Source organism: Prosthecobacter fluviatilis (genome assembly GCF_042655725.1).
In the GTDB taxonomy this organism is placed as follows: Bacteria; Verrucomicrobiota; Verrucomicrobiia; order Verrucomicrobiales; family Verrucomicrobiaceae; genus Prosthecobacter; species Prosthecobacter fluviatilis.
Genome location: NZ_JBHSMQ010000015.1, coordinates 1 through 106,379, shown reverse-complemented (window position 1 = coordinate 106,379; position 106,379 = coordinate 1). Strand labels below are relative to the sequence as shown.

The window sequence follows — 106,379 nt, the reverse complement described above, 5'->3', positions numbered from 1 at the left end:
TAAACCACAGATGCCTGCGCACTTATTCGCGCAGCGCACAATTTAGCTTTCTGTTTTCGAACAGCTGAAACTCGGTTTGACCCTCGTTCCGCTGCTTCTGTGTTTTCTAAAAGATCGTTTCTGATTCAATTGGAAATGAGCGACTTGAGTCTCTTATTTCCTTTTTTCTCAGCCCGCGTTTTTCGCTGCGGGTTGGGATAGTAGAACAGGTCTAAGACCCTGCAACTACATTTTGACGTTTTTGTCGAAAAACCTTCACTTTTTTGCACCCAAACCGCCTTCCAATGCCGATTTTGACTCCGAAAAGGGCGTTTTTTGCGCCGTTTTTCACCCCTTCGCAGACCCAACAATGCCAACCCTCTTTTTCTCGCGTTATGCCTACGTACGAGGCTTCCAAAACGTGCCTCCCAGAGCCTCGAAAAAGTCGTGTTTGAGCGGCTGATTCCCCTCGATTGAGGTTTTTGGTGCTAAAATCGCGTTTGGGCTGATTTTTTGTTCCAAAAAGCCTGCAAATTGGGTTCGCCGGCGGCTGAATCAGCCTCGAGTCAGCTTCAAAAGAAGGTTTTGTGGCTGCATCTGGCCTCGATTCGGTCTGCTTTTCCTTCTCGTATCCTGTTTGTCCTCTCAGACTGACGGCTCAAATAGCTTACATGTGGGTGCGAGCATGGCGCGAAGGGTGTTAAACGCAGCATTCGCACCTGATGACGGAAGTCCTTTATAAGCGAACTTAAGGGAACTAAAGCTCTCATCACTTGCAGCCCCCCCTCCGATCGACTTTCTGACGTCACTGCCGCGCCACCACGCGAGACAACTGCCTGCTTGCAGCAATTCCCAAAACTCGTTTCCGGTCACACTTGGCTTCGTTGCTCGGCCATCGTGGACTTCGGGCGACGGCGGGCTGAGGACGGCCGCTTCTTACCTCGGGCTGAGCCAACGCAAGCCCGGCGCGAGTTAGAGCGCTGGGTCTCCCAAACGCCAGGAGCGTCGCCAATCACTCGCTTGCCGAAAATCCATTGGGGAACCGCTCTCACTTCGCGCGCCACCCTTTACCCGTTTTTGGATGCTGTCCAAAACCACCCTCTATCCAGCTCCTCTCCCGTTTTCCGCCAAAGTCCCGCTGCATTCTTCATCTGCCCTGCATTCCAGTCCCTGCCCCACCCTTCTGCTAACCAGCCGCTTCTTCCTCTCTATTCCACCCTCACTTCTACCCTGCCCTCTAAAGAGCAGAATACGAGTCGGCCAAAAAAAGGGTGTCATTCCTGCTACTCTTGCTATTTCGTTGGCCGCTACTCATCCCAATGAACACCCCTCTTACCTTCACCACAGGTTCCGGCGCCCCCGGCAAGTATTACTCTCTTCCTGCACTGGAGACAGCCGGCGTCGGCAAAGTTTCCCGCCTGCCGGTTTCCATCCGCATCGTGCTGGAGTCCCTGCTGCGCAATCTGGACGGCAAGAAGGTCACCGAGGCAGATGTGAAGAATCTCGCCAACTGGAACGCGAAGGCCCCCGGCGAATATGAGATCCCTTTCACCGTCGCACGCATTGTGCTGCAAGACTTCACTGGCGTGCCACTCCTCGTCGATCTGGCGACGATGCGCTCCAAAGTCAAGGAACTGGGCAAGAACCCGAAGATGGTGGAGCCCCTCGTGCCGGTCGATCTTGTGGTCGACCACAGCGTGCAGGTGGACTTTGCTGGTACGCAGGCTGCGCTGAATCAAAACCTTGAGCTTGAGTTTGAGCGCAACAAGGAGCGCTATCAGTTCCTGAAGTGGGGTGAGCAGGCTTTTGACACCTTCAAGGTGGTGCCTCCGGGCATCGGCATCGTGCATCAGGTCAATCTCGAATACCTCGCCAAGGGCGTGTTGGAGAAAGACGGCGTCTATTATCCCGATTCTCTCGTCGGCACCGACTCGCACACGACCATGATCAACGGCCTCGGCGTCGTGGGCTGGGGCGTGGGCGGTATTGAGGCTGAAGCAGGCATGCTCGGCCAGCCTGTGACCTTCCTCGTCCCTGAAGTCGTGGGTGTTTACCTCAAGGGTGCGCTCAAGGAAGGCGTGACCGCCACGGACCTCGTGCTCGAAGTGACCCAGAAGCTGCGCAAGCTCGGCGTCGTGGGCAAATTCGTCGAATTCTACGGCCCTGGAGCTGTCAGCCTGCCTGTCACAGACCGTGCCACCATCGCCAACATGGCCCCTGAATATGGCGCGACGATGGGCTTCTTTGGCGTGGATGAGGAAACGGTGGCCTACCTGCGTGGCACTGGCCGCAGCGAAGAGCTTTGCAAGACCGTCGAAAACTACTACAAGGCGCAGGGCATGTGGGGAATCCCGACCGAGAAAGGCTCGCTCGAGTTCACCACCGAGATGGAGATGGATCTCAGCACCGTCGTCCCCTGCGTTTCCGGCCCGAAACGCCCGCAGGACCGCATCGAAGTGCCTGCATTGAAATCCAAGTTCAACGACCTGCTCGTAGCCGATGTGAAGGCCGGTGGCTTTGGCAAGGCCCCTGCCTCCCAGGTCGTCGAGCACCTCGGTACCTCGAAGGCCGACGGCATCGATGTGACCGGAGCCGCAGCAGGTGTGGATGTGGTCTCTGACAAGACCTTCTATGAAGTGACCGTGGACTCCAAGGGTGGCATCAAGGACAGCATCACCGACGGCAGCGTGCTCATCGCCGCCATCACGAGCTGCACCAATACCAGCAACCCAAGCGTCATGCTGGCCGCAGGCCTCCTGGCCAAGAAGGCCAACGCCAAGGGCCTGACTGTGAAGCCTTCCGTCAAAACCAGCCTCGGCCCAGGCAGCCGTGTGGTGACGGATTACCTCAACAAGACCGGCCTTCAGGTCGAGCTCGACAAGCTCGGCTTCCAGACCGTCGGCTACGGCTGCACCACCTGCATCGGCAACTCCGGCCCGCTCGACGCCGGCATTGAAGACGTGGTCAAAGGCCAGGACGTCGTGGCAGCCAGCGTGCTCTCCGGCAACCGCAACTTCGAAGCCCGCGTGCACCAGAGCATCAAGGCCAACTTCCTCATGAGCCCTCCGCTCGTCGTCGCCTACGCCATCGCCGGCACGGTGGACATCGATCTGAGTAAAGACGAGCTCGTCCCCGGCAGCGGCGTCTATCTGAAGGACATCTGGCCCACGCTCAAAGAAGTGCGTGATGCCATGGAGTCCGCCCTCTCCCCGGACGTCTTCCGCAAGCTCTACACCGACTTTGCCTCGCAGAATCCGAAATGGAACGAGATCAAGGGCAGTGTGGGCGATGTGTTTGAGTGGGACACCAAGTCCACCTACATCCAGCACCCGCCGTTCTTCGCTGATTTCAGCATGACGCCCGGAGACATCACCGAGATCAAAGGCGCCCGCCCGCTGGGCATCTTTGGCGACAGCGTCACCACGGACCACATCAGCCCGGCTGGTGCGATCAAGAAGGCCAGCCCGGCCGGCCGCTTCCTGCTGGAGCACGGAGTCGCCCAAGCCGACTTCAACAGCTATGGCAGCCGTCGTGGCAATGACCTGGTGATGACCCGCGGCACCTTTGCCAACGTGCGCATCAAGAACCTCATGCTGGGTGGCAAGGAAGGTGGCGACACCCTCCTGCAGCCTGCGGGCACGGAAATGAGCATCTATGACGCTGCCGAGGCCTACAAGGCCGCTGGCACACCCACGATCGTCATCGGTGCGGAAGACTACGGCATGGGCTCCAGCCGCGACTGGGCCGCCAAGGGAACGCGTCTGCTCGGCGTCAAAGCCGTCATCACCAAATCCTTTGAGCGCATCCACCGCAGCAACCTCGTCGGCATGGGCGTGCTGCCCTGCAACTTCAAGGACAAGGCTGACTACGACAAGGTCAAGGACCTCAGCGACGCCACCTTCGACATCCTGGGCCTGAGCAACGACTTCAAGCCCATGAGCGAGGCCACCCTGCGCGTCCACAAGGCCGACGGCAGCAGCTTCGATGTCCCGGTCATCGTCCGCATCGACACCCCCGTCGAGATCGACTACTACCGCGCCGGTGGCATCCTGCCCTACGTGCTCGCGCAGATCCTGCGTGCCAATGCGTAATGCGTAAGACGAGCCTCCAAGCTCGTTCTGCCCCTGGAAACAACTCATCCGGCAGCCCGCAAGGCTGCCGGATTTTTTGTGCCCGTTGCATCTGGCTGCACACAGAGCACCGTCTGTCTTATGGACACCACACTTGTCTTCCCCATCATCCCTGCCAGTGCCAAGTCGCTTTGGGTTCTCGCCATCATCGCGCTGGTGCTGCTGCTGGGGGCCGCGCTCCTGGGCTATCTGGCATGGTCCACACGGCACGTCACCTGCACCGTCTCCCATGAAGGCCTGCGCATTCAGGGAGACTTGTATGGCCGCCTGATTCCGCTGCGGTCTCTCCAACTGGAGAAGGCGGTGGTAACCAATCTCAGGCAGGACAAGGAGCATCAGGCCAAATGGCGCACCAACGGCACCGGGCTGCCCGGTTATGCCTCCGGCTGGTTCAAGCTGCGCAACGGGGAGAAGGCCCTGCTCTTTGTGACCGATCCCACCCGTGTGGCACGCATTCCCACCACCGAGGGTTACAGCGTGATGCTGAGTGTCAGCGAGCCCGCAGCCCTGATCGATGCGCTGAAGCGGCAAAACGGGCCTTAAAACGGCCCTGCGGGCCATTCACCGCACAGCCACCTGGCTTTCGACCTTTTTGGCCTCCTCCTCCACGATGCCCAGAAACGTGTCCCGCAATGCGGAGGGGAAGTTCTCGTCATAGACCGCACAGAGGTCGTAGTGCAGGCTTTTGTCAGTCACGAGCAGCGCTGCACAGCCTGGAGTGCCCGTGCGTTCGGCGATTTTCGGGATCAAAGCCACTCCAGCTCCTGCGGCGACCATCGTCACCAGATTCTCCGCGTTCGAGGCCGCGCTGCCAAACTGCGGCAGAAAGCCGATGCTGCGGCAGATTTCCCGCGTCCACACACGCTGAGCGTCGCTGCCATACATGAGGATGTGCAGAAAGGTCTCGTCCTCCAGCTCGCGCAGGCGCACGGTGCCGCGCCTGGCCAGGGGGTGATGCTCCGAGACCAGCACGATGAGCGGGCTGCGCAGGATGTTGCGCACCACCAGTTTTTTGGCCGCCGAGAGCTTGGCAAAGATCTCCGGGATGAAGCCGATGTGGACACGTCCTGCGGCGATCTGCGCCAGCTGGTCTGAGGGGCCCGTCTCCTGCACGCTGATCCGCGCCTTGGGCAGGGCCGCATGCAGCCGCGTGAGGCAGGCCGGCAGAAAGCTGATGGTCAGCGGCCCCATGGAGCCCACACGCAGCTCCCCGGTGGTTCCCGCCGCAGCCTCTTTGGCACGCGCCACGGCCTTGTCCGCACGGGTCAGCACTGCACGCGCCTCCCGCAGAAAGACCGTGCCAGCGTCCGTAAGCGCCACGTGGTTCCGGTTCCTCTCCAGCAGCTGCAGGCCCAGCTCCTCCTCAAGATCTCGGATCTGCGTGCTCAGAGAGGGCTGCGCCAGCCGCAGACGCGTAGCCGCACGGCTGAAGCTCAGGGCCTCCGCGACGGCGACGAAGTAGCGCAAATGACGCAATTCCACCCAGCAACTTATAGCTTTTAGCTATCACACGCAAAGGAAACAAGTCATGTCCGGCAGGGGGGCGGTGAGGGATGATGGTGCCGAAACAACACCTCTGAAAGACATGAGCACCCTAACCCTGACTGCCAAGACCCTCGTCCACGACGACATCGGGCTCGAAGAAGCCCCGGCACCAAGCTCCCGCAGCGCCACCAAGCGGCGCAGGCTAGGCACCCGCGCCCGGCTGCTGCTGCTCGGCATCCCCCTGCTGGCCTTGGCCGTGGCCTCACTTGCCTCCTGGCTGGCCTATGCGGCCAAGTTTGAGGAAACCGACAACGCCTTCATCGAGGCGGACGTGCACCCCGTGAGCAGCCGCATCACCGGAGACGTGCTGGAGGTCCTTGTGCAGGACAACCAGTTCGTCACCAAGGGCCAGCCGCTGGCAAAGCTGGACCCGCGTGACTACGAAATGAAGCTGGCCTTTGCCAAAACCTCCCTGGAGCAGGCCACCGCGCAGATCCCCCAGGCCGAGGCCGCCCTGGCACGGGCTCAGGCTGCCGGGCGGGAGGCCGCTGCCAAGGTGGAGGTGACCGTAGCCCAGCTGGAGAAAGCCCGGCTCGACTTTGACCGCGCTGAAAAGCTCTTCACGACCGAAGGCAGGGCCATTTCCAGGCAGGATCTCGACAGCGCCAAGTCCGCCTTTGAGGCCGCGACCGCCAGCCACACGGCGGCCTTAGCCGCCACCGAGGCCTCCGCCGCAGGGGTGCGCGCCGCCGAGGCAGATCTGGCCGTGGCCAAAGCCGGACGTGACCACGCCCAGGCAGTGCTGGACGACGCTGAGCTCCAGCTCTCCTACACCGTGCTGCGTGCGCCAGAAACTGGCCGCATCGGCAAGCGCACCCTCCAGACCGGCCAGCACGTGCAGCCCGGGCAGGCCCTGCTGGCGGTCGTCTCCCAGGACACCTGGGTGGTGGCCAACTTCAAGGAGAACCAGCTCTCCCAGATGCGCCCCGGCCAGCCGGTGGAGATCAAGATCGACGCCATCCATGGCCAGAGCTTCCAGGGGCAGGTGGACAGCTTCTCTCCGGGCACGGGTGCCAAGTTCACCCTGCTGCCTCCTGACAACGCCACCGGGAACTTCACCAAGATCGTCCAGCGCCTGCCGGTGAAAATCCGTCTCGCTGCCGACCAGACGAAAGCCTTCTCCGCCCAGCTCTCCCCAGGCCTCTCGGCCATCGCCACCGTGCGGGTGAAATCCTGAGTTCGCCTTCGAGAATCCCAATCCTCCACCCAGAAACCGCCATGACGCGAAGCCCTGCACTTTCCATGCCGCTGGACGATGTGCCCACGGCTTCCCGCGAGAACCTCCGCAACTGGGTGGCCGTGCTAGGCTCCCTGCTGGGCGCCTTCATGGCGGTGCTGGACATCCAGATTTCCAACTCCTCGCTGCAAAACATCACCGGGGGCATCGGAGCCACGCTGGATGAAGGCTCATGGGTCTCCCTTTCCTATCTCGTGCCGGAGATCGTCGTCATCCCGCTGTGCGGCTGGCTGGCACAGGTCTTTGGCATGCGGCGCTACCTCATCTGGAACAGCGTGCTGTTTCTCGTCTTCTCCATCTGCTGCGGTTTTGCGTGGAATCTCTCCAGCATGATCGTCTTCCGCGCCCTGCAGGGCTTTACCGGCGGCGCGCTCATCCCCATGGCGTCCACCATGGTGCTGCTCAAGCTGCCTGCCTCCAAGCAGCCCGTGGGCTTTGCCCTCTTCGGCCTCAGCGCCATGTTTGCACCGGCCATCGGCCCTACTGTGGGCGGCTGGATCACCGAGAACTACTCCTGGCCGTGGATCTTTTACATCAATCTGGTGCCCGGCATCCTCCTCGTGGCCGCCATCGCCTGGGGCCTTAATGCCACGCCCATGCAGCTGCCGCTGCTAAAGAAGGGAGACTGGACCGGCATTCTCTTCATGGCGCTCGGCCTTGGCTCGCTCACCGTTTTTCTGGAAGAGGGCACGCGGGAGGACTGGTTCGGCTCCGGGTTCATCACACGCCTGGCCATCCTCGCCGCCATCACGCTGCCGCTGTTTGTCGCCATTGAGCTGATGCGCAAGAAGATCACGCCCGTGGTGAACCTGCGCCTCTTTGCACGCCGGAATTTCCTGCTCGGCAGCATTGTGAACCTGGTGCTGGGCCTCTGCCTCTACGGCTTCATGTATCTGCTGCCCGTCTATCTGGCGCAGATCCAGGGATACAACGCCATGCAGATCGGCTCCACCATGATGTGGGTGGGCCTGCCTCAGCTCGTGGTCATGCCCTTCATGCCGCGTCTCATGCAATGGTTCGACAAGCGCGCCATCGTCGCCTTCGGCCTCGCACTGTTCGGCCTCAGCGCCATGATGATGAGCACCATGAGCGCCGACACCGCGCACGACCAGCTGGTGCTGCCGCAGATCGTGCGCGCTCTGGGTCTCACCTGCATCATCGTCCCGCTCTCCCTTATCACCACCGGCGGCATTGAGACGCAGAACGCCGCCAGCGCCTCGGGCCTCTTCAACATGCTGCGCAATCTCGGCGGTTCCGTTGGCATCGCCATGCTCTCCGCCCTGCTCACCCGTCGCGAGCATTTTCATTCTCATCATCTCGGCGAAGCGATCAGCCTCTACAATCCGCTCACTCGCGACCGAATCGCCGCCATTACCCAAAATCTCATTTCCCAGGGCATCGATGCCGTCGGTGCACAAGACCGCGCCCTGCATCTGCTCGATGCCACCGTGCGCAAGCAGGCCTTCATCCTGGCCTTCAACGACTGCTTCCATGTAGCCGGGCTGCTCCTTCTGGCCATGATCCCTCTCATCTTCCTGTGCACCAAGACGGCTGGCTCAAGCGCGGCGGGCGCGCATTGAGATCAACCCCCGTTCACCACCATGCCGCGCAGGGCGCTGGAGGACATCATCGGCTGCAGCAGGGCCAGCCCGGCGCGCAGCTGGGCGGGCGTGGTCTTGGCGGGGTTGTTGACGATAAGCACATCGGTCGCGAGCGGCGCAAGTGGAGCGACGTTCGCAAAGCTGTTCAGCAGCGGCGAGGCATCCAGAATGATCCAGTCCACCTCCGTTTTTGCCCGCTCGATCCAGCTGCGATATCCGTCGAGCAGTTCATTCGTGGCATGGGCGGGCAGGTCGCAGCCGGGCAGCAGGAAGAGATTGCTGTGCCCGTAGCGCAGAACACTCAGATCATTCGCATACGCTCCGTAGCCCTGCATGGTGCGCGGGAACCACTGGTGCATCGTGGGGGAGGATGGATTGCACTCCATCATGAACACCCGGCGGCCCTGATGGCAGAAAGCGGCGGCCAGTGCGGCGGAGACCAGCGTCTTGCCTTCGCCTGTGCCCGCGCTGGTGATGAGGACCACCCCGGCGGTGCTGCCACGGCTCATCGCCTGCTTTTCGAGTGTGCTGGTGAGCTGATGCAGCGCACTGGAGGCCCCGAGGGGCTCCGGCTTTAGCAGCTCTGAGAGCATGGCTTCGGGGCTGGAACCGTGCACGTAAGGCAGCCGGGCCAGAACGGTGGCTTCACCGCTGGCAGGCTTGATGACCGGCACCTGGCGAGTTTGCGGCTGCGGCACTGCCTGCAGCGGGTGATTCACCGCAGGCAAAACTGGCGTAGGGGCAGCTTTGGCGATGGCAAAGGGAGATGCTGGCGGTGGCACCGGCTGAGCAGGATAGCCGTAGCCATAGGCAGTGTGCTGCGTCTGATCTTGCGCCGCAGGTTTTTCCACCTTGGGCCGGAAAAGCTTCCTCACATGATCATCGAAGATGCCCCAGCCAACGGGCAGTCCCAGAAAGGTGATGCCGAAAAGCATGATGGCGGCGGCCGCAGCAAGAGGCTTGCTGGGTTTCACAGGCTTTTCCGGCACCATGGCCACATCCACCACTCGCAGCATGCCGCTGTCACGGAACTGGCTTGTCAGCGCGGCCTGGCTGCGGCGCGCCTCGATTTTTTCGTAGAGATCACGGTCCATGCGCACCTGATCGCGCAGCAGGTTCAGCTGCACATTTTTGCCATTGACGTCCAGAGCCACGCCGCGTGCCTCCTCAAGCTGACGGCGATAGTCGGCAAGCTGCCGCTCCTGGGACTCCACCTCGGCCTGGATGATACCCACCACATTGCTGACCGCATGGTCCAGCCCCGCGCGCAGTGTTTCGATTTCATTTGCCAGCGCGATCATGCGCGGGTGCTTCCTCCCGCACGTCGCCTCCAAAGGCGCGCGCTCGGCGATCTTGGCGTCGAGCTGCTTGCGGATGAAGCTCACGTCGGCGTTGTCTGCGAAAACTTTGAGCTCGGTCAGGTCACGGCCGGACTTCTGCGCAGCGGCAAGGTCTTTGAGATCGCTTTTGGCCTTGGTGAGCTTCAGGTCGGCATCCGTGATCGCGGCGTTGAGCTGCCGCACCTTTTCATTGGACACCTCCTTGGATTCCGAGTCCTCCATGAGGCCCTCTTTCTTTCGGTACTCGGCGAGTTTCTGCTCTGATTCACGCAGGCGCTTCAGCAGCTCTTCGGATTTTGACTCGAGGAAGGTGGAGGCATCGGCACTCAGCTGCCCCTCCTGCTCCGCCACATAGCGGGTGTAGTCTTCAACAAACCGATTGGCCAGCTCTGCTGCGAGCTTCGGATCGCGATCCCGGATTTGCACCCGGAGCATGTGCGACTCTTTGAGCGGCTCCACACGCACATTGGCAATCATCAGGTCAATGAAACGTTCGCGCGGGTCGCCGGGCTTGCCTGGCTTGTAAAGCCCCAGCAGCTTGAGCAGTTCGTCCTTGCGGCCCAGCGAGTGGGCCTCGCGGTCAAGCAGCGCGTCGCGGTCCTTCGCCGGGAAGTGGTCGTAGAAGTAGCTCAAAAAGCGTCCGGACAGCAGTTCCGCACGGTGGTTGTTGATCAGCTGCACCGCGCTCAGCTCGGTGACTCCGCGCCCGGACATGGCGTCAAACTTGAACGGATTGGCGTCCTGAATGCGCAGGAGCAGCTGCGATTCAGCCTCATAGATTTTCACCCCCATGCCGAGGTAATAAAAAGTGAACGCCGCCAGCATGAGCCCAAGCAAGGCCGCCCGCAGCCAGCGCTTGCGGATGTAGCCTATGACGTCGACCAGGCTGATGAGCGACTGCACCTCAAAATCCTGCGGATTGATCGGCGGCAGGAAGGCACGCGGATCAAACACAGGGGAAGAGCCCGGATGCGCGGGCATGGTGATGGACGGCGCCAGCGGCGCCAGCCCACGCGCTGGTGCGAGGGCGAGCATAGCCCCAAAGCCGTCCTTGGGGGCGGCGTTTGAAGGTTGAATGCTGTAGGAAATGGCCATATGAAAAAATTACTCGGCGGTAAGAGCCGCCGCTGAAGAAGAACGCCGTGGCAGCCAGCGGCGCACTGTGCGCAGTGCCGTGAATGCCCTGGAACGCCAGCTGGTGGGATTGAAGCCTTCGAGATCAAGCAGCCAGCGCTCTCCGTCACACCACTGCCGTTTGTACTCGTAGTCGCTGGGCAGCATGTCAAACACCCGCAGGCCTCGCTGGATGCAGCAGTCCACAGTCCAGCGAATGACCAGTTTTCCCGGGGAAATCTTCGCCAGTGCACGCTCCCAGCCCGACTGGTACTGGAAAAACTCCTCACGCTCGACGAAGCCGTACAGGGCGGCGACCAGTTTGCCATCGGCTTCGAGTATGGGCATCCATGCGCGCTGCTGCGGCAGCCAGCGCGCCGCCAGCCGCTGGTGAAAGCGCCAGGAGGCTTCCGTGGTGAAGCTGCTGACACCTTCCGCCCACTGCATGGCATGCAGCACCCGGAACTCCTTCATCGTGTCGTCAACGGTCATGCGCTCGCCGGCATGGCTGGCAGTGCCTGCATGCTCTGCCGTGAACGCCCTGCGGCAGCGGCGCAGCAGATTGCGCCATTTCGAGCTGTGACGCGCCTCGTATTCCTCCCAGGAGGCAGGCAGGTTGATGTACCGGCCAATCTGACGGTTCAGCACGCCAGCATGGCTGAACGACTCCTGCAGAGCCGCGAGGAGATGCGGTCTGTTGGGAGATTCTTCCGGCAGGTGATTGAGACGGACATTGTCGCATTCCGGCATCAGCAGTTTGAACACACCACAGAGCTGCGGCGTGAGTTCATCCTCCTGCCCGGCAGGCACAATGAGGTCCAGCCGCTCTCCGTGCGCCTCTCCAAATCCTGCCAGAAAGGCCAGTGTCACGAGATGCTTGCGCACAGAATCCGGCTCAGAGGCGAGCATGAGCGGCGCGATCGCCTGCGGCACACCTGCGGCATCACGAAGCACGCCAATGGCCAGCCGCGCTTCTTTGCGACACTCTTCCCACCACAGGCTCATCCAGTCCCAGCGGACGAATGGCGAACGCGTGGCCATCTTTTCGACCAGCACATCCCAGAAAGGCTGCAGCGCGAGGAATCCCGCTTCATCACGGACGATCTCGAGCGTCAGCACACCACGACGCGGAGCGGCAGCAGCATGGGGCGCGGTGCGGCGCAGATTGGAGCCCAGCATCAGCGAAGTCATTTTGCACCTCCTGCCGGCAATGCGGCTGATTGTTTGCGATGCTGCGCGGCTTCAATCAGCGCCCCCAGTTGCTGGCGCGCATTCAGGAGCCTGCCTGGATTGTCATCCCAGTCGCCAAACCCACGTGCAAAACTGGCGGTGAGGCGGCGCGCCTCGTCCTCAAGGCCCATCTGGCGCGCCAGCATCAGGTAGTCATAGTCTTCCGCCGTTTCACGCAGCCACTTCAGACGCATGGAGGCCACCGGGGCGTTGCGGCCCTGGTGCTTTTCCGTGGCAGGGTAGATGTAGGAGCCATCTCCGTTGTAAGTCGCACCATCAGGTGTTTTGAAGGTGCCTGCATCCTGCCAGACATCGACGCCTTCGGCGGCAAAGATCGTGTCCCAGTAGTCGAAGCCGGTGATGCCGTGCTTCGGAAACAACCAGCCGACAATGCGGTGCGCCATGGGCGGATAGTCGATTGCCCACACAGGTGGAAAGCTGCTGCCGAGCTGCTGCGGCCTGCCGTGCTGCTCCTCCCACGCCACCGGCATCTGGACGAGCGCCGCGTAGGTCCACACTTCCTCACCCGCCTGACGACGCAGGGCGATGTCATGCCTCCCGCCGGCCCATTCCATGTCCTTCCACACTTCGCTGAAATGCGGCACCCAGATGTCCACCGCACCGTTCAGCGAACCCCACGCCGATTTTTCAGCCGTCGGCTGTTCGGTGACATGCAGCGGCACACGCACGCCATGCTTCCTCTCCACTTCATTGAAGAACTCGCCCCAGCGGCGCACCGTGGCATAGGCCGTTTCATCGTTCGGCTCATCCAGGTCTCCCATGATGACGTACCCGCGTGATTCACAATGAATTTTGGCCAGCAGCTTCATCCACTGCGCGACATAGCTCATCGCAGCCTCACGGTCCGCACCCAGGGGGTCCTGAAAAGGCCATTTTGGCCAGATTGGCAGCCCAATGCTGTTGCAATGACGATGCAGCAGGTGCTTTCGCAGCGCTTTCTCGGCTTTTTCTTCATCCAGCTTGCCAGTGCCGGCGTCGGGATAGCTGCCGTAGATCTGGTCCACACTCAGGCGATGCTCGGCCAGTATGTCGTAGTAGGCATCGAGCAATGCCGCATGCGGCGGTGTTGGCGCGTTGTCATGATAATCCAGCCCATGGACCTGAGCCACATGCCGCACCGTGGTCATGATCGACGTGCGCAGCTGGGGCACGACCGGCAGGTCAAAATCCCAGACATTGAGCGTGTAACAGGCGATGACTTTCAGGCCATCGGCAAATTCGAACCGCACCTGGCCGGTGTATGCGCCCGGGGCAGCCGTGTAAGGCACAAAAACATCCACCCAGTATGGCTGGTTCACCACCTCAGAACCGTGGCTCTCTTGCAGAGGCATGTCGAGCGGCACGAGCGCATCCGGATAATCCCCCGCTGGCAATGGCGCCCGCGGTGTGGATTTGGACACTCGCACGTAATGCTCGCGCAGCACCTTCGGCGCAGGCAGCAGGGCATCAGAATCATTCTTGGCGATCCCGGTGGCGACCACCCGCATGGATTTGAGCTGCTCTGGTGTGGCGGTGATGATGATCTGCAGCGGCTCCCACTCACCCCGTGCTGCGTAAAGAATGTTTGCGCCTGAGACAGGCGCGGCCCCCTCACGCGGAATGCGGGTCATGCCATCACAAAACGCCACTTTGACCGGCTGGGCGGCTGCAGGAAAGACCAGCGCCATGCAGAGAAGAAGCGCTTTCATGCCTTCACCTCCAGGAGCTCTGCATAAGTTTCTGCATACTGCCGTGCCGCGTGGGCGATGGTAAAATGTTCATTCACCCGCTGACGGGACATCCGTGCGATGTCTTCACGAGCCGCCGCTCCGAGCTGCAGCGCTTTTTCCCAGGCACCGGCCAGCGCAGCCGGGTCACGCATGGGCACGACCTGACCGACCCCTTCCAGCAGACGAGCGCAGTCGCCCACATCTGTGGTGACACACGGCACACCGCAGGACATCGCCTCGATGATGGTCATCGGGCAGGCCTCGGTTCGCGAAGAAAGTGAAAACACATCCAACGCCGGATACAGCTTCCATGGATCGGCGCGGAAAGAGTCAAACCGCACCTGCTGCCGGTGTGGCAGCTGAGCCAGCAGCTCACGCTCCACCTCACCCAGCTCGATCTCGACCCCGCCGCAGAAAACGAAATGGGCCTTGGGCACACGGTTTTGGAGCAGGGCCGCTGCACGCAAAAAAGTGGCCAGATCCTTCATCTCATGGAAACGCCCGACGTAACCGATCACGGGCACACCCGCAGGCAGCCCCAGCTCAGCCCGGGTGTCGAGTCCGGCATCCGTGTCTGGCAGAAAACGCTCTGCATTGATGCCGTTGGGAATCCAGCGCATCTTGGCTCGCGGGTAACCGATGGCTTCATGGTCTTCGATGGCAGTGGCAGAGCAGGAAATGATGCGCTTCGGGATGCAGCGCGCAGTCACCGCCAGCATGCGGCGGAAGAGCGCCATCTTGAAGTCACTGTCGCCGGGATTTCGGTGAATTTCGCGGCAGTGGATGCTCCAGACAACATTGCTCACGCCCGCCGCCCGTGCGGCCCAGCCGCCGACAAGATCCGCATGGTGTGTCCATGTCTGCACCACATCCGGCCGCTCAGCGCGCAGCACGGCATGCAGTCTGGCGAGCGTACGTGGATGGAGATAGGCGGTGCTCTCGAGGTCGTGTACATTTACCCCTGCTTCATGCAAGCGCCTGAGCTGATGCTTCCAGGGCCTGGCATTGACAGCCACCACGACGGTGCGAAACCGGGCCGGATCAAGAGATTCAGCCAGGTTCATGAGCATCGCCTCCGCCCCTCCCCCACCGATGCTGTAGGCAAAATGCAGCACCACCGGACGCTGGTCGGACGCTTGCGCAGGCATTGCGTGCGTCGCCACGAACGCACGTGCCGTCTGCCGGATGGGCAGCTGCAGCGTGTTGGTCGTGTCCAGCGTGATCGTCCTCATATCATCGACATCGCCTTCCGGCAGCTCTGCCGCCAGTCTTTGAGTGTTTCGAATGCACCAGACACAGTGGCTTTCGCCTCCAGCACCGACTCAGGCGAGCCGTAGCGTGGCAGCTGGTGCATCGGCACAGTGCTGTCAACACGGCCGCTGATGGTCGTGCATGCGGCCTTGAAACCGGCCTCACGCACGAGCATGAGTGTTTCACGCGTGAAATCATCACTGCCGCCATTGGGATAGGCAAAGGCAAAAGGCAGCTCGCCGATCTCAGCATGTATGCGGTCCCGGCAGGTGGCGATTTCTGCCCGCACTGCCCTGACATCGCAACGCGCCAGAATGGGATGCGTATGTGTGTGGCCCCCGATGTCCACATGCCCGCTCAGCGACATTTCACAGGCCATTTCCCAAGTCATCGGTCTCATGGCCTGGGGCAGGTCATCAAATGAGGGCTCAGTCACCTCCAGCGCATTCTCCAGGCGGCCCACTTCGCTGAGCAGATCTGCGTCCGGCAGTTCCTTGAGCTCAGGCAGCAGCTTCGCGAGCGACTGCTGGCGAAGCTCATAAGTGCCCAGGTACAGCCGGAGGCTTTTCCCGTTGATCTTCCAGTCGAGCAGTTCTTTCCGGGTGCGGCCGAGCGCGAGATCAGCACGCTGAAACCAAAACATTTCCACCGCATCAAGAAAACCCGTGGTGACAAAAATGGTCGCGTGCAGTCCGAACTCCCGCAGAATGGGATAGGCCAGCTCGTAATTGGAGGCATAGCCATCGTCAAAAGTGATGATGACAGAATTGTCAGGAAGACCCGACCCCTGGGTGCGGGCCTCGACAAGATCCGCCAGCGAAATCACGTGGTACTCCTTTGCCAGCATGGCGCAAATGCTGCGAAAGACGCCCGCCTGAAGATGCAGAGACCAGTCGAGAATGCCTCGGTCAGAGGTGTTTTCACTCAGCCCGTGGAAGGTCAGTATCGTGGCCTCGGCAGAACGTCTTGTCCGTGCAAACGACGCCAGCCCGCTGCCGACCAAGGCAGCAGCTTTGATAGAGCGCGGGTAGAAAGCGAGCGGCATAATCAAAGTATTGATGAATGCTATGTCCTTCAATCGACAAGCAACTGGCGAACATGGCGGGTATAGGAATTTATTATTTACGACGAATATTCATACTTTAGGGCGCAGTTTATTAACTTCAATGAAATTATCATAAATACCGTATCATTTTTACGCTTTCCTTACTTTCGTTCATAGCCAGTCAAAAAAACAAAAAGGCCGGAGGAAAAACCTCCGGCCTTGTGAGTCGAGTGGAGTGCCACCTCTGACGGCCTCAGAGCGGCCGGATCCAGATGTTACGGATGCGCACTGGAGGGTCGTTTTTGTGATCCTGGATGCGGATCGGCGCCTTTTCGGGGAACTCGCCGCTGTAGTCCGTGATGTTCTTGTGCTTGGTAGGCCCCATGATTTTCGTGTGGTTCTGCACACAGATGCCATTCACAAACGTCGTGATGTAAGCAGGCTCCACCACCTTGCCGTTTTCCAGCTTGGGCGCGGTGAAGACAATGTCATAAACCTGCCACTGACCGGCCGGGCGCACCGCATTCACCAGGGGCGGCGTCTGCCCGTAAACACTGCCCGTCATGCCGTCGGCGTAGGTCGGGTTGTTGTCACAGTCCAGCATTTGAGATTCATAGCGATCCATGAAAAACACCCCGGCGTTGCCCTTTTTCTGTGAATTGCCCTTCGTATTGGGCTCGCTCATCCACTCCAGGTGCAGCTGGCAGCTGGCAAATTCCTGCTTGGTCCAGCAGTCACCGCCGGAGATCATCATCACACCGCTGTCGATCTGCCATGGGCAGGGAATCAGCTTGCCGGTTTCCTTGCCCTTGGCGTCCTTCTCCTTCGCCTGCAGGGCATCCGAGTTGGTGCCATCGAAAATCACGATCGCATCTGAGGGCGCACCGCCTGGCTTTTCACTCGGTGCCACGGCAGCCGGCCGTGGACGGTCAATGTCGTGCACCTTCCATTGGGTGCCAGGAATGACCGGGGTGTCAGAGTAACCGATGGGCGAAGGCTTGTCTGCGGCAGGCTGTTTGTCTGCGGCAGAGGCGGCGAAGCCCGCGAGTGCGAGCAGAAGGGTGATGGCAGTGTTTTTCATGCGGGAAGCAGCAAACGAGAAGGCGCAGGCGATGTTGCAGGTCAAGATGCGAAGTATTGGAAAAACAGGTTGCCAATCTTCCAAGACAGCCGATTCTAGCTGCCCATCAAATCGCGGGATGGAGCAGCCCGGTAGCTCGTCAGGCTCATAACCTGAAGGTCGTAGGTTCAAATCCTACTCCCGCAACCAATTTCAAAAAAGCCTGCAGCTGAAAAAGTTGCAGGCTTTTTTGTGTCCCTCTCACGCTTGCTTGCATGAGCGCAGTGCACTAAAGATCTGGCGCTGGTTGGCCGCGCCAGCAATCACCCTTACTGCCGTGATCCGCTTCTTTTACCCCGTTGCACTTTTGTGCCTGACCGCGTTTGGCTTGGCGTCTTGTGAGGGGCCAAAGAGGGCTCCTTCGAAAAGCAGGCCTCGCACGGCGGCAAATACGCCTCCTTCAGCCACAAACCCCGTGCAGCCCCCAGCGGCCGCCCCCGCCCTGCCAGGGAATTTGGAATCACAACCAGCGACGGCGGGAGCCCCCATCGCCGCTGAAGGTGTGGCACCCGCCGCAACAGGCACGCCGCCTGCAGGTGCACCAGCAGCTGCCGCAAACGCTCCAAAGGAAGATCCTCGCGCTGCGTCACGTGATGCCTTTTGGAACCTGGCTGCGCAGCGCTACAAACCGCCAGCCTCGGGAAGCGTGGCCGCAGATACCGGACTGCAGCAAGCGGGGCTGACGACAGCCCAGCCCCCCTCTCCTGCCATGTCGGCCACATCCGCAGCTACGGAGCCCGCCCTGAACGCAGCGCATGCAAAGGATCTGAATCCGGCAGACATTCCATACGCCACCTGGGCCCCCGGCAAGCGTGGTGTCGTGAAGAGCCCCTTCGATCCCAGCGGACGTCTCATCGACGTGCGGGACTTCAATGCGGGCCAGCTTTCACAATGCCCCTACACAGGCAAGGTCTTCCGCGTTCCGCCCTTGAAGTAAAGCAGGTGAGAAAAGCCGCCGTGCCACCACTTCCGGTCACAGCTTCATCTTTGCAGCTGGCACTGCGCATTCATCCTGCCTCTCGTGTTCCTGGATGAGACTGGCGCCAAAACGTTTCTGAAGGTAATCCGCCAGAGAGAGATAAAAGGTCTGGCGCGACTCAGCGGTGGAGAAAGTGTGATCCGCCTGGTGGATGAAGCGGCACTGCAGCCTGCCCTGCTTCATGAGCTGGCGTGCCTTGCGGCGTGCCTGATACATCATCAGGAAATAACCCGGATCATTGTCCGAGACAAACATGGCCAGTGTGCGCCCGGCCGTCACCACACGCTGCAGATCTCCGGACAGATCCTGTCTGGCCGGATGCGCGCAGCCTTTTTCCTGCAGCACTGGCTGAGGAGGTTTCAGACTCGTCCGCACCTTCCTGCCCAGCTTCTGAATCAAAGGCTTCGCGTGGCCGGCAAACCGTTTGATGGATCCCCTGAAACCTGTGCGTGTTTTTCCCGTCAGCAGCATCTTCCAGTGGCTCCATTTGAAAATGGCTATGGCATAATCCCGCCAGGCCACGAGCTGGTCCATGCTGGTATCATTGATGGTCATCCCCTCTTTCCAAAAGAAGACGAGGGGATTGATCAGGATGCTTTCCATGATGGTGCAGTCGGGCAGCTGCACGGCAGACTGAAAAGCCACATAGGCACCGGAGCAGAGCCCCATCAAAACCACGGGCCTGCCGGGCTTCTTCTCATGCAGGTAGTCGCATGCGAGGCCCACGTCCCGGAAGGCGGTCGCAGCATAGGCGTCATTTTCCTTCCCAGGATCCTCGGCCACGCTGTCACCGATGCCATTGATGTCGATGCGGAGGCTGGGATAACCCATCTGCGCGAGCTGGCGCGCCAGCGTCACATGCAGCCGTCCGGGGCCGATCCGGTAAGCCGCACCCGCATTGAGAATCAAAATCCACGGCAGCGACGTCTCGCCCCCGGCAGGCTCTGACATGATGCCGAACAAATCCGGTGCCCTGCTGATGTGATGAAGGCTCTCATCCGCCAATGCGGAGCCTCCGGTCTGCATGGCATTTTGCAGCAGCGATGCATGGATGGGACTGGCCGCCCGCATCGGCGGCGCTTTGGCCTTGAGCCACCCGGCAATTTCCTCAAGCGCCTCATGCGGGACGACCGTGTCATGAGGTTCCGCCATCATTTCATTGTAGCCGCCCGGAGTGATGGCTTCCACAGGCACGCCATGTTTGGCCAGGTGGTCCAGCAGCCCGCCATCGCCCGAACTTGTGGCGATCAGAACATGCCGGCAACGCGGCACGCAGGCAAGCAGGTCAATCTCGGCAAGATCAGCAGCCAGCTCGCGGGTGTAAACAAAGCCCATGGCTTCAATGTCGCCCCCGTTGCCTGCCGCAGCCATTTGCGCCGTCTGCGCCAGGGCGGCGAGTTCACGCACGTAGCGCCGCCCTTTCACCACGGGGTGCCACAGCACCAGGCTCTCCACTTCATGCTGGGCAGCATGCAGGGCCGCGAGCGCCGCCCCCAGGCGCAGGCCCACAAGACTGATCTTCCCGCACCCGGCCACACCACGCAGCCATTCGGCTGCATCAGTCACGTTCGCCTGCCAGGTGGCCAGCCGTTGCGGATCTTCCACCACGCCGTCCGAATCTCCGGTGCCGTGGTAATCGGGACGCATCACGGTAAAGCCCTGTGCCGCCAGCTTGTCCGCCAGATGTCTCAGCGCGCGGTGGGAATGTACCTGCTCATGCCCCAGCGGAGGACAGATCAGCACACCGTGGTCGCCGCCACCCGGAGCACGGTGCAGCCACGCGAACAACGGCCGCCCGCTGCTCTTGAAGTAAAAAGCTGTTTTTTCGATCCGGTCCACCGGTGCCATCTCCCCAGATGCACACGGGCACGGATCATCGGCGTGGGAAATCATGGGAGGTTTCAAGGGGTGGGGCAGCTCAGTTCCACAGAAACCTCGCCCATCAAATTCAGGGCTTCAACATAAGCCCTGAACGAGCAACCACCGGAACTTGGCCTGAAAACCACGGATTTTGCCCGGTCGGGAACGAGGTGGAAATAGTTGTCCTCAGGCAGAAAGCCCTTGGCCGAAAGACGCACGCCATGCAGGAGGCGCTCGCTTTGCAGCGTGACCCGATAACAGCCGTCTCCCTGCGGCTCAGCCACAGCTTTCAGCATCCCGGGGGCAAACGGCTGCGCCTCAGGGTCCCGCGCACGTGTGAAATGAAAGGCCTCGCTGATCACTTCACGGGCCGCGTTCAGCCAGGTGGCGACCACCACGTGATGGGTCTGCGGCCCGAAGCGGTATGCGTAGCTGACATCATGAAAAGACCCCAGGATCTCATCAACACTGCACGTCTGCTGCGACTGCGGGCCCAGCTTCAGCGCAAACTCATGCCGGGCCACGCTGACATTGGGCTCACGCAGGAGCTGCACCTCAATGAAGCCGTCCACGGACTCCGCAGTTTCGTTGCTGAGATGCACATGCAGGCCATCGAGACCTTCGTCTGTGAGCGTCAGCTGCCTCGTACGCCACATGCGCCTGAGCTGGTAGTAGGCCGCTTTCGGAACACCCGTGCTGTCCAGGATGCCCCAGCCCGCAGCCGGCCACAGATCCTTGTAAAACCACACCAAAGCACCGGCATTGCGACTGTGCCCGCTGCGCCATTCGGCAAAGGTACGCGCCATCATCTCGCCTGAGGCCACGCGGCTGAGCTCCAGATAACGCGGCATGTCAAACGAGCGCAGCATCACCGGGTCAACACTGAAAAGCTCCTTTAGATAATGATCCCGGACGTCTTCAAAATCCCAGCCTGCACCGGTGTCACGAGGCACACGCTGCTTCCAGCGCGGGTGGTGCATCACTGGCACCAGCCCGCCCATGATCTCGTCGATGGCATCAGGCTCCGGGATGTTTGCAAAGCCCAGGCACTCGGTGGTGAACTTCACATCCGCCTGCCGCAGTTCATGCAGGGAACGGAGATAGGCACCGATGCCGTAATAATGGGTGACTCCGGTCCGCGTATGAAACGGCAGCACACCGCCGCTCGGCGATGATGGCACATAAGCCGTGCCCGGATGGTGCTGGCCGCACAGCGCCGGCAGCTGCTCGCCAAACCAGCGGTTGCGCCAGAGCTCACGCGGCATTCCGAGCATCGCTGCCTGCTGCTCGATCTCGCTGCTGCCGCAATAGACCGCCACGCAGGGGTGCTGCGCCAGCCGGTCAAGCTGCTGCCTTGACTCGGCCGTGATGTTTTCAGCGAACGCAGCGTCCTCGACGGGGTAGTCCATGTTGGCAAACATGAAGTCCTGCCAGACCAGGATGCCCAGCTCATCGCAGAGGCGGTAGAACTCATCACTCTCATAGTTCATCGTGCCGCCGATGCGCAGCATGTTCATGCCCGCATCACGTGCCAGGGTGAGATCATGCCTCAAAGACTCCCCTGCACTGCCAGGATTGAAAATGTCATTCGTCGTCCAGCACACACCACGGCAATAAATGCGCTGCCCGTTCACGTGCAGCGCAAAGCCGGGCTCATGGCTCACCTCGATGCGACGGAAGCCCACCGGCTCCAGAGGGAACTCATGGGTTCCGCCGTCAGTCTCGACAATGACTGCCGCGGCATGCAGCGTCTGAGCACCATTCGTGTGCGGCCACCACAGCGCGGGCTTCGGCACTCGCAGCTCACCGTGAAGCGAATCATCCAGGATCTTCAGTTCAGCCTGATGCCCGCCCATTTGGAAACGGGCAGAGACAACCTTCCGCGCCGACGACACACGCGCGTGAAAACATACGACACCATCATCGCAATCGAGCACGGCAGTCCGCTGCACGTCGCTGAGCAGCACCGCAGAGCGTTCCAGCCTCACCTCACGCCATGGGCCGATGGCAGGCACCGGCGGAGACCAGCCGGGGATGCGCCCCAGCAGGCCGGTGCGAAGCCAGCGAAGCTGCTGGTTGTTCACAAGATTGGTCTTCCAACGCGGACGCGGACGCCGCTTTTTTAAATCAGCGGCGACCGAGCGGAAGCATATCGCCAGCTCGTTCTCCGACCGCAGCTTCTGCGAGACATTCACCCGGTGGCTGCGGTACATGTTGTCCGTGCTCAGGATGCGCTCACCGTTGAGCCATACCTCTGCCAGTGTGGCCAGTCCGTCGAAGCACAGCACGCAGGGTTCGCCGACTGAGACAGGCGCCACCGTCAGGGTCGTGCGGTACCACCAGTCCTGCGCATCGATTTCGGGCGGGCTTTGGTGGTTCCATTTTCCACTCGCACACAGAGCACCGGCCACAGTGCCCGGCACCTGCGCTGCAAACCACTCACCTTTCACCGACACTGGTTCAGCGCAGGCTCCGGGAGCCTGCGAGCAGCATGTCCACGAGGCGAAGTGCACGGAGTCGGTCATGGCGTGTCAGGCGGGAAACGCACTCTTAAGCTGCTGCATCGCCAGAGTCCAGCGCTCCGCCATCTGATCCACCGGAGTAAAATCGATCGGCTTTTTGCGCGCCATGGCACGTGCCAGCTGGAACTGCAGTGCTTTGGCACTCGCAGACAGCCCCAGCACACTCTCGATGGCTGTGTCCAGCCCCGCGACTCCCTGGCCCTGCAGCCACTTCAAGTAAGTCCCCGCCAGTTCATAGCAGGAACCAAACTGGCGCAGCGTGGCAAACGAGTACTGGTGGAAGGTGGTGATCGGTTCGTTGATGAGCCACTGCATGTCCGCCTCAAATCGCGCGCGGAATTTCACAAAAGGATTTTCCACCGGAAGGCGCTGGAGCTGGCGCTTCAGCAATACGAGTGACGCATCCAGAAGCGCCTCACCTTGCAGCGGCTGGGCGGCTGCGTTCTTCACAATCTCGCAGTAGGGTGGCAGGATGGCTGGATTTTTTTCGCCGCGCAGGTGGAAGATGTTCACGAAATCATCTCCCTCCAGATGGTAGTAACCCTGCGCATGGAAGTAGCCCAGACGCTGCCGCTCCATGTCGATCTCCGCAATGGCCACCGTCGTTTTCACATGCTCAAGCTGGTAGGCGCTGCCGGCGGTGTCAGGCAGGTAAAATGAATCCAGCTCCACGAGCAGCGGCCTTCCGAGTGAGAGCTGCTCCTCAATATGGGCTGTCAGCGGCCGGTAGATGGCCAGCTCCTGCACATCCAGCGCGTAGAGGTCATACAGATCCGCCAGCTGGTATTTGAAAAACGTCCACTGATCCCCTTCGAAGTCGATGCCCAAGGTGAATGGCAGGGCCGCTATCGGCTCCAGGCCGCGGGCGTGCAGCACCTCGATCCAAACATCCACGTAGCAGTTTGTCTCCGCCCACTCGCGCTCCTGCGTGTGCAGGCGATGCCGGACGTAAGTCTGTGGGTCAAGCGCTGGAAACGGCCGGCTCATAGTTCCAAGGCGTTCTTCACCTCATACGGCCAGGAGTCCGGATCAAAGCCATGATGCTTGAACAGCGCCAGCGTGATGCGCTCCAGGCCGAAGCCGATGCATGCCGAATGCGCAGCCTCGCCATTGGGCAGCTTGATGTCGAAGGCCTTGCCGAAGTAGTCCATATGGCAGTTGGTCGAGGCGATGGCGGTCGGCTTCTCGGCTGTGGCCACGGCGAAGGTGAACTCGTGCTTCAAGTCCTGCTCCTTTTGGGATGCAGCCATCACACGGCCACCGCGACCGAAGAAGGGATCGTTGGCCAGCACAATCTCCACAGCGAGCCCCACTTCCGCCAGAATGTCGCGTCCAAGCTCAATCCACTGACGGCGATGGTCCAGCGCCTGTTCGGCACTGCCGAGGCGCACAAACTCGCGCTGGCGGAAAATCTGGAGGCGGCATGGGTCGATCGAAGGCTCATGCCTGAACACCTGTGACAGCAGGTCCACCGTCCTTCCGGCGCTGGTCAGGGTGCCAGTGGCCGTGGGGTACAAGGGGTAGCAGCATGCAGGCGTCAGCATCAGCTGGCTGGGAGCCAGATCCTGGGTCCATTCCTCGCCGCTTTCACGCTTGGAGAGCATGCCCATGTGTTCACGGTCACGCCCCATGAAGCTGTGAACGGAGCCCATCAAATCGGGAAAGTTTTCGATGTGGCTGGTCTTGAGGTAGTGCTCGCGACTGAGCACGCCAGGCAGGCGCATGACATCCGCCTGGATGTGAGCGGCGCGACGCGTGACCAGGCGGTCAAAAGCCTGCAGCACTCCTTCAAAAACGCCATTGTAGCCATAGACGCCGCGCACGCCGAGCGGCACCAGAAGCCCCGCCTGGGTCACTTCATCGAGGAAGGCCTGATAGGCTTCGGTCAGGGGAAGAGTGTTGGTTGAGCTACAAATCATAATCAGCCTTCCTTGTGGACCATCAGCATCGTGGCATTGAGTTTCAAAATGCGGTCATTGTTCACCATCAGCGCCGCGCCGTACGCATCCCGCAGATGACGGGCGATGCTGAACTTGGAGTCGTTGCGGTAGCCTGAGATGCCGCAGATCAGCATGGCACGTCCCACGATGTCCACGAACTGCTGCGAGCTGGACAGCTTCAGGTTGTTGGTGCGGATGGAGAAGCCGAATTCTTCAAACACTCCTGGGCAGTCTCGGCTGCGCAGTTCGTCATACTCCCTGGCCATGGACGCCACATTGTGCCGCATCACCTGCAGCACCTGGTCCACCTCGCCGAGGCGGATGGCTGAGATGGGGGTTTCGCCGGGTGTCTTGCGTGCTTCGGCACGCACAAAGGCGCGCGCCTGGTTCACCGCGTCCATCGCGATGCCCGCCCACAGCGCCCCCCACACGATGTGGGAGTAAGGATGCATCGTCTGGCCCAGAATCTCATTGAACGGCTGCGGAATGATCTGCTCCGCACTGCCAGATGCCGTCAGCTCAAAGCCCGAACTGCACGTGCCCCGAAAGCCCATCGTGTCCCAGGTCGAGATTGGCACTGCCTTGTATTCCCCTTTGCGCACCATGACATGCAGCTGCTCGTTCGCCGGAGCGTTCGGGGCGCTGCGGCAGGTGACCAGGATCTCGTCCGCGAATTCGCCATAAGAAATCACAGGCGCCTTCTTGGTGAGGGTGAACTGATCCCCCGTGACTTCCACCGCACAAATGCTGGAGCGCAGGTCGCCTCCCGTACCGATCTCCGTCGTCGCCGAGGCCATGAGCCGCTGCTCATCCGCCAGCTGCCGCAGGTAATCGCGGAAGAACTCGGAGTTCTGGGCATGATGAACCACACACGCCACCTGAATTTTATGCATCGCATAAATCATGGCCGACGAGCCGCAGTACTGGCCCAGCGTTTCGCAGATCTTCGCCACCTGCACCAGGTTCAAGCCCATGCCGCCATATTCTTCGGGCACATACGCACTCAGCAGGCGTGCCTCGCGCATGGCATTGATCGACTCGGCAGGAAAACGCGCTTTTTGGTCCACATCTGCCGCATGGGCTCTGAGGACAGATTTGCCCAGCGCATGCACCTCCTTCAAAAGTTGGTCAAAATCCACTTCGGTGCTGCAAAGAGTGCTCACAGGATGGGGCGGGGGTTCAGGCTGCTAGGGTCTTGAGTTTGTCGCTCGGAGTGCTCTCGCTGGCACCAGGACTAGGCGGCGAGCTTCGTGATCGCTTCCGCGATGGATTCGATGCTCTTGAAAGTGCGCCGGCCGATCAGATTGTCTGGAAACTCCACATTGAACTTGTCTTCCAGAGCCAGCATCACAGCGACCGTCGCCAAAGATGTCAGACCGGCATTGTAAAGGTCATCACCCTCAGCAAGGTTCTCCACAGGGAAACGACCATGCTGTGCAAGGACTGCACGGATCTCGGGCACCAAGGTGCTACTTACGTTCTCGCTCATAAAGTTAAGGGGACTGAATCTATACAGTTAATAATAAACATAATAAATGTTTATTGGTCCAATGGATTTTATAAAGACCTGAAGCTTTTGCTAAAAAGTGGCATAAAAACCTCAGGGAGAAAGATTCAATCCACCCCCACCCGGAGTTACAGGGCCACTTCGCCAACTTCAAAATAGTCGTCATCAGCAATGTCTGGGATGCCTATGACAAGCACACGCATTTTGCCACGTGCCCCATGTACGACACTAGGCGGAATATGGAGCATGGAGCCTTTGGTCACAGGCTGTTCGACACCATCCAGCAGGACCACGCCTTCGCCATCGAGCACATAATAGAGCTCAGTGGAGCGCCGGTGGTAGTGGAGCTTCGCACCATCAATGTCCACCGCATGTGCCCAGGCCGCCGGGGACAGGCCCTCATCTTCACGGCTGATCAAACGGTCCCGCCAGCCACAGGTGCTGCGTTCACGCGGCGTGTGGCCTTCATGACGGATCAGCAGCGGACCGGTGGTGGCCATGGCGTCCAACAATCAGGTTGGTTATTTGTGCCCCTGGTGCGTTTTGATCTCATCTGCGAGGTGGGCAAAGTCCCCCTTCTCACACAGGCGGACGAAACCTTCCGTGAAACGTTTCAGCTCATCCCACACTCCGCGAATGTGGTCCGCCTCGTCCTTGTTGATGCGGTTGTCAGACGCCGCCTTGCTGATGGCGGTGAGGAGATCTGCAAACTGCTGGACGATCTCCTGTGTGGCGGGCATCAGCTCCATGCCGCGCGGCCCGCCCGTGGTGGGATTTTGCACAAAGACCCCGTTTGCCTTGTGGCAGAGCCACTGGATGAGCTGGGGGTCCTTCGTGATTTCGTAGAGCTGACGCACGCGGTCGAGCGGGTTGGAGGTGCCGCTGCCCTGCTGCTCGTCAGGCTGAGACCACTTGTAGGCCAGTGAAAGGGAGACGCCCATCTGCGCCGCCACCTCCTTGAAGCTGGTTTGCTCGACGGCCTTGCTGATCACTTCATGGGAGTCCATGCCTGACTTGTTTCAGAAAGTGAACCATTTGGCAAGCAGCATCCTTGCCGTTCTGTCACGGTAAATGTCACACGGCAGCAGTCTTTGCGCTTGTAGAAGAAAACTCCACACGCCTATTCTGCACCCTCATGAAAATCTCAACCCTCCTCCTCGCGGCCCTGGCTTGCATGCTGGCGTCCTGCATCGAAATCAAGTCCACCGTGATCGTCAGCAAAGACGGCACAGCCACCATCGAGGAGAGCGTCCTCATGAGCGCCCAGCTGGCGGCGATGATGCAGGGCGGCCAGGGAGACCAGCTCAAAGGACTCGTCATGGACAAGGCGAAGGCCGAGGAACGTGCGAAGAAGCTCGGCGAAGGCGTCACCGTCAAATCCCATGAGGAAGTGAAAACTCCCGATGGCAAAAGCGGTGTAAAAGTGGTCTTTGCCGTCGCCGATCTGTCCAAGCTGAAATATGTCCCCTTTGAGCCTGAGCAGGAAGGCAAGCCATCCACCACCCAGCCGATGACCTTCGCGCTGAGCGGCTCCACCCTCTCCATCACCAATCCTGACGCCGACAAAAAGAAGGGCGGTGGCGGCGAGGCCAAGCCCAAAAAGAGCCCGGATGAAATGGCCATGATGAAATCCCAGATGGCAATGATGAAGCCCATGTTTGCCGGCATGCGCGTGGCGGTGGCCGTCAAGGGCGCCAACGGCATCTCAAGCTCCAACGCCACTCACCTGAACGACGGCACCATCAGCTACATGGACATCCAGTTCGACAAGATCATGGACAACGCCGACGTCTTCGCCGGCTTCATGGAGTCGGCCGACGTCGGACTGAGCCCTGAAGAAGTCGCGGAAAAATTCAAGAATGTGGACGGCCTCCAGATTGAAGGGAAAAAGGTGGTCACTGCCGAGCTGAAGTAAGACTCCTCAAGATTACCAGATTCATTCCAGCAGAGCCGGGGCGCCAAGCCCCGGCTTTTTTGTGAGCCTGCCAGAATCGGCATGAGTTTTCGTTTGCCGCTCCGCTCTGATTCCGGAGATTCCTCAGCCATGATAGATTTCGTCCTTCACATCGACAAGCACCTGGAAATTTTTGCGAGGGATCATGGTCCGCTGATTTACGCGCTGCTCTTCGCGATCATCTTTTGCGAAACAGGGCTGGTGATCATGCCCTTCCTGCCGGGGGATTCCCTTCTCTTTGCTGTGGGCGCCCTTTCCGCTCAGGGTCTGATCCGCATTGAGCTCATCATCCCGCTGCTCATGTGTGCCGCCATCATCGGTGACAACCTCAATTATTGGATCGGCCGCAAGGCGGGCGGTTGGATCGTCAACCAGCGCTGGTTCAAGCGCGACTATCTGGCCAAAACGGAGGCTTTCTTCGTCAAACACGGCGGCAAGGCCATCATCCTCGCCCGCTTCGTCCCCATCGTGCGCACCTTCGCCCCCTTCACCGCCGGTTTTGGCCGCATGGACTACCGCCGCTTCCTCTGCTACAGTCTCGGCGGCGGCCTCATATGGGTGCTTAGCTTCAGCATCGCCGGCTACTTCCTTGGCAGCATCCCGATCATCAAGAACAACCTCAAGCTGGTCTTCGTTCTCATCATCGTCGTCTCAGTGCTGCCTATCGTCTTTGAGGTGCTCAAGCACCGTGCCGAGGCAAAGCGGGCCCAGGCGGAGAAGGAGGGGTGAGTCCGGCTACGGCCCCGGCACGCGCGCGCCAGTGCTCGGATTGATGTAATACCCCGCCGCGCCGCCCACTCCCGGCACGTACACCGGCCTTGTCGGCATCCTGCCGGGATGGCGCATGTTGGGATTGTACCCGGGAACCATCATGCCGGGATACACCGGCATGTTTCCGATGGTCTGATAGCTCTGCACACCGCCAGAGGCATTGATGACGGTGCTGGAACTGCTGCTGCCAAAAGGCCCTGACACGTTCTGCTGATACATGAACTGATTCCCCCCCGGCATTGCCGTGGGTCCTGAGCCCGGGGCATACCCGCCGCGCGGTATGGGAGCACCGCTACTGCCCGCCATGCTGGCGATGCCAGGACCGATGGTGCCCTTGCCCGGCTGCGGTGCCTCCCGGTTGGCAGACGGATAATAATAGCTCGAACCGTCTCCCCTGGGTGCGCTGTCACATGCGCCCAGGACTAGTGCGAGCACCACAGGCACACAGTAGCTTGTTTTCATGTCTCCACCCTATCATGAACGTCACCGCAGTGGTGGAAAACTTTGCCAGCACAGGCAAACGCGGCAGAGTGTCCGGCATGCAGCCCGTCGTCGTCGTTCAGCATCCCCTCGCGCAGTGCCATCTTGCTGCCATTCGTGCTGCAGATACGCCATCGCACGAGTTTCGGCGGCACCTCAACCATCTCGCGCGCCTGCTGTTTTTCGAAGCCTCCCGTGAGCTGCCCATGCGAGAAATCAGCGTGCAGACACCCCTCAAGCAAACCCAGGGGGCGCAGCTGGCACGCCCGCTGGTCTTTGCGCCCATCCTGCGCGCAGGCCTGGGCATGCTGGATGGCATTCTGCCCCTCGCGCCAGAGGCAGTCGTCGCCCATGTGGGCATCCGGAGAAATGAGGAAACCGCCCTGCCGCAGGCCTACTATGCAAACCTGCCGGCCAGCCTCTCCGCTGCGGATGTCTTCCTGCTCGACCCCATGCTCGCCACCGGCGGCAGTGCCTGCGAGGCTGCACGGCAGCTCAAGGAGGCAGGAGCCGTGCGCATCACCATGATCTGCGTCGTCAGCTGCCCGGAAGGGCTGGCGGCGATGAAGCTCGCCCACCCGGATGTGGCCATCATCACCGCTGCCGTCGATGCCGGCCTCAATGACAGGTGCTACATCGTCCCCGGCCTCGGCGATGCGGGAGACCGCTACTTCGGCACCTGAACTTTGCCTTCGCTCGTCCGCACGATCCGGCCTTTGACCAGCGTTTCACTCTCCCATGCCAATCACCCTGCCCCCACTCTCCCGCCGCAGCTTTCTGCAGCGCAGCTCCGCCGCCGCTTTGGGCTCGCTTGCCACTCAGCTTTCCGCCCTGGAGATCCCTGAACAGATTTGGGTGCTTTTTTCCGACCCCCACATCGCCGAGGACGAAGCCCTCGTGGCGCGCGGCGCCTGCATGGCGGAAAATCTGCGCCGCTGCGCCAACCAGGTGCTCAAGATAGGCCAAAAGCCCTTTGGCCTCATCGTCAACGGCGACTGCGCCTACCTCGAAGGCAAAACGGAGGACTACGTCACCTTCACCCACTGCATCCAGGCGCTGCGGGAGCAGTCCATCCAGATTCACTGCACCCTGGGCAACCACGACCACCGCAACAACTTCCTCAACGCCATCATCGGCCCCCCGCCGCCCAATGCCGAACGCCCGATGAACGTGCCGGACAAGCATGTGGCCACCGTGACCAGCGCCCAGGTAAACTGGGTGCTCCTGGACTCGCTCAATCTCGTGAACAAAACCCCCGGCCTGCTCGGAGAGCAGCAGCTCGTGTGGATTGAGCGCGAGCTGCGCAACGCACCCAACAAGCCCACTTTCATCGTGGCGCATCACAATCCCATGCAGCCAAGCATGGACGAAAAAGGCAAAGGCAGCTGCCTGCAAGACAGCGATGCCCTCTTCGACCTCCTGGCAGCCTACCCCAAAGTGCAGGGGTACATTTACGGCCACACCCACACCTGGCTGAAAACAAAGCACGAAAAGACCGGCCTCCCGCTCATCAATCTGCCCCCTGTGGCCTACACATTCGACCCCAAGCGCCCGAATGGCTGGGTCATCGTCCGCATCAACTCAGAGCGTGCCGAATTCGAACTCCGCGCCCTCAACCCCGCTCACGATGAGCACGGGCAGAAGCATGTGATCCGTTTCACATGAGCACAAAGCCCCGTGCTCAGTCCTCTGAGCCCTACTGCACGGTCACCACGAACCGGTCTTCCCCGTCATCAATGCGGATTTGATGTCCGTCGATCTCGACCTTGGGCTGGTACGGAACCTTCTCCTGAAATACCGATGACTTCCGGTAGAGAGTGACATGCTGCCCCGGGCGCACGAGTTCCACTTTCCACTGTGTCAGTTCCAAAAACCCAAGGCCATCATGTTCAACAAACGCGATTCCCTGCACCTGCTGGCCGGCCACTGTTCCCTGAAAAAAGGTGCCTAGCTCGGAATAATGGTGACTGCTCCGCAGGACATGCCATCCGATCAGGATGGCTGATGCAAAAGCACCTGTGAGAAAGCTCACAATCCATCGAGGATGTTTTCCGGTCATGTCCGGTAGAAATGGACTTTAACAGACCGAATGCTCGCCCTGAGGGAGGCCAGCTTCACTCGTCCACGCCTGCGGCGTCCAGGGTGCGCATCATCGCATCCATGAACTCCTGCGCTGCATCGATGGGCAGAATGATCGTGTCACGGCGGCCGCGCACGTCCTCGGTGATCTTGATGAATTTGCCGCGGTCATTTTCCTTGAGATCCAGGAAGAAAATCTTCCGATCCGTGACGATTTTCTCGGAATGCAGCGGCGGATTAGGCGGACGCCGTTCGTCTTCAAATTCTGTGTTCCTCATGCCATTGACCTCCACTGACTGACAATTCGCTGTGCTGTTGTTCGGGATGAATTCGAGGCCGATTCTAGGAGTACTGCCGGTGTTGTCAATCCTTCTCACGGTTCATAATCAATCCTCAAGGCTGAAGTCTGCCCATCTGTTTCTCCATCCTTATTCTGCTGGACCTTTCATATCCCTTCCATCGGGGCAGACGACTCAGTATTTTGTTTACGCCTTTGACAGGAGCCCCCCGTCCTCACTAAAAGCATTGAAGACGATCTTCAAAATTGTAATCGCCCTGCATCAGGTCAGTTGCTTATATCGCGCATCACTCTTCCTCCAGCTCTCCCAACGTGATCGAACTCTTCCAGGCCGCCATCCTGCCTCACCAGTTGTTGCTCTCGCTGCTTCTGGCGCTAGTCATTTGCTACTGGCTGCTGGTCCTGATGGGCGCGCTCGATTTCGAGGCGGATCTGCCAGATGATATCGGCCTGGATGCAGACGCGCCTTCCGGAGCTGACTCCTCCCACGGACACGGACTGAACACAGGCGGGGCATGGCTGGCCACAGGCCGCTTTTTTGGTTTTTCGCAGGTGCCTCTGGTCGTCTGGCTCAGCTTCCTGGTCCTCTTCATGTGGCTGGGCTCCCTGGCGCTGAACGAATGGTACAATCAGGCTGGCAGTGTGCAGCAGGCCGCCTTGCTTCTGCTCCCCAATCTGCTCGGCAGCCTCATCCTGACCAAGATCGTCACCCTCCCCGTCGCAAAGCTCTTCAAAGCCATGGGAGATGCCGACTCTGAAGCCGAGGAGGTCATGGGGCGCGTCGGCGTTGTGGTTTCCACGGAGGCAGACGCCAGCTACGGCCAGCTTGAGATCACCACGGCCAATGTCCCGCTGCTGATCAACGTCCGCACCCGGCCCGATGCGGCACCGCTGAAACGCGGCACCCCAGCCAAGGTCATTGCCGCCGGTCCTGACCATCTTTTTTACCTGATCGAATCCGCTCCTCAGACCTAACCCACCGACTCCACAACCAGCCCTTTCCTATGACCTCATCCCCACACCTCGCCGTGCTGCTCGAAGGCAGCCTCCTCGTCGGAGTCATCATCATCGGCATTTTCCTTGGCATTCTGATCCTCTTCTCGCGGTTCTTCCGCAAAGTGCAGCAGGGTCAGGCCATCGTACGCAACGGCATCGGCGGCACCAAGGTGTCCTTCAACGGCATGATCGTCATCCCCGTGGCGCATCAGGCCGAGTACATGGACATCTCCGTGAAGCGCATCGAGATCGAGCGCAAAGCCCAGGAGGGCCTCATCTGCAAAGACAACCTGCGCGCCGACATCAAGGTCGCCTTCTTCGTCCGCGTGAACAAAACGCCTGAGGACGTGCTGCGCGTGGCCCAGAGCATCGGCTGCGCCCGTGCGAGCACTGTGGACACCATCCGCGTGCTGTTTGACGCCAAGTTTTCCGAAGCGCTGAAAACCGTGGGCAAGCGCTTCGACTTCGTGCAGCTCTACAATGAGCGCGACCACTTCAAGAGCGAGATCCTCAAGGTCATCGGCACCGACCTCAACGGCTTCACCCTGGACGACTGCGCCATCGATTTCCTGGAGCAGACTCAGCTTGAGAATCTCGACCCCGACAACATCCTCGACGCCGAGGGCATCAAGAAAATCACCGAGCTCACCGCCGCCCAGGCCAAGCTCTCCAACAACATCCAGCGCGACAAGGAGAAGGTCATCAAGCAGCAGGACGTGCAGGCCCGCGAGGCCATCCTGGAGCTGGAGCGCCAGCTCGCCGAAACCGAATCCAAGCAGAAGCGAGACGTGGAGAGCGTTCGCGCCCGCGAAACCGCCGAGATGATGAAGGTGCAGGAGGAGGAGCGCCTGAAGGCCGAGCGTGCCAAGATCAGCGCCGACGAGGAGATCGCCATCGCCACACAGAACAAGGAGCGGCAGGTCCTCGTGGCCCAGCGCAACAAGGAGCGCACCGACGCCGTCGAAGTCGAGCGCGTCACACGTGACCGCAATCTCGAAATCATCGACCGCGAGCGCATCACCACGCTCAAGTCCATCGAGAAGGACAAGGCCGTGGAAGTGGAGAAGAAGAACATCCAGGAAGTCATCAAGGACCGCGTGGCCCTGGAAAAGACCGTCGTCGTCGAGCAGCAGAAAATGAAGGACACCGAAGCCTTCGCCACCGCCGACCGCGAGAAGCAGGTCGCGCTCACCAACGCCGAGAAAAACGCCCAGGAGCAGCTCATCCAGAAGATCAAGGAAGCCGAGGCCGCCAAACAGGCCGCGCAGCTTGCCGCAGAGCAGGCCGCCTTCACCGCCATCAAGGCTGCCGAAGCCGCCAAACAGGCTGCGGAGCTGCACGCTCAGGAATTGCTCACCCTTGCCGAGGCCCGTCAGGAGTCTGCAGCCAAGGAGGCCGCTGCCGAGAAGGCCCTCGCCGAAGGCAGGACTGCCTCTTCCGCCGCCATTGGTCTCGGCGAAGCCCAGGTGCTGCTCGCCAAGGCCGAGGCTTCGCAGAAGCAGGGCACTGCGGACGCCGAGGTCACACAGCGCAAGGGTGCTGCGGAAGCCGAAGTCACGCAGCTCAAACTTGCGGCGGAAGCCGATGGCATCACCAAGAAGGCCCAGGCCATGAAGCTCCTCGAAAACGCCGGACGCGAACACGAGGAGTTCAAGCTCACGCTCGACAAGGAAAAAGCCATCGAGCTTGCCCAGATCAACATCCAGAAGGACATCGCCGCCGCCCAGGCCAATGTGCTTGGCGAGGCCATGAAGTCCGCCAAGATCGAGATCATCGGCGGCGAAAGCCAGTTCTTCGACAAGATCACCACCGCCATCGGCAACGCACGCGCCATCGACCGCATGGTGGAAGGCAGCCGCACGCTGAAGGACGTGAAGGAAACCTTCTTCACCGGCGATCCCGACTACTTCAAATCCCAGCTCAAGAACATCATCGACCAGTTCGGTCTCACCTCCGAAGACACGAAGAATCTGACGCTCAGCGCCCTCTTCTCCAAGCTCATCGGCCTCAATCCCGACGCCGCCACCTTGAACAAACTCACCGGCATGGTCGGCGCCGCCTCCCGCTTCGGGCTTACGGAGCAGACTGTGAGCAGCCTGCTCGCAGCGAAGGCGGCGAAGAAGTAAGCTGATGAACCCTGCGGCTCCAGCAGTGCAACGCACCTTGGTGAATTCAGGCAAGTCCGTTTGGACGCTGCTGGTGATCGGCATGACAGTGGTCGATGTCTGCTCTGGCCCAAACTGGTTTGGCATTCTCGCACTTCTGCATGCCGCATTATTTCTCAAATTGATCTGGATGGATACACATGGCTGATCCGGCACCATCTCCCCCACCCTCCCCGCAGCTCGAAGCCGGTGCTTATGAGGTCATTCGTCAGCGCCTGAACAAGCACGGTGCGGAATTGCAGCGGCGGCTGGATCTGCTGAACACCGATCGCAAGTCCGAGTTCGGCGGCATCGAGACGGCGCTGCTGGCCACCACACGGCTCACCACGGAGAACAACTGCGTGCCGCGCGACCTTGCCGCCATCGGGCCGCATCGTTTCCTGTTTGGCTACAATGTGCACCTCGGCCTGCGCAGCACCATGCGCATCGAGGACGTGTTTGCGGTGTATGATTTCCACCCGGACGACCACAGCTTTCATCCCAACAAGGACAGCCTGCTGGGCGACCCCCAGTTTGTGGAGGACTTCGCCTACCTCTACAACTACTACAAGCACGCCTCCTTCCTGAAGTTTCACCGCATCGGGCCGCATCTCTACCTGGGCTTTCAGGTGGGCCAGCGCGCCACAGAGGTCAAGACCTTCAAGTGGCTGGTGGATGACGACAAGGGCACGCTCAAGTACCTCGGCAACCGCAGCGACCACGAGTTCATCTTCCCGCCCGCGCAGGAGTTTGAATGGAAGCGCGCCACGCGGGACATGTACATCCACGGCAACCACCCGCACATCAGCATTGAGGACCGCGTCTTCGTCGAGACCATCGGCGGCGACCTCACGGTGAAGGTGGAAAACAACACCGACTCCGGACGCGGCATCTACAACGAGCCCGTCGAAAACAGGGACCAGACGCTCGACGACGCGGAGGTCTACTACGCCATCGTCGGCAGCCTCATCCTGCTCAAGGTGCTGCCCTACCAGGAGAAGACATGGCGGCATCTCGTCTTCAATGAACGCACACGCCAGGCGCATCGCATCGACAGCATCGCAGAAAGCTGCGTCCTCCTGCCTGACGACCACGGTGTCCTCTTTCCGCACGGCTACGTACTTCAGACAGGCGAGGTGCGGCGTTTTGAGACCGGCCTGCCGCCCATGCGTTTTGAAAAGCGCATCGCCGCCGCCAATGGCGAGGACACGCTCTTTGTCTTCAGTCATCTCGAGAGCGGCTCCTACCTGCTGCTCAGCTACAACCTCATCACGCAGAGCATTGCCACGCCGCAGCCCTGCCACGGCTTCAGCCTATTCCCCAGCGGCGAGCTTGTCCTCTTCCTGGCCGATGATGAGCCACGCAAGCACCACGTCATCCAGGTCTGGCGTACACCCTTTCTTACCTCCGATGTCAGCGCCGCCAAGGCCTCGCAGACCTTCCTGAGCAAAATCGGCAACGCCGAAATCGTGCGCGCCATGGCGGAGTGCAACGGCGTGCTGACACTCCTGGCCAAGGACGACTCGTTCTCCGGCCTTTACGTCGAGCTGGCCCGCTCCTGCGGCGACATCGCCGACAGCTATTTCTGGGTGGGCAATGCGGAGGCGCACGATCTCAAGAGCACGCTCGTCGAGATCAAGAGCACGGCCGAAGCTGCGCTGGGCGAATTTGAAAAAGTCAGCCGCATGCGCAAGACGGCGGCGGACCAGACCGCCGCCCTGCAGGAGAAATCCCAGAAGGCTCTCAACGCCGCTTCCAACACGGACCCTGACGACATCCTCGGCTTTGTGGGGCTGCTCACCTCCCTGCGCGAGCTGCGCGGCCAGATCATCGCCCTGCGCGATGTGCGCTACACCGACGCCGCCGAGATCGACCGCATGGACAAGGCGGTGGCGGAGGGCGCGGACAAGCTTTCGGCCAAGTGCGTCACCTTTTTGCTCAAGACGGAGTCGCTGGACCCTTACCGCAAACAGATCACCGAGCAGCAGGCCCGCATACCTGCGCTGGCCAAGGTCACCGAAGCGCAGGAAGTCGAATCAGCGCTCGCCAAATCGAGCAGCGAACTGGAGATGCTCACCGCCATCGTCAGCGGCCTCAAGATCGAAGACGCCACCGAGACCACGCGCATCATCGAAGGCATCTCCACGCTTTTCGCTCAGCTCAACCAGGTGCGCAGCGTCCTGCGCAACCGGCGCAATGACCTCGCCAAGACCGAAGGCGCAGCACAGTTTCAGGCGCAGCTAAGCCTGCTGAGCCAAAGCGTGCTGAACTACCTCGAGGTGGCCACCACCCCGGAGAAGTGCGACGAATCACTCACCCGCGTGCTGGTGCAGATCGAGGAGATGGAGACACGCTTCTCCGACTTCGAAGATTACGCCGCAGAGCTCATCCAGAAGCGCGAGGAGGTGCAGTCTGCCTTTGAGTCCCGCCGCCAGAGCCTCAGCGATGCCCTGAACCGCCGCTGCAGCAGTCTCGGCCAGTCCGCCGAGCGCATCCTCACCAGCATCCGCAACCGCCTCGCGAATTTTGCCAAGCCCGAGGAAGTCCACGCCTGGCTGGCTGCCGACGCCATGGTGGCCAAGCTGCGCGACCTCATCGACGAACTGCGCAAACTCGGCGACAGCGTCCGTGCCGATGAACTGCAAACCCGACTCAAGACCGTCCAGCAGGACTCGCTGAAACAGATCCGCGACAAGGCGGAGATCTTCGTCAGTGGGGGCGATCTCATCCAGCTCGGCCAGCATCAGTTCAGCGTGAACAAGCAGCCGCTGGAGCTCACCATCCTCCCACGCGACAACTCGCTCGCCTTCCATCTCACCGGCACACGTTTCTTCGAGACCGTCGAAAACCCGGAGCTCACGGCGCAGCGCGGTGTGTGGGACCAGGCCGTCGTTTCGGAAAACGCAGATGTGTATCGCGCCGAATACCTCGCCTGGCAGATGCTCAAAACGGGTGCAGGCGATGACGTCTCCACCTTCATGGCCCAGCGCTACCACGAAGGCTACACCAAGGGCGTGCATGACCACGACGCCGCCCTGCTGCTGAAACCCCTGCGCGAGATGCAGCAGGCGCTCGGCCTGCTGCGCCATTCCCCTGCAGCACGCGGGTATGCGCGCTTGTTCTGGCATGCGTGGCCGGAGGATGATGCCAAGAAAGCCCTCCTGGCACGCATGCAGTCCAAAGGCAGGATGCGCGACCTCCTCGGCATCTCCCATGCCGCCCCCGATGACGATCTGATCCAGCGTGTGAGCAGCCTCCTGCCTCAAGCTTCGGCACCCGCGATTGCTGTGTGCCTGCTCGATGAGCTGCAGTCCAAATCCCCTTTCACCCGCTCCGTCGCCGCCATCGAGCTGCTGCGCAGCTTCCGCAAGGAGCTCACGGCCAAACGTGCGGCGAAGGACTTCGAGGAAACGCTGACCGCACTCACCGCGCAGCCGCTGCTGGCGTTTGAGATCGCTCTGGAATGGGTCACCGCGTTGAACCCCGCCGCTGATCGTGGAGTGCTGATTGAAACCGCTGCCATGGTCGTGACCAACGACCAGCCACCAGCCGCCATCCCCACCGAGCCCGCCGCACGCGCCACGATCACCGGACTGACCGGCACGCATGCGCGTATCGCCGAGGCCAAGCTCGATCTGGACTATCACGAATTCACCACGCGCCTGCAACGCTACGAAGCCGAAGTCGTCCCCGCATTCGAAGCCTTCCAATTGCTCAAACATCGCCTGGCCGAAACCCGCCGCCGCGAGCTCCGCCTCGATCAGTTCAAAGCCGGCGTGCTCAGCTCCTTCGTGCGCAACCGCCTCATCGATCAAGTCTATCTGCCGCTCATCGGCGCCAACCTCGCGAAACAGCTCGGTGCTGCAGGCAAAGACACCCGCACCGACCGCATGGGCATGCTCCTGCTCATCTCACCGCCCGGTTACGGCAAAACGACGCTCATGGAGTACGTGGCCAGCCGCCTCGGCATCACGCTGGTAAAGATCAACGGCCCCGCATTGGGCCACAAGGTCACATCTCTCGACCCCGCCGAGGCCGCCAACGCCAGCGCTCGTGAAGAGATCGAGAAGCTCAACCTCGCCTTTGAGATGGGGGACAATGTCATGATCTACGTCGATGACATCCAGCACACGAACCCCGAGTTTTTGCAAAAATTTATCTCCCTCTGCGATGGCACCCGCAAGATCGAAGGCGTGTTCAAAGGCGAGGCCAAAACCTATGACCTGCGCGGCCGCAAAGTCGCCGTCGTCATGGCCGGCAATCCCTACACCGAGGTCGGCGGAAAATTTCAGGTGCCCGACATGCTGGCCAACCGCGCCGACACCTACAACCTGGGAGACATCCTCGGCGGCCATCAGGAAGCCTTCAAAGACAGCTACATTGAAAACTGCCTCACCAGCAACGCCACCCTGGCCCGCATTGCTTCACGCAGTCACGCAGATGCCCTCGCCATCTTGAAGGTCGCCCAAACCGGCACCAGAGAAGGCGTGGAGTTTGAAGGCAGCTACAGCGCCGAAGAAATCAACGAAGCCGTCGCCGTCATGGAAAAGCTTCTCCACGTTCGCGAGATCATCCTGCGCGTGAACCAGGAATATGTGCGCAGCGCCGCCATGGAGGACGCCTACCGCACCGAGCCGCCTTTCAAGCTCCAGGGCAGCTACCGCAACATGAACAAGATCGCGGAGAAAATCCTCCCGCTCATGACCGATGCTGAAGTCGCCAGCCTCATCGCCGATCACTATCGCGGCGAGGCGCAGACGCTGAGTCAGGCCGCAGAATCCAACCTGCTCAAATGGCGCGAGATCAACGGCCTCTCCACTGAGGCCGATGTCATCCGCTGGACCGAAATCAAGAGCACCTTCAAGCGCAACCTGCTCACCGGAGGCGCAGGCGAAAACGATCCCATCAACCGCATCACCGGCCACATGAACGCCTTCACGCTCGGCCTGGAAAAGATCGAGCAGGCCGTAAGCAAGCCGACCTTGTCTGACACCACCATCGAGCGCCTCCAGCGCATCATCGAAGGCCTCCGCGCCGTCCCCGTAAACGTCGAAATCCGCGTTCAGCCCGTCGAAAAAGAAGCCGCTGGCGAGCCGCCTGTGGATGTGACGAGCAGCGTGGAGCAGGAATAGAGTAGCCTTGTTCCTGTGGAACAAGGAATCCCTCTCGTAATCACCCAAACCTTCCGGTACTCCCGTGCGCTACGCCCTTTGTTCCGCAGCAACAAGGCTGCTTTGCCTCGCCGCCCGCAGCGCTCCCAGCGTCCAAACAACAGGATAGAGCTGCTCGTGGTACCAGAGCCGGGCAAAGTAGAGTCCGATGGGGGCTGAGGGAAAACGGGTGCCATTTTCCGTGGCGGCGATTAACCAATGGGCACTCTTCTGCACATCATCGCCCCCGTGGCTCAGCGCATGCAGCGCCACCGCCGTCTCTTCAATGCTCGCAGGCGCACTGGCATCGCCACCGAACGAGCCGTCGGGCTTCTGAACGCGGCGCAGGTATTCACGCCCCGTTTCGATCAGCGCATGAAACAGAGCGGCAAGCTGCTCACTGCCGCTCAGATGGTTCACCACTTGCGCCGTGCCATAGACGGGATTGTTTTCATCCGGTGTGTGCTCATTCCCAAACCAAAGCGGAATCCACGAGCCGTCCGCAGCTTGCACGCGCTCCAGATAGCGGAATGCATGTTGAGTGGATTTGACGATGCGCTTTTGCAGCGCCTCCGGCAGCTCATCATGCCACACCCACCACGCACACAGCGCATGTGCCGTGATCTCCGGCGTGCTGCGGTCAAAGGGCAGCGTGCCCCAGCCACGGCAAAACGTAGGAATGCCCCCGTCACGATTTTGCAGGTCCAGCAGCCAGGTGATGCCCTGCTGAACGGCGGCATCGCAAACATGACCGGTTTTCTTGAGTGCGATGAGCGCGCTCGAGGTGTCATCTGCATCCGGCACGCCCCCGGGCAGATCCGTCCAGGCCCAGCCGCCCGGCGGCGCATTGGTAAAAGGATGCACCTCGCGGTACTGCTGCGCCAGCAGCCACTGGAGAGGCGGTGTGCTGAAGTTTGTGCTGCGCAAAGACAATGTCGTCCCCCACGTCGCCAGATTGGTGTCGATGGGCCAGCTCCCATCTTCCCGCTTTGACCGGAGCAGGAACTCCACTGCCAGCGGCAGGCAGGGATGATCCAGCTGCCCCCCGCCCGCCAGCGCCATGGTGACAAAGCTAGTCAGCGGCGTGGCCTCCAGATAGCCGCCACTGCTGGGCTGCAGCGCTTTCAGCATGGGCCGAATGCGCGGCCACGCCAGCGCACGCACCCAGCGCAGCGGATTCCACCACGCAGGCGGCGCATTCTTAAAGCGAGTGTAGCCGATGGCGATGAGGGCAGGCAGCGCGTAGCTCACCACCGGCAGGCCGATGGCCCCGAACCAGGTGCGCGGCAGCGCCGCCAGCTCAAAGGGCAGCGGAATGACATGCCGCCAGGGTCTCTCTCCTAAAGTACCGCAGAGGCAGCAGAGCATGAGGATCGGTACGGAGAAAGTCTTGTCCTTTCCATACCGCGCCACCACCGCGCCGGCAATGGCCTCAGGCTCCAGCGATCCCACCCGGGCGGTGATCCACGCGTCAGCAGATCGTGCCGTCGTGGAATCCCTTTGTGCGACGAGGTGCAGTGCACTCCAGCACAGCAGCGTGGTGGACAGGTTGCTCTTGCTCAGCGTCGTGTCTCCCCAGCCGCCATCCGAGTTCTGGTGCTCGCACAGCCATTGCGCACCGGCAGCGATATGTGCCGCATGTTTGCCGCGATCCACCAGCGCCAGTGCGACGACGGCGGTCGCCGTCGAAAGCGCACTGCTGGAGAGACGCCCTTCCCAGTGCCCACGCTCATTCCGCAGGGCATCGAGATGCGCCTGCGTGTTGGCGATGGCGCGGTCCAGGGCGTCCATCATGGCCAGGATCTCAGGCTTCGAGCTTCAGCTCAGGACGGGCCTCAATGGCCTTGGCGATCGATGCCCAGCCGCCTTCGCGCTGCTGCTGGAACATGTAAAGGTAAAGCGCCACCTGCTTGGCCGGATATGCGGCCAGAAGAGCGGTAACAGCGGCCTCGGCCTTCTCGTCCGTGATTTCTTCCGGCAGTTCGCTGACCTCTCCCTTGCCGTCGTGGCTGATGCCTGCGGCATCCAGGAAGGTAATGAGCATCTGCGGCTGGCCCTTGAGCAGCCAGATTTGGAAAATCTGCGCCGTCACTTCCTCATTCGACTTCGTGTTGAGCTGCTCCAGCAGCCATTCGGCCTGCTTGGCGCGGGATTTCTCCAGGATGAAGGCAGGACGCAGGCGCTTGGCGGGTGCGAGCGAATCAATCACGGCCTTGTAGGCGGCACGCTGGTCGTTCTGCATGTAGGTCATGATCTGCATGCGCAGCTCGGCACCGATGGCTTGAAGAAGTTGGTTGGGTCGCATCTGGAGTTTTGGTGGGAACGGGGGGCTCAGCTAGCACCACGGCGCTGAAGTCGCAACCGTTTTGCCTCAAAGCAGGAGAATCCTTACCTGCCAGGCAATTCCCATTGGCTGCATGAAAACGCGGAGCCGGTCTCCCGGCTCCGCGCTGCATGAACGGGTTTAAATCAGGGATGATCAGCCGATTTTCGGCAGCTCAAAGCCTGCGGCATACTCATCCTCGGCCAGCTTGTTGGCCTCGGCGGCAAACTCGCCGGTGAACTTCTCGGCCACGGGATCAAACTCCAGCCATGGACCGGCGCTGATCTTATCCACATTGAGGTCCAGCTTGTTGGCTTCGAGGTTGGCCACGAAATCAGCCAGGGTTTCCTGACCGGCCTTGTCGTTGGCAAGGCGCTCCTTGACCTCCGCCACGCTGAGCTGCCTGCCCAGGCGGTAGGAGATGTTCGAAAGATGCGCGAGCGAGGCGGCATGATAGCCATGGGCCACGTGCAGGTTGCTGTTGATCAGCTTCCCGGCGCGCACGGACTCGATGAAGTTTTTCATGTGATCGGCGCCTTCGTCGAAGCCATCGAATTTCTGGATCGCCTGGCCCTGGTTGTCGTAGGCTTTCGCTTCCGCGACGAAACCACCTTCGCAGTGGATCACGTTGCCGATACGAGGGGCGGCGGTCTTGCCGTTGATGCGGAAGACGGGCTCATAGCCCTTCGTCCAGTTCATGTCCTTCATGGGCAGTCCGCGGTTGTCAAAGAGCAGCGGTGCACCTTCGGCCCACTGATAGAAAGCCATCTGGTTGTTGGCGGTTTCGCCATCATCCTGGTAGCCCCAGCGGCCGCCAAAGCTCATCACGCGCTTCGGCAGCAATTCAGGATTGCCCAGTGCCCAGCGGGCCACGTCCAGCTGATGCGGCCCCTGGTTGCCGATGTCGCCATTGCCATAGGCCCACTGCCAGTGCCAGTCATAGTGCATCTGCTCGCGGCGCACAGGCAGGACCGCGCGCGGGGCGGACCAGAGGGTGTAGTCCAGATCCACGATCTGCGGCTTGCCACCGGTGTCGCGGAAGGTACCGGCGATGCGGCCGGCGGCGTCAGGCTTCACGGGCTCGGCCACCTTGCCGATGCTCTTGCGCGCCTTGTAGTTGATGCCGCGGGAGAGCTGCACTTTGCCGATGTTTCCGGCCTTGACCCAGTCCATGGCGGCCTGCCAGCCCGGGGAGGAGCGGCGCTGCATGCCATGCTGCACCACGAGGCCCTGCTTTTCAGCCACCGCCGCGGCTTCCACCAGCTTGCGGCCTTCCCACATGTTGTGGCAGACGGGCTTCTCCACATAGACGTGCTTGCCGTTCGCGATCGCCGTCATGGCAATCAGCGTGTGGCTGTGGTTTGGCGTGGCAATGGTGATGGCGTCGATCTCCTTGTCCGCGCAGCACTCACGGAAGTCCTTGTACTGCTTCACGGTGATGTTTTTCTTGGCCAGGGAGGCGACGTGCTTTTCCATCACCTTGTTATCAACATCGCAGAGAGCGACGATGCGTACGCCCTTGATGCCGAGAAGGCTGCCGATATGGCCGGCACCACGGCCGTTGAATCCGATGACCGCGACACGGACATCAGCATTGGCTCCCAGGGGAGCAGAAAATGTAGGCAGGACAGCGAGACCGGCGGCGCCGGCCACAGTGCCGCGGATGAAAGTGCGGCGGGTGGTTTGGTTTGGAGTGGTTTGCATGGGAATAGTAGGTAGGTCAGGCACATCGCCGAGCCCGGGAGGGCGCGGACTGGAATTTCACGAGCCTAGCCAAAACGTCACATAAAAGGCAACCTTTCCTTTGATTGCCCCTCTGTTTGTGTCCAGTCCCACGCCGTTTGTGACCTTTCCACGCACCATCCACCGCAAAACAGAAGGGATAATGTGCTGAATCCCCCCTGTATCCAGATTCGGGTGATCAGGCAGCCAGGCGACGACGGCGGCGCAGCAGCAGCCCCAGCAGCCCCAGCATGATCAGGAGCAGGCGCCCAGGCTCGGGCACCACCACCAAAATGCCATAGCTGTCAAAGAGGCTGGTGTCCCATGCCAGCCCTGCCGAGAAGCTGGTCAGGTCCTGCAGCTGCAGGTTGTTCGCCACACTGAAGGCTCCCATCGCAGACAGGGCGCTGTCGTCATGTGTCACCCCCAGCGTGCTCCAGTCCATCACATTGAAGACGCTGCCGTAAGTCACTCCGGAAAGATTGTTCAGAGACACCACCACCCGCTGGTCTGCTGTGCTGCTGCTGCCCAGAACGATCGTATCAGCGGCTGAGATGAAATCATGGCTGCCTGCATGCGTGTCATTCCAGCTCGTGCCCGCTCCTGTGTTCGCGATCCCGCCAATGCTCGAGACATAGTCTGCTGCCGTTCCGCTGGGATTGGCGTGGAACCACGCGGCAAATGCCGTGTCGGTCGAGTCCGCGGTGGTCAGGCTCAGATGGATCGAGCCCGTGTTCGCCACCGTCAGCGAGTTCGAGGCAGCGCTGAAGGTCAGCGTCGCATTGCCCGTGCTCGGATCACCATCTCCCGGAGCCAGTACACCACCGCTGCCGATGATCGTGCTGGTCGCGATCGTGCCAGAGCCCGAAAGCGTTCCGCCATTGCCCACGGTCACCGTGCTGGCGGTGATGCTGCCTGTTCCACCTGCGCCTACTTGCAGCGTGCCGCCATTGACCGTCGTCGCCCCGGTGGAAGCCTGCGTGCCACTGATGACCAGAGTCCCGCCGTTGACCGTCGTCGTGCCTGCGTAGGAGTTCGCACCGCTGAGCACCCAGGTGCCGCTGCCGGCCTTCACCACGCTGGTCGTGTTGGTGCCGCTGTTGTCCACGATGGCACCGCTGATTTCGCCCGTGCCCGTGGTGGACCCCTGGAGGGTGAGAACTTTGGAGCCCGCCCCCGTGGCCGTGAAGTCGCTCGTAAATTTCATGGCTCCTGTTCCAGACTGATCCAGCGTGGCGCCGCCCGTGGTACCAGCAAGGTTCACCACCCGGTCCGTCGTTTCGCCTGTCCCGGTGTAAACGAGGGCGCCTGCAGTGGCGCCTGAACCCATGTCGATGGTGCCGTTGGCAGCGTTGCTCGGTGTTCCCAGGCTGCTGCCAGCGCTTTGTGCAGGTGTCGCGACGCTGTTAAGGGAGGCCACGCTCAGTGTCCCCTCCTGGATGCTTGTCTTGCCGCTGTAGGTGTTCACCGCTGTGAAGATCAGTGTTCCTGCACCGACTTTGGTGATCGGGCCGCTGCCCAGAATCACACTGTTCACGGTCGTCGTGGTTGCCGCTGCGGTGTCAAATGTTCCGCCAGAAACACCGACCGTGATCCGCCGTGTGCTGGCGATCACCAGAGACGCCGTGGTCTGCAGCGTGCCTCCGTCCAGCGTGAGCTGGTCATCCACATTGCTGCCTGGCGCCGCTCCCAGATTGTTGTCCGCAGAGATGCTCAGCACCCCGCCTGTCACAGAGGTCTTGCCCGTAAAGGTGTTTGCTCCGCTCAAAATAACGGTGCCGCCGGTCGTCTTGCTCACACCCACGCTGCCAGCGAGGACGCCAGACACCGTGCCGCTCTGCAGGTCAAACGTCGTCGTGCTGGTCAGCGCCCCGCCACCGACAATGTCGAGGATGAAACCACCGCCAGTCAGTGAGACCCCGGCCACCGTCTCCGTGTAGCCGTTGAGGCGGAAGGTGCCTCCGGCAACAGTCAGCGTCATGCTGTCCAGAATCTGGCTGCTCTGCAGGAGTTTGAGGACGCCCGTGGTGTTCACGATGACGTTGCCAGACCAGGCGTTCGCAGCCGTTGCATTCAGATCCACCTCGCCCTGGTTCACCGTCAGGAGGCCGCTGGCCGTGTTGGCTCCGCTCAGCACCTGCGTGCCTGCACCTGTTTTGGTGAAATTGATCACGCCGGCATAGGCCAGCGGTGCCGCTGTCGTGGAGTCCGCGCCGACCGCGTACCCGTCCGCAATCACCCCGTTGAAGGCTCCGTTCGCATCACCGTTGCCAACCGTCAGTGTGTTGCTGGTGTTCGCACCCGCACCTGGCGTGCTGATCACATAGCCGCCCGTGGTGGAGTTGAGTCCGTTGATGGCCTGATTATAGCCGCCCAGATCGAGAGTTCCTGGAGCGAGGACCGTGGCGGAACCACCGATGGCCACACCGGTGGCGGTGCTGTCGCCGACGAGTGTGACGTCACCTTTGCCCGCACCGCTTGGCAGTGCATTCGTGGTGCCAAGCTTCAAGGTCCCCTCATTGATGATCGTGGAGCCGGAGTAGGTGTTGTTGCCGCTCAAGATCTGCGTGCCGCTGCCGATCTTGTTCAAGGAGATGTTCCCCTGAATAACACCCCCAAAGTTGTTCAGCCCTGTGGAGCTCACCCCGGCAGCTGCTGCGCCCAGCGTGTAGGGCGCCAGGTTGCTGCTGTTGTTCGAGCCCAGCGTGAGCGTGAAGAGCGTGCCCACCGTGTTGCGGACGGTTCCGGTACCCGCAAGGCCGTCAAAACTTTCCGCCGTTGCAGTGGCCCCTGTGCCCATCACATCAAAGATGCCTCCGCTTCTGACGACCACGCTGGAGGCATCACCGATCTGGTTGCCGCCCGCCCCTGTCAGATTCGCCACAGCCCCGCTGCCCACAATCAATGCCGCATATGGCACACCATTGCCATTGGTGGCCTCGCCCAGCGCCAGCACTGACGACTTGCCCAGATTGAGCACACCACCGACGACTTCGATGCTCAGGTTGCTGTTCGCTGTCGTGCCTGCCAGCGTCAGGGTTCCGAGCCCCGTTTTCTGCAGCAGACCGGTGTTGAGTCCCGTGGCGCTGGAAATGCCGGTAATGCCCTGCGCTGTCTGCGTCAAGGTCACCCCTGATGCGAGGTCGATGGCGGCAGATCCGTTGACAGTGATGCCAAAGATCAGGTTGTTGGTGGCCGTCTGGCGCAGGACGCCTCCGTTGAGGATGATGTTGGTGGCACCCGCCGTCGGGGTGCCCAGGTTCTGTCCCGTGGCGCTGCCGTTGCTGTATTCGACTGTTCCCGCATTGATGATGAGGGAGCCCGTGTAGCTGTTGGCACCTGCGAGCACCAATGTGCCGGCGCCCGATTTCGTCAGCGCTGTCGCAGTGCCTTTGACCACCGCATTAAGCGTCAGCCTGTTCGTGGAATTGTTCCCCGTTCCGCCGGTGAAGACGATGATTTCAGAGCCCGTGGCCCCAAGCTGAGTGCCCCCGGAAATGGTTGCACTTCCAAGGGTGTTGTCAAAGATCACCCCACCCGAGGTCAGAGCATTGGTGCCGTTGAGCGTCAGATTTGTGCCGCCCGAGCTGCCCACGAGTTTCAGTGTGTTGAAGCTGGCCCCAGAAGTGCTCAGCGTCACCGAGCCGCTGCTTAGGATGAAATTGCCAGTGGTGCTGTTGGCGGCGGCCGTGAGCGTGGTGTAGCTGCCAGCCGCCAGCGCGATGATGCTGTTGCTCCCAGACTGCACGGCCCAGTCAAGACCGTTAAACGTCGCATAACCGCCGATGATGCCGCCCGAATTGTTCGCTATCGTGGAGATGATGGTGTTGGCGCCGCCGGCCGTCGTGCTGGTGAAGTTCAGCGTACCACCATTGAGCGCCGCGCGGGTGAAGACGTTGCCCAGGTTGAGGTTCAGCGCCTGCGTGGCGTTGTTGTTGGTCAGCGCGATGGTATGCGCCCCCTGGTTGATCGTCAGGTTTCCAAACGCCTGCGTCAAAGCGAATGCTTTCGCAGCATCGTGAACGATCTCCAGGGTGCCGCCGCCACCGAGCGTGGCCGACCCCGCTCCAAAGGTCAGCGGCATAAGCGTCGTCTCAGCAATGAACCGATCCGTTGCCGCGGTGAAATTGACGGAATCCAGCTGCAGCTTGCCGCCATTGATCTGCATCGTGTTGGCAAATCCACCTGTCGCACCCGTGTAGGTGCCGTTGGCCCCACGCAGCGTCAGCGTTCCTGCGCCGAATTTGGTAAAAGTCCTGGCCGCCGTGTTGGTTCCGCCGTTGATCGCTCCCGTGATCACGAGCGTGCCGCCAGCGCCGACGACAAAATTGGGCGATTTATCGGCAGTCACCGTCAGCGTCCTTGTACTGGCTCCCGCAAGAACGATGGCGCCAGAAGTGCCCGGCTGCAGTATGAGCGTGCTGCTGCCCATCGTCAGCCCCCCGTTGGTGCCCAGCGAGCTGTCTCCATCGATGGTCAAAGTGGTGCTGTCACCGAGGGTCACCGCTCCGGAGAATGTCTTCGCCACACCACCGTTGCCAGCAGCGGAGAGGATGCTGAACAAGCTCGCCGTGCTGCTGTTGAGCGTGATACCGTTGGTGCTGTTGGTGATGTTGCCCAAAAAGATTGCGGCATGGCTGGTGCGTATGTGCAGCACAGCAGAAGCAGCGCGTGCATTCAGATCCAGTGTGCCGGCATACGTGATGGCCCCTTGGTTCGTGTTGTTGGCGATGCCGTCGCTGGTCTGGTCGCCCGACACCACAAAGGCAACAGTGCCCGTCTGCGTGTCCAGGATGCGGTTGGCCACCACGCGGTCGCCATTGACCGCACCAAACGTCACTGTATTAGCACCGCCGACGGTGATGGTTCCCGTGCCAAACGCGGCATCAGAGCCCACTCCCACCACGCTGGTGGACCCCGCCAGCGTCGTGTTCACCCCAGTGCCGCCGCTGTAGTTCTGCGTGGCGGTCACCGTCAGATTGCCGGGAGCCAGGTCCACACTGCGTGCTCCGGTCAGGGTGTTTTTGCCGGACAGCACCAATGTCGTCGATGGTGCATTGGTGCTTATCACAGGAGCCACGCCACCAAAACGGTAGGTGGAACCGTTCGGGGTCATTATGCCGGTGTAATACACCGCCTTGTTGGCGGGATTGAAGGCTGTGAGACGCATGTTCGTCACATTGCCCACACTGAAGTCCAGATTGTCACTGCTGTTCACATCCAGGGCAAAAGCACCGTTGGAGCTCGATGCCAGGCGGCTGTTCCAGAAAAGCAGGGGGTTCGTGGATCCCGCCATTCCAATGGCCGCAGGAGCACTGGCTCCATGAGTCACCGTGATCGTGCCGCTTGCGCCAAGGACCGCATTCGCGCTGGCAAAGTAGAGCATGCCTCCCGAAACAGTCACCGGCACCACCCCTGTGTTGTTCGTCCCGGTAAGAGACAATGCGCCGATGCCTGTGGTCATGGTAAAGCCACCACCGGAGCCAAAGATGAGGTTGCCGCTCAGGATGGCATCCACGATGGCTGAGCCGTTGCCAATATCCAGCGTGCGCACCGCCGTGCCGAAGTCGATGCTGTTCTGGAAATCCACCGTCCCGGCTGCAGCGACGTTTGCCCCGCCCTGCCCGAGCTGCAGCCTGGAGGCCGCAGGCACAAAGCTGGCCGCGCCCCACGTCAGAGTGGCCCCGGCACCGCCCAAGTTCACCACCGCAGTCGTGTTCGCAGTCTGGTTGCTGAAACCGCCGTTGCCCGTCCACTGGATCTGGTCAAACCCGGTTCCCACAGAACGGTAAACACCCCCAACGGTGCTGTTGATTTCCAGAATCGCGCGCTGCGTGCCGGTCGCAGCAAAGATCAGGTTGCCGCCCCCTGTGTTGGTCGAGTTCGGGGTCGCTCCACCCACGCCGCCACCCAGATCTGTCTGCGCATTCACGCGCAAAACGCCTCGGTTGATCGTGGTCGTGCCAGTGTAGGTGTTGGTCCCGGACAAACGGTAAACACTGGAGTCTCCTGATCCGCTCAGAATCAGGCTGGTGGCTCCGCCGTTGTCGCCAATGCTGAAAGTGAAGATTTTCACGCGGGCATCGGCACCCACCAGCGTCAGAGTGCGCGCCCCCATTCCGGCAAGCTGCAGCACATCGCCCGCCGTGCCGATGGTGTTGTCCTGCCCCGTGCTGCTCTGGGTGATCGTGCCACCGTTAAGCCCCAGCGTGAACACTCGGTTGATGGTCGAGTTGCCGCTGATCGTAAAGCCACCGCCATTGAGCGTGATGCCGCTGCTGCCCGCGATACGGTTCACACTGTCCACGGTGACCGTGCCGCCATTGATCACGATCTGTCCGTTGATGGCGTTCGTCGATGTGCTCAAGGTCAGCGTGCCAAGCCCGGATTTTGTCAGCGCCACATTGCCGGCCACCCCAGTGCCAGAAGTGATGACGCTGGCAATGGTCAGCGCATCCGCAGATGCATCCTGCCGGATGACCAGCTCTCCGCTAGTTGCCACAGTGCCGCCAGTGATGGTGGCCGTGGTTCCCGTTTTGATCAGGCCGCCGCTGGCAATGGTCAGCGTCTGTCCCGACCCAAGAGTGATGCCAAAAGCTCCGGCGATTTTGAGCGAGTTAATGGACACCGTGGTCTGCGCGGTCACAGCAGCGGTGTTGAGCTGGATGTCCTTGCCCGCCACCGAAGCGCCAAGTGTGGCACCACCTGCCGAAGTGGCAACGTTCGTGTCCGTGGAATAGTTGATGGCGCGGACGTAGCCCGTCGCATCATACACTGCGAAATCAACCCCGCCGAAGTAGAGACCGGCGTTCAGGAACTGGCCGGCTGTCGGCGCGGAGGTGAGGATCACTTTATTGACAGACGCAGAAGAGCCCGTTCCAGCCACCGCGAAGTTTCCGGTGGCTCCTGCAGTGCGCGTCGGCAGTGCCGCAAAAGTCAGCGTCGTGCTCTGGGCCGCAGTGCGGGTGGAAAGCACAACACCATCACCGACGCCAAAGGTGAGCGTTCCAAATGTCTGGCTCAGGGTTCCGGAAGCACCCGTGTTGTCCATGTTAAAGGTGCCGTTGCCACCAAAGGACAGTGCCGACCCCGAAGCCAGAGAGCCCGTCTGCCTGTTGAGCTTGAGAGTGCCGCCGCTCACTGTGGTCGTGCCGGTGTAGGTGCTGGCAGCAGTCAGGGTCAAAGTTCCCAGGCCGATTTTGGTCAGCCCACCGTTGCTCAGGCCGCTGGTGCCGGTGTTGCCGTTGCCCAGAGCCGTGGCGAAGGTGACGTTTTGTCCGTTGGTGTCGATGGTGCCTCCACTGGCTATGGTGATGCGGTTGGACAAATCCATAGTGATGCCCGAATAGCGCAGGATGCCTCCGTCCAGAATGAGGCTGCCGGTGGTGGTTGTCGGAATGCCCAGCTGGTTGCTGTTCGAAACCACCAGCGTGCCGCCCGCCAGCGTTGTGGTGCCCGTGTAGTTTTGTGCTGCGGTGAATTCCACCGTGCTGTTGCCGCCATAAATGCCCAGGCCGCTGCCATACGACCCATTGTCACCAATAATCACATTGTTCGCACCCGTGATCACATTCGCTGTGGCGATCTGCAGGTAGCCGCCGCTGCCTCCCAGCGTGGCGGTGGAGACCGCCGCCCAGGGAGCACCGCCACCAAAGCGATAGGTGCTTCCAGATCCCGCTGCCAAAGCTGAGCCGCTGAAAATGCGCGCACCCACAGCCCCCAGATACATGTCACTGCCGGAAACGCCTGTCGTGCCGGTGTTGTTAAAGTTCAGTGCATACACGCCGTGAGAGATGGCCTCCACCACGTCCTCGGCGTTGTCAGTCAGGGCGTTGCTCGTCACCAGGCCACCGGTGATCTTCAGGTAGAAGTTCACCCCATGGCTGGTCGTCTGGTCATCAAAGATGCCGCCGGTCTGCAGCACCACAGTGTTGAGCACTCCTGTCGCACGCAGCACACCTCCCGAGATGGTGATGGTCGGGCGCGTGGGATCGATCGTGAGATCCGTGCCTTCCGCCGCATTGGTCTGGGTGCCAGTCCAGTTCGAAAGGTCACCTGTCAGAACGAGGGTGCCCGCACCGCTCTTCACCAGGTTGATGTTGTTTTGGAAGCCGACGCTTCCGGTGCCATCCCAGCCGATGAGACCGCTGTAGGTGTCGGTCAGTCCTGCCCCGATGTTCAGGGTCAGCGTCGAATTGTTCACCGGGCTTCCGGCGCTCGTGCCGCCATCCGCACCGCCTACGATGCTGTTTGAAGTCCCCGTGCCGCTGGTGCTGAGGATGTTGGTGGATGTTGTCTGGTTGAACGTCTGCGAGCGCTGTGAGCCTGCTGTCGTCGTCCCGTCGGCATTGCCACCGATGACGATCTTGCCGCTGGTGGTGCCAGTGCCCAGAGTCACGCTGACCACATTGGAGTTAAGACGGTTGTCCCCTCCTGCGAGCCAGAGCGTGCCGTTCTGCACGGCCACGGCGCCCGTGCTCGTGCTCTGCCCGGACAGCCTCCAGCTCCCGCCTCCGTTCTGCGTGATCCTGGTGAAGCCACCTGCAGTCGCAGACCCACCGACAGCGTCGGAAATGACCCCGCCGATGCTGTTGCCGGTGCTGCTGCCACTCAGTACGATGGTGTCAAATTGCGCGCTCGTAAACCCGCTCATTCCGTTGGTCACATTACCCACGATGCTGACGGACGTCGTCGTCGGGTTCAGAGTTGTGGTCTGTCCTGTGCCAGGAGAAAGCGCCAGACTTGCCAGCTCCACCGTATAGCCGTTGGAACCGGTGAAATTCAGCGTACGCACGACTGCGGAAAGCTGAGTCAGAGCGCCAAACCTGACCACGCTGCCGGTCGTGGCGCCACCGTTGTTGCCCACATCAATGGTTGATCCAGACGTGGCGAGTGTGAGGTTGGTTGCCGTCCGGTCGATCGCCCCGGCGGTGTCATCACGATAGGAGAACGTGCCTCCTGAAAGCGAGATGGCTGTGGAGGAAGACAACGCGGCAGCACCGTTGATTTGAAGAATCCCTGCCGAGATGGTCGTGGTTCCGGAGTACGTGTTTGCCCCTGCCAGGATCCACCGCCCCGCCCCAGACTTGGTGAGAGAGGTGATGTTTGCACCGGTGCCACTGTCAGCAATGCTGCCATACAAGGTGTTGCTGCCCGTGCTGGTTCCCGTCAGAGTCATCGTACGAGCGCTGGCGGTGCCGGACATGGCGTAGGCCCCGGTATTGGTAAAGCTGACTGCACCTGTGCCCGAGCCGTCCAGTGAGAAGGAGCCCCCGACACTGAAGAGCCTGTCTGTGCTGGTGTCACCGCCAGTGTATTGGAAGGTGCCGCCGTTGAACACGAGATTGCCGGCGGCGTTCGTTGCAGCTCCGATGTTGCTGCCCACGCCGCCGTTTGCAAGGCTGGTGACGACCAGCGTGCCAGCCGTCAGAGTCGTGCTGCCGCTGTAGGTGTTGGTGTTCGTCACCGCCCAGGTCCCCGTTCCCTGCTTGACCAGCCCCACCGTGGTGCCCGTTCCGTCTGCCAGCAGAGTTCCGATGCTGCCCGCTCCTGCCGTGCCAGTGCCGCTGCCCTGAAGGTAGAGGAACGCGTTGCCCAGACCTCCCGTCACCGTCATGGCGTTGCTCGCGGTGAGAGTCAGCGTTCCCGCCGTCGTCCCCGAAGCATCAAAGCCGCCGCTGACATTGTTGAGAGTAAAGTTGCGGTCCGTGGTGCCTGCGGTCGTGCCGGTGTATTGCAAAATGCCGCCCCCGGCAGTCGTGCTGCCGAGCAGCAGGTTTGCGGCACTGTTGGAGGAAGCCCCAAGGGTGCCGTTCACACCTCCGTTGGTCAGCGTGGCCACGCTGAGCAGACCTCCCTGGATGTCTATTCCTCCGGTGAAGGTGTTTGCCCCGCTCAGTGTCAGAGTCCCAGTGCCTATCTTTGTCAGACCACCGCTTGTATTGGCCACCAGCGTTCCCACAGCCACAGAGGCTCCTGTTCCACCGCCACCAGACAGTGTCACCGTCGGCGCCACGGTATAAGTACCTGGATTGGTGATGACGATTCCCGTCACCTGTCCGCCGCTGATCAATGCATATCCCGAGGCAGGTGTGCCCCCGGCCACCAGCGTGCCACCTGTGAACTCCACGGCCGGGGCGCCCACATAGCCCGTCCCTCCCGTCACTGTCAGACTCGACTGCGCCACCCCGCTGCCCGTGGCTCCCTGCAAAACGTTGGAAAAGGTCACCGCAAAGCTGTTGGTGTCCACCTTCAGGCCGCCGGTAAAATTCTGCGAGGCATCCCCTGTCGCGGCAAAGTTGTTGATGGCCCCAAAATTGTTGCTGACCACCGTGTGATTGGCCGTTGAAGCAGGAATCACATTGGTCAGGGCTGCATTCGCCTTCAGCGTGCCGCCCGTGAAGTTAAAGTATTCACTGGTAGCACCGGTCGTTCCTACAAGCGCGGTGTTTGCACCCACGGCCAGCGTTCCAGCCGCCAGGTTCACAAAGCCTGAGATGCCTGTTCCCGGGGAGGAAAAACCAAAGGTGATTCCTTTCGCTGGTCCCGTGTTCACTGTGCCGCCTGCAATGTTCAACGTGCCGGAACTGTTCGCGTTCTGCATGGTGATCTGGAAGTTGTTGCTGGCACCGGACGTCCGGATGAAGCTGCCGCCCGGTCCCACCGTCATCTGCGCCAGCCCGGCATACGCGATGATGAAATAGTCTCCCGTGTTTTGTGTCAGCGTACCCGTGCCTCCCACATACAGCACCCCGACCGCCGAGCCACCTGGCGCATTCACGTCGAAACGGCCGGTGTTGAAATTGCCCCCGGTGATGTTGAGGTAACCGTATCCTGTCTTGGCAACCCACTGCGTGTCGGTTCCATTGGTAGGCACAATCGTCACCGTTCCAGCAGTCTGGTTCATGACCGCAACGCTGCCGACGGCGTTTGCCCCTGTCATGATGAAGCCGCTGTAGGTGCCGCTCAAGTTGACGATCGAAATGCCTGCGGAATCCCCGTACTTCAGCGCGGATGTGGAGGCACTGCCGGTCCAGGACCCGGTGAGGTTCAGCGTGCTCGCGTTGACGGTGGTGTTGCCGGTGTATGTGTTGGTGCCATCAAGAACCAGCGTGCCGCCTCCGTTCATGATCACCGATCCCGTGCCACTGATGTTTCCAAATCCCGTGCTCTGCGTGATCGTGTTGCTCCGGTTGAGCGTCAGCGTTCCGCTGTTTGCTATCCCGCCCGTGGGATCCAGCGACCCCACCGTGCCACCAATGCCCAGCTGCAGCGTGCCTGCCGAGATCGTCGTCAGCCCCGTGTAGGTGTTTGTGCCGCTGAGCACCAGAGTGCCCGCTCCAGCCTTGGTGAGTGAGCCGTTGCTCAAAATGGAGGAGATGGTGAGGTCTGCCGCAGCTGTGGTGCTGTCACCCACGGTGAACGTGCGCTGCGCCCCTTGAAGATTCAGATTCGCGACACTGATAAGGCCGCCAAGCGGGTTGTTCGTTGCCGTGTAGGTCACGTTGCCGCCGAGGTTGAGTGTGCCACCCGAACCCGCGATCACTGGAGCGCTTGTGGCTGCCAGTCCGCCAAGCGTGATGCCGCTGGCCGCAAAGGTGTTGCTGCCGATGTCGATGGTCGAGGTGCTGGCAGTTGCAGCTGTCACATTCAGCGTCCCCAGGCTCGTGCTGCTGGCATTGGTAAGGCTGATCGTTCCTGTGCCGGTCTGGCTGATTCCAAAGCCAGCACTGCCGGCAATGAGGCTGTTGATGGTAATAGCACCGCTGTTGAAAGTCAGCACTGCACTGCCATTCAGGGTGTTGGTGGCTGTGTCGCCATAGGCTCCGGAGAGAGTCTGCGCCCCGTCCACAATCAGTGTGGCCGTTCCGGAAAGAGTGAGCCCCGTGGTGGTGGGCAGAGCATTGGTGACAGTGAGCAGGCGCAGGGTGCCACCGCTCAGGATGGTGGCACCGCCATAGGTGCTGGCCGCACCCAGAGTCAACGTGCCGATTCCGCTCTTTGTCAGCCCACCCGTCCCGCTGATGACACCTGTGCTTATCGTGGTGTTCCCTGCACCTGCGATGGTGAGCGAATTGCCGCCGTTGGTCACATTGCCGGTCACGGTGAAGAGATTGCTGGTGGAGTTGTTGGTCCACGTTTGCGCCGCACCCAGCGTGAGCGCGCTGTTGATCGTCACCGCCCCTGCGGCGGCATCAATGCTGATGCCCGTGCTGCTGCTGGTCGGCGTGATGGTGAGCACACTGCCGGAGATGGAAACAGCATTCACGCTGCTGGCATCAAACGACAAGGTCCGTATCCCGATGCTTGAGCCCAGGATGGTATCGACCGGCCCAAGGGGCACGCTTGGGTTCGTCGTGTAAAAGTGCACGTCTGTTCCATCGTCTGGCAGCGCATTGGTGTCCACGTTGCCCGTGGCGTCCGTCCGCCAGTTGGTGGTCACTCCGCTCCCAAAAGTGTTCCAAGTATTGTTGATCGCCCCCGACCAGTACGCGGTGGCAGGCGCAGCAGCTGTCACGAGCAGTTGCAGCATGCCGTCAGACACCTGCAGCGCACCCGAGTGAATCGTGTCCACACCCGTGAAATTGCCCAGGATCAGATTGCTCAGCGTGAGCGTGCCAGTGTACCCGTTGATGAGTGTGTAGCTGCCGACCGCGAGCGTGGCCAGTGTGTTGATGTTGATCTGCGTGTTCGCCCCGAGATTCGGCAGAAGACTTGTGATGATCAGGTCATTCACACCGCCTCCGGGCGTCGTGCTTCCGCCCAGGTCAAAGTTCAGACTGCTGAAATTGCCTGTCGTCAGGGTTCCGTTGATCGTCAGTGTGCCAACTGCGCCGGCTGTGCCGGGAGTGAGCACCGCTCCTTGTGCGAAAGAAGTGGCACCGTTTGTCGCCAGTGTCACCGACCCTCCAATGGTGCCAGTGCCACCCAGCGTGCCCTGGAGTCCCTGTGTGGCACCACCGTTCACCGTGTACGCATTGTTCGCCGCAGACGAGCCATTGATGAGCAGCGTCCCGCTGTTGATCGTGGTCGCACCCTCGTTGGTGTTGGCACCGGAAAGAGTCCAGGTCCCGGTGCCCTGCTTGGTGATGGCCGTATAGCCACCCGCAGCCAGAGAGCCGCCTGCGGCATCCGCGATGCTTCCGGAGATCGAGCCTGTGCTGACACCGTCGAGCACCAGGGTGTTACCTTTGCCCGCCGTCACCGTCATGGCGTTGGAGACACCGCCTGTGATGGCCACTGGGACATTGGCCACCAGAGTCGTGGCCACCCCTGTGGTGCCGCTGGACAGCGCGATGCTGGTGAAGCTCGCACCGTAGCCATTGGCACCATTGATCGTCAGTGTGCCGATGCTGTTGGCCGTGGTGCTGTTGGTCAGAGCTCCAAAAGCCACCGTGTTGCCAGTGGCGGCCAGCACTCCGGCATTGCCCAAGTCGATGATCCCCAGCGCATTGTTGGCGTTGAGCGCCACATTGTTGCCAAAGGTGATGGTGCCATTGCTTGTGCCACCGTTGTCGTTACGGATCTGGAGAGTCGCCGCAGTGGTGGTGCTCGTAAAAGTCAAAGCGCTGCCGGCCGCGCCAAGATTGGTCACCGTGTTCACCCGCGCGATGCCACCGGCACCGCTCAGGGTCAGGGCGCTGAAGGGATTAGTGCCACCCGTGATGCCCGTCATGTCCAGGAAGCCGGTGCCTGCATAGGTGAGTGTAGGTGCGGCGGCCGTGCCTGTCACGTTGCCCACGATGGTCGTGCCAGATCCGCTGAGAGTCAGCGCTCCGGTGCCCGCCTGAAAATCAATCGCTCCCAGGTTGACCGTACCCGAGGCATTGTTGGCGATGGTGTAGGTGGCACCCGAGGTCACCACACTGAAGCCGTTCGTGAACGTCATCCCATAGTTGCTGCCGCTCGTGAGCGTGAGCGTCTTGGCCGTGGTGGTCAGTGTCGTCACAGCCCCGCCAAAGGTGACGGTCCTGCTGAGATTGCCGCTCGTTGCCGCGTCCACGTTGATCGTAGGGCTGTTGGTGGCCACGGTGATCGGGTTGACCACGCTCAGGTTGGAGTCCGTCCGGATGTCCAGAGTTCCGTTGGTCAGAGCGATGGTGTTGGTCGTCGCCCCAAAGTTGGCTGCGGTGCCGTTGGTAATGATCCGCAGGGTGCCGGAGCCGCTAAGGTTCAGGCCGCCGCTGTAGTTGGTGGTGGTGGTCGCTGTCGGAGTCACCTGCAGGATGCCGGTGCCGCCGTAGGTCAGCGTCACGGTTCCACTGCCGTTGCTCACATCACCAACCGTGGTGAAGCCAGCTCCGTTGACCGTGAGTGTCGCGGCTCCCGTTGTGGAAGAACTCACACTGCCCAGATCAACAATGCCCGGCAGCGCCAGGTTGTTCGTGATGGTTGTTGCCCCCCCTATCGAGCCGTTCAGATCAATGCCGCCTGAAAACACAACGCTCGCCGCACTGCTCGCCACAGAAGCCGACGATGAGGCGACCCCGCCAATCCCGTTGATGGCAATGGTCTTGCCGGCAGCAGTCACCTTCAATTGCGCCAGAGTAAAAGTCACAGGCGTCGAGCTGCCGTTCACTCCGGTGCCGCCCGGAAGCTGCCCCACATTGATCCCGGAGCCCTGGGCGGGAGCTGCGCCTGTTGCCAGAAGTTGCAAAGGATTGTTATACGTGACGTTGCTGTCGCTGCGAAGTTCCAGTGTGCCGCCATTGAACACCACCGTGTTCGTGCTGGCGCCCAGCCCATAGGCATTGGTCACGCGGGTCACGCCGTTGTTCAGCGACAGGCCGCCGGAAAAAGTGTTGGCGCTGGTAGCCCCGCTAAGATCCAAGATGCCCGTGCCGCTGTACGTGATGGCCGTCAGCGCCGTGGCCGTGGCCGAATCCGTCACATTTCCCAAAACGGTCACACCGCTTCCAGCAATCGTCAGCGTCTGTGTGGTGGCTGCGGTGGTGTTCGTGCTGGTCACATTCCCCAGATTCAGCATGCCTGGAAGCAGCAGATTGTTCGTGACGGTAAATATCGCCGCTCCCGCAAGGTTGAGTGAAACACCGCCAAAAGTGACCGAGTCACCGCTGTTGTTGTTGCTGTTGCTGATGCCGCCGATCGTCAGTGCGTTGGCAGTGATGCCCTGGAAGGTGAGCTGGCCAAACGTGAAGAGATTGCCATGCCCTCCGGAGCCATTGATCGCCTCACCCACATACAGCCTGTTGTTCGCCGCTGTAGCGTTGTTGATGATGAAGCTGTTGGCGTAGGTCACGCTGGAGTCATTGCGCACTTCCAGGGTGCCAAAGTTGTTGCCGCTGAAAGTGACCGCGCCGCTTCCCAGCGCATACTGCGTCGTGACACGCACCGTCATGGCGGAGTTCGCGTCAGAGGCGGCTGTGGCAGCATTGTTAAACGTCAGCCCCCCGCTGTAATTGGTGCTCGCAGTCTGGCCTGCCAGAGTCATGAGGTTGTTGCCCGTGTAAAGTATGCCCAGCGTGGTCCCTGCCGCCTGGACAATGTCACCCGTGATGATGGTCACCGACTGCGCATTGCCCGCCGACCCGATGGTCAGTGTATGGGCTCCAAGAGAACCTGCCGTGCTGATGCCATCGATGGTGAATGCGCCCGCAGTTCCGGTTCCTGCATTTGGGACAGCAAATTGGGCCACAGAAGAGGCTCCGATGCCGTTGGTAATCGTCGTGGCGGTGCCGGCATTGAGGATCAAGCCTGCGACTCGCAAACCATAGCCTGTGATCGGATTGGTGCCGTTGAGGTTGCTGCCCACTCCAAGAGCATTGGTCACCGTCAGCGTCTGCCCGGACACGGTCTCTGTGATCGCCCCCAGCGTCATCACCTGCCCGTACCCTGTGCCATTGATGGCGCGGTCCACATTGATCTTGAGCGCTGCGTTGCCCCAAGTGATTGCATTCCCGAAATTCAGCGATGAATCCGAGCGCAGGTCCAGCTGCCCCGCTGCAGTCCAGTTGATCGTGTTGGCGCTGCCGCCAAAAGCATTGGCGCTGGTGCCCCGGATGATGCCAGTGGAGGTAATGTTCATGCCACCGGTGAAGCTGTTGTTCCCGCCGAGCGACCAGCCGCCCGACCCGGCGATCGTCAGCGTGAGGGCACCGCCCCCGGATGCGTTGCCGATGTTCCCGTTGAACTGGTTGATCGTGGCCACCGACCCGCTGCCCGTGATGCCGCTGACCGTGCCTCCGCCAGGCGCCGTTGCACCCGCAGTGCCGCCCAGTGTCAGTGTCTTGGCACCCGTGCCATCCATCAGCAGGTTGCTGTTGATCACCAGCATGCCGGGGGTGCCGTTGATACCGTTCACACCGCTGGCAGTGATGGTGGCACTGGACTGGCCGCTCAGGTTAAACTGGCGGTTGTTCAAAATCATGTTTGTGGCTCCGGTATAGGTCATCTGGACGGTGTCTCCAGCGGTTGCGGTGCCAAGGTTGATCTTGGTTCCTGCAGTATCTGCCAGCGCAAGCGCCAGGGTCAGCACATTGGCGCCCGAAGCGCCGGCTGTGTTGATCGTCAAATCTCCGGTAAAGGCAAGGCTGCCAGCGCCCGTCAAATCACCCAGTGTGATGGCTCCGGTGCCGGTTTTGATGAGGCTCAGCGCGCCTCCGGTGTTCTTGATGGTTCCGGTAAAGGTGCCGGCGCCATTGCCGGCACCGATGGTCAAAGATGCCGTTCCAGCATTCGTGTTGTCGATGATCGCCGCAGGGCCGCCGTTGAAAGCACCGACGTTCACATTGTTGCCATTGAGGTCCAGAGTTCCCCCGTTCTGAGTCAGCGCCGTGTTGCTCGCTGCAGCGCCGAATCCCGTAATGCCTGAGGCAAGCTGCACGGTGCCGCTGTTGATGTAGGTGATGCCCGTGTAGGTGCCCACGGTGGCCAGCAGGCTGGAATTTCCCAGCACCGTTGTGCCAGTGCTGAGGCCCCCGATAGTCAGGGTTGAAATGCCCGTGCCCTGAATGATCGGAGCCTGGATGCTCAGCGTACTGCTGCTGTAGTTGTTAATGACGAGGTCAGAGTTTGTGGCGGTGGCGCTCTTCAGGCCGCTGCTCGCACTGGTGCCGGTGATCGTGTAGGCGTTCGCCCCTGTGAAAAGAATGCCCCCCTGGGTCAGCGTCAGCGTGTTGGCGCCCAGCGCCAGACTGCCGCCGGCCCCACCAGGGCTGATCATGAGAGAGTTTGTCGTCCGGGCCCCGCCCAGTGTGGTAAGTGCGTTGGTGGCGATCTGCGAATTGCTCGTGTCCGTGCCAGCGGTGAGCGCCAGAGCCGCATACTTCACCGCTGCGAGCGCAGACCCATTGGTCACTGAAATCGTCGCACCTCCCGAGGCTGCATTCGTTGCCCAGTTATAACTGGAGCCATCATAGAAAACGACGTTGCGCCCGGTGGTTGCCGCCGTGTTCAAGGCGGAGCCAATCGTCACCGTGGCGTTTGTCGGAGCGCTGATCAGCAGCTGTCCGCCCGCATTCGTCGCCGTAATGGCTCCGGTAAAGGCCAGCGTGGTGGTGCCGGCACCGTTTGGCGTGAGCACGATCTGGTCATAACCAGCCTGCACAGCGAGCGTGGACAACGTCTGGCTGGTGTTTCCCGTGGCTGCCCCCTTGATGCTCAATGCGCCGCCGCTCACTGCTCCCGCACTCGCGGCCCCGAGTGTGAGAGCTGCGCTTTGCAGGAGGTTCGTGGCCGTGCTGATCCCGGTGAAATCCAGCGCCAGCGTGCCGCCATTCACTGTGACGGCACCGTTCGTGTTGCTGGCGGCATACGCAGCAGGTCCGCCAACAGTCAGCGTGCCCGTGCCGCTCTTGGTCAGCGTACCAGTGGCCAGTGTCAGCGCTGTGGTGATGCCGGTGCTGCCTGTGCCATCCACCTTGGCATTAAAAGTGCCCGTCAGCGTGGGGATGATCAGCGCCCCGGTGCCCCCGATGCGGTTCACCAAGACCGATGCACCCGTCTGTGTGAATGTGCCCGTGTTGATCGAGTAATTGTTGTCGCTGGTGAAGTAGGAGGTGAATGCACCTGACGAGACACCGTTCAAAGTCATGGTCTGCCCCGTCCCCGCCCCCCCAACCGCCCGGTCCGCATTGATGTAAGAGTTGCTTGCACCGAGAGTGATGGGGGCCGTCAGTGTAAATCCCGTGTCACCACGCAGATCCAGCACCCCGCTGTTCACGTTCACTTTGGCATTGGCGCCGCCCAGCGCCCCGGCCACCGTGGTGCGCGTGATCCCGTTGGTCATGGTGTAAATGTTGACCGTGCTGCCGGTGTTCCATGTGGAGCTGGAGTCTGCGGTCAAAGTCACGGTTCCAAGACCGCTTTTGGTGATCGTGTCAGCAGATGTACCCGCAGCCGTGTAGGTGATCGCGCCGGAAATCTTGTAATCACCCGTGCCACCAAGAACGATGGCCGCCGTCTGAGTCGAAGGATTAAAGAAGGTCAGCCCGCCGGCCAGCTCGACATTCCCGTTCCCGGAAATGCTGGGGATGTAATTCCACAAAGTGTAGCTGAGCGCTGCTGTCTGCGAAGCGATGCCCACCTTCACGGCAGACGAAGCGCCAAACTTGAGCGAGTAACCATTCGCTCCCATGAACAGGTCCGACCAGCCGCTGTCCTGAAGAGAAAGCCCGCCGCCGAGGGTCATTGTGCCATTCGTTCCTGAGCCGTTGTTGTCCACATTGAACACGGTGGTGATCGAGCGGCCAAGTCCATGAGTGGAAAAGTCCAGAGAGCCATTGTTACGCAGATCCAGCCCGATGACGTTGTTGTTCGGCAGACCGGAGCCGGTGTTGTTGAACGTCAGATTCCCGGTGCCCGTTCCGAGCGCTGTGGTAAGCTTGAGAATACCCGCGGTCAGCGTGAGCGTTCCGTTGAAGGAATTGGCTGCACCACTGAGCGTGAGTGTTCCCAGGCCCGTCTTTGTCAGCGCGAGAGCTCCTGTGCCTTCGGTCAGGCTCCCGGAGATCACGGAGTCCCCGTTGCCAGCAATCGTCCACGTCGCTGCGGCCGTGTTGGTCAGTCCTCCGGCATAGGTGATCGTTCCGTTGCCGATGTTGCTCAAGGTCGTGGCAGCAATCGCGGTCGTCCCGGCACCGCTGAAGGTGATCCCGTAGCTGTGGTTCGTGTCAAAGCTGAAGGTCAGACCCGTCGTCAGTGATGTTAATGAACCTAGCGTGAGCAAATTTCCCGTGTTGGAGCTTCCGATCTGCGGTGCCGCCACGAACGTCCCGCTGGCCGTCTGCAAAGTCAGGTTGTTCGCAGACCAGTTGGTGCTGGCATTGTTGCGGACCTCCGTCATCCCACCCGCCACTCCGATGGTGGAACCACCGATGGAAGACGTGGAACCGTTGATGCGTGTGGTCCCCGCCGTCGTGTTCAATATTCCCTGCGTTGTGCTGGACCAGCTTGAGTTGTTGCCAGAGAAAACCACCACGCCAAGATTGCTCTTGGTGATGTTGAGCGGGATGTTGGCTGCGCTGCTCGTCTTGATGTCTCCTGCGAAAACATAGTCGCCATAGCCAGCCAGGACCAGGGCTGCCGTCCCCGTGGTGACGGTCGTAATGGCATTGGTGCCGTTGCCGATGGTGATCGTCCCGGGCGAGTAGCCTGCTGCCGTGTAGCCAGGGGCGCCAAGATAGTTGTTCAGAGTTACTGTCTTCGCTCCGGTCACGGTCATCAGGCCGGTGGTCAGGTTGTAGCCATGATCTCCAACGACGTTCAGAGCAAAGGTGCCGTTGGCGGCGAATGTTCCCAGCGTGATCGTCTGCCCTGCGGCTGTTCCGCCTAGGGTGTGGTCAATGAACAGCGTGCTGGTGGCGGTGATGCCGCTCACGTTTCCCCAAGTCTTGCTCGTGTCGCTGCGCAGCTCCAGCTGGCCACCTGCAAAAGCGATTGCCGAAGATGCGCTCAGCGCCCCTGCTCCGTTGATCCTCAGAGTGCCCGCTGTGGCCGTCGTCGCACCCGTGTACGTGTTGTTCGCATTCGTCAGCACCCAAAGGCCCATGCCTGTTTTGTTCACGCCAGTCGTGGTCGTATTGTTCACGATCTGCCCGGCAAACGTGTTGATGCCCGTGTTGAAACCGGTCAGCGTCAGCGTCTTGGCACCGCTGCCGCTTGCCACCAGGTTTGAATTGATCGTGATGCTGTTCGCAGCCACGAGCGAAGCGCTGTCGATCGTTCCGCCACCCGTGGTGCCCGCAAGTTCGATGCTCCGGTTGTTCAGGGTCAGCGCCCCGGTGGCACCCACATTCCACTGCAGGCCCCCCGTGGTCCCAGCCGAACCGAGCCGGACGTTGCCATTCCCTGCGCCGTCCAGCAGAGTGCTCAGTGAAACCGTGCCCGATTGTGCCCAGAGGATGCCCGTGTTGTTGTTGCCGGTGTTGAGAAGGTACGTTGTCCCGGCGTTGGCCACTGCCAGCGTCCCGGCCCCTGTCACCTGCCCCAGCACCACCTGTGCGGCAGCCCCGTTTGAAGAAAGCAGCGCCACGGCCCCGCCGGTGTTGCCAAGCGTGATCGTACGCCCCGCCCCCAATGTCACAGGGGCATTGAACATCAGGCCCGCAGCCAGACTGCCGTTGAATGTGATGTCATTGGCCGCATTCCCAAGATTGGCATCGGCAAAAATGCCCAGTGTCCCGGAGCTGATGTTGATGTTGCCACTGAAGGTGTTGGCCCCGGAAAGGACCAGCGTGCCTGTCGTGGTACTGCTGAGATTCAGCCCGCTGGAGCCGGCAATCACAGCACTGATGGTATCAGCACCGGCTGCGTTGACCGCAATGGACGCCGCCCCCGCGAGCGTCAGCGTGTTGCTTCCCGCCGTGCCATCTCCCGTGATGTTGAAGCCTGAAGCACCTACGCTCTGGCCAAAGGTGAGAGATCCCAGAGTAACAGGAGAGCCCAGTTGCACAACGCCCCCCAGCCCCATGAAAACAGCGGTGTCGCCGCTTGTGAAAGTGGCTGGAGCTTCCGTGACGTTTCCATCCCACCAGTAGGGCAGACTTGTGTTCCATATCCCGGAACCGCCCAGACCGGCACCTGTGGTCAGGCTGTTGCCTGGCAGCACACCATCCGCATCCCAATACAAGGTCGCTGCAGTCAGCGGCTGGCCTACCTGCCAGGAGAACATCAACAACATCATCAGCGCGCTGATAAATGAACGATGTACGCGTAAAAAATTCATAATGATTTAATTTGAGGGGGAAGGTCGATGCTAAAGGAATTGGCAACCCAAAGGCAAGAAAATCTTTGTCCTTCACTGAGGGATGAGCCAATTGGCGACTCGTCTCAAAAGTCTCAAATTTTGACTTAAGAATCAATAGGGCCGTTCTTCTTCCGACCCCAGGCTGGCTGCTCCAGCAGAGTATTATAGTGTTATGAACCCACCTGAGCACGGCTTCGCCGGGCCAGCGTCATGCTTGCAATCAAAAGCCTAAGAGGCGTAGGAATACATCCCCAAAACGGCCACTGCCGGAATCCCGCCTTTAAGGCTGGGGTTTAGTCGCTGGCAGTGGCACGGCATCCGGCTCAAAATCGAGCACATCCTGATGCGTGCGCAGGGCTTTCCTTGCCTTGTCAAAGAAAGAGGTGAGATCCTGGGCGTTCATCTGCTGCTTGTCGTCAATGTAGGCGTGCAGCTTCTGAATCTCGCCGTCGGCATCAAGGTTGACGGAGTTCATCACCTTCTGGGCCTGCTTGTAGGTGCTGGAGAATTTGCCCTGGGCCTGTTCAAAGGCTTCCTTGGCCCCCTCCTGACGAAGGTATTCCTTCTCTGCATCGCGGAAATTGCTGCTGAAGAGGCGCTTGAAGAAGCCTCCCTTCGGTTTTTCAAGCTGCTTGGAAGCCTGGGCGTCAAAGTAGTTTGCCAGCTCCTGAAACTCCTGCATCGGCTTCTGGTACTGCTTTTTCAGGTAGCTCAGCCCCGTGGTGATGATCGAGAGCTTTTCCACTTCCGCCTTCGACAGCGCCTGCCCCGCCTTCACTTTGTCCTCCAGCAGGTCAATGTATTGCAGCGTGGTCTTGTTGCCCTCGAAGATGTTTTCAAACTCCTTGGCGGCAATCGCCAGACGCTTGCGCTCACCTTTGCGAAGTTCATCGATCTTCTTTTCATGCTCATCATTGAGCGCGGTGACCATTTTCTGATGCTGCGCCGCCTGGGTTTCGAGCGTGCGCTGAAATTCAGCCTTCTTCGCGCTCATCTCCTCGGCATGCGCAGCCTTGACCTGCTCAAGCTCCGCATGCACCGCCGCGAGGTCCGCATGCGACTGAAACAGGAACCAGCCAAGCACGCCGGAGGCGAGAAAGCTCAGCACGAGCAGCGCGGTAAGGTTTTTGATGGCAGTCATGGTAAGGAAGAGTTGATGAAACTTCGCGGCAGGCAAGCCGGTTCATTGCGTCGCTTTTGCGCTGCAACACACGGCTCATGCACGCCTTCCGGTTCTTCTTCAAGCTCGAATCCTGCTAGGGATGGCTGATTTTCTGCGTCTTGTCTCTACGATGTCTTCCTCCGCACGCCCCACGATCGTCCGCCATCAGATCCTAGCCACGGCGACCATGGTAGCCTTTCTCATGTACCTGGACCGCATCTGCCTGGCACAGATTGTGAGTTCAGACTCGTTCCAAAAAAGTGTCGCTTTGGAAGGCTGGCAGATTGACTGGGTCAAAGGCGCCTTCTTCTGGGCATACGCTCTGGCCCAAGTGCCTGCCGGGTGGCTGAGCGACCGTTTTGGAACGCGCACACTCATCACCATTTACATCGCCATGTGGTCGGTTTTCACCGCGGCCACCAGCTTTGCCACGGGCTTCACCACCCTGCTGCTCGCACGCTTGTTCTGCGGACTGGCCGAAGCCGGCTACTATCCCGCCAGCAGCGGCCTGCTCACCCGCTGGGCACACATCGAATCACGTGGTTTTGCCAGCAGCCTGATCTCCTGGGGCGGACGCGTGGGCGGTGCTGTGGCACCAGGCCTGACTGCATTCGTGATTCTGCGCGCAGGCGACTGGCGCTGGGCAGGGTGGCTGTATGGGCTCGTCGGCGTGATCGTCGCCGCGTCATACTGGCGTGTCTTCCGCGAGCATCCCCGGCAGCACCCGCGCTGCAATGCGGCTGAGATCTCCCTGCTGGCAGAGGGCAGGGGAGACTTCCAGCCCGTCAAAGATCCGCCCAAAAGCTTCCCTCTCAAGCTCTCCTGCAAAAGCACCAATCTCTGGATGGCCAATGCCGTGCAGTTCTTCACCAACATCGGCTGGGCTTTCCTCATCCTCACCCTGCCGGACTACCTCAGAAAAGTGATGCACCTGGAGGAAGGCATGACCGGCCTCATCACCACAGGCGCACTCTCCATTGGCATCGCAGCCCTCCCGCTCGGCGGCTTCATCACGGACTACATCAGCCGCCATCATGGCAAGCGCCTGGGTCGCATGCTGCCCATGTCTGTCACCAAATTTGCCGCGGCTGCCTGCTACATGCTGGCCCTGTGGACTGATTCCCCCTGGGGTATGGCAGCGGCCTTTGGCCTCGTCGCCTTTTTTGGCGACATCGGCCTGCCAGCCATGTGGACGACCATGCAGGACATCAGCGGCAAATACCAGGCACAGCTCTTCGGCTGGTCCAACATGTGGGGAAACCTCGGAGCCGCCATCATGCCCATGCTTTTCTCTGTCGTGCGTGAGAATTTCGACACCAACCAGGACTACCACGAGGGCGTCTGGATGTGTGCGGGGGCCTTTGTTCTGGCAGGCGTGTTTGCGCTGTTCGTGAACGCAGAAAAACCCGTGATCCAGGAGGGCTGAAACGCTCTCACTGAACCACGGGCTTAAAATCAAAAGGAAACTGGGAAATTACCAGCCGCCTTCGTCGCCGCCGCGATTGCCACGGTCAAAGCCGCCGCGCTTGCCGCCGCCACCACCGTAGCCGCCACGGCCACCGCCGCCGCCACCACCGTAGCCACCGCCGCCGCCGCCACCACCGTAGCCGCCACGGCCACCGCCGCCGCCACCACCGTAGCCGCCACGGCCACCGCCGCCGCCGCCAGCCGGACGTTCTTCACGTGGGCGGGCTTCATTGATGGCCAGCTTACGGCCCATAAATTCCTGGCCATTCTGCGCATTGATCGCAGCATTCATGGCTTCTGCAGAGTCCATGGTCACAAAGGCAAAACCACGTGGACGTCCGCTTTCGCGATCCATCGGGAGGAAGACTTCGGTGACACCACCATATTGGGAGAACAGCTCACGAATGTCTTGTTCCTGAGCGGCGAAGGGCAGATTGCCCACATACATCTTGGTATTCATATCTTTGTTGGGTGCAGTCTTCCGCTTCGCGCCAGAATCAGCCCCGATCATCGGTATATGAACACCAACGGATTCAAAATCACCTGATGAACGACTGAGCCTGACCCTTAACAGGTGACTTACAGCGTCTTATCGCCGGAAACGGGCCAAAGGCAAACGAAAGTTTTCTACGGTTTCACCCCGACACCGCCATACGGGGAAACTCCTCATTCCCCTGCTTCCCGGTTTTTTGCCCGGCCTACTTCTTCAGCTTGCCCTCCACATAGGTGAGGATGCGCCCCACTTTTTCGGCGTCCTGGGCCTCTTTGGCAGCTTCAAATGCCTCCTTGGCCTGCACCAGTTCGCGCAGCAGCGGCAGTGAAATGATCTCCTGCCCGGCCACCTGCAGGCTTTCATAGCGTTCCTTCAGGGTCTCCAAGTCCGTGATTCCAGGCTCAAACTTGGAAAAGTCCACCTTTTCCACTTCGGCCTCCAGCTCTTTGACATGCGAATCCTCCATCAGCTCATCCAGCTTGGCATTGGCCTCGGAAAACTGCCCGCTCTGGATCAGCTTTTCGATCTCGCCGCCACGGTATTTCATCGCCTCAGTAGGCGGCAGGCCGATCGATTCCACCGCAGCCCTCAGCTTGCCGGCTTTCTGATGGACCTTGGCCTCCAGAGCGCTGCCTCCGGCCACCTTCGGCGGGCCGAGCTTCCTGGCTTTGGCCAGCTGCTCCGGAGTCAGCACATCACGCACGCCGATCAGCGTCCGGAGCTGCAGCTGTTTGATCGCAGCTTCCGCATTGAGCAGTTTCGTCAGCTGTTCCGCCGCCGCATCAGCTGCAGTCTTCGGGTCTTGCAGCATCTGGCCGAGCGCCTTCTTCTGCTCCTGCACGGCCTGTTCCAGCGGCTCCGCCTGCGCACGTGCTTTGCTGAGCTGGGAGTTCAGCTTCACCTGCTGCTCTTCGGTAAGCCCCAGCTGCTCACGTACTGAATCGAGCACATCCGGATGCAGCAGCCCGCTTTTCAGCCAGTCCTCCACTTGAGCTGCGGGCAGACTGGCGGCAGCAAGAAACAGACAGCAAAGAAACTTTTTCATGGGTGAATAAGGTTAAGGTGTTCAGGCAGAAGAAAATCCGATGGCGCTTCAAGTGCCATCAGCGATGGCTCGATGCTGGCAAACAGCTCTCCAGACGGCACATCAAACAAAGGCGGCAGGGCTTCACTCAGCGACGGCCCATGCTGCGGCATACGCCCCAGGAAGAGTGACAGTACGACCACGCTGGATGCCGCCAGCACTGCCGGCATCCAGCGCCTGGAAGGTTCGGGGCGTTGCCGGGGCGCATCCAGCAGTTCTGGACACCAGGCGGGTGCATCTTCACGGTCAGACCGGCGCAGGCGCGCAAAAATCGCGAGCAAATCGTCGTCAGTGCTAGGTTTCATGGATGGGGTCGGGTTGCAGAAGGCTGCGCAGGCGCGCTTTGCCACGTTCGTAATGCTGGCGCACAGAGCCAAGGCTCACACGCAGCACTTCCGCCGCTTCGTTGAGCGTCAGATCCTGGTAGAAAACCAGATGCAGCACCTCTGCCTGTCGTGCTGGCAGCTGCGCCAGGCAGCGCCGCAACTCGGCCGTACGCTCGTCCAGCTCCATCTTTCGTGCGGGCGAAGGACTGGGATCCTGCTCCGCAGCGCCGAAGTGCAGCAGCAGCCTGCCCAGAAGGGATTCGCGATATCTCAGCCGCCGGAACTCCTCGTAGGCCGTGAGTCGGATCACTCCAAACCACCACGTTTTGAAGCTGGAGCGCCCATCGTGCAGCGTCCGCTGCTGGGCCAGTTTGAGATACGCGTTTTGCAGCACGTCCTCCGCCCGCGCATGATCGCCCGCACAGCAGTGCAGCGCCCAGCCAAAGGCGTCGGGATGCAGGGCTTCGAGCTGGTCGGCAGTCGCGCGTTCCATTCATTTCCCGCTGAGTGCCGCGGGCTGCCGCTTTGTATGACACCGGCGTGGAAAAAACCAGCCGCATGCTTGAGCGCTGCTCACTTCAGGAGCGCAGCCAGCCCCAGCAGCAGAGTCAGCACCAGCATGCCCCCGGCGGCGATCCAGAGCTCCACGGTCTGCTGCGGCAGAAACGCCACCGCATACGTCATCCCCACCTGCAGCCAGCTGCAAATAATGAAGGCGGTGGGGCTCGCGTGCCGGGTGTGGGCCTTTTGCGCCTCCTCCATGGTCAGCGGTGCCGCCTCAGAGCTGGCCGGCGCTATGGCCTGCTGCACCACCACCGGGCGGTGGGCAGGCGCCTCCACATGCAGGATGGTTTTCTGCCCTGATCGGGCCGCCTCCTCTTTCGGTGTCTCCGCCGGCGCTTGTTTGGAAATGATCTTCGGACCGCTGTCCGCACTCTTGGGAAGAATGGCGGACACTTTGGGCAGGACTGCAGCTCCGGACACGAGAGGTCTGGCTACCAGAGCCTGTGCAGATGCTGCAGCGCTGTTGCTCAGGAGGAGCATCCGGCCGTTGATGCTCAGACTCAGCGGAGGCTCCAGCACCGCCTCCTTCTCGCCCGCACGTCCCAGCCAGCCCACCGTCGCAGAATCGTCCAGCAGCTGCACCTGCACCTTGCCCCCGGGTGCCGCCCACAGGGCCAGCAAGCAAGGCGGGCAGCCCGCATCTGAAATCACCACCTGGCATTCGGCACCCGAGCCCACCAGCAGAGGCACAGCCTGGCGCAAAATCACCGGCATCTCTCCTGCCCTAAGTCCCTGCACCACCATGTCTCTATCCTCAGGCACGGCCGCATCCGCAGCAGGTCTGGCAGGCCGGATGATCTGCAGCTCGGTGCCGCCCAGAGTCATTTTCCAAGGCAGAGGCTGCGCGTAGGGCACGCCACCGTTGGCCGGATGCACCACCGCAACCTCGCAGCGATTCACCATCTGCGCTTTCAGCTCTACTTCTGCCACCGCCTCTCCGCTCACCTGAATGCTGCAGGCCGTTCCACGTCCGACGCTGATGGTCTCGCCGTCCTGCACCAGCAGGCAGCGGCGGCGGCCGTTCAGTTCATAAGGCACGGGAATGTTCATGTCGGGTGGCTTTCTTACGCTGCATCCGGCCGCAAGTCGAACGAACGATCATCCCCTGCGCGGGCTACATCAGCTCGCAAAATCCGTCGCTGCGGCCACGTCTCCCCAGCGCTCGGCCTCGCGTGTGAGGGCTGCGGCTTTGTCACGCATCTTCTTCACCACATACTTGCCCAGCGGCAGGCGTGGCGGCGTCTCGCCATCCAGCACCATCTTCACAATGGCCTGCGCGGCACGCACCGGATCGCCGGGCTGCTTGCCGTTCACGGTTTCAAGAAACGTGGCAAACTTCCGCGCGCTGCCGTCATAGTCTGCGATCTGCGTGGCGGCCTTTTCCAGTCCCCGTGCGATGAAATCCGTGCGGAACGGCCCCGGCTGCACCAGCGTCACGTGGATGCCCAGAGGCGCCAGCTCCAGCCGCAGGCTCTCGCTCATCATCTCCAGCGCGGCCTTGGCCCCGCCGTAGATGCCAAAGCCCGGATAATTCGAAATGGCCGCCGCAGCGCTGATGTTCACAATGTGACCGCGCTTCTGTGCCCGCAGCCCTGGCAGCACCGCGCGGATCACATTCAGCGGGCCAAAGAAATTCGTCTCCAGACTGCGGCGGATCTGCTCGTCGCTGCATTCCTCCACCGCACCGATCAGGCCATAGCCCGCGTTGTTGACGATCACATCCAGCGCCCCCGCAGCCGCGATCACTTCACGGATGTTGGCCGCATCGGTGATGTCGAGCGCCATGACCTCGCAGCTTCCCGGCTTTTCCAGATCCGCGATGCTGCGCACGTCACGCGCCGTGGCGATGACCTGCTGCCCGGCCGCCAGCGCCGCCTCTGCAATCGCCCGGCCAAAGCCGCTCGAACATCCGGTGATCAGCCATTTTTTGGAACTCATGCGCGCTTTGTTTTGATAGTATGGGTTGGAAAGTCAGCCAGCAGATACGGCACCCGCCGCTGTACGGACTCTCCCAAACTCAGCCGGGGAAAATCTCCCGCATCGCCTTCTCCCGATGCGCAAAGACGCGCTTCAGCTCCGGCGCCACCAGCCAGGGATGCGCCAGCTCTCCCAGAGGGCCAAAGGGCATCACATACGTTACGCGGTCGGTCGTCTGGGTGCGCCCGTCACCCAGATCCTCAAAGTCATGCTCATGATGCCACACCGCATAAGGCCCCACACGCTGCTCATCCACAAAGCGCCTGCCTTCCACCACATGCGTGATCTCCGTGAGCCACGTCATGGGAATCCCCAGCAGCGGGCGTAGCCGGTGCGTGATCATGAGCCCCGGATAAACGGCGGCCGGCAGGTCTTTTTCCTCCGTGGAAAACCCCATCCCCGGCGGCGTGATGCGGGCCAGATTGCGCGGGTTGGAAAAGAACGCCCATACCTCCGTCAGCGGCGCAGGAATGATCTGCTGATGAAACAAAGTGTGCACAGCCATGCAGAAGCGGTTTACGCCTCAGCCTGCCACGCAGATTCCACAAGGAGCACGCTAGTCCTTCGCCGGCCTTGCCAGCCGGATCGGTCCCCGCGCGGCCAGTGGATCCGCAGGCACGCCCTTCTGCGTGCAGACCAGCAGCCCTTCATCCACCAGCTCGGCCGCTACCTCGCGCACCGGCTGCATCAGTGGACGCCAGTCATGGCTGAGCTGCCGAGCCGCCTCGGAGGGACAGTAGGTGGCCCCCTCGCCCCGGCACGCTGCCAGCCGCAGCAGGCATTCACGGATGGCAGCCGCATCCACCACCGTGGGCTTTGAGCATGCCTGTGCAGGTTTCGTCATGGATTCTCAACCATTCAGCTGCCAGATCGTGACGTTCAGCGCTGTGGCAAACGACACCCACATCAGATACGGCACCAGCAGCCACCCGGCCGTGCCGCGCACGCGTCGAAATGAAACCAGCATGGCCGCAATCATGAGCCACAGCACCACGATCACCGTCACCGAGACCCCCAGCCAGTGCAGGCCGAAAAAGATCGGCGTCCAGGCTGCATTTAGCGCCAGCTGCACAAAGTAAAGCACCAGGGGCTTTGAAAAGCCCGAGCGCTTCCACACCATCCACGCCGCCACCGCCATCAGCGTGTACAACAGTGTCCATGTCGGGCCAAACACCCACGGCGGCGGATTCCACGTGGGTTTGTTCAGCGCCGCGTACCACGCCCCCGGCATGGAGCCCACACCCACACTGAGTAGCGGAGCACAGAAGGTGACGACGATGAATCCGGCCAGTGCGAGGCCGGATTGCATTTTGGAGAGAGACTTGCTCATGAGGGAAGGGGGCTGTTCCCAGATACGTCTCTCACCACAGCCCAGAGCGCGGCTGCACGCAAAAAATCTCAGGATTGTCCAAAGCCGATGCATGCACCCTGCATGTTCAAACGCGTTGGTTTCAGCATGTTGCGTCTCATGTCGAAATACCTGCTGCCACTCCTCGCCCTCTCGTTTTCCGCTCATGCGGAGCCGGTGAGCTTTAGCCGCGAGGTGCTGCCGCTGCTTTCGGACAACTGTCTCTCCTGCCACGGCCAGGACGCGGGCCATCGCAAAGCGGACCTGCGTCTCGATACTCAAGAGGGCGCACGTGAGGTGCTCAAGTCCGGCGACTTCATGTCCCGCATCGTCAGCACCGACCCGGAGGAGGTCATGCCGCCGCCAAAATCACACAAGCCCGCGCTCAAGGCCGAGCAGGTCGCACTGCTGAAACGCTGGATCGCCGAAGGTGCCAAATGGGGCAAGCACTGGTCCCTCGAAAAGCCGGTGAAGGCCAGGGTCGAAGGCCATCCCGTGGACTTCTTTGTCAAAGCCCGCCTCGCCAAAGAAGGCCGCACGCTTTCCCCCAAAGCACCAGATTACATTCTCCGCCGTCGCATTTCCTTCGATCTCACCGGCCTGCCTCCGACATCGGAATCTCAGACCATAGACAGCCTGCTGGCATCGCCCCACTTCGGCGAGCGCATGGCCATGTGGTGGCTGGATGCCGCACGCTACTCCGACACCGATGGCTTCCAGTCCGACGCCTCGCGCACCAACTGGCCCTGGCGCGACTACGTGGTGGAGTCGTTCAACGCCAACAAGCCCTTCGATCAGTTCACGCTGGAGCAGTTTGCCGGAGATCTGCTGCCCAATGCCACGCCCGAGCAGAAACTGGCCACTTGCTTTCACCGCAACCACATGACCAACGGCGAAGGCGGTCGCGACAAGGAGGAGTCCCGCATCGACTACGTAATCGACCGCGTGAACACCACCGGCACCGTGTGGCTCGGTCTCACGCTCGGCTGCACCCAGTGCCACTCGCACAAGTTTGACCCCATCTCCCATCACGACTACTACAGCCTCAACGCCTTCTTTAACAGCATCGATGAAGACGGTGCTGCCGGCACGGCTGCCAAGCCTTACCTGAGCTACCAGTCTCCCCATGCCAAGCGTGCCGTGGATGAAGCCCAAAAACTGGTCGATGCCCGCAAGCCGGTCGAAGCTCAAGCGAAAGCCGACGCCGCCACGCCCTTCGAGAAATGGCTCGCTGAAAAGCAGAGCGCGGTGAAGGGCGGCTTCACGGCATGGCACGTGATTCATGGCACGGTGGAGTCCCAGGAAGGCTCGAAGCTGACCCAGGCCAAGGACGGCATCGTCACTGCCAGCGGCCCGAACCCCAAACAGGACGATTATCGCCTCATCTCCTCCGTCAAGCTGCCGCGTCTCACCGGCTTGAAGCTCGAAGTGCTGCCGCAAAACGGTGTGCTCTCCCGTGGCAAGGACGGCGAATTCATCCTCACTGACATCAAGGTGCAGGTGCGACGCAAGGGCAGCTCCCAGATCCGCGACATCCTTGTTAAGAACGCCGTGGCCGACACCAAGGTCGAAGGCAAGGCCCGCGAGTACGGCGATGTGAAAGGCACGCTGGATGACGACCCGCGCAACGGCTGGACCACCAGGGGCTTCCCCAAAGACCAGCCGCATACCGCGCTTTACGGCTTCGCTGAGCCGCTCGAACTCGAAACTGACGAAGAGCTCATCTTCGAACTCCGCCAACGCTCCACCAATGGCGATGCCAACATCGCCAGCTTCCGCGTTTCCGCTACCGACCAGCCCGGCCCCGCCGTGCGCGAACTCGGCCTCACGCCTGTCGAACAGCTCGCCGCCGGCAAAGTCGAGCGCGAGCGCCTGATGGCGCAGTTTCTGGAAGATTATGCACCCTACCAGCTCGCCAAGGCTTCGCTGGATCGCGCCACCGCGCAGCTCAAGGAAGTGCAGGCTGCCGCAGGCAAGCTCAACGTCATGGTGCTCGCAGAACGCAAAGAGCCGCGCGTAACGAATGTGCTTGTGCGCGGTGTCTGGGATAAAAAGGGCGATGTCGTCCAGCGCGACGTGCCCGCCGCCATCGCCCCCTGGCCCGCAGGTCTGGCGCGGGATCGCATCGGCCTCGCGAAGTGGATCACGTCCAAGGACAACCCGCTCACCGCACGCGTGTTTGTGAACCATGTGTGGCAGATGTTTTTCGGTGCGGGACTGGTTCGCACGCCAGATGATTTCGGTCTGCAAGGCCAGCGCCCCACGCACCCCGAACTGCTCGACTGGCTGGCCGTCGATTTCATGGAGAACGGCTGGGACGTGAAGAAGTTGATCAGGCTCATCGTCACCAGCGCGACCTATCAGCAGTCCTCCGACCGCACAGACGCCTCCGATCCGCAGAACTTCCTCCTCTCGCGCGGCCCACGCTTCCGCCTGCCCGCCTGGATGATCCGCGATGCCGCGCTCGCTTCCTCCGGCCTTCTCAATCCCGCCCTCGGCGGACCACCTGTACGCCCCTACCAGCCGGATGGCGTGTGGGAGGAGATCTTCATGGGCCGCTTCACCTACGAGCCCAGCCAGGGCGCGGCCCAGCACCGCCGCACCCTGTATGCCTTCTGGCGGCGTAGCATCGCCCCCACCTTCCTCTTCGACAGTGCCCAGCGCCGTGTCTGCGAGGTGGCCATGACCCGCACCAACACACCACTGCAGGCACTCACCCTGCTCAATGACGAGACGATGATGGAAGCCTCCCGCGCACTAGCCAAGCGCATGCTGGCGGCCAAGAGCGAAGACCGCCTGCCGCTTCTCTACCAGTCTGTCCTGACACGCCAGCCCACCGCCAAAGAACTCGCCGTGCTTCAGCGCGAGCTCGACAGCGCCCTGGCCCATTACCGCACGCATCCGGAAGACGCCCGCAAACTGCAAACCACGCCCGAACTCGCCGCGCACACGCTCGTGGCCAGCCTGGTGCTCAACCTCGACGAAGCCATCACCCATGAGTGAATCCTCCCTCAACACCACACGGCGCTACTTCCTCGGCCAGTGCACCGGCGTTTCCGTCGGCGCCATGGCGCTGCACTCCCTCGCAGAGCAGCCGGAGGTGCCGGGCCTTCCCTCGCTGCCGCATTTTGCACCCAAGGCCAAGCGCGTCATTTTCCTCACTCACTCAGGCGGTCCCTCGCAGCTGGAGCTCTACGATCACAAGCCCGGGCTTATGCGCCTCGCGGGAACGGAGCTGCCCGAATCCGTGCGCCAGGGCCAGCGCCTCACCACGATGACTTCCGGTCAGAAGCAGCTCATCCTGCCGGGGCTTACCCAGTTCAGCCGCTGCGGCAAAAGCGGCGCCACCATCAGCGAATGGCTGCCGCACCTGCAGGGCGTGGCGGACGATCTCTGCTTCATCAAGTCGATGACGACAGACCAGATCAACCACGCGCCGGCCATGACGCAGTTTCTCACCGGCCATCAGCTTCCCGGTAGGCCGAGCATGGGCTCATGGATCAGCTACGGCCTCGGCAGCCTGAACCGCAACCTGCCCGACTACCTCGTGCTCATTTCCAAAATGCAGCGCCCGAGCGACCAGCCGCTCTACGACCATTACTGGGGCAGCGGTTTCCTGCCCTCACGCTATCAGGGCGTGAAGCTCCGCAACTCCAAAGACCCCGTCTTGTACCTCACCGATCCCGAAGGCCTGCCACGCCATCTGCGCCGTGGCATGCTGGATGGTCTCGCGGAGCTAAACCAGATGCGCTTTGAGCAAACGCACGACCCCGAGATCACCACCCGCATCCGCCAGTATGAAATGGCCTACCGCATGCAAAGCAGCGTGCCGGAGCTGACCGATCTCAGCGACGAGCCCGATCACGTCTTCGACATGTACGGCCCTGACTCACGCCGCGCCGGCAGCTATGCCGCAAACTGCATCCTCGCGCGTCGTCTCGCTGAGCGTGGCGTGCGCTTCATCCAGCTCTTCCATCCCGACTGGGACCACCACAGCCGCCTCCCGAGCTGGTGCACCGCCCGCTGCCGCGACACCGACCAGCCCAGCGCCGCCCTCATCAAGGACCTCAAACAACGCGGCCTGCTCGATGACACCCTCGTCATCTGGGGTGGCGAGTTTGGCCGTGGTGTCGCTGGCCAGGGCAAGTGGGACAGCCCCGAGGCCGGGCGCGATCACCACCCGCGCTGCTTCACCATGTGGATGGCCGGCGGCGGCATCAAGCCCGGCATCACCTATGGCGCCACAGACGACTTCAGCTACAACGTGGCCGAAAACCCCGTCCACGTCCGCGACCTGCACGCCACGGTGATGCACCAGCTCGGCATCGACCACGAGCGCTTCACCTTCCGCGCCCAGGGCCTCGACTTCAAGCTCACCGGCGTCGAACCCGCGAAGGTGGTGAAGGACGTGCTGGCGTGATCTCCAACATAAAACGAACATCCATGTTCGTCCCCAAATCCCCCGTTCAGCCGCAGCGTTTTTGGAGTGCGGTTGCGCAGCGAGGAACGAGCGCAGCTACCGCTTTCCGCAAGCTCGTGAGTGCTCGCACATCAGTTCCCACCCAAAAGCAGCAGTCTTCAAGCGCAGGTCATCGACGCAGCCGCACTCCAAATGGGAATCACCCCTCTCCACCACCCCTCTCCACCACACCTCTCCCGCACCCGTCGCGCCTGCTCCTGGATCTCGCCTCTCTGTTCCGCACTCAGTCGAGTCAGGTTTTTCAGCTGCATGCTCATGCGCTGGTTCTTTTTCAGTCGCGGCTCATGCTGCAGCAGGTAGTCCCAGTACAGCGTGGTAAAGGGGCAGGCCTTGGGTCCTGTGGACTGCGCGGGGTCATACTTGCAGCCGGTGCAGTAGTTGCTCATGCGCTGGATGTACTTGCCGCTGGCCACGTAGGGCTTGCTGGCCATCAGGCCACCGTCGCCATACTGGCTCATGCCCAGCGTGTTCGGCAGCTCCACCCACTCCACCGCGTCCACATACACCGCCAGGTACCACTCATGCACCTGATACGGATCCACCCCGTAGAGCAGTGCAAACAAGCCGGTCACCATCAGCCGCTGAATGTGGTGCGCGTAGCCATAGCGCAGAGTCTGGCCGATGGCTTGGCTCAGGCAGTTCATGTCCGTCTTTCCCGTCCAGTAAAAGGCGGGCAGTTTCTCATGCGCCTGCATTTCATTCAGCCGCACATAGTCTGGCATCTTCAGCCAGTAGATGCCGCGCACATACTCCCGCCAGCCCAGGATCTGCCGGATGAAGCCCTCCACCGCCGCCAGCGGTGCCTTGCCGCTGCGCCACGCCTTTTCCGCAGCCGCGATCACCACACGCGGATCCAGCATTTTGAGATTCATCGCCGCGCTGAGTCTGGAGTGGTACAGCCACGGCTCATTCATCCACATGGCATCCTGGTACTGTCCAAAATCAGCCAGCCGGTGCACGATGAAATCCTCCAGCGCCTCCAGGCTCTGCGCCGCCGTGACCGGCCAGTCAAAATCCGTCAACGTCCCCGGATGCTTGGCAAAACGCTCCTCCACCAGTGCGATGACCTCCCGCGTGATCTTGTCTGGCATAAACCGCTTTGGCGGCATGCGCAGCAGGTCCGGCCCCTCTTTGCCAAAGGTGCCGCGGTTGTCGTGGTCAAAGTTCCACTGCCCGCCCGCCGGGCCGTCATTCTCCATCAGCACGCCCGTGCGCTGGCGCATCTCTCGGTAGAAGAACTCCATCCGCAGTTGTTTGCGGCCCGCCGCGTGTTTGGCAAACTCCGCCGGTGTGCAGAGAAAGTGGCGGTCTTCCCGCACCTCCAGCGGCACGCTCAGCTCTGCGGCCGCAGACTCCAGGTCGCGCTGCACTCCCCACTCCCCGGCCTGCACCATGATCAGCTCAGAGGGTTTCAGTGACAGCACACTCGCACTCAGCGCCTCCACCAGCGTCTCATGCTTTCCGATTTCATGATAGTCCACACGCCATCCCTTTTCCCGCAGCGCCTCACGAAAGTGCCGCATGGACGCGAGAAAGACCGCGATGCGCGCCTTCACGTTCCACACCTTGGTGGACTCCGCCGCCACCTCCGCCATCCACACCACATCCCGCTTCGGGTCGCAGCCGTCAAAGGCGGCGGACTGCAGATCTAGCTGGTCTCCCAGCACGAGGATGAGACGGGGTCGGGATGGCATGGTGCATGCGCATTACGCGCCCCATGACTGTCAGGCCGCACTCCTCTGGGCGGCTTTCTGTCCTTCGTGTTTGCCGAAGCCCGGATGCGCGTCATTCATCTGCCACCGCATCCGCCATGCCTCTCATCCGCTACCTGCAGAATCTCTCCACCGGCCGCACCATTCTCTGGTGTTACTTCATCTGGTGGCTGCTCAGCATTGTGAACCACTTCGACGGCACACCACGCATCTGGCTCACCTCCGTGGGCCTGAGTGCCATCATCGGCGCGGCGCTGCTCATCAGCACGCAGACGCCGGCCTCCGGTCGCTGGATCTGGCCGGACCGCTGGGTGACCTTCCGCCTCTTTCTCATGCCTTTCTGCGTCTCCAGCTTTTCCGCTTTGGTGAAGAGTGCCGGCTACCTGCTCATCTTTCCGCCCACCCTGCGCGAGAACGCCACCGGCGCGAGCCTGATCGCCCTCTTTCTGCTCGTGGTTTGGAGTGTGAAGAAAACCGCTCACGCCGCCATCGGCACCCCGTAGGGCAGGATGTCCGGGATCGGCGCAAACTCGCGGATCTTCTTCCACAGCGAAGAGTAGTCCTTGTTCACATCTCCAGAAAGACAGTCGGTGATCTCATCGCCCGCATCGGGGTATTTCATGACCACGTCCTTGAAGGAAAAGTCTGGATTGTAAAAGGCGTAAACAAGCTTGCGCATGTTGTCGATGCCCTGGCGCATCTGCTCGGCATACTCGCTGAAGCGCTGCGGGGAGAGGTCTCTCGCCTCCAGAGCCGCATGCACAGCATCTCCCGCCAGCACGCCGCTCTTGAGCGCCAGCATCACGCCGCTGCTGAAGACGGGGTCCAGAAACGCAAAGGCATCACCCACCAGGAGCAGCCCCGGCGAAGCACCGTACTTCGAGTGCCGTGAATACTCGCTCGTGATCCAATATTCTCCCGTGCAAGTTCCGGCGGAGAGGTGCTCCTTGATCCACTGGTTCTCGCCGATCTCGCGCTCAAACATCGCCTTCGGATCGCGCACGCCGTCACGGCTCAGGTACTTGCCCTCGGCCACCACTCCCACGCTCACCATGTCATTGTGCATGGGGATGTGCCAGAACCAGCCCTTGTCCGGCACAAAAGCGATTGTCGTCGCGCCTTCATCGATCCCTTCTTCACGCTTGGATCCCTTGTAGTAGGTCCACACCGCCACCTTGTTCAGGTAGGGGTCGCCCACGCGCCAGCCCTCGCGCACCGAGGCAAACGCTTCCTTGCCCGAGGCATCGATCACCAGCTTGGCCAGCAGGTGCTCCGTGCTGCCGTCCTTGTTTTTCACAGCCACGCCGACGACCTTGCCGCTGTCGTCCTTGAGCAGTTGCGTCACGGTCGTCTCCTCACGCACCTCGGCGCCTCGGCCGCGCGCGTGCTCCATCAGCATGTGGTCAAACTCTGAGCGCATCACCTGCCACGTCTGCGCCACGGTGTCGCGGTCATATCGGTTGTAAAAATAGAAGGGCTGCGAGCGCCGTCCGTCTGGCTGCACAAAACTCACGCTGAACTTCTTCATGAAGTGAGATTTCTTCATCGTCGGGATCAGCCCCAGACGCTCCAGCGGGCCGAAGGTGAACGGGATCAGCGACTCCCCCACATGGTAGCGCGGAAACTTCTCGCGCTCGAGCACGAGAACCTTGTGGCCGTACTCCGCCAGAATGGCCGCAGTGCTGGTGCCGGCTGGTCCGCCGCCGATGATGATGACTTCGTGTTCGGTGTTCATGGAATGGGTCCGAATATACGTTGCTCGCGACAAAAAGATCACTTCAAATCACCACTTCCTCCACCATGCACATCCATGCCCATGATGGCGAAAATCCGGTCTCGTGCGGCCAGGTAGCCGGGGGAGTCCAGATCACGTGGGCGCGGCAGTTCCACCCGCACCTCCTCAGCCACCGTGGCCGGGCGGCGGCTCATCACCACCACTCGATCTGCCAGTTGCACGGCCTCCTCGATGTCATGCGTGACAAAAAGAATCGTCTTCTTCTCCGCCTGCCAGATGCGCACCAGATCCGCGCGCATTTTCAGACGAGTGATGAAATCCAGCGCCCCGAAAGGCTCGTCCATGTACAGCACCTCGGCATCTGCCGCCAGTGCACGGGCGATCTCCACGCGCTGTCGCATGCCGCCGGAGAGCTCGCGCGGGTAGGACTTCTCAAAGCCGGTGAGTCCCACCATGCCGATGTAGTGCGTCACACGCTCCTCCCTCTCCCGGGGCGGGCGGGACATCAGGCCAAAGCCGATGTTTTCCTCGACCGTGAGCCAGGGAAAGACGCCGTTTTCCTGAAACACAAAGATCCGCCGAGGATCCGGCCCGTTCACCGCCGATCCTGCCACCTGCACATCTCCCTGCGACTCTTTAAGAAAGCCGCCGATGATGTTGAGCAGCGTGGATTTGCCGCAGCCGGAAGGGCCCACCACGCAGACAAACTCTCCTGCCTTCACATCCAGATTCACACGCTCCAGCACGTGCACCTCCTCTCCGGCTCTTTTGCCAGGGAAGGATTTCCAGCAATCGCGGACGTGGATGAGTGATTTATCGTTGTCCATAGCCCCATTTCACTTCGTCAAATTTCTCCAGCTGCCGGATCAGCAGATCCAGCACCAGCCCGATCAGCCCGATCATCACCATGCCGGCCACCACAAGGTCGTAGCGTTTGCCGGCATTGCGTGCGTCGATGATGAGATACCCCAGACCGCTGTTCACCGCGATCATCTCCGCCGCCACCACCACCAGCCAGGCGATGCCCAGCGCGATGCGGATGCCCGTGATGATCTGCGGCAAGGCGGCAGGCAAAATCACACGCCTGAAGAGCTGCGGACCCTTGATGCCAAAATTTTGAGCCGCACGCAGATACACAAGCTGCATGTTTTGCACCGCCGCCATCGAGGACACGGTGATGGGAAACACACTGGCCAGGAAGATCAGAAACACCGGCGCAGTGTCATCGATCCCGAACCACAGAATCGCCACAGGAATCCATGCGATGGGTGAGATGGGCCGCAGGATCTGGATAATCGGGTTCAGTGCCTGGAAGGCCGGGCGGAACCACCCCAAAACAAGCCCCAGCGGCACGCCCACGACCACTGCCAGCCCAAAACCCCAGCTCACTCGAAAGAGCGATGCCACGATGTATTTCAACAGCAGCCCTTTCTCAAAGAGCTCATGGATGCCGCGCAGCACATCCACCGGAGTGGGGAAGAGATCGCTGCCTGAGACACGCACCAGCGTATGCCAGCCCAGCAGGAAGACCGCTGCGGTGACCAGTGGCAGAAGGATGGAGGAAAAACGCTTCATGCAGCAATCGACGGCTTACTTTCTCGGCGGCACCTCTCCGCCTTTCAGCCCCTCATAGGAGGACGGCTTTACCTGGGAATCATCCGGCACAAACGAGGTGTCCGTATAATCTTCAAAGACCACATCCTTGGTGATCACACCCGCCTCCCGCGCGAGCGCCTCGATCTCTTCGAAGTCCGGCTTCCGCAGCGCCAGGTTGGTATACTTCACGCGGTCCGGCGGCTTGCTCAGTACAAACTCCAGCAGGCGCGGATGCTGATTGTAGTAGTTCTTCGCCACAAACTTCGCCGCGTCCATGCGGTTGTCCATTTTCGTGTCCAGCCACTTGCCGCTGCTCGCGATCCCGTCCACCAGCCGCTGCACCGTTTCGCGGTCGTTTTTGATGAAGTCCTCGCGCACCGCCAGCACGCAGGAGATGAAGTTGGGCCACACGTCTTTCGTCAGCCAGAGCACGCGCCCGTAACCGTCCAGCTCAGTCTGGCCCATGAAGGGCTCGCCGCTGGAGATCGCATCGACGGCCTTGGAGTAAAGCGCAGCCGGCATGTCCGGCGGCGGCATCTCCACCAGTTCGATGTCATTCACCGTCATGTTTGCCTGCTTGAGCGCGCGGAACACCAGCAGGCGTTGATTGGAGTAGCGGTTTGGCACCGCGATCCGCTTCCCTCGCAGGTCCTCCATGCGGTAAATTTTGGAATCCTTGTGCACCATCACCGCGCTGCCGTCACGATGCCCCAGGTACACCACCTTGATCGGCACACCCTGCTCCCGTAGCGCCATGGCCATGGGAGCCAGGATGAAGGTGGCGGGCGTGTAGCCCGAAAGAAACGCCTCTTTCAGCTCCGGCCAGCCGCTAAAGCGCACCGGCTCAAACGAGCTCTGCCCTTCCACCTGTTGATTGATGAAATCCGTCACCGGACAGGTCAGGTGGCACGTCACCGGCAGGAAGCCGATGCGGAATTTGCCCTCCGCCGCTTGTGTCGTGCCCGCAGCCTTGGGCGCGAACCACTTCAGGTTCAATGAACCATGCATGGTCGTGATCAGCGCCAGCCAGAGCGCGCCGCACAAAAAAGTGGTGCCGAGGAGTTTCACATTGGGAATTACGTCCCTCTCATCCATGCTGAAAATACCCGTTCAGCATCGTTTCCATGCCGGATCGTGATGGAGCCCCGATAAACAAAAACTTTCCACTGCAGACGGCGTTTGGTACAAACCAGCCATGAACACGATCCCCGCCCTGCGGCCATGAACCGCCGCGATTTCCTCTCCCGCAGTGCCCAGGCCGCCACTGCAGGCCTGCCCGGCCCCGCCTTTGGTGCCATCTCCCCAGCCACCTCCGAAACCCTCGTGCAGCAGCTCTACGGCAGCATGGGCGAGACCCAGCGCTAGACCCTCTGCTTTGCCTGGAGCGATACCCGCCGCCTCAAGGTGGATAACAAATGGCACACCACCCCGCAGAAGATCCGCGACGTCCTCAAACCCGACCAGAAGGACCTCGTGCGCCAGATTTTCGACAAGCTTCACTGCGACGAATACAAATCCGAGGTCTGGCGTCAGTTTGACCAGTACAACAAAGGAGACGGCGGCTTTGGCAGCGCCTCCATCGCCATCTTTGGCCAGCCCGGAACCAACCAGTTCGAGTTCGTCCTCACCGGCCGCCACTGCACCCGCCGCTGCAATGGAGACAGCGAAAAAGGCGCGGCCTTTGGCGGCCCCATCTTCTACGGCTACGCCGCCCAGGGCTTCAATGAAAAGCCCACTCACCCTGGTAACGCCTACTGGTTCCAGGCCCAGCGTGCCAACGAAGTCTTTCAAGCCCTCGACGGCAAGCAGCGCGAGACCACCCTCCTGGGCGAATCCCGCGACGAAGACGGCAGCGACACCGTCAAGCTCACCGGCAAGACCCAGGGCCTCGAAGGCATCTCCGTCGCCGACCTCAGAGCCGACCAGAAAGACCTCGTCAAAACAGTCCTCGCCGATCTGCTGAAACCCTTCCGCCAGTCCGAACGCGAAGAGTCCATGAAGTACATCGAGGCCGGCGGCTTCGACAGCCTGCACACGGCCTTCTTCAAAAACCAGGACGTTGGCAAACACGGCGTCTGGGACGTCTGGCAGATCGAAGGCCCCAACATGGTCTGGTTCTTCCGCGGCGACCCGCATGTGCACTGCTGGGCGCATATCCGGGAGCCGAAGGCAGCGTGATAAGGCGAGCCTGAAAGACTTCGCCCGTTGAGGCGATCTCTTCCCATGCCTGTTTTTGATCGCTTCAAACTCACCGGCCGCCGTGCCCTCATCACCGGCGGCTCTCGCGGCCTTGGTCTGGAAATGGCGCGTGCGCTGGGGGAGGCCGGTGCCCAGGTCATCATCTCCGGCTCCAACGAAGAGCACCTGCTAAAAGCCTGCGAAGAACTGCACAGTGCCAATGTCCACGTCACCTCCATCCAGGCCGATCTCTCCAAGCCCGAGGAAGCCGAGCGCCTCTGCGACACGGTGCTGCGCGATCACGCCCCCATCGACATCCTCATCAACAACGTCGGCGGCCGCCGCATCAACACCCCCACCGAAGATCTCCCCCTCGAAGACTGGCAGCGCATCCTCGACCTCAATCTCACTCAGGCCTTCATCCTCACCAAGCGCATCGGCGGAGCGATGATCCCGCGCAAATGGGGCCGCATCATCAACATCGCCTCCATCAATGCCCTCTGGCCCGGCAAGGCCATGCGCGGCCGCAGCTACGAGACCTCCAAGGGTGCACTCATCATGTTCACCAAAGCTGTGGCCGCCGACTGGGCCGCGCACGGCATCACCGTTAACGCCATCGCCCCCGGCCCCTTCATGACCGATGCCAACAAACGCTGGATCGGCGAGCGCCCCGAGTTCGAAGGCGAAGTCGCCACCAGCATCCCCATGGGCCGCTGGGGCCGCCCCGATGAGATCGGACCGCTGGCCCTCTACCTTGCCAGCGAAGCCAGCAGCTTCATGACCGGCAGCGTCCTCATCCTCGATGGCGGCAAGCTGCTATGGTGAAACTTCAGCCCTCTTTCTGATTCGCGTCAATTTGCGGTCATTCCTCAAAGCATTCGCGTTTAAATTCAACCCTCCGGCTCATACTTCAAAAATCAAGAATCGATGGCTCTTCAATCGTCAATCCTCCGTCTCCAAGACACCAAGGGCACGCACGATTGACGATTGATGAAATCAGAAGTTCCCCTCCCCCTCCCCAGCCCATGCCTCCCCCCCCCCCACTCCACGGCGTCCTTCCCGTCTTCCAGACCCCATGGCATGCCGATGAAACGCTCGACCTCGAAACACTCGAGCGCGAAATTTCCTGGCTCTACGACTGCGGCTCCCACGGCATCGTCATGGCCATGGTCTCCGAAACCCTGCGGCTCGACAGCGAGGAGCGCGAAGCACTTGCCGCTGCCGCATGCAAATTTGGCAAAGCACGCGGCGCCGTCATCATCAGCGTGGGCGCGGAATCCTCCAAGACCGCCGAACGCTATGCAAAGCACGCCGAGAGCGTCGGAGCAGATGCCGTCATGGCCATCCCGCCCGTCTCCATCGGCATCGGCGAGAGCGAGCTGCTGGCCTATTACACCCGCATCATCCACGCCATCCAGATTCCGGTCATCGTGCAGGACGCCAGCGGCTACGTCGGCAAGCCCATGCCCATCGCCATGCAGGCGCGGCTGCTCGCTGAGTTCGGCCCCGAGCGCGTGCAGTACAAACCCGAAGCCTCCCCCATCGGCCCCAAGCTCTCCGAACTCCGCGATGCCACCCAAGGTCGCGCCCGCGTCTTCGAAGGCACCGGCGGCATCGCGCTGGTGGACTCCTTCAAGCGCGGCGTCGTCGGCACCATGCCAGGCGCGGACCTCATCCGCGGCCTCGTCCCGCTGTGGAATGCGCTCACATCCGGCGACACCGAAAAAGCCGACCGCATCCACGGCCCCCTCTCCGCCCTCATCTCCATGCAGACCAGCCTCGATGGCTTCCTCGCCGTCGAAAAGCACCTCCTCGTCCGCCAGGGCATCTTCAAAAACACCCTCGTGCGCGGCCCCGTCGGCTTCAAACTCGACGACGAAACCAAACGCGAGGTGGATCGCCAGTTTGATCGCATGATCGCAGCAGCAGCATGATCGATGTGAAGCGCTGGCATGCGCCGCTTACTTCCCGATCCTCACCCACAGATGCCCCAGCGCCTTCTCCCCGCGTGCGTTGGCGTGTTGCACGCTCACGATGTAGTCACCGGGCATGGAAAAGGTGTGGGTGGTGGTCGCGTAGCCGTCTTTGGCCAGGGCTTTGGCGTTGCCGTCGGACTTCACATTCACAGGTGGGGATCCGTCGCCAAAGTCCCAGGTCTCTCCGCCAGCATCGCGGAAGGTGCGGACCTTGAAGGTGATCTCCTGGCCGGGCTTGAGGTTCATCGTGGGGGAAAAGCTCGGATGGATCGCGGGCGGGATGTTCACGAGGTCGTTTCCGATCACCTGCACGATGGCAAAGTCGTAGCTCGTATTCCCGGCATCGTCGGTAATTTTGAGGATCTCGCTGGTGCTGCCAGGTTGCGTGTAGGTGCGCTCAAAAGTGGCCGCGTTCTTCTTCGTGCCATCCGCCAGCGTCCACTCATAGCTGGCGATCTTGCCTGAGGCGGCCCAGGACTTGGACGCATCCAGCGTGATGCTCTCGCCTACACGGATGAAATGATGCGGCCGCGCCACGGCAATCACCTGCGGCTTCTGCTCGCGCACGTAGCTCTCCCACGCAAAGGCGTAGGCCTCCTGCGTCCCCCATTTGCCCGAGGGCTGGCGGCTTTTGATGCCGAAGTGCAGGTGCGACCACCCGCCGCTGGCGCCTTCCTTGCCCAGCAGGCCCATGCGCTGCCCCATCTTCACCCGCGTGCCGGGCTGGATGGCGTCATCGATGCTGTGGAAGTGGCTGTAACGGTAATACCAGCCTCTGGCATCGAGCACATAGACCACATCGTAACGCGGACGCACGGGCGTGAGGGAGTAGCCGTCGAGCGTCTTGTCCCGAGCACTGACCACGAGTCCATCTGTGGCGGCCACGACTTCCACAAGCCCTTCGCAGCCACCGAAGTCGAGGTCGTTGTGATAATAAATCTTCTTCCGGTCCGGCTTGTCGCCGCCGTCCACATAGGTGGGCTCATTGGCAAACTGCGTGCTGGTGGCAAACCAGCGCTGCTTGAGCGGATACACAAACGTCCCGGGCTCGATCCACGACGCGCCTGCGGGCCAGAGGCGCAGACGTGCGTCTTTCTCCAGCCCCCAGGAATCCTCGCCGCTGTTGGCATTGTAGCCGCGCGTGATCGGGCAGTCGATCTGCACACCGCCCACAGGCTTGGGCAGATGGTAGTTCGCGCTCATGATCCAAGCCTCCACTCCATTCACCACCACCTTCACGCGGGCCTCGCGCACAGCCTTGGCCATTGTGTCTGTCTTCTCCTGCAGGTCCAGCAGCTTCACTTTGGCCACGCTGCCGTCCGCGAGTTTCACCTCAGCGGCTTCACCGATGCGGAGATCCACGGCGCGCAATGTCGACTGCGCTGTGGACTCAGGCGGCGCGGCGCGCAGCGGAAACGGGAGCTGGCAGAGGGCGGCCGCCAGCAGGACGAGTGTGGGCAGGACTGTGTTCATCTGAAAATGGCTATGCTGGCGCTGGTGAAGGCATGACTGCACATGCCTATACGGAGGCTTTGATGTCGAGCCGCAGGAGGTGTGGGAAAGGTGGGAGGTCCGTTCATGGGCGCGGACAGAAAACGCTCCCCACAGCGCCGCCTTTTTCCCTCCGCGTGCTTTCTATCGGTATTTTTGTCACCAGCCCCCTTCGCATGCCTGTGCCGGAGCGGCCAGGCCAAACGTCTCTGTTCTCCTCAACTTCTTCTGGCGCCGGCGGACGCGCCATGACCGCCGCAGCAGTCGCCGCATGCCAGTTCCTGCCCCTTCACGGCGTACTTATGCCGACGACTCTCCCGCCCATGATCATCGACGTCCACTCCCACGCCTGGAATTTCCCCTCCGACTTCTCAGAAGACTTCATCCAGCAGGCTGGCCGCGCACGTCCCGGCGTGAAGGTGGACATCAGCGCCACGTACGAGGCCTATCGCGCCAGCGCCCCGGAGAACACCCGCACCATCGTCTTCGGCGGCAAAGCAAAGCTCAGCGGCCTCTGGGTCGATGACAAGACCGTGGCAGACTACGTCGCGCGCGATCCTGCACGTCTCATCGGCTTTCTGGCCCTCGATCCCACTCAGGAAAACTGGGAGCGCGAGATGCGCTTCGGCCATGAGGAGCTCGGCCTGCGCGGCATCAAGCTCATGCCCATGTATGCCGGCTTCAGCCCGGACGATCCTCAGCTGGACCCATTGTGGCAGTACGCCGAAAAGCACGCCCTGCCCGTGCTCCTCCACACCGGCACTACCTTCATCGCCCAGGCCCCGCTGGCCTTCACCCTCCCGCGCCTCATCGAGCCCGTGGCTTTGAAACATCCTGAGCTGAAGATCATCCTCGCGCATCTCGGCCATCCCTATGAGGGCGAATGCCTCGTCACCATCCGCAAGCACGCCAATGTCTTCGCCGACGTCAGCGCACTCCATTACCGCCCCTGGCAGCTCTACAATTCGCTCATGCTCGCCCAGGAGTACGGCGTCTGGCACAAGCTCCTCTTCGGCACCGACTTCCCCTTCACCACCGTGAACGCCTCCATCGACGGCATCCGCAAGCTCAACGACATGCTCGAAGGCACCAAGCTCCCGCGTCTGGACGTGAACCAGATCGAAGCCATGATCCACCGCGACAGCCTGAAGCTGCTGGGCCTGGAACACTGACAAGTGCGGCTTCAGCCAAAAGCCACGATCAGCATGGCGAACCCAAGGCTTCCAGCTTCACCACCAGCGAATCATAGCCAAGCGTGCGGTCAAACTTGGCCTCATGCTCCACACGCTCTTCGGCTTTGAGAATGGTGATGCGCTTCACGCGTTCGCAGCACAGTCTCAGCAGCGTGCGAAGGATAAGCCGCGCATGCGGTGCGCCCAGACAGAGATGCGTGCCGAAGCCAAAGCTGAGGTGCGGGTTGGGTTTGCGGTCCAGGCGCACCTCCTCGGGCTGCGGGAAGGCATTGGCATCAAAGTTGGCAGAGGCCCATGCGAGCGAAATGCGCTCGCCGGCTTTCACCGTGACACCATTCACATCAGTGTCCGCCGGACACACACGGCCGATGTGCGTGAGCGGCATGAAGACTCTGAAAAACTCCTCGCTCGCCAACGTGATGCGCTTCGGATCTTCGCGCAGAAACTCCAGCGCCTCCGGATGCTCCGCCAGATAACCCAGCGCACAGGAGATGGTGTGAATGATCGTGTCACGCCCGCCGGCAAAGGCCAGATTGGCAAAGCCCATCATCTCCTCACGGGTGAGTTTGCGCCCGCGATACTCCGCCTGTGTGAGGGCACTGAAAAAGTCTTCTCCTGGATTCGCCTCTGCACGGTCAAACTGCGCGTGCAGGTAATCCTCCAGCACGTTGCCCTTTTTAAACTCGCCGCCCGTGACCTTGAACACATGAATGCCCCAGCCGATCCAGGTTTCACCTTCCGAGGCGGGCACGTTGAGCAGATGCGTCAGCGCGCGTGACTGAATGGGCAGTGCGAATTCGTTGACGATCTCGATGGAGTCGCGGCCCAGCGCCTGCGTGAGCATGCCCTCCATCAGCGCCTCCACCTGCGCGATCATCGCCGGGTCTTTGGCGCGCTGGAAAAAAGGCTCCACGATGGCGCGGTAGTCGGTGTGCTCCGGCGGATTGGTTTCGATGGGGAGCTGGCGCATGGTGCGCACTTCCTCCTCTGAGGGAATCGGCACGCGGAAAGGCGCGTCCGAGCTGAAGGTCTGCCAGTCCTTGGCCGCCTTGCGCACATCCTCGTGGCGCAGGATCATGGTGATGTCTTCGCCATGGAAGGGGCACTTCATCACGCCGGCGGTGCTGCGGGCTTCGCTAAAGGGATCGGAAAAGACGGGCATAGGAGGAGTTCTATCAAACGCTGAACGCGGGCTGCTTTCAGTGCAACCTTTGCTCTTTGTAGGATGATGCCTGCGGCCTGTGCAAAGGCCGTTCCGCTCACTTCTTTTTCGCCTTGCCAGCCTTTGCCGCAGGCTTCTGAGGCGCGGTGGGGTCTTCGTGCGGGGAGCCGTGCCACTGCGGCGCGATGTTTTTGGCGTTCCACTCCTCCCAGGTCTTGGAAAGTTTGGCCACAAGCTCGGGCTTGGAGGTGGCAAGGTTGTGCTCTTCGCCAATGTCAGTGCTCAAATCATAGAGCTGCCAGCCGGACTCGGTTTTGGCCTCCATGTCGCGCACATCCACGAGTTTCCAGTTTCCCTGGCGAATTGCTTTCTGCGGACCGAAACGCCAGGCGAGGGTGTCGTGTGGTGCGGTGGTGACTTCGCCTTTGAGATACGACAGCAGGTTCACACCTTCGACTCCGTCAGGTTGTTTGGCTCCGGTCACAGCGCAGGCCGTGGGCAGGATGTCCATGGTGCTCACGGGCTGGTCATAGGTCTTGCCTGCGGGCAGCTTGCCGGCCCAGCTCACAAAGAACGGCACTCGGATGCCGCCTTCAAGCGTCTGGCCCTTGTCACCCCGCAACGGTGTGTTGACACCCGTGTTGTAGGCCAAGAAGGGCTTTCTGCCTGAGCCGCCGTTGTCGCTGAAGAAAAACACCAGCGTGTTCGGATGCTTCGCCTTCAACTCGGCGGTGATGCGGCCAATGTCATCATCCAGCGCCACTAGCAGCGAAAGATAACCACGCCGGTTAGGGTCCGTAACATCTGCAGGAATCCGATCCTTGACCCTGTCCGCGATCTCCAGCGGCGTGTGCACGGCGTTGTAGGCCAGGTAGAGAAACCACGGCTTGGGCGCATGGCGCTTCATGAAACCGAGCGCTTCGTCGGTGAAGAGATCCGTCGTGTAGCCGTCCAGGTGCTGCAGCTCGCGGCCACGGTAGATCATGTTGTGCGAATGCGCGGAGCCAAACTCCGGGTCCGCATCCTTGTGCAGCAGGAAATTGTGTCCGCCCACGAGGAAGCCGAAAAACTCATCAAAGCCGCGCGACTGCGGATGATGTGCCGCATCAAAACCCTGATGCCATTTGCCAATGAGTGCTGTGGCGTAGCCCTCATCATGCAGCACATTGGCGATCGTGCGCTGGTCCAGTGGCAGCCCCAGCTTTGCCTCGTCTCCCACATGCGGATTAAACTCATGCCCAAACCGCGTCTGCGATTTCCCCGTGAGGAACCCGGCTCGCGAAGGGCTGCAATACGGCGCTGTCACATAGCCGTTCGTGCAGCGCACCCCGCTGGCCGCCAGCGCATCAATGTTCGGCGTCGGCACCACCTTTCCTCCGTGCACGCCAATGTCAGCATAACCAAGATCATCCGCGACGATGACGAGGATGTTGGGCTTTTCCGCAGCGGAAACCATGGAAGGCAAAGCTGCGGCCAGGATCAAGCCACGGAAGGCGTGAAGAATCGTGGAATGGAGTTTCATGGGGCGTTGATAACGAAGCACAGAGGTTGATCTCCCAGCAAAAGCAGGGAGCTCTCAAAAGCCGTCGAGGAAAGGATATTGGCTCAGCTTACTTCCCAAACATCGCATTGCCCTTGTCCCCGCCGCTCAGCACGTAGGCCACGAGGTCGAGGATCTCGTCCTTCTTGAGCATGGCGAGCAGCATGGGTGGCATGGGGGAGACGGTGCTGAGCTCGATGCTCTTCACTTCCTTGCGGTCCACGTTCACGCGCTGGTTGGGGTCAGTGAGGTCGGTGTTGAGAGTCACCCCATCGCCGCTCAGGTTCACCACCACACCGCTCATCACGCTGCCGTCGTTCTTGGTGACGATGATGGGGGCGAACTGCTCGTTGATGACCTTGCTGGGGTTGATGATGTTGTCGAGCAGGTCGTGCGGGCTGTAGCGGCCGCCAGCGCCAGTGAGATCAGGACCGGTCATGCCGCCGGCATTGCCAAAGCGGTGGCAGGTGTAGCAGGCGGCGGCGGTGAACATCTTGCGGCCGTTGTCAAAGCTGCGGCCTTTCATGCCGGTCTTGGCGGCGGCGCTGAGTTCATCCAGCGTCCACATCGTGGGCGTGCGGCCCACGAACATGGCACCGACGTTTTCGATGGCGGATTTGCGCTCGGGCTTCTTCGCGATCAGCTCGGCCAGCTGCGCGTTTTCCTCGGGCGTAAAGGTGGTGAGGCTGTCGTTGCGGATGAACTCGATGAATTTGTCAAAGCTGGCACCGCCTTTGTAGTTCGCCGCTTTCAGGAACCACTCCAGCTGCTGCGTGCGCAGCTCCTTGGTCCAGCCGGTCTTCAGAAAGCGCAGGCTGCGTGCATATTCCATCTGTGGCTCCTGGCTCTCTGCTGCAGCAATGAGGGCCATGCCCTTCGCCGCAGCCTTTGGATCCTGCAAATAGCCCAGTGTTTCTGTGAGCAGCCAGTTGAGCTCAAAATTGTCCGCCGGATACGCAGGATCGAGCTTGGCGATGATCGCAGCCACGATGGCATCGTCCGGATTGCCAAAGCGATGCAGCACGATCTCAGTGAGGCGCACGTAGGCCATGCGCTGCTCATTGTTCAGCTTGGTAAAGTCACGCTTCAGCAGCGCAGCCAAGATCTTGTCACGCATCGCCGTGTTCACCACATGGTCCGGAGCGCGGTGCGTGGGGCACACGCCCGTGACACGAGCGAGCGCCAGCAGGGCTTCAAGTTGTGCAGTGGCATTCTTTTCATTCAGCGCCTTGGCTTCCCATTCAGAAAGCGGATTGTGCTCCAGCACCGTGCGGGCGGCGGCGCGGATGTAGCGGTCCTTGTCACTGAGGTGTGGCCAGGCAAAGGCCACAGCCTTCGCGTCTGCCTTGCCGTGAAATGCCTCCAACTGATGGCGCAGGTTGGCACCTGCCGTGATCTGCGGTTCGTGTATCGCGGGTGCGGTCGACTCCTTGCCCGTGTATGTCACACGATACAGCCCGCTCTGCACACGACGGCCGCCGATCGTAAAATACATCGCGCCGTCTGGACCGATGATCGCATCACTCACCGGAAGCGGACCGCCGGTGACAAACTCTTCCTTCGTGGCGGTGTAAGTGGAACCGCTGGGCGTGAGATGCACGGCGTAAATTTTACCCCAGCTCCAGTCGAGCGCATAAAAGGCGTCCTGGTATTTGGCAGGGAACTTCGCGCCGTAGCCAAAGCTGCAGCCGGTGGGCGAGCCCGGACCGATGTTCAGCGTGGCGGGCAGGTTGTCATAGTAAAACTCGGGATACTTGCCAGCACCGTTGCGCCAGCCGTACTCGCCGCCGCTGACCACGTGGTTGATGCGTGTGGGGCGGTACCAGGAGGTGTTGAAGTCATACTCCATGTCTGCGTCGTACACGAAGAGCTCGCCCTCGCGGTTCACACCGCCGTCGTAGATGTTGCGGAAGCCTGATGCAAAGATCTCGAACTGCTTTCCATCCGGTGAGAAGCGGTAAACGATGCCGCCAGGAGCCATCACATGGCGGTTGTGGCCACGGCCGTCCGGCATGCGGGGCAGCAGATGGTCATCGCCCCAAAACTTTGCCACAGGAGAGGTGTCCAGCGTGCCCGCCTTCGGTCCTTCCTTGAGCACGGCATTGTTGCCGCTGATGAGATAGAGCCCCTTGCCGTCCGGCGTCTTCAAGATGGCGTGCACACCGTGGTCGCTGCCGGCGTCAAATTCGCGCAGCATCTCCAGTTTGTCGGGCATGTCGTCATTGTTGCTGTCAGTGATGCGGTACACGCCGCTGGGGATCTTCTTTTCGTAATCGTTCACGCCGATGTAGAGGGCACCAAAGGCGAAGAGCATGCCGTTCACGCCACGGATCTCTGCCGCCACCTTCTGCACATCCGCAGCCTTCAAAGGCTGGCCTGCAGCAGGCGGGCTGAAGCGGTAGAGGCAGCCATACTGGTCACTGGCGTAGATGCGGCCTTTGTCATCCGTGCAAAGGTTCACCCAGGATCCCTGCTCGCCACCAGGCACGGAGTAGAGCAGCTCCACTTTGAAATCAGGCAGCGTCTTGATGTTCGTCACCGGTGTGGCCACATTCGCACCGATGGCTGGCCCCACCGCCTCTGCGCGCTTCGGCTTCCCCTTGGCGGCAGCGTTCTTGCCTTTGCCATCACCCTTGGCCGGTGCAGCTGCCTTGCCTTTGCCCTTCGCGGGTGCCTTGGCCTCGATGATCTGCGCATCGCTGGGGATGGCCGACTTCTCAAACGAGATCACGCCGCCATCCGGCAGTTCCTTGAGCATCACATCCTTGATCTGCACCTTCATCGCAGGCCCGCGATGGATCTGAAAAGCGACCAAGCCTTCCAGCGCACGCTTGGATTCCTCAAAGTCCAGCAGGTCGATCGTCACCTTGCCGTCGATCTTGTGGATCAAATGATTGCCCTGAGCGATGATGGTGTATTCGTGCCATTCGGCGATGTCCACCTTCACCGGCTCGTGCTCGGAGGCCAGCCAGCGCTTGCCCTCGGGGTCGATCACCACGCCCTGGCCGTTCTGCACGATGATGCCGCGTCCGCGTTCCTCATACACCATCGCGTTGTTCGGATGAGCCGGGTGAATGTCACACTGATAACCACCGATGGACCACTTGCCGTTCTCCGGCAGCTCCTTACTGCGGTACTGGATGCCCGTGTTGTTGCCGCTTTCCTTGATCTTCGCATGCAGCTCAAAGTTCTTCACCTTCCCGCCGCGCCAGATGAGGAACTGGTTGTACGCCAGCTGCTCCGGCCCGGTGGTCTTGCCCGTGATGCAGCCGTCCTCCACGCTCCACAGCTCGGGATTGCCGTCCCAGCCGGTGAGGTCCTTGCCGTTGAAAAGCGGTTTAAAGCCGTCCTGCGCGGAGGCGAAGGAGGTGAACAGGAGGGATAGAAAAAGGAGACGGTTCATGGTTGGGCGCGTGGATAAACGCACCCGTTTATCCAAAACTACCGGCAAAGGATGTGTCGGATTCGGCAAAACAACAACGCCGGGGCTGTTAGGCACCCGGCGTTGCAGCAAGAATCGTCTGTTTGCGCGTCTACTTCATCGGGTGCAGCTTCAAAAGCTCGTCCGTCGTGAAGAGCATCATGCGGCCGGGGTTGGCGTCGCGGATGGCTTTGACTTCGGCTGCTGTGACTGGGTCGGCTTTGTTGCCGAAGTGGTTGCGCACGAAGGTGAGGACGCTGGCGATTTCCTCGTCCTTGAGCATGCCGCCGAAGGGAGTCATGGGCACCTGGCCGTTGTATTCCTTGCCGCCGACCTTGATGGGACCCATCAGGCCGTACATGACGATCTTGATGAGGCGGTCACGGTCCGTGGTGACCCAGGGGCTGTTCACGATGCTGGGGAAGGCGGGATCAAGACCGGCGCCGTTCGGCTGATGGCAGGTGACGCAGTGGCCTTCGCGGTTGTAGATCTCCTGGCCCAGCTTGAACTGCTTTTTGGCGGCGTCGCTCAGGTAGGCAGGGGCGGGCACCGCGGGGTGCTCGGGCTTCACGGTTTCCGCCACGCCAGCGAGGCGGTCGGCGGCGGTTTTGATGGCGGCCTTGTTCCAGTCGTCCTGCGGCAGCTTGGCGGCGATGGCGACGATGTTCTTGGCGGCGGGAATGTTTGGCAGCCACGAGGCGGCGACGACGGCTTCGAGGCGCACGCGGCCATGTTCATCGGCGGCAGCTTTTTCGAGCAGGGCGACGTGATCGGCGATGCGGTGGGTGTTGTAGCGCAGCACGCGGACGGCGGCGGCACGGGCGTGGAAGTCGGAGGAGGCGAGCATTTCGCGCAGGAGGCCTTCATCGGCTTCGTTCAGGCCCCAGGTGACCCAGAGGGCTTCGAGCTTGGCGTGGGTGTCCTTCTGGTCTGCGGCCCAGGTCTTGATGGCGGGGAGGACTTCCTTGGGATCGCGAGCGCGCAGTTCGCGGCGGGCGCGGTAGCGGGTGCGGAGTTCGGGTTCCTTGAGGTCTTCGAACAGGGTGGCGAGCGGAGCACCGGCGACAGGCACGGGCTTCACAAGAGGGCGGCCGGGGTAGGTGATGCGATAGATGCGGCCGTGGACGTGATCGCGCAGGGGATCGCGGGCGTTGTGCTGCATGTGGCCGATGAGGACGTTGTGCCAGTCGATGACGTAGAGGGAGCCATCGGGTGCGAATTCGAGATCGACGGGGCGGAAGTTGCCATCCGTGCTGACGAGGAGGTCCTGGCGGTGAGCGGTTTTCCAGCCGGCGCCGTTGTCTTCAATCTTGACCTGCTTGATGCCGAGGAAGCCGATGGCGTTGCAATAGATGAGGTCGCCCTGCACTTCGTCGGGGAAGTTGCGGGAGGAGACGATCTCAAGGCCGCTGGTGGGGCGCACTTTGTGGCCGTCCGGCACGAGGTCGGCGGTGGAAGGGGTCTTGCTGCCAAAGGTGGGCTTCACCTCCACGGGCAGGGCCCAGTTCATGGTGGTGCCGGAGGTGTGCAGCAGGAAGTCCTGGCCCCACTGGTCAAACACGAAGCCCCAGGGATTGGGGATGCTCATCTGGATGGTGCGCTCCAGCAGGCCGCGCTGCGGGCTGTAGCGGAAGAAGCCGCCGTCCACGCAGCGCACCGGCCCGTAGGGCGTCTCGACATTGGAGTGGAGGAAGACACCCTCGCACAGCATGAAGGCACCGCTGGGGTCCGCCGTGAAGGCGCTGATGGCGTGATGCGTGTCGTGCGTGTCAAAGCCGCCGAGCACGATCTCCATGCTGTCGGCCTTGTCGTCGCCGTTGGTGTCGCGCAGCAGCACGAGGTTCGGCTCCTGGGTCACATACACGCCTTCTGTGGTGAACTCAAAACCGATGGGCAGGTGCAGCTTGTCGGCAAAGACGGTTTCCTTGTCGGCCTTGCCGTCACCATTGGTGTCCTCATAGATGAGGATCTTGTCGTCCGGCATGGCATCGCCGGGGCGGTAGTGCGGGTAGGTGGGCATGGTGGCCACCCAGAGACGGCCCTTGTTGTCGAAGGACATCTGCATCGGGTTCGCCAGATTGGGGAACTCCTTTTCGGAGGCAAACAGCTCCACCTTGTAGCCTTCCGGCACCGTGAGGGACTTCAGGGCTTCTTCGCCATAGAGGTACTTCTCGCTGCCGTTCTTCACGCTCGGCACGTAGTTGGTAGGCACAGGTGGCAGCGTGTGGGTCTTGCTGTCGTCCACCTTCAGCTCGCTGGTTTTGCCGGTGGCCACAGCGTGGATCAGGTTGTCGCGCAGCGCGGTCATTTCGCGGCTCTTCTGCACTTCATCGGGGTAGTTCTGCGGGCCGTAGGGGTTGTAGCGGCGGCCATGCGCGTGCACGCCGTTGAGGATGTTGTAGTCCGTGTTCCAGAACCAGTCCTTCTCCTTCACCGCCTCACGTACCAGCCTGGGGTCGGCCTTGGATTCGTAACTGGCGTGGCCGTAGAGGCCGGTGGCCAGCAGCTTGCCGATTTCTGCATAACCTTTCTCGGTGGGGATGAAGCCGCCGGTGGTGAAAAACTCGCCGCCCTTGGCCTCGATCTCCTTCGTGGGGGTGAAGAGGTCGATGTAGGTCAGGCCGTGTTTCTTGGCCACTTTCTCGATGGCCCCCGCATAGAGCAGCAGGTTGGCGTTTTCCGTGTCGCCCTTCGGCAGATCACGCTTGGCGCTCTGGTTTTCGTAGGCGATGGGGCTCACCAGCACCACGCGCGGCGCGGCTTTGCCATTGTAGGCCTTGCTCAGGGTGTGCACCACCCAGGCGTCCAGCTCAGCCTCAAAGTTGCCCACCTTGGAGGGGCCGTCGAAGGACTCATTGTAGCCAAAGAAGGCCACGATGGTGTCCGCCTTCAGATGCGTGAGCCACTGGTCCGGCGTGGAGAAAAAGCCCTGGCCGTTGTGGATGGTCTTGTCCGGGTGAAACTTCTCCGCGCCAGGGAAGGCCCACTGAGAGGCGCGCGAGGGATGCGGTCGGAAGCCGGGGGTGTCTCCCACATGGCCCATGTTGCGGAAGAACAGTTCGCGGTCCGGGTAGCGGAGCTGGAGCTCGGTCTCGATCTGGCTGTACCACGTGTCGCGCTCGGCGAGGCCGTTGCCGATGAGCACGATGTGCTCACCCTTGCTCGGGGGTGCCACGGCCTGGGGGCGGGCGGAGGTGGCGGCGGCAGGTTCAGTGGTGGGCTGATGCGGGGCCTTCACTTCCTCCGGCTTCTTGGCAGCGTTCTTTTTGTCATCGGGCGTGCCCATCGTGGGGCTGCTGCCCGTGGCAAAGTCGCCGGGCTTGAGGTTGCGCTGCTTGAAGTAAGAGGAGTCCTTGATGAAGCCGTAGGCGGTGGGTTTGAAGGGGTCGATGAAAGCGACGTCCGCCTTGGCGGGCACCGGCAGCTTCAGCAGAGAGTGCACCGCATTCACGATGAGACGGCGCAGATTTTCGTCCGTGTAGTCCAGCGAGGCACCCATCGTGGTGCAGAAGGAGCGGCCCTTGGCCTTGCCGTCCGGGGAGGTGTAGTCGTGCAGCCAGGCGATGGGCTGCATGGGGTCGTTCTTCGGGCCTGCGACCGCCTTGGACTTGGGGTCCAGCGACTCCGTCACCGCGCCACGCAGCAGGATGGTGTCGCTCTCTGGCTTCACATCCGGTGCGCCATACACATCGGTGGTGCAGAAGATTTCGCCCACGCCGCTCAGGATTTCATTCTTGCCGTTGGCCTCCACCACCACGCTGCGGGTGCCCTCCTTTTTGTGCTGCCCATGGTGGCTCACCCATTTCTCGCCGAGGATCTTCAGGCCAAACTCGCTCCACTTGAAGTCACCGGTCTTGGCACTGCCGGTAAAGGCATGCGTGGCCGTGCGGAAGCCGATCACCGGCTTGCCGGCATTCAGGAATTTGGCGAAGTGCTCCAGACTCGCGTCCGGAAGCTGGCGGAAACGCGTGCCGATGATGAGCAGATCCGCGTCGTCCAGCACCTCGGTGCCGCGGATGTTCTTCTGGTTGTTGGGGTCGATGTAGCCGCCCTTTTCATCCGTGGAGAAAAGCACGATGCAGTTGAAGCCGTGCGTCTTGGCCAGGATTTTGGCCAGCATGGGCATGCTCTCCTCGGTGTGGTACTCCTCGTCACCGGCCACCAGGACGATCTTTTTGCCTTTGCCGGCGCCGACCGGATTTGCCGCGACTTCGAGATATTCCTGCGCGTGCGCGGACAGGGCCGAGCCGAGGAGTGCGAGGGTGAGTAGGAGCTGCTTCATGGGTTGGGGAAAAAAAACGGGCGGGAGAGCTAGTACCGCACAGGGCGGAGAAACCGGACAATAAAAAATTGGCATTCCACGGAATGGCCCGGTCCGGGGCGGGGAAGGGGGGGATGATCAGCAGGAGTTCCTGCCAGACGCGCAGAGCCGCCAGGATCAAACAATCCTGGCGGCTCAAATGCTGGCATTACGACACACGAATGTTTCGGGTGTCACTCTCATGAAAGAGGTATCTCAGTTGGGGCCATAGCTGCGGCGCCAGCCTTCCTGGAAGGCATTGCCGTAGTCTTCCGTACCGGCACCGACGACCTTGCCATCCGCTCCGAAACGCACCACATGCTCCTCCACCTTCGCCCAGGTGCCATACACCGGCACGTGGCGCTTCCACCCCTGCTGAGCCCAGCGCCAGAGTTCGCCGCTGGCGCTAGTTTTCTTTTCATCGGGCTCCCCCCAGGCAGCGATGACCTGCGCCTTGGTCATTCCAGGCTTGATGGTGCCATCGCCGGATGAAGATCCCGAGGGAGCAGAACGGCTGCCATCACTGCCAGCAGGAGCCACACACTGGCTGAGGCTGAAGGTGAGAGCAGCGAGGGAGAGAAGAGATAAGAATTTGGATGTCATGACGTGCCGTTTTTATCCAGTGCTGCTGCGTTCGTCAAGTATGAGTGCAGGGCTGCTTTGCCTCGTAATGACAGTGCGTCCCGCTTCCAGATCTGCACTAAAAAGCAGCCCTTATCCCGTTGCCCAGGCCAGCAGTTCCCGCATTTTTTGAGTCACCTCCTCTCGCCTCAGGATGCCAGAGGCAGCTTCGCGGGTGAGGTTTTCCCAGGCGTTCGCATCGAGCTCTTCGGTTTTGAGAAAGCCGTTCTCGCTCAAAAACACCAGGCAGACGGCCAGGGCAAACCGCTGGCCACCCTCCACAAAGGCGTCGTTGCGCCCAAGATAGAACAGATAGGCTGCTGCGATTTCGACAGGGTCCTGGTTCGACGACGGCCCCGACTGCAAGGCCAGGGGAGCCGCCAGGGCAGATTCCAGCAGCGCTCTGGACTGCAGGCCGGGACTGCCACCCTGCGCCGCAAGGATTTCGGCATGGATCGCGAGAGCCGTTTCCAGCGTCGGATGCAGAATGGCGGGGCTCATGAGAGGCGGCGGAAAAGCTCGCTGTTTTTCTGGATCAGCCGTTTGATGCTCTCGGCGGCTTTCTCGGCCTCGATGACCTGAGGGTTCATGGGAGTGATGGTGATGGTGCCACCGGCGTGCACCTCCACATTCACCTCATCCCCAACCTTCAGCCGGGCCAGCTGGAGGAGGGCCGTGTCGAAGATGAGCCCCTGAGAGTTGCCGATCTTGCTGATGGTTTTGACCATGGGTAAAACTATGTTTTACACCAGCATTGTCAATAACCCTCTACCTGGCCAAGCCCGCGATCTCCTCGTCACTCAGCGCGCGGTCCCAGAATGCAAACTCGTCCATCGCGCCGCTGAGGAGGCGGATGGCCACGCCGCCGGAGCTGCGGCGGTCGTTCCAGTTGCCGAGTTCGGCGATTCCGATCTTGAGCGGTGTGGTGTCCTTGAGCCCAGAGCGGGTCAGCAGCTCGCCATTCACATAGTGACGCACCTCCTTGGTGGCGGGATCATACACCACGGCGAGGTGCGTCCAGCGGCCAAAGCGCTCGGGGGTGAAGAGCACCGGTGTATCGTGGTCCACATGCGCCGCGCCACCGCCACCGGCGATGCCGAGGCGCACCCTGCCGTCGCGCATGATCTGCCAGTGGGTTTTGCGGTCGCCCCAGCCTTCGGACATGAAGAGGGAGTTGAAGGTGCGGTCCAGGCCGTTCACGCGCACCCAGACGGCCAGGGTCAGCGCCTTGGTCTCGCCGGGAATGTTCAGCCGCACGCGGTCGCTCACGTTGCGGAATTCCAGGGCACGCTTGCCCGGCCAGCGGCCGGTGGTCCAGGAAGCGCCGACGATGCTGCCATCGGCAATCTGCGCGCCGTTCGCAGCGTGGTTGCGCAGGGAGCGCGAGCCTTCATCCTCCTGAAAATCAAAGCGCAGGCGCAGGCTGGCATCGGCGTTCAGCTTAGAGCTGGAGGCCAGCCACTTCTCAAACTGGAATCGCTGGGACATGGCGCTGCGGGCGTCGATCTCATTCAGCGAGGCAAATCCGGAAGCATTGGCCGGGAGCACGGCCGTCGCACCTGCGATGGCCATGGCCTGGCCCTCCTTCAGCGACTTCATGGTCGCGCTGGGCCGATGCAGTTCCACCTCGCCTTTGAACACATGCACCTCGGCCGTCTGCGCGCCCACATCCAGGCCAAACTCGGTGCCGAGATCGACGATGGTGCCCTTGGGCGTGTTGATGCGGAAGCCCTTGGCCTGCGGCGGCACCTGGGCGCTGAGCTTGCCACGGGTGCAGGTGGCTTCGCCGGAGGAGACGAGCTGCAGCTCGGCAGGGCCTTCGATCAGGACGCGGGCCCCTTGATAAAACTCGATCTGGGCGATGCCGGACTTGAGCTTCAACCAGCCCGGGGACAACGGCGTGCCGGGTGCGATGGCGGCGGATTCCCACTCCAGATTGACCCCGCGAGTCAGCACGGCCACGGAGGCGGTGGTTTCCTCCTCGTTCTCGGGCTGCGGACTCAGCGTTTGATGGATCAACCACGCACCCAGCAGGGCGATGCAGGCCGCCATGGCCGCCACGCTGGTCACGGTGGCAAAGGTGAAGCGACGGCGGGGCAGCAGTGCAGGACGGGTGCTCATGCTCTCCACCACCAGCGGTTTGGTGGCGCGCAGCATGGCGTCCATTTCAAAGTGCTGCAGCAGGCGCTCTCCCAGTTCCGGGTGCGCTTGCAGCAGCGCATGCAGTTCCTCGGCCTCGCCGCTGGTGAGGGTGCCTTCAAGATAGCGTTGGACGAGGGTGTCGGTGTCAGGCATGCGCTTGCCCTCCCTGGCTGGCAGTGGTGCGCTCGATGCATTCGCGCAGTTTTTCACGCACGCGGGAAAGCGCGCGGCAGACGGTGTCCGCTTTCATGTTGATCTGATCGGCGATCTGCGGCGTGCCGATGTCGTTGTAGTAGTAGAGTTCCACCAGCTCGCGGCTTTTTTCCGGCAGCTTTTGCAGGCAGGCGCGCAGCACGCTGATCTCTTCCTCATAGCGCGGCGGGGCCTCGCGCTCCTCCGCCAGCAGGCGGATGTGGTCAGCCAGTTTTTGCACCACCTCGGGCTGCTGCCGGGTGCGCTCCCGCCACTGCCGCAGCGCGATGTGCCGCGTCATCGTGGCCAGCAGCGGGCGGGCATCCGTGCTCAGATCCCACTGGGACTCCTTGGCCATGAACTCCAAAAACACCTGCTGCGCGATGTCCTCCATCAGCCCCGGCCACGGTGCATACTTCAGCGCCACCCCTCTCACAAAGTCGTGATGGGCCAGGAAAACCTGCGCGGCCTGGGTTTCGTGAGTGTTCATGCGTGTGGCATTATCTCACACCAGCGGAAGAAACCGGACAGGTTTTTGTGGGATGCAAGCAAGATTGCATGTTATTAAATCATATTACCTAAGATTATACCCAAATTATATTCAAAATATTTTACTTGTTTTTTGCAGAATATGAATCGATGCCTGATTCTGCCATGTGCTTATTACTAATCTGCGCGACCGCAATTCGTTCAGAGTTTCATGTGAAAAAATAAATCCCCTCAACCTGAGTGTATCATGATCGTTGAATCTCTACTTGCGGTGGTAGGCACAATCACTGCCGCTTTCGTGTGGGAAAACTTGATTAGAGATCGCGTGAAAGTTAGTCGGATAAAAAGTGCTAACGATAAGGAGGTGGCAGGATTGATCGACCTTTACACAACGCTTTTTACAGATGATGGAACTAATTATAGCTGCGAGGAGTTACTAGAGTTTACCAACCCAAATCCTAACGACCGTCATCTGGATGTAGAAAATATCGTCTTAACTGCTTCGCATCACAACGACGTTGTGGGTTTTCTGATGTGTCATTTTTATCGCCACCGCAGGAAGGCTATTGTGAGCTATTTTGGAATCAATAAAGAAGTTCGTGAAGCTCGTCGAAAAGCTGCCGATTTAATGCTATCTTACCTTAAGAAGGTGCTGCTAGATGCTGAACATCACTGTGATTTTCTATTCTTTGACATGCAAGGTGTGGAAGGTGCACTTCCGCAAAATGAAATTACCGAGAGACGAGCGCGGCCTGTTAAATTTCGACAGAGTGCAAAAGCGCTTGGAATGAAAGCCGTTATTTTTGATTTTCCTTATCGGTGTCCACGAATTTCTCTTTCGCCAGAAGCCAAGGAATATTCCTTTACCTTGATGTGTGTTCCGCTGCGAACAGCACTTCCAAAGTATGTGTCTCGCGAACTGCTTTTGTCATTTCTACGATTTATTTATGAGGATTGTTATGGTGATGTTTACCCAATTTCTGACCCTCGTTTTATCGAACATCACAAGTATCTCAAAGCGAAACTGAAAGAGTATGAGTCCACCTTGCCAGAACAAATTCTAACTCGGTAAATTACAAGTCAACCCACTACAAAATCCCGCATCGTGTTCAGCATGACCACGACGGAGCAGGCACCTGCATCCGGGAATCCGAGGCACGCCTCACCCAGCGTCTTGGCGCGGCCAAACTGGGCGATCATGTTCTTGCTGGCTTCCTTGCCGCCTTCGGCAGCGGCGGCGACAGCGGTCAGGGCTTCGGTGAGAGGGAGAGCGGTGGACTCGCGCGCTTTCTCAGCGGCGGGGGCCAGGGCATCGATCATAGTCTTGTCGCCGGGCTTGGCGCCACCGCGTTTCATCACGCCTTCGAGGGCGGCGGAGAGCAAGAGGGAGAGGCCTTCGGCGTCGAAGGCCGGACGGCCTGCGAGGGCCTTGCCACCGGCGCGATAGACGGTGCCGAAGATGGCACCGGAAGCTCCGCCCATGCTGGTCATCATGGCGGTGCCGGTGGTGACGAAAACCTGCTCCACGCTGGCGGGGTCCATGGGCTCAAGCTGGGCTTTCACCGCCTCCATGCCGCGCTTCATGCCGAGGCCGTGGTCGCCATCGCCGAGGTCGCGGTCGGCCTGGGAGAGCATGGGTTCGGCGGCGATGATGGCGTCGGCCACCTGCAGCATCATGAGGCGGGCTTGATTGGCGTTGAGTGACATGGTCGGAAGGAAAGGCTGGAGTGGTTGGAGCAGTGCGTGGAAGAAGGGGGATCAAGATGATCCCCCCCCTGTGAATGTGCTGGGTCTGCTGAAGCTTACTTCTTGCGCAGCTCCTTTTTCTTGAGGTCGTTGTAGAGTTCGAAGGCCTTGTTGGCGTTCAGACCGCCGTGCACCACGCCGTGCACGGCCTGCATCATGGAGACGGGGGCGTCGCTCTGGAAGATGTTGCGCCCCATGTCCACGCCGCTCGCGCCCTGCTTGATGGCGTTGGCGCACATCTTCAGCGCGTCGAGCTCTGGCAGCTTCTTGCCACCGGCGATCACGATCGGCACCGGGCAGCAGCTCGTCACGGTGTCGAACTCCTTCTCGGTGTAGTAGCACTTCACGATGTTGGCTCCCAGCTCCGCCATGATGCGGGTGGCCAGGCGGAAGTACTGCGGCGTGCGGGCCATGGCACGACCCACGGCGGTCACGCCCATGACGGCGATGCCGTAGCGGCTGGCGGCATCCACCAGGTCGGTGAGGTTCTTGAGGGACTGGCGCTCATACGCGCTGCCGATGAAGACCTGCACAGCGAGCACGGAGGCATTGAGGCGGATGGCTTCCTCAATGTTGAGAGCGGTGCTCTCATTGGAAAGGGGCTCGAAGCCGGGGCGGCCAAACTTGATCTTCTTGCCGTCGAGCTCGCCTTCCCACTCTTCCATGGGGCTGATCATCGAGGTGCCGCCGGAGGCGCGCAGGGCGATGGCCTTGGTGGTGGAGGCGGGGATGA

At 61.1% G+C, this 106,379-nt stretch carries 72 protein-coding genes and 1 tRNA gene; 24 read left to right on the top strand and 49 right to left on the bottom strand.

Going from position 1 to position 106,379, the window contains the following annotated elements:
- Positions 1 to 1,298: 1,298 nt before the first annotated feature.
- Positions 1,299 to 4,070, top strand: coding sequence for an aconitate hydratase AcnA (acnA, locus tag ACFQDI_RS24570; protein WP_377172039.1), 2,772 nt, complete (start codon positions 1,299 to 1,301; stop codon positions 4,068 to 4,070).
- 120 nt (positions 4,071 to 4,190) lie between these two features.
- Positions 4,191 to 4,652: a PH domain-containing protein gene (locus tag ACFQDI_RS24565; RefSeq protein ID WP_377172036.1), complete on the top strand. Its 462-nt coding sequence runs from the start codon at positions 4,191 to 4,193 to the stop codon at positions 4,650 to 4,652.
- An 18-nt stretch (positions 4,653 to 4,670) separates the two neighbouring features.
- On the opposite strand, the gene ACFQDI_RS24560 is transcribed toward ACFQDI_RS24565, so the two are convergent.
- On the bottom strand, positions 4,671 to 5,591 hold the full coding sequence (locus ACFQDI_RS24560; RefSeq protein ID WP_377172034.1) for a LysR substrate-binding domain-containing protein: 921 nt from the start codon (positions 5,589 to 5,591) through the stop codon (positions 4,671 to 4,673).
- Positions 5,592 to 5,694: 103 nt separating this feature from the next.
- Between ACFQDI_RS24560 and ACFQDI_RS24555 the strand changes: the two genes are divergently transcribed.
- Complete coding sequence (locus tag ACFQDI_RS24555) at positions 5,695 to 6,831, top strand: HlyD family secretion protein (protein WP_377172032.1); 1,137 nt, start codon at positions 5,695 to 5,697, stop codon at positions 6,829 to 6,831.
- Between the two features lie 41 nt (positions 6,832 to 6,872).
- Positions 6,873 to 8,471 (top strand): DHA2 family efflux MFS transporter permease subunit, encoded by a 1,599-nt coding sequence (locus tag ACFQDI_RS24550; RefSeq protein ID WP_377172030.1) that lies wholly within the window; start codon positions 6,873 to 6,875, stop codon positions 8,469 to 8,471.
- Between the two features lie 2 nt (positions 8,472 to 8,473).
- On the opposite strand, the gene ACFQDI_RS24545 is transcribed toward ACFQDI_RS24550, so the two are convergent.
- The 6 genes from ACFQDI_RS24545 to ACFQDI_RS24520 form a co-directional block, all read right to left on the bottom strand.
- Entirely contained in the window at positions 8,474 to 10,927 is a 2,454-nt protein-coding gene (locus ACFQDI_RS24545; RefSeq protein WP_377172028.1) for an exopolysaccharide transport family protein, read from the bottom strand.
- Positions 10,928 to 10,936: 9 nt separating this feature from the next.
- Positions 10,937 to 12,136, bottom strand: coding sequence for a GNAT family N-acetyltransferase (locus ACFQDI_RS24540; protein ID WP_377172026.1), 1,200 nt, complete (start codon positions 12,134 to 12,136; stop codon positions 10,937 to 10,939).
- Positions 12,133 to 13,884: a DUF4091 domain-containing protein gene (locus tag ACFQDI_RS24535; protein WP_377172024.1), complete on the bottom strand. Its 1,752-nt coding sequence runs from the start codon at positions 13,882 to 13,884 to the stop codon at positions 12,133 to 12,135. Before ACFQDI_RS24535 ends, ACFQDI_RS24540 begins: the two co-directional genes overlap by 4 nt.
- A complete protein-coding gene (locus ACFQDI_RS24530; RefSeq protein WP_377172022.1) occupies positions 13,881 to 15,137 on the bottom strand; it encodes a glycosyltransferase in 1,257 nt (418 codons plus the stop codon). The genes ACFQDI_RS24535 and ACFQDI_RS24530 overlap by 4 nt, the downstream gene beginning before the upstream one ends.
- Entirely contained in the window at positions 15,134 to 16,201 is a 1,068-nt protein-coding gene (locus ACFQDI_RS24525; RefSeq protein WP_377172020.1) for a polysaccharide deacetylase family protein, read from the bottom strand. Before ACFQDI_RS24525 ends, ACFQDI_RS24530 begins: the two co-directional genes overlap by 4 nt.
- 253 nt (positions 16,202 to 16,454) lie before the next feature.
- Complete coding sequence (locus tag ACFQDI_RS24520; RefSeq protein ID WP_377172018.1) at positions 16,455 to 17,282, bottom strand: 3-keto-disaccharide hydrolase; 828 nt, start codon at positions 17,280 to 17,282, stop codon at positions 16,455 to 16,457.
- Between the two features lie 112 nt (positions 17,283 to 17,394).
- On the opposite strand from ACFQDI_RS24520, the gene ACFQDI_RS24515 reads away from it, so the two are divergent.
- Together ACFQDI_RS24515 and ACFQDI_RS24510 are read left to right on the top strand one after the other, a co-directional pair.
- Positions 17,395 to 17,471, top strand: a tRNA-Met gene (locus tag ACFQDI_RS24515).
- A gap of 559 nt (positions 17,472 to 18,030) precedes the next feature.
- Positions 18,031 to 18,258, top strand: coding sequence for a hypothetical protein (locus ACFQDI_RS24510; protein ID WP_377172016.1), 228 nt, complete (start codon positions 18,031 to 18,033; stop codon positions 18,256 to 18,258).
- A 36-nt stretch (positions 18,259 to 18,294) separates the two neighbouring features.
- Here ACFQDI_RS24510 and ACFQDI_RS24505 read toward each other — a convergent pair whose 3' ends face one another.
- The 8 genes from ACFQDI_RS24505 to ACFQDI_RS24470 form a co-directional block, all read right to left on the bottom strand.
- Positions 18,295 to 20,193, bottom strand: coding sequence for a serine aminopeptidase domain-containing protein (locus ACFQDI_RS24505; RefSeq protein WP_377172014.1), 1,899 nt, complete (start codon positions 20,191 to 20,193; stop codon positions 18,295 to 18,297).
- 8 nt (positions 20,194 to 20,201) lie between these two features.
- Positions 20,202 to 22,685: a glycoside hydrolase family 2 protein gene (locus ACFQDI_RS24500; protein ID WP_377172012.1), complete on the bottom strand. Its 2,484-nt coding sequence runs from the start codon at positions 22,683 to 22,685 to the stop codon at positions 20,202 to 20,204.
- A gap of 6 nt (positions 22,686 to 22,691) precedes the next feature.
- Positions 22,692 to 23,669, bottom strand: a complete 978-nt coding sequence (locus ACFQDI_RS24495; RefSeq protein ID WP_377172010.1) for a DUF1839 family protein — start codon at positions 23,667 to 23,669, stop codon at positions 22,692 to 22,694.
- Entirely contained in the window at positions 23,666 to 24,601 is a 936-nt protein-coding gene (locus tag ACFQDI_RS24490) for an amino acid--[acyl-carrier-protein] ligase (protein ID WP_377172008.1), read from the bottom strand. The genes ACFQDI_RS24495 and ACFQDI_RS24490 overlap by 4 nt, the downstream gene beginning before the upstream one ends.
- Before the next feature lie 2 nt (positions 24,602 to 24,603).
- Complete coding sequence (locus ACFQDI_RS24485; RefSeq protein WP_377172006.1) at positions 24,604 to 25,785, bottom strand: acyl-CoA dehydrogenase family protein; 1,182 nt, start codon at positions 25,783 to 25,785, stop codon at positions 24,604 to 24,606.
- A gap of 71 nt (positions 25,786 to 25,856) precedes the next feature.
- Positions 25,857 to 26,111 carry an acyl carrier protein gene (locus ACFQDI_RS24480; protein WP_377172004.1) on the bottom strand — a complete coding sequence of 85 codons (255 nt, stop codon included), beginning with the start codon at positions 26,109 to 26,111 and terminating at the stop codon, positions 25,857 to 25,859.
- A 146-nt stretch (positions 26,112 to 26,257) separates the two neighbouring features.
- Entirely contained in the window at positions 26,258 to 26,629 is a 372-nt protein-coding gene (locus tag ACFQDI_RS24475) for a cupin domain-containing protein (RefSeq protein ID WP_377172002.1), read from the bottom strand.
- Between the two features lie 21 nt (positions 26,630 to 26,650).
- Positions 26,651 to 27,136 carry a phage regulatory CII family protein gene (locus ACFQDI_RS24470; protein WP_377172000.1) on the bottom strand — a complete coding sequence of 162 codons (486 nt, stop codon included), beginning with the start codon at positions 27,134 to 27,136 and terminating at the stop codon, positions 26,651 to 26,653.
- A gap of 128 nt (positions 27,137 to 27,264) precedes the next feature.
- Here ACFQDI_RS24470 and ACFQDI_RS24465 point away from each other — a divergent pair, with 128 nt between their 5' ends.
- A complete protein-coding gene (locus tag ACFQDI_RS24465) occupies positions 27,265 to 28,044 on the top strand; it encodes a hypothetical protein (RefSeq protein ID WP_377171998.1) in 780 nt (259 codons plus the stop codon).
- Between the two features lie 129 nt (positions 28,045 to 28,173).
- Positions 28,174 to 28,812 (top strand): DedA family protein, encoded by a 639-nt coding sequence (locus tag ACFQDI_RS24460; RefSeq protein ID WP_377171996.1) that lies wholly within the window; start codon positions 28,174 to 28,176, stop codon positions 28,810 to 28,812.
- 6 nt (positions 28,813 to 28,818) lie between these two features.
- Here the strand turns inward: ACFQDI_RS24460 and ACFQDI_RS24455 are convergent, their stop codons facing one another.
- Complete coding sequence (locus ACFQDI_RS24455; protein WP_377171994.1) at positions 28,819 to 29,316, bottom strand: hypothetical protein; 498 nt, start codon at positions 29,314 to 29,316, stop codon at positions 28,819 to 28,821.
- 14 nt (positions 29,317 to 29,330) lie between these two features.
- Here ACFQDI_RS24455 and upp point away from each other — a divergent pair, with 14 nt between their 5' ends.
- Positions 29,331 to 30,017, top strand: coding sequence for a uracil phosphoribosyltransferase (gene upp, locus ACFQDI_RS24450; protein WP_377171992.1), 687 nt, complete (start codon positions 29,331 to 29,333; stop codon positions 30,015 to 30,017).
- Between the two features lie 55 nt (positions 30,018 to 30,072).
- Positions 30,073 to 30,999, top strand: a complete 927-nt coding sequence (locus ACFQDI_RS24445; protein WP_377171990.1) for a metallophosphoesterase family protein — start codon at positions 30,073 to 30,075, stop codon at positions 30,997 to 30,999.
- Between the two features lie 31 nt (positions 31,000 to 31,030).
- Here ACFQDI_RS24445 and ACFQDI_RS24440 read toward each other — a convergent pair whose 3' ends face one another.
- Entirely contained in the window at positions 31,031 to 31,393 is a 363-nt protein-coding gene (locus ACFQDI_RS24440) for a hypothetical protein (RefSeq protein WP_377171988.1), read from the bottom strand.
- A 55-nt stretch (positions 31,394 to 31,448) separates the two neighbouring features.
- Positions 31,449 to 31,691: a DNA-binding protein gene (locus ACFQDI_RS24435; protein ID WP_184344133.1), complete on the bottom strand. Its 243-nt coding sequence runs from the start codon at positions 31,689 to 31,691 to the stop codon at positions 31,449 to 31,451.
- A 332-nt stretch (positions 31,692 to 32,023) separates the two neighbouring features.
- Between ACFQDI_RS24435 and ACFQDI_RS24430 the strand changes: the two genes are divergently transcribed.
- Genes ACFQDI_RS24430 through ACFQDI_RS24415 form a run of 4 tightly spaced genes read left to right on the top strand, consistent with a single transcriptional unit; the run spans position 32,024 to position 39,983 of the window.
- Complete coding sequence (locus ACFQDI_RS24430; RefSeq protein WP_377171986.1) at positions 32,024 to 32,686, top strand: hypothetical protein; 663 nt, start codon at positions 32,024 to 32,026, stop codon at positions 32,684 to 32,686.
- Between the two features lie 29 nt (positions 32,687 to 32,715).
- Entirely contained in the window at positions 32,716 to 34,833 is a 2,118-nt protein-coding gene (locus tag ACFQDI_RS24425) for a flotillin family protein (RefSeq protein ID WP_377171984.1), read from the top strand.
- Positions 34,834 to 34,837: 4 nt separating this feature from the next.
- A complete protein-coding gene (locus ACFQDI_RS24420) occupies positions 34,838 to 35,020 on the top strand; it encodes a hypothetical protein (protein WP_377171982.1) in 183 nt (60 codons plus the stop codon).
- Positions 35,013 to 39,983 carry a DNA repair ATPase gene (locus tag ACFQDI_RS24415; RefSeq protein ID WP_377171980.1) on the top strand — a complete coding sequence of 1,657 codons (4,971 nt, stop codon included), beginning with the start codon at positions 35,013 to 35,015 and terminating at the stop codon, positions 39,981 to 39,983. The genes ACFQDI_RS24420 and ACFQDI_RS24415 overlap by 8 nt, the downstream gene beginning before the upstream one ends.
- A gap of 69 nt (positions 39,984 to 40,052) precedes the next feature.
- Here the strand turns inward: ACFQDI_RS24415 and ACFQDI_RS24410 are convergent, their stop codons facing one another.
- From ACFQDI_RS24410 to ACFQDI_RS24390, 5 genes are all read right to left on the bottom strand, one after another.
- Positions 40,053 to 41,795, bottom strand: a complete 1,743-nt coding sequence (locus ACFQDI_RS24410; protein WP_377171978.1) for a prenyltransferase/squalene oxidase repeat-containing protein — start codon at positions 41,793 to 41,795, stop codon at positions 40,053 to 40,055.
- 10 nt (positions 41,796 to 41,805) lie between these two features.
- On the bottom strand, positions 41,806 to 42,306 hold the full coding sequence (locus tag ACFQDI_RS24405; RefSeq protein WP_377171976.1) for a type 1 periplasmic-binding domain-containing protein: 501 nt from the start codon (positions 42,304 to 42,306) through the stop codon (positions 41,806 to 41,808).
- A 174-nt stretch (positions 42,307 to 42,480) separates the two neighbouring features.
- On the bottom strand, positions 42,481 to 44,028 hold the full coding sequence (locus tag ACFQDI_RS24400; protein ID WP_377171974.1) for a Gfo/Idh/MocA family protein: 1,548 nt from the start codon (positions 44,026 to 44,028) through the stop codon (positions 42,481 to 42,483).
- Positions 44,029 to 44,245: 217 nt separating this feature from the next.
- Positions 44,246 to 65,230, bottom strand: a complete 20,985-nt coding sequence (locus ACFQDI_RS24395; protein WP_377171972.1) for an autotransporter-associated beta strand repeat-containing protein — start codon at positions 65,228 to 65,230, stop codon at positions 44,246 to 44,248.
- 301 nt (positions 65,231 to 65,531) lie between these two features.
- A complete protein-coding gene (locus ACFQDI_RS24390; RefSeq protein WP_377171970.1) occupies positions 65,532 to 66,392 on the bottom strand; it encodes a hypothetical protein in 861 nt (286 codons plus the stop codon).
- Between the two features lie 151 nt (positions 66,393 to 66,543).
- Here ACFQDI_RS24390 and ACFQDI_RS24385 point away from each other — a divergent pair, with 151 nt between their 5' ends.
- Positions 66,544 to 67,839: an MFS transporter gene (locus tag ACFQDI_RS24385; protein WP_377171968.1), complete on the top strand. Its 1,296-nt coding sequence runs from the start codon at positions 66,544 to 66,546 to the stop codon at positions 67,837 to 67,839.
- Between the two features lie 48 nt (positions 67,840 to 67,887).
- On the opposite strand, the gene ACFQDI_RS24380 is transcribed toward ACFQDI_RS24385, so the two are convergent.
- From ACFQDI_RS24380 to ACFQDI_RS24340, 9 genes are all read right to left on the bottom strand, one after another.
- The gene (locus ACFQDI_RS24380) at positions 67,888 to 68,340 is read right to left on the bottom strand and encodes an RNA recognition motif domain-containing protein (RefSeq protein ID WP_377171966.1); all 453 of its coding nucleotides are present in this window, start codon (positions 68,338 to 68,340) and stop codon (positions 67,888 to 67,890) included.
- A 238-nt stretch (positions 68,341 to 68,578) separates the two neighbouring features.
- The gene (locus ACFQDI_RS24375; RefSeq protein WP_377171964.1) at positions 68,579 to 69,418 is read right to left on the bottom strand and encodes a Spy/CpxP family protein refolding chaperone; all 840 of its coding nucleotides are present in this window, start codon (positions 69,416 to 69,418) and stop codon (positions 68,579 to 68,581) included.
- The gene (locus ACFQDI_RS24370; protein ID WP_377171962.1) at positions 69,415 to 69,762 is read right to left on the bottom strand and encodes a hypothetical protein; all 348 of its coding nucleotides are present in this window, start codon (positions 69,760 to 69,762) and stop codon (positions 69,415 to 69,417) included. The genes ACFQDI_RS24375 and ACFQDI_RS24370 overlap by 4 nt, the downstream gene beginning before the upstream one ends.
- Entirely contained in the window at positions 69,752 to 70,276 is a 525-nt protein-coding gene (locus tag ACFQDI_RS24365) for an RNA polymerase sigma factor (RefSeq protein ID WP_377171960.1), read from the bottom strand. The genes ACFQDI_RS24370 and ACFQDI_RS24365 overlap by 11 nt, the downstream gene beginning before the upstream one ends.
- 80 nt (positions 70,277 to 70,356) lie before the next feature.
- Positions 70,357 to 71,397: a hypothetical protein gene (locus tag ACFQDI_RS24360; RefSeq protein WP_377171958.1), complete on the bottom strand. Its 1,041-nt coding sequence runs from the start codon at positions 71,395 to 71,397 to the stop codon at positions 70,357 to 70,359.
- 69 nt (positions 71,398 to 71,466) lie between these two features.
- Positions 71,467 to 72,285 carry an oxidoreductase gene (locus ACFQDI_RS24355; RefSeq protein WP_377171956.1) on the bottom strand — a complete coding sequence of 273 codons (819 nt, stop codon included), beginning with the start codon at positions 72,283 to 72,285 and terminating at the stop codon, positions 71,467 to 71,469.
- Positions 72,286 to 72,364: 79 nt separating this feature from the next.
- Positions 72,365 to 72,829 carry an SRPBCC family protein gene (locus ACFQDI_RS24350; protein WP_377171954.1) on the bottom strand — a complete coding sequence of 155 codons (465 nt, stop codon included), beginning with the start codon at positions 72,827 to 72,829 and terminating at the stop codon, positions 72,365 to 72,367.
- 51 nt (positions 72,830 to 72,880) lie between these two features.
- Positions 72,881 to 73,168 carry a DUF3253 domain-containing protein gene (locus ACFQDI_RS24345; RefSeq protein WP_377171952.1) on the bottom strand — a complete coding sequence of 96 codons (288 nt, stop codon included), beginning with the start codon at positions 73,166 to 73,168 and terminating at the stop codon, positions 72,881 to 72,883.
- Positions 73,169 to 73,174: 6 nt separating this feature from the next.
- The gene (locus ACFQDI_RS24340; protein ID WP_377171950.1) at positions 73,175 to 73,654 is read right to left on the bottom strand and encodes a TspO/MBR family protein; all 480 of its coding nucleotides are present in this window, start codon (positions 73,652 to 73,654) and stop codon (positions 73,175 to 73,177) included.
- A gap of 102 nt (positions 73,655 to 73,756) precedes the next feature.
- On the opposite strand from ACFQDI_RS24340, the gene ACFQDI_RS24335 reads away from it, so the two are divergent.
- Positions 73,757 to 76,675 carry a PSD1 and planctomycete cytochrome C domain-containing protein gene (locus ACFQDI_RS24335; protein ID WP_377171948.1) on the top strand — a complete coding sequence of 973 codons (2,919 nt, stop codon included), beginning with the start codon at positions 73,757 to 73,759 and terminating at the stop codon, positions 76,673 to 76,675.
- Positions 76,668 to 78,092 carry a DUF1501 domain-containing protein gene (locus tag ACFQDI_RS24330; RefSeq protein WP_377171946.1) on the top strand — a complete coding sequence of 475 codons (1,425 nt, stop codon included), beginning with the start codon at positions 76,668 to 76,670 and terminating at the stop codon, positions 78,090 to 78,092. Before ACFQDI_RS24335 ends, ACFQDI_RS24330 begins: the two co-directional genes overlap by 8 nt.
- 158 nt (positions 78,093 to 78,250) lie before the next feature.
- Here ACFQDI_RS24330 and ACFQDI_RS24325 read toward each other — a convergent pair whose 3' ends face one another.
- The gene (locus ACFQDI_RS24325) at positions 78,251 to 79,846 is read right to left on the bottom strand and encodes a cryptochrome/photolyase family protein (protein ID WP_377171944.1); all 1,596 of its coding nucleotides are present in this window, start codon (positions 79,844 to 79,846) and stop codon (positions 78,251 to 78,253) included.
- A 116-nt stretch (positions 79,847 to 79,962) separates the two neighbouring features.
- Here ACFQDI_RS24325 and ACFQDI_RS24320 point away from each other — a divergent pair, with 116 nt between their 5' ends.
- Positions 79,963 to 80,367 (top strand): hypothetical protein, encoded by a 405-nt coding sequence (locus tag ACFQDI_RS24320; protein WP_377171942.1) that lies wholly within the window; start codon positions 79,963 to 79,965, stop codon positions 80,365 to 80,367.
- On the opposite strand, the gene ACFQDI_RS24315 is transcribed toward ACFQDI_RS24320, so the two are convergent.
- The 4 genes from ACFQDI_RS24315 to ACFQDI_RS24300 are packed head-to-tail and all read right to left on the bottom strand — an operon-like array spanning position 80,343 to position 84,263.
- Positions 80,343 to 81,599 (bottom strand): NAD(P)/FAD-dependent oxidoreductase, encoded by a 1,257-nt coding sequence (locus tag ACFQDI_RS24315; RefSeq protein WP_377171940.1) that lies wholly within the window; start codon positions 81,597 to 81,599, stop codon positions 80,343 to 80,345. The two genes, ACFQDI_RS24320 and ACFQDI_RS24315, sit on opposite strands and share 25 nt — an antisense overlap.
- Before the next feature lie 38 nt (positions 81,600 to 81,637).
- Positions 81,638 to 82,426 carry an ABC transporter ATP-binding protein gene (locus ACFQDI_RS24310; RefSeq protein ID WP_377171938.1) on the bottom strand — a complete coding sequence of 263 codons (789 nt, stop codon included), beginning with the start codon at positions 82,424 to 82,426 and terminating at the stop codon, positions 81,638 to 81,640.
- The gene (locus ACFQDI_RS24305) at positions 82,413 to 83,174 is read right to left on the bottom strand and encodes an ABC transporter permease (RefSeq protein ID WP_377171936.1); all 762 of its coding nucleotides are present in this window, start codon (positions 83,172 to 83,174) and stop codon (positions 82,413 to 82,415) included. Before ACFQDI_RS24305 ends, ACFQDI_RS24310 begins: the two co-directional genes overlap by 14 nt.
- A 15-nt stretch (positions 83,175 to 83,189) precedes the next feature.
- Positions 83,190 to 84,263 carry an ABC transporter substrate-binding protein gene (locus ACFQDI_RS24300; protein ID WP_377171934.1) on the bottom strand — a complete coding sequence of 358 codons (1,074 nt, stop codon included), beginning with the start codon at positions 84,261 to 84,263 and terminating at the stop codon, positions 83,190 to 83,192.
- A gap of 153 nt (positions 84,264 to 84,416) precedes the next feature.
- On the opposite strand from ACFQDI_RS24300, the gene ACFQDI_RS24295 reads away from it, so the two are divergent.
- The 4 genes from ACFQDI_RS24295 (at position 84,417) to ACFQDI_RS24280 (ending at position 87,307) form a co-directional block, all read left to right on the top strand.
- Complete coding sequence (locus ACFQDI_RS24295) at positions 84,417 to 84,560, top strand: twin-arginine translocation signal domain-containing protein (protein ID WP_377171932.1); 144 nt, start codon at positions 84,417 to 84,419, stop codon at positions 84,558 to 84,560.
- Between the two features lie 39 nt (positions 84,561 to 84,599).
- Positions 84,600 to 85,373, top strand: coding sequence for a DUF3500 domain-containing protein (locus tag ACFQDI_RS24290; protein WP_377171930.1), 774 nt, complete (start codon positions 84,600 to 84,602; stop codon positions 85,371 to 85,373).
- A gap of 45 nt (positions 85,374 to 85,418) precedes the next feature.
- Positions 85,419 to 86,198 carry an SDR family NAD(P)-dependent oxidoreductase gene (locus tag ACFQDI_RS24285; RefSeq protein WP_377171928.1) on the top strand — a complete coding sequence of 260 codons (780 nt, stop codon included), beginning with the start codon at positions 85,419 to 85,421 and terminating at the stop codon, positions 86,196 to 86,198.
- Positions 86,199 to 86,398: 200 nt separating this feature from the next.
- Complete coding sequence (locus ACFQDI_RS24280; RefSeq protein ID WP_377171926.1) at positions 86,399 to 87,307, top strand: dihydrodipicolinate synthase family protein; 909 nt, start codon at positions 86,399 to 86,401, stop codon at positions 87,305 to 87,307.
- A gap of 27 nt (positions 87,308 to 87,334) precedes the next feature.
- On the opposite strand, the gene ACFQDI_RS24275 is transcribed toward ACFQDI_RS24280, so the two are convergent.
- Entirely contained in the window at positions 87,335 to 88,822 is a 1,488-nt protein-coding gene (locus ACFQDI_RS24275) for a PKD domain-containing protein (RefSeq protein WP_377171924.1), read from the bottom strand.
- Positions 88,823 to 89,163: 341 nt separating this feature from the next.
- On the opposite strand from ACFQDI_RS24275, the gene ACFQDI_RS24270 reads away from it, so the two are divergent.
- Positions 89,164 to 90,012 (top strand): amidohydrolase family protein, encoded by an 849-nt coding sequence (locus tag ACFQDI_RS24270; RefSeq protein ID WP_377171922.1) that lies wholly within the window; start codon positions 89,164 to 89,166, stop codon positions 90,010 to 90,012.
- 28 nt (positions 90,013 to 90,040) lie between these two features.
- Here the strand turns inward: ACFQDI_RS24270 and ACFQDI_RS24265 are convergent, their stop codons facing one another.
- The 9 genes from ACFQDI_RS24265 to ACFQDI_RS24225 all read right to left on the bottom strand — a co-directional run bounded on the left by ACFQDI_RS24265 (position 90,041) and on the right by ACFQDI_RS24225 (position 103,901).
- Positions 90,041 to 91,195: a cytochrome P450 gene (locus ACFQDI_RS24265; RefSeq protein ID WP_377171920.1), complete on the bottom strand. Its 1,155-nt coding sequence runs from the start codon at positions 91,193 to 91,195 to the stop codon at positions 90,041 to 90,043.
- 97 nt (positions 91,196 to 91,292) lie between these two features.
- Positions 91,293 to 92,717 (bottom strand): sulfatase family protein, encoded by a 1,425-nt coding sequence (locus ACFQDI_RS24260; protein ID WP_377171918.1) that lies wholly within the window; start codon positions 92,715 to 92,717, stop codon positions 91,293 to 91,295.
- Positions 92,718 to 92,805: 88 nt separating this feature from the next.
- Positions 92,806 to 96,138, bottom strand: a complete 3,333-nt coding sequence (locus ACFQDI_RS24255; RefSeq protein ID WP_377171916.1) for a 3-keto-alpha-glucoside-1,2-lyase-like domain-containing protein — start codon at positions 96,136 to 96,138, stop codon at positions 92,806 to 92,808.
- 130 nt (positions 96,139 to 96,268) lie between these two features.
- A complete protein-coding gene (locus tag ACFQDI_RS24250; protein ID WP_377171914.1) occupies positions 96,269 to 100,438 on the bottom strand; it encodes a PVC-type heme-binding CxxCH protein in 4,170 nt (1,389 codons plus the stop codon).
- A 234-nt stretch (positions 100,439 to 100,672) separates the two neighbouring features.
- A complete protein-coding gene (locus tag ACFQDI_RS24245; RefSeq protein ID WP_377171912.1) occupies positions 100,673 to 101,059 on the bottom strand; it encodes a hypothetical protein in 387 nt (128 codons plus the stop codon).
- 111 nt (positions 101,060 to 101,170) lie between these two features.
- Positions 101,171 to 101,578, bottom strand: coding sequence for a type II toxin-antitoxin system death-on-curing family toxin (locus tag ACFQDI_RS24240; protein ID WP_377171910.1), 408 nt, complete (start codon positions 101,576 to 101,578; stop codon positions 101,171 to 101,173).
- A complete protein-coding gene (locus ACFQDI_RS24235) occupies positions 101,575 to 101,805 on the bottom strand; it encodes an AbrB/MazE/SpoVT family DNA-binding domain-containing protein (protein ID WP_377171908.1) in 231 nt (76 codons plus the stop codon). The genes ACFQDI_RS24240 and ACFQDI_RS24235 overlap by 4 nt, the downstream gene beginning before the upstream one ends.
- Before the next feature lie 40 nt (positions 101,806 to 101,845).
- Entirely contained in the window at positions 101,846 to 103,372 is a 1,527-nt protein-coding gene (locus ACFQDI_RS24230; protein WP_377171906.1) for a LamG-like jellyroll fold domain-containing protein, read from the bottom strand.
- Positions 103,365 to 103,901 carry an RNA polymerase sigma factor gene (locus ACFQDI_RS24225; RefSeq protein WP_377171904.1) on the bottom strand — a complete coding sequence of 179 codons (537 nt, stop codon included), beginning with the start codon at positions 103,899 to 103,901 and terminating at the stop codon, positions 103,365 to 103,367. The genes ACFQDI_RS24230 and ACFQDI_RS24225 overlap by 8 nt, the downstream gene beginning before the upstream one ends.
- A 246-nt stretch (positions 103,902 to 104,147) precedes the next feature.
- On the opposite strand from ACFQDI_RS24225, the gene ACFQDI_RS24220 reads away from it, so the two are divergent.
- Positions 104,148 to 104,972 carry a hypothetical protein gene (locus ACFQDI_RS24220; RefSeq protein ID WP_377171902.1) on the top strand — a complete coding sequence of 275 codons (825 nt, stop codon included), beginning with the start codon at positions 104,148 to 104,150 and terminating at the stop codon, positions 104,970 to 104,972.
- Positions 104,973 to 104,980: 8 nt separating this feature from the next.
- On the opposite strand, the gene dhaL is transcribed toward ACFQDI_RS24220, so the two are convergent.
- Both dhaL and ACFQDI_RS24210 read right to left on the bottom strand, forming a co-directional pair.
- The gene (gene dhaL, locus ACFQDI_RS24215; RefSeq protein WP_377171900.1) at positions 104,981 to 105,607 is read right to left on the bottom strand and encodes a dihydroxyacetone kinase subunit DhaL; all 627 of its coding nucleotides are present in this window, start codon (positions 105,605 to 105,607) and stop codon (positions 104,981 to 104,983) included.
- Between the two features lie 95 nt (positions 105,608 to 105,702).
- On the bottom strand, positions 105,703 to 106,379 hold a 677-nt coding region (locus tag ACFQDI_RS24210; RefSeq protein WP_377171898.1), incomplete at its 5' end, for a beta/alpha barrel domain-containing protein.

Coding starts and splice junctions, on each gene's coding strand:
- ACFQDI_RS24310 (WP_377171938.1), bottom strand. CDS start 82,426: ATGGACAACGATAAATCACTCATCCACGTCCGCGATTGCTGGAAATCC.
- ACFQDI_RS24330 (WP_377171946.1), top strand. CDS start 76,668: ATGAGTGAATCCTCCCTCAACACCACACGGCGCTACTTCCTCGGCCAG.
- ACFQDI_RS24505 (WP_377172014.1), bottom strand. CDS start 20,193: ATGATTTCCCACGCCGATGATCCGTGCCCGTGTGCATCTGGGGAGATG.
- ACFQDI_RS24355 (WP_377171956.1), bottom strand. CDS start 72,285: ATGAGTTCCAAAAAATGGCTGATCACCGGATGTTCGAGCGGCTTTGGC.
- ACFQDI_RS24245 (WP_377171912.1), bottom strand. CDS start 101,059: ATGACATCCAAATTCTTATCTCTTCTCTCCCTCGCTGCTCTCACCTTC.
- ACFQDI_RS24350 (WP_377171954.1), bottom strand. CDS start 72,829: ATGGCTGTGCACACTTTGTTTCATCAGCAGATCATTCCTGCGCCGCTG.
- ACFQDI_RS24250 (WP_377171914.1), bottom strand. CDS start 100,438: ATGAAGCAGCTCCTACTCACCCTCGCACTCCTCGGCTCGGCCCTGTCC.
- ACFQDI_RS24315 (WP_377171940.1), bottom strand. CDS start 81,599: ATGAACACCGAACACGAAGTCATCATCATCGGCGGCGGACCAGCCGGC.
- ACFQDI_RS24380 (WP_377171966.1), bottom strand. CDS start 68,340: ATGAATACCAAGATGTATGTGGGCAATCTGCCCTTCGCCGCTCAGGAA.
- ACFQDI_RS24335 (WP_377171948.1), top strand. CDS start 73,757: ATGTTCAAACGCGTTGGTTTCAGCATGTTGCGTCTCATGTCGAAATAC.
- ACFQDI_RS24465 (WP_377171998.1), top strand. CDS start 27,265: ATGAAAATCTCAACCCTCCTCCTCGCGGCCCTGGCTTGCATGCTGGCG.
- ACFQDI_RS24230 (WP_377171906.1), bottom strand. CDS start 103,372: ATGCCTGACACCGACACCCTCGTCCAACGCTATCTTGAAGGCACCCTC.
- ACFQDI_RS24445 (WP_377171990.1), top strand. CDS start 30,073: ATGCCAATCACCCTGCCCCCACTCTCCCGCCGCAGCTTTCTGCAGCGC.
- ACFQDI_RS24405 (WP_377171976.1), bottom strand. CDS start 42,306: ATGCGACCCAACCAACTTCTTCAAGCCATCGGTGCCGAGCTGCGCATG.
- ACFQDI_RS24470 (WP_377172000.1), bottom strand. CDS start 27,136: ATGGACTCCCATGAAGTGATCAGCAAGGCCGTCGAGCAAACCAGCTTC.
- ACFQDI_RS24240 (WP_377171910.1), bottom strand. CDS start 101,578: ATGAGCCCCGCCATTCTGCATCCGACGCTGGAAACGGCTCTCGCGATC.
- ACFQDI_RS24500 (WP_377172012.1), bottom strand. CDS start 22,685: ATGACCGACTCCGTGCACTTCGCCTCGTGGACATGCTGCTCGCAGGCT.
- ACFQDI_RS24295 (WP_377171932.1), top strand. CDS start 84,417: ATGAACCGCCGCGATTTCCTCTCCCGCAGTGCCCAGGCCGCCACTGCA.
- ACFQDI_RS24225 (WP_377171904.1), bottom strand. CDS start 103,901: ATGAACACTCACGAAACCCAGGCCGCGCAGGTTTTCCTGGCCCATCAC.
- ACFQDI_RS24305 (WP_377171936.1), bottom strand. CDS start 83,174: ATGAAGCGTTTTTCCTCCATCCTTCTGCCACTGGTCACCGCAGCGGTC.
- ACFQDI_RS24220 (WP_377171902.1), top strand. CDS start 104,148: ATGATCGTTGAATCTCTACTTGCGGTGGTAGGCACAATCACTGCCGCT.
- ACFQDI_RS24460 (WP_377171996.1), top strand. CDS start 28,174: ATGATAGATTTCGTCCTTCACATCGACAAGCACCTGGAAATTTTTGCG.
- ACFQDI_RS24435 (WP_184344133.1), bottom strand. CDS start 31,691: ATGAGGAACACAGAATTTGAAGACGAACGGCGTCCGCCTAATCCGCCG.
- ACFQDI_RS24390 (WP_377171970.1), bottom strand. CDS start 66,392: ATGACTGCCATCAAAAACCTTACCGCGCTGCTCGTGCTGAGCTTTCTC.
- ACFQDI_RS24365 (WP_377171960.1), bottom strand. CDS start 70,276: ATGGAACGCGCGACTGCCGACCAGCTCGAAGCCCTGCATCCCGACGCC.
- ACFQDI_RS24270 (WP_377171922.1), top strand. CDS start 89,164: ATGATCATCGACGTCCACTCCCACGCCTGGAATTTCCCCTCCGACTTC.
- upp (WP_377171992.1), top strand. CDS start 29,331: ATGAACGTCACCGCAGTGGTGGAAAACTTTGCCAGCACAGGCAAACGC.
- ACFQDI_RS24360 (WP_377171958.1), bottom strand. CDS start 71,397: ATGAACATTCCCGTGCCTTATGAACTGAACGGCCGCCGCCGCTGCCTG.
- ACFQDI_RS24260 (WP_377171918.1), bottom strand. CDS start 92,717: ATGAAACTCCATTCCACGATTCTTCACGCCTTCCGTGGCTTGATCCTG.
- ACFQDI_RS24530 (WP_377172022.1), bottom strand. CDS start 15,137: ATGAGGACGATCACGCTGGACACGACCAACACGCTGCAGCTGCCCATC.
- ACFQDI_RS24370 (WP_377171962.1), bottom strand. CDS start 69,762: ATGAAACCTAGCACTGACGACGATTTGCTCGCGATTTTTGCGCGCCTG.
- ACFQDI_RS24235 (WP_377171908.1), bottom strand. CDS start 101,805: ATGGTCAAAACCATCAGCAAGATCGGCAACTCTCAGGGGCTCATCTTC.
- ACFQDI_RS24510 (WP_377172016.1), top strand. CDS start 18,031: ATGTCGGCCACATCCGCAGCTACGGAGCCCGCCCTGAACGCAGCGCAT.
- ACFQDI_RS24550 (WP_377172030.1), top strand. CDS start 6,873: ATGACGCGAAGCCCTGCACTTTCCATGCCGCTGGACGATGTGCCCACG.
- ACFQDI_RS24480 (WP_377172004.1), bottom strand. CDS start 26,111: ATGAGCGAGAACGTAAGTAGCACCTTGGTGCCCGAGATCCGTGCAGTC.
- ACFQDI_RS24265 (WP_377171920.1), bottom strand. CDS start 91,195: ATGCCCGTCTTTTCCGATCCCTTTAGCGAAGCCCGCAGCACCGCCGGC.
- ACFQDI_RS24525 (WP_377172020.1), bottom strand. CDS start 16,201: ATGCCGCTCGCTTTCTACCCGCGCTCTATCAAAGCTGCTGCCTTGGTC.
- ACFQDI_RS24490 (WP_377172008.1), bottom strand. CDS start 24,601: ATGATTTGTAGCTCAACCAACACTCTTCCCCTGACCGAAGCCTATCAG.
- ACFQDI_RS24455 (WP_377171994.1), bottom strand. CDS start 29,316: ATGAAAACAAGCTACTGTGTGCCTGTGGTGCTCGCACTAGTCCTGGGC.
- ACFQDI_RS24410 (WP_377171978.1), bottom strand. CDS start 41,795: ATGATGGACGCCCTGGACCGCGCCATCGCCAACACGCAGGCGCATCTC.
- ACFQDI_RS24495 (WP_377172010.1), bottom strand. CDS start 23,669: ATGAGCCGGCCGTTTCCAGCGCTTGACCCACAGACTTACGTCCGGCAT.
- ACFQDI_RS24255 (WP_377171916.1), bottom strand. CDS start 96,138: ATGAACCGTCTCCTTTTTCTATCCCTCCTGTTCACCTCCTTCGCCTCC.
- ACFQDI_RS24385 (WP_377171968.1), top strand. CDS start 66,544: ATGTCTTCCTCCGCACGCCCCACGATCGTCCGCCATCAGATCCTAGCC.
- ACFQDI_RS24340 (WP_377171950.1), bottom strand. CDS start 73,654: ATGAGCAAGTCTCTCTCCAAAATGCAATCCGGCCTCGCACTGGCCGGA.
- ACFQDI_RS24285 (WP_377171928.1), top strand. CDS start 85,419: ATGCCTGTTTTTGATCGCTTCAAACTCACCGGCCGCCGTGCCCTCATC.
- ACFQDI_RS24535 (WP_377172024.1), bottom strand. CDS start 13,884: ATGAAAGCGCTTCTTCTCTGCATGGCGCTGGTCTTTCCTGCAGCCGCC.
- ACFQDI_RS24325 (WP_377171944.1), bottom strand. CDS start 79,846: ATGCCATCCCGACCCCGTCTCATCCTCGTGCTGGGAGACCAGCTAGAT.
- ACFQDI_RS24395 (WP_377171972.1), bottom strand. CDS start 65,230: ATGAATTTTTTACGCGTACATCGTTCATTTATCAGCGCGCTGATGATG.
- ACFQDI_RS24520 (WP_377172018.1), bottom strand. CDS start 17,282: ATGAAAAACACTGCCATCACCCTTCTGCTCGCACTCGCGGGCTTCGCC.
- ACFQDI_RS24545 (WP_377172028.1), bottom strand. CDS start 10,927: ATGGCCATTTCCTACAGCATTCAACCTTCAAACGCCGCCCCCAAGGAC.
- ACFQDI_RS24420 (WP_377171982.1), top strand. CDS start 34,838: ATGAACCCTGCGGCTCCAGCAGTGCAACGCACCTTGGTGAATTCAGGC.
- ACFQDI_RS24345 (WP_377171952.1), bottom strand. CDS start 73,168: ATGACGAAACCTGCACAGGCATGCTCAAAGCCCACGGTGGTGGATGCG.
- acnA (WP_377172039.1), top strand. CDS start 1,299: ATGAACACCCCTCTTACCTTCACCACAGGTTCCGGCGCCCCCGGCAAG.
- ACFQDI_RS24320 (WP_377171942.1), top strand. CDS start 79,963: ATGCCTCTCATCCGCTACCTGCAGAATCTCTCCACCGGCCGCACCATT.
- dhaL (WP_377171900.1), bottom strand. CDS start 105,607: ATGTCACTCAACGCCAATCAAGCCCGCCTCATGATGCTGCAGGTGGCC.
- ACFQDI_RS24280 (WP_377171926.1), top strand. CDS start 86,399: ATGCCTCCCCCCCCCCCACTCCACGGCGTCCTTCCCGTCTTCCAGACC.
- ACFQDI_RS24425 (WP_377171984.1), top strand. CDS start 32,716: ATGACCTCATCCCCACACCTCGCCGTGCTGCTCGAAGGCAGCCTCCTC.
- ACFQDI_RS24540 (WP_377172026.1), bottom strand. CDS start 12,136: ATGACTTCGCTGATGCTGGGCTCCAATCTGCGCCGCACCGCGCCCCAT.
- ACFQDI_RS24555 (WP_377172032.1), top strand. CDS start 5,695: ATGAGCACCCTAACCCTGACTGCCAAGACCCTCGTCCACGACGACATC.
- ACFQDI_RS24475 (WP_377172002.1), bottom strand. CDS start 26,629: ATGGCCACCACCGGTCCGCTGCTGATCCGTCATGAAGGCCACACGCCG.
- ACFQDI_RS24275 (WP_377171924.1), bottom strand. CDS start 88,822: ATGAACACAGTCCTGCCCACACTCGTCCTGCTGGCGGCCGCCCTCTGC.
- ACFQDI_RS24440 (WP_377171988.1), bottom strand. CDS start 31,393: ATGACCGGAAAACATCCTCGATGGATTGTGAGCTTTCTCACAGGTGCT.
- ACFQDI_RS24565 (WP_377172036.1), top strand. CDS start 4,191: ATGGACACCACACTTGTCTTCCCCATCATCCCTGCCAGTGCCAAGTCG.
- ACFQDI_RS24375 (WP_377171964.1), bottom strand. CDS start 69,418: ATGAAAAAGTTTCTTTGCTGTCTGTTTCTTGCTGCCGCCAGTCTGCCC.
- ACFQDI_RS24415 (WP_377171980.1), top strand. CDS start 35,013: ATGGCTGATCCGGCACCATCTCCCCCACCCTCCCCGCAGCTCGAAGCC.
- ACFQDI_RS24400 (WP_377171974.1), bottom strand. CDS start 44,028: ATGCAAACCACTCCAAACCAAACCACCCGCCGCACTTTCATCCGCGGC.